Below are 111003 nucleotides of genomic sequence, written 5' to 3'. Positions count from 1 at the left end.
GTGGCGGCCCTGATCACCCCGTGGAACTGGCCGATGAACCAGATCACGCTCAAGGTCGGTGCGGCGGCGATCGCAGGCTGCACCATGGTGCTGAAACCCTCGGAACAAAGCCCGCTGAACGCGATGATCTTTGCCGAGATGATGGACGAGGCAGGCTTTCCGCCCGGTGTGTTCAACCTCGTCAACGGTGATGGCGCCGGGGTCGGCTCGCAACTGTCTGCGCATCCGGATGTGGATATGGTCAGCTTCACCGGCTCGACCCGTGCTGGGACCGCAATTTCGAAAAGCGCGGCTGATACCTTGAAGAAAGTTCATCTGGAACTGGGCGGCAAGGGCGCCAATGTCGTCTTCGCCGACGCGGACGAAAAGGCGGTCAAGCGCGGCGTTCTGCACATGATGAACAACACGGGCCAAAGCTGCAACGCGCCCAGCCGAATGCTGGTGCAACGTCCGATTTATGATCAGGCGGTCGAAACGGCGGCCGAAGTGGCCGGTAAGGTCACTGTCGGCAGCGCCGCCGAAGAAGGTCGCCACATTGGCCCGGTCGTGAATGAGGTGCAGTGGACCAAGATTCAGGACCTGATCCAGAAAGGCATTGACGAAGGCGCACGCCTGGTCGCGGGCGGCACCGGTCGGCCTGAAGGTTTGAACAAGGGCTACTATGTGCGACCCACCGTGTTTGCCGATGCCAACAACCAGATGACCATCGCCCGCGAGGAGATCTTTGGCCCGGTCCTGACCATGATCCCCTTCGACACCGAGGAGGAGGCCATCGGGATCGCCAATGACACGCCCTACGGCCTGACGAACTATGTCCAGACACAGGACGGTGCACGTGCCAACCGGATGGCCCGCGCCCTGAGGTCCGGCATGGTTGAGATGAATGGCCAGTCCCGCAGTGCCGGCTCGCCCTTTGGCGGCATGAAGCAATCCGGCAATGGGCGCGAAGGCGGCGTCTGGGGGCTTGAGGACTTTCTGGAAGTCAAAGCGGTCGGCGGCTGGGCGGCAGAGTAACGCGCCACAACAAGTCAGATGCGCGGCACCCGAGGGTGCCTCGCTTACTGGGCGTCAGGCATCCGCCTGCGCGGCTTCGTATGCCAGCATCGCGCGTTTCACCGGCAGCCCCCAGTGATAGCCGCCCAACCCGCCGGATTTGCGCAGGGCGCGGTGGCAGGGGATCAGCCAGCTGACCGGGTTGCGGCCCACGGCTGTTCCCACGGCGCGCACGGCTTGTGGCGAACCGACCCGCTGCGCAATCTCGGAATAGGTCGTGACCTGACCCGACGGGATGTGCATCAATGCTTCCCACACCTTGATCTGCAGAGGTGAGCCAAGCAGGTGCAGCGGCGTCTCGGCGCGGCTGGGCCCGAAGGCGCCCTGCACCCATGATTGCAACCGTTCGGAATTTTCCACAAACTCCGCATTCGGCCAGCGCGCGACCATGTCCTCCATCGCTGCTTCCCCGCCCGTCTCGGACGCAAACGCGATACCGCAGATGCCCTTTTCCGTTCCCATGACCAGAGCCGGGCCAAAGGGGCTTTCGAACCAGCCCCAGAAGATCGCCAGTCCTTCGCCTTTGCGGGCATATTCGCCGGGGCTCATGGATTCCCATTTGAGGAACAGATCGTGCAGGCGGCCACTGCCGGACAGGCCGACATTGTGCGCGGTTTCCAATGTGGTGAACCGTTCCCTCAGCAGTGCCTTTGCATGGCCCAGCGTCAGATATTGCTGATAACGTTTCGGCGACACCCCGGTCCAGCGCGAAAACAACCGCTGAAAATGCGCGGGGCTCATGTCCATCTGGCGAGCAAGCTCTTCGAGGCTGAGCGCTTCGCCGCCCTGGTCGATCAGATCGATGGCCCGGCGCATGACGTTGTAGTGATAGCCGGTTTCTGGATTCTGGACGTTCATGTTGCACCTCTTCGCTTGCATTAACATTACCGCGCTCAGACCAATGCCGCGACCCGGAACCTGCGCATATTCTTGTCAACTGAGTTGACGAATTGTTTTGCACCCATCAAGATTGAGGGCATGGAACATTCGTTGGATCAGCTCTATCAGGCAGTTCAGGCCACGCGGCCCCTGCTACGCAACATTACAGCCGCGGTTGAACGCGGCAGCAATCGTGAAGGCGTAACTGTTGGACAACGTGCGATCCTTGAGGGGTTATCCCTTTTCCCCGGAGCGACGGCCCCACAGTTGTGCACCGAGTTGCAGCTAAAACGGCAATACGTCGCGCGCATCCTGCAGGAAGTGATGAAGGCCGGTCTGGTCGACAGTCGCGCCAACCCCAAGCGCGCGCGTTCTTACTGCTATCGGCTGACACCCACCGGCCAAGACATCATCACTGCGATCAGAACAGATGAAATGTCAAAACTGGCCGGTTTTTCCACAGACTTCTCTCCCGAAGAGCTTGCGACTTACCATAAGGTGCAAATGGCGCTCACACGGTTTTTCGCCGATCTGACTGAGGAGGTATGAGATGTCGGTTATTTGGATCATCATCGCGGGAAGTGTGATCGCGGTTCTCTATGTTCTCAATGAAATTCGCAGGATTGGCACGCCAACAACCGGACCGGCAATTGATCTGGCCGCTCGTCCGGAAACGGCGCTGGTGGTGATCGACATGCAGACTGATTTCACCTCAATACCCGGATGGGATGCAGCGGAGTTGGATGGCGCCATTTCGAACATCAGAGACTCCGTCAGGCAGGCTCGCGAGACCGGAATGCCCGTGATCGCCATTCGGCACGTTTTCAAGGGCAGGCTGGCGAACCTTCTGAACGGCTGGTTCAATCAGGGGCGTGGCAATGAAGGGTCGGCCGGGATTGAGACCGATCCGCGCCTTGGACTGAATGCGGATGCGGAGTTTGTAAAAACCGTAGGCGATGCCTTTTCCTCGAGTGCGTTTGAACAGTTTTTGGAAGACAATCGGATTGGAACACTGATCCTGACCGGCCTTGATGGTTGTCATTGCGTCAACAAGACGGCGGAGGGGGCGCTGAACCGGGGGTATCGGGTGCACATAGACCCGACGGCTGTTCTGGCTGCTAATCCAGCAAACTGGGCGAAGGTCAAGGAGCGGCTGGAGTCAAATGGGGCGGAGCTTCGAGGGCTGTAGGCGTGAAACTCCGATAGCAGCCCCGACACTCGGCCATTCGTATTGCCAATTTCCCGCCTTTTTAATTGCGGGCAGCGATCCGGCAGGGCATACCGTTCTGGATGGCTAAACAACTCGACTACCACACGATCCGAGAGATCTTCACACGCTTTCAACAAGCCGACCCGGAACCCAAAGGCGAGTTGGAACATGTGAATGTCTACACCCTGGTCGTGGCGGTGGCGCTTTCGGCGCAGGCAACCGATGCGGGTGTCAACAAGGCCACGCGCGCGCTGTTCAAGATCGCAGATACACCGCAGAAGATGCTGGAGCTGGGCGAAGAGGGTCTGACCGAACACATCAAGACCATCGGTTTGTTTCGTCAGAAAGCCAAGAACGTCATCAAGCTGAGCCGAATTCTGGTCGAGGAATATGGCGGCGAAGTTCCCAACTCCCGTGCCGCGCTGCAATCGCTGCCGGGGGTGGGGCGCAAGACGGCCAATGTGGTGCTGAACATGTGGTGGCGGCAACCGGCGCAGGCGGTGGACACCCATATCTTTCGCGTTGGCAACCGAACCGGGATCTGCCCCGGCAAGGACGTGGACGCCGTCGAACGTGCCATCGAGGACAACATTCCGGCCGATTTCCAGCTGCACGCGCATCACTGGCTGATCCTGCACGGCCGCTATCATTGTAAAGCGCGCAAACCTCTGTGCGGAACCTGCATTATCCGCGATCTCTGTCAATTCGAGGACAAGAACCTATGAAAACCTACCAGCTTGTCGGCATCGGAAATGCCGTCGTTGACGTGATTTCCCAAGCCGATGACAGCTTTCTTGAGCTGATGGGCATCGAAAAAGGCATCATGCAACTGATCGAACGCGAGCGCGGCGAGGTGCTGTACGCCGCGATGGGCAGCCGGGTCCAGACGCCAGGTGGCTCGGTGGCCAATACCATCGCCGGTGCCGGAGCGCTTGGGCTGGACGCTGCCTTCATCGGTCGGGTGCATGACGACGCGCTTGGCCGGTTCTATGCCAACGCGATGAACGAAGACGGTGTGGATTTCGTGAACGCACCGGTCCCGGGTGGTGAACTGCCGACCTCGCGTTCAATGATCTTTGTCTCGCCCGATGGTGAACGGTCGATGAACACCTATCTGGGGATTTCCTCGGAACTGTCGTCCAAGGATGTTCCAGCCGACGTGGCAGGCAACAGCCAGATCATGTTTCTTGAGGGTTATCTGTTCGACAAGGAAAAGGGCAAGGCCGCGTTCCTTGAGGCCGCGCGCAATTGCCACAAAGGCGGCGGCAAGGCGGGTATCGCCATTTCCGATCCCTTCTGCGTTGAACGCCACCGGGTGGATTTCCTTCTGCTGATCGAGAACGAGCTGGATTTCGTGATCGGCAACGAGGCCGAGATCAAATCGCTGTTCGAAACTGACGACCTGGAAGAAGCGTTGGCCAAAACCGCCGAGATTTGCCGGCTGGTCGTATGCACCCGCTCGGGCGACGGTGTGACGATTCTGCACGAAGGACAGCGCATCGACGTTCCCGTTCAGAAGGTTGTACCGGTGGATGCGACCGGCGCGGGCGACCAGTTCGCCGCCGGGTTCCTGTTCGGCATGGCCACAGGCCGGGATTATGAGACCTGCGCCCGGATCGGCAACATCTGCGCCCGTGAAGTCATCAGCCATATCGGACCCAGGCCCGAGGCGGATCTGGTCGCGCTGTTGCGGGAAGAAGGATTGCTCTGACCCCTGCATGCATGCATTCCTGACCCGCCTGCCGGATCGGCTGGCGGGTTTTCATTTTCAGGATCGGCGGATCGGGCGCGGGTTTTTCTGCGTAGCCTTGCGCCGACGTGTCCTGATCGCTTGGAAAAAACTGTTTAACAACAGAAGGCATTTCTTCTTATCATTCAGCCGAAGCCCTTCGCTGCTCCCGGCGTTCTGGCACTGTTTGAAAAGCGAAACTTAATTTGGCACGTAAATGCGATAATTCCTTTCTGGGACCATTCTTTACCCGTTCCCGATCCGGATGTGCCCACAAGTCAGCGGCGTCCCGGGATTTGAATGTGAAGAACCTTTCGGTGGATTCAGCGCGTTGAGGCGGGGTCTGGTCGCACTTCTGGTGCTATGGTCCGCCGCAGCGCAGGCCGAACCGGACTGTGCCGAAAGCCCGGTGCGAAACGCGGTCGATCTGGTTGCCTTTGAAATCGGCGCGCTTGAATCGGACAAGGCATCGGACCTGTCTGCCGAAACACCCGGGACCGAAGTCACCGAGTCACGGCGACCGCAATTAAGGCCCTGCAAGTTCCGCAACGTTGCCCTGGGACGCGAACGCATGCGCAATCGGGGTGCGGTGTGCAAAGACTGGACCATTCTGGGCGAAACGCTCAAGCAGATATCGGGGCCATACAGGGGGTGCAGGATCGCGAACCCGGTTCGTGTCCGAAAGATCTCGGATGTCGCACTCAGTCAATTGGCGTTGATGGATTGCGAAACCGCAATCACGCTGAAGACCTGGATTGAAAACACGGCCAAACCGGCATTCGCGGATAAGGGCGGCGGCCTGAAAGGAATGCGGCTTGCGGGCCACTACGCCTGTCGGACGCAGAACAACCGGCCCCGCGCGCGCCTGTCGGAACACGCCAGAGGCCGCGCCGTGGACATTTCTTCCTTTGTGCTCTGGGACGGCACCATCATCACGGTGGGCGACGGTTGGACAGATGAGGACAACAGCGACGTTTTGCGTGAACTGCACAAGGGTGCCTGTGGTCTGTTCGGAACAGTTCTCGGCCCAGATTCAGACCGGTTTCACAAAGGCCATTTTCATTTCGACACCGCCCGGCGCGGCGGTGGGCCGTTGTGTCGGTAGGCGCAAGGCATGGCCATCACGCAGTCAAGTCGGCTGACGGACGCCTGACTTAGAAAAGGTGTTCTTCAAAGGCCTCCAACACCCTTTGGTACACGTCCCGCTTGAACGGAACGATCTCGTCGACCAGGTGTGCGGGCTCCTGCCATTTCCAGCGGGTAAATTCCGGGTGTTCGGTCTGGATATCGATCTGATCGTCACGGCCTGTAAAGCGTAGCAGAAACCATTTCTGCTCCTGCCCGCGAAAGCGGCCCTTCCAGATTTTCGGAACGATGTCATGCGGCAGATCATATGGCAGCCAGCCGTCGGTCTCGGCCACGATCTGAACCAGGTCCGCAGTCACGCCCGTCTCTTCCATCAGTTCGCGCAGGGCCGCATCGCGGGGGTCTTCGCCCTTGTCCACGCCACCTTGCGGCATTTGCCAGGCCTCGGCGTGGCGGTCGTTGCGCTGACCGACGAATATCCTGCCCTCGCCATTCATCAGCATCAGCCCGACGCAGGGACGATACGGCAGTCTGGCGATTTCTTCAGGTGTCATGTGCGGCCTCGTGAAAATGCTGTGTAGCGTCTGTAACAAGCGGCACGGCGAAGGCAAAGAGTATGACGTTAGGTTTCACGTGACAATGTTGACGCGAACGTCAATCTATCAGCCGAGTTTACGAGGGAGAGTTCCGCCATGACTGCGTACCCAAACATGCTGGCCCCGCTGGATCTGGGCTTTACCACGCTGAAAAACCGCGTGTTGATGGGGTCGATGCACACGGGGCTTGAGGAAACCGGCGACTGGAACCGGGTGGCCGAATTCTATGCCGATCGGGCCCGGGGCGGCGTGGCGCTGATGGTGACAGGCGGAATTGGCCCGAACCTTGAGGGATCGGTGCTGCCCGGGGCGGCGATGATGACCAACGAGACAGAAGTGGCGAACCATTCCATCGTGACCCAGCGCGTGCACGACGCGGGCGGCAAGATCGCCATGCAAATCCTGCATGCCGGGCGGTATGCCTATGGCCCGAAATGTGTGGCCCCCAGCCCGGTAAAATCCCCGATCTCGCCGTTTCCTCCGCATGAGCTGGATGAAGAGGGTATCGAGAAGCAGATCAGCGACATCGTGACTGCCGCCGTTCTGGCGCAGAAAGCGGGCTATGACGGGGTCGAGATCATGGGGTCCGAGGGGTATTTCCTCAACCAGTTTCTTGTGACGCACACGAACAAGCGCACCGACCGCTGGGGCGGTTCCTACGAAAACCGGATGCGCCTGCCGATCGAGGTTGTGCGCCGCACGCGCGAGGCAGTGGGTGCCGAATTCATCATCATCTATCGCCTGTCGATGATCGATCTGATCCCCAACGGCTCGACCCATGACGAAGTTGTGCAACTGGCACAGGAGATCGAGAAGGCGGGGGCTACGATCCTGAATACCGGAATCGGCTGGCACGAAGCGCGAATTCCGACGATTGCCACCAGCGTCCCACGCGCAGCTTTTGCGTGGGTGACCAAAAAGCTGATGGGCAAGGTGTCGATCCCGGTGATCACCTCGAACCGGATCAACACACCCGAAGTGGCCGAAGAAGTTCTGTCGACCGGTTGCGCCGACATGGTATCCTTGGCGCGGCCAATGCTGGCGGATGCGGATTTCGTGAACAAGGCCATCGCTGGCGACGGCGCAAAGATCGCGCCCTGTATCGCCTGCAATCAGGCCTGTCTGGATCATACATTCAGCGGCAAGCTGACCACATGTCTGGTCAACCCGCGTGCCTGCAATGAAACTGAGCTGGTGATTTCCCAGGCCGAGTCGCCAAAAACCGTTGCCATTGTTGGCGCAGGGCCTGCCGGACTGTCCACCGCGATGACCGCCGCCCAGCGTGGTCACGACGTGACGCTGTTCGACCGCGCCGCCGAAATCGGCGGCCAGCTGAACATGGCCAAGCAGGTTCCGGGGAAAGAAGAATTCTGGGGCCTCGTCGACTGGTACCGCACCATGATGAGCGATCTTGGCGTGAAGCTGGAACTGAACCGCGAGGTGGGGGCAGAGGACATGACCGGATATGACGAAGTGGTGATTGCCACCGGCGTCACCCCGCGCGATCCGCAGATTCCGGGGCAGGATCGGGACAATGTCCTCAGCTATGTCGACGTATTGCGCAACAAGGCCGAGGTCGGGAAGTCCGTGGCCGTGATCGGCGCGGGCGGCATCGGGTTCGACGTGTCTGAGTATCTGGTCGAAGAGGGCCACAGCCCGACCACTGACCTGCCCGCTTGGATGAAGGAATGGGGTGTTACTGACCCGGCCAAGCACCGCTCGGGTCTTGCGCCGGAAGGGCCGCAACCCGAAGCGCCAAAACGTCAGGTCACGCTGCTGCAGCGCAAAAAACAGGCGCATGGCAAAGGTTTGGGCAAAACCACCGGCTGGATTCATCGCACGACACTGAAAATGAAGGACGTCAATTTCGTGGGCGGCGTGAACTATGAGCGTATCGATGATGAAGGCCTGCATGTCAGCTTTGGCGAAGAACGCGCCGACCCGACGGTGATTGCGGCGGACACGATCGTTCTGTGTTCCGGTCAGGTGTCCGAGCGCAGTCTGGCGGATGCGTTGATCGAACGCGGGATTACGCCACATGTCATCGGCGGCGCGGATGTGGCCGCCGAACTGGACGCCAAACGGGCAATCAATCAGGGCACGCGGCTGGCTGCGGCGTTCTAAGGAGACGACCCTTCGTTCGGCCTTTGTGGAAATTGGCCGCACACAGGTTTCGGTCTATATATTAGGTGCTGCGCCCGTCTGCCGGGGCGCAGACCTGACCGGGTGCAACTGGGGAGAAGGCCATGGCAACGGGCGAAGACAATCGGCGCGGGTTTCTCACCGGCGCGGTCACTTTTTTCGGGGCGATCTGGGCTGCAGGGCGCACCGCTGCCGCGCAACTGACGCCGAATGCGGCAGAGGGTCCGTTCTACCCTACGGAACCGATGCGCGTCGCCGATGCGGATAACGATCTGGTCAAAGTCGTCGGTCTGGTTCGGGAAGCCGGAGGTGAGGTGATCACCCTAAAAGGACGGATCTCAGACAAGGCCGGGCGTCCCCGGGCAGGATACCGGATCGAGATTTGGCAATGCGACGTGAATGGAAAATACATTCACCCCGGCGACAGGCGGAATGTGCAATACGACCGGGGGTTTCAGGGCTTTGGACACGACATCACGGACGCGCAGGGTCGCTATAGTTTCCGGACAATCAAGCCAGGCAGCTATCCGGGCCGGACGCCGCATATCCATGTCAAGGTTTTAGAAAGAGACCGCGAGGTTCTGACCACGCAGTTCTACGAGGCGGGAAACCCCGGCAATAAGCGGGATTCGCTCTATCGGCGTATGTCCCCGGCCGAGGCCCGCAACGTTTCGATGACATATGTCGAGGTCTCGGGCGGGATAGAAACGACAGTCAACATAGTTGTCTGACAGGCAACGTTGTCAGCATTGCATGGCTCTGCGCGCCAAAAATTTGCCCGCCGTGGTTAACGGTGACTACCGCAAAGTTCGGGGTAAGGCGGTTACTCCACCGTAATCGTAATCACCTCGGACACAATCGGGGTCGCATGCGGTACGTGGCCCGCATCGCCCAAAACCAGTTGCAGCGTGTGTTCGCCCGGCGCAAGGTCCAGTGTTACCTGGGTCTGGCCGCCACCGAAATGCAGGTGATTGTCGTCAGCGGGCAGGCCATAGGACAGCTCGTCCGCTCCGTCCTCGCCCTCACCCAATGGCGGGCGGTCGATCAGCAGGTGGTGATGGCCGGTGTTTTCCTTTTCCGTCCCCGCAGGGGCAACCCCCATGCCGCTGAGGCCAAAGACCACCGTGACCGGCGACTGGACGGTGTCACCATCCGCGAGATTGACAAAATAGACCCGGGCGTCGGGGTTTGACGGCGTTTCACCCTGGGCCAACGCAAGCGAAGCGGACAGGCAAAGCGCGGCAACACCAATAAATGTTTTCATGATTCCCTCCCTGGACACAAATTTGCCATTCTCAACATAGCACGATTGGGCAATTGTCCCCTGATTTGCTGACAATGCACGTCCTGTAGCGCGCATGGAAACCACTGTTTCAGCGTTTCCCATGTGCAAACGATCCGAATCAAATCCCAGATATTATCCCATGTCTGCCCCGTTTCCGCCCAAGTTCAGGGCCATGGTCAGGCAAAGAACCAAGACCTGGGGTACGCGAATGGACCGATTGACCGAAATGGAAGCCTTTTCCAATGTAGTGGATCAGGGCGGCTTTACAGATGCGGCCAAAAAGATGGGCATCTCCAAATCGGCTGTCTCCAAGCATGTATCGAGCCTTGAGGCACGATTGGGTGCTAGACTGCTGAACCGGACAACGCGCCGCGTTTCGCCCACCGAGATCGGGCTGGCTTATTACGACCGCGCCCGCCGGGTGCTGAATGACGCAGGCGAAGCGGACGCGTTGGTGACATCGATGCAGTCCGCCCCGTCGGGTCTGCTGCGGATCAGCGTGGCCACGGATTTTGGCGTGAATCACCTGTCGCCTGTGTTGTCCGGCTTTTTGTCGGCCTATCCCGACATCACCGTGAACATGGTGCTGAACAACCGGTACGTGGAGCTGATCTCAGAGGGGTTCGACGTCGCAGTGCGAATCGGAGAGCTGGAAGACAGCACGCTGCGCGCGCGCAAGCTGACCGAAACCGTCAAACGGATGGTTGCGGCCCCCAGCTATATCGAGAAATACGGACGCCCGCAGAAGATTGACGATCTGAACGAACACAAGCTTCTGCACTATTCCAGCCAGTCATCCGGCAATGTCTGGAAACTGACTGCACCCTCGGGCGAAAAGCGGCAGGTTCGCACCGCCGGATGGCTGAGCGTCAATGACGGCCAATCCCTGCTGAACGCCGCCATCTCAGGGTTGGGTATCGCCTATCTGCCCAGCTATCTTTATGCCGACGCGATGAAGTCCGGCGCGGTACAGGACGCGATGCCGTCCCTGCCGGATGAGGTACAGGGCGTCTATGCCGTCTACCCGCCCGGCCGCTTCACGCAACCCAAGGTAAGAGCATTCATTGATTTTCTGGCTGATTCATTCAGCGACAAGGGTCCGATGGACTGGTAAATTCTCCCCGTGGAAACTGAACGGCCCGCACGCCTGTTGTGCGGGCCTTTTTTTGTCCCAGCCTAGGCAGGTCTGTATGACACCTAATTGATCAGCAAAACCGCCTCGACCCGGCGATTGAGATCACGGCCTTCCGGCGTTGCATTCGAGGTGATCGGTGCCAGATATCCAACCCCTTCCGCCTCGATCCGGTCCGGCGCGACGCCATGTGCCTCGATCAGGCGGGTACGGACCGACTGGGCGCGTTTTGTGCTGACCGAGATATTGGCCTGCAGGTCGCCGGTGTCATCGGTGTTGCCCACAAGCGCCAGGCGCAGGTCGGGATTGTCACCCAGAAATCCCGCCAGCAGCGCCAGCGAGGCAAACGGACCCTCGCCCAAATCAACTTCACCGGTGCTGAAATTCAGATCGTCCAGAATGACATGCCCATTCTGCTGCAAGTCCGCCAGCAGGCCACCTTCGGTTTCGACCGTTTCCTCGACCACAACCGGGGGCGGCGCGGTTTCCGCCACTGGTGTAACACGGATCATCTGCACGTACCCGTCGGGCGGATTGCGGCTGACCAGCAGGCTCAGCACTTCCAGATCGCGCGAGGCGGACAGAAAACGATAATCCTGAATGGCGACATACATGTCGGGTGTCGGAACCACTTCGATGCCAAAGCGGAAATCGAAACCGCCACAGGCGCGGGCCTCACATTCGAACCCAATATCAAAGCCCTGCGCGACAAGCTGATCCCTGAGCGGGGCCAGAATCTGCAACGTCGTGCTGGATCCGGCCTGAAGCTTCCAGGTAAAGCGTTCGACCCGCCCCTCGACCTCGCGTGTCGGGACTGCGCCATCGGCGAACGGACCGGTCGGCAGCGCGTAACTGTCCAGCGGGCTGGTACGGTCGCTGATCTGACGGGCACCGGTAGGCATCGTCAGGTCCTGCGCCGCTGCCGGAGCGGCCAGCATCAACAGGCAAAGGGCAACGCGGCGGATCATCTGAACTGGGAGTGGTATTCGTCGTTCGGGACCATACCCGTGGCGCTGGCCACCCGGTTCGACATGTTGAAAAAGCCGGTCACGTTGGCGATGTCCCAGATATCACGATCCGAGAAACCAACGTCACGCAGCCGCTGGCGATCGGTTTCCTCGATCTCGGCGCTGGCTGTCGTCATTCTGGCGGCGAAATCCAGCATCGCACGCTGCTTGTCGTCCAACGGCGCCACGCGGTAGTTCATCACCAGCATCTCGCCGAGCTGCGGGTTCCCGGACAATTGCCGGACGGCCGCGCCATGCGCCACAAGGCAGTAGAAACACTTGTTGATGGACGAGACCACTACAGCGATCATCTCGCGTTCCAGCTTGGTCAGCCCGCTGTCGGCCAGCATCAGATCGTTGTACATCGCGGTGAACGCGTTCAGCTTGTCGATATCAAAGGCATTGGCCTTCAGCACGTTTGGCACCATACCCAGCTTTTCGACGCAGATGTCGAAATACTTCTGTGTCTCGGGCGGCAGCGGGTCGACCATGGGCAGGTTCAGCGCTGTGGGCATGTCTTGATCGGGCACGGCTGTCTTTCTCCTCAGGCCAGCTGGCGGTAGTGATACTCTCCGGCGATCTCCATCCCAAGCGAGTGATAGAGACGATTGGCGCCGGTATTTGCCTTGGTGCAGATCACGCTAAAGGTATGGGCGCCGTTGTCCAGCGCCCAAAAGGCCGCGGCGCGCATGGCCCATTGTCCCAGACCCTGTCGGCGATGGGCGGGCAGGATTTCCAACGCATGCATCATGGCAACCCCTTCATGTACCGCCACAAATCCAACCCCCGCCGGTTGGTCCTTGCGCCGCAGAAGCAGGCCGGTCTTCGGGCCATCCGCCCGATCCATGACGGCCAGACGCTGCGGCCCGATACCGGCCGTCGCCCAAATCTCGCACATGATCGCAAGCGGTTTCCAGATGGTAAAAACAGTCACGCGCGGTACCGGCACGTCCGTCAAATGCCCGACCGGGCAGGTGTAGATGTTGACCGGATCAAGCACCGTGTAGCCGCGTCCGGCAAGCTGGGCATCCAGCGCGTCGTCCCCCGGACGCAGACAGAAGAGGCGTTTCTGCCCCAGTTCCACCATGGCTTTCTCGGCCGCATCAATATCGGCTTCGGTCGCGGAAGAAGTCGCACTGGCGGCGGACACCCGAGAGCCGCCACCCTCCCCTTGCCGCAGCCGGAACGGCCCGATCGTTTCGTACGCGGCGGCCGGCCATGTGCCATCCACCACGGCCTCCCAGTTGACGCTCAAAGCTGAAGCTCTTTCGCCAGACGGGTGGTTGCGGCGTCGATGCGGGCACCATCGGTGCCGCGCACAACGACGTTGGCACCAAAGACCCCGTTGATCTGGAACGGGTAGCAGCCGATGGTCAGATCGGAAAACTCCTCGGCCAGCGACGCCAGGGTTTGCGCGATATCCCCTTCACCGCGGTCAATGCGCAGAGTCTGCGACAACAACGGGCTGCCGCCGGTCAGCGTGGGCAGAACACTGGCCACCATTGCCTGAAAGACGGAGGGCACCCCAGCCATCACATGAACGTTTCCGATGGTGAAACCGGGGGCCGTCGAAACCGGGTTTTCGATCAGTGCGGCACCGTCCGGAATGCGCGCCATACGCAGACGGGCAGCGTTCAGGTCCAGCCCCGAATTGTCGTAATGCGCCTCGAGCAGGGCGCGTGCGTCGGCGCGAATGTCAATTGGGGTGTCAAACGCGCGGGCGATGCAATCGGCGGTGATATCGTCATGGGTCGGGCCGATGCCACCGCTGGTGAAGACATGATCGTGCGCATCGGACAGCGCCCTGACCGCCGCCTCGATGGCCGGTGCCTCATCTGAAACGATGCGGACCTCTTTCAGGTCGATGCCGTGCTTGGTCAGCTCCTGAGCAAGATAGTGCATATTGGCGTCGCGGGTGCGGCCGGACAGGATTTCATCCCCGATCACCAGCATTGCGGCGGTTGGATTGGCCATGTGCGCTCCCCTCTTGATCGACCGTTTGGGCAGGTATAGGCCGTGAGACATGCGATTTGAAACCCCTCTTGTCCCCGCCCGCCTGATCCGCCGATACAAACGCTTCTTGGCCGACTGCACGCTTGAGGACGGGCGCGAGGTTACAGCCCATTGCGCCAACCCCGGCTCAATGATGGGGCTGGCCGAACCGGGTGAGCAAGTCTGGCTGGAGCCCAATGACGATCCGAAGAAAAAGCTGAAATACGGCTGGCGGCTAGTCGATCACGAAAACGGACATTTCACCGGGGTCGATACATCGGTTCCGAATAAAGCCCTGCGCGCAGCACTGAACGCCGGTGAAATCCCGGAACTGGCGGCATATGAAACCATCCGAGCCGAGGTGAAATACGGCCAGAACAGCCGCATCGATTTCCTTCTGACCGGGCCTAGCCTGCCGGACGCCTATGTCGAGGTCAAAAGCGTCACCCTGTCCCGCCAGCCCGGTCTGGCCGAGTTCCCAGACAGCGTCACCGCGCGCGGCACCAAACATCTGGGCGAGCTGGCGGCGATGGCCACACAAGGACACCGCGCCATTATGCTTTATCTGGTGCAGCGCACCGATTGCGACCGGTTTGCGCTGGCCGACGATATCGACCCCGCCTATGCGGCCGCCTTCGAGGCCGCGCAGGCGCAGGGCGTCGAGCGGCTGGTTTACGAAACGCGGATTTCGCCGGAAGGTGTTTGGGTAAACCCGAGACCCATTCCCACCTAAAGACGCCTTGCACGGCGCAGGCGTTTCGTTTCAACCCAGATTTGGATCACCACACAGATACCGACGGGTTACCTGCGTTTCCTGACAAGGTGGAGTTCATGGGTCTCCTTGAATTTGGGCCTCTTACTTCACGGCGTCTTGAGCCTCTTCGTACACTTCCGGCCAAAGCTCCGCATCCAGTCGCTTCACAAATGGCGCCAAGTGATCCTCCACCTCGCGCCAACGCCCGACCGACGACGTGCTGACGGGCCGGCGGACCTGAAGGCTGCTGGCGGTTTTGACCGCGTCCGATGAGGATTGCGGCGTCAGCATGCTTTCTTCGAACGACAGGTCGCAAACTTGGGCAAGCTCGGCTGCCGCGTCCTGCAGATTGTTGACCAGATACTCGTACCGGATGTCGTGAATACGGCCCGGCAGTTCCTTGTGCCAGTGCTGCATGTAGCGGCGGTAACGGTTGGCCTCGGCCGCCATCCATTTGAAGTCATGCGTGAAATACATCCCCTGCGCGCCGAAATTCTCGCGCCACATCGACAGGGCGACGTCCCTTGGATCGCGCTGGACGTTCAGGATCAGCGCATTGGGAAAGGCCTGTGCAATCGCGCCGAGATAGGCATAGTTGCCCGGCATCTTGTCCACAAAGGCCGCGGCGTCCCGGTTCAGTTCGGGCAGGCGCTCGACATAGTAATCAGCCAGCGGTTGCGCCTGTGAATGCAGGCTTTCCTCTTTCATCACCCAGAACTGAACGGTGGCAAGCTCTCCCAGCCCCTGTACCGTTGAATGCGCCGACAGGATACGCTCGACCAGAGTTGTGCCCGATCTGGCAAGGCCGACAACGAAGATCGGGCGGGGAATGTCGGTTCGCGGGTCCGAAGATTCCTTCGGCAAAGGCGCAGCAAGACGGTCGCGGCATTCCTTCTCGCGGCTTTCCTCCAGACTTTCCAAACCGTCGCGCCGCAGTTTGTGCGCCTCGTCCAGATGATGCATCTCCTGCGCCAGGTCCTTGTCCAGACGCGCAAGGCTTGCGGCAGCGAAGTGAATCAGCGAGGCACTTTCACGGTTGGCGATCGGCCCCTCGCCGAGGAATTTTGAGACCTGAGCCCGCAAGGCAGGCAGATCGTCCTGCTTCAGGCCCGGCAGCTTGCAAATGAACTCCAGTGTTTCCGGATGACCGGGCGCCAAGGCAAGCGCTAGACGTGCGTGTTTCAGGGCTTCGTCCAGCCGACCGACCCCGGCCAGAGCCTTGGACAGGCGCAATTGCCCGTACTGAAATTTGGGATGCTGTTTGACAAGCGCCGTCAGGAGCCTGACCGCATCGTCCCAGCGGCGCAATTCGTCCAGAATATCGGCTTTCAGGCACTGCGCCTCGAGATTGCCGGGCTGGCGCTTCAGCACCAGATCAACGGCTTCCAACGCCTTTTGTTCCTTCTGCTCTCGCAGAAACGCCATCGCGCGAATGAACTGCTGGGGTGGCGTCAGGGGTGCGCGCGCGCCGATTTTGTCAATGAACGCCAGCGCCTTGCCAGCGTCGCCACCCTGAACAAGGCTCATGCCGTAATTCTGGATCAAATCCGCGTTTCCGGGTTCCAGCCGCCATGCCCGTTCGAAATAAGTCTGGGCCAGAGGGAACTTGCCCTGCTGGATCGCACACAGACCGGCAAGTCTTGGTAATGCCGACACGTTCGGCCATTTCTTGGCGGCCTTGGTTGCCCGTTTGAAAGCCCGATCGGCCCGGCCTTTCCTGAGCAGATCGCTGATGCTGGCGATTTCGGCCCTCAGCTGATCAGCTTTTTGCATTGCCATGCCTTTCTGTGATTTGCGCAAACCCGGCGGCTATTGCCATGTGCTATTTCATTCTGCCCGCAGGGTCTACCAGAGATGAGGCAACCCTCCGACTGCAGGTGCTACCCTGCACCCTCTGGTACTTTCTGCACAAGCAGCGTAAAAGGAATGCTGCGCGACACATTTGGAGCTTAGCGTCGATGAAAGAGCATCGTGGCCGTCTGACCAAGGACGGCATCCGCATTTATGAACAGGGTGACTTTGCCGGGATGCATGCGGCAGGGGCGCTGGCGGCGCGGATTCTCGACGACATTGCCGACCATGTTTTTCCGGGCCAGACCACAGGCGCGATTGACGGTCTCATCACGCAGATGGTCGAAGATGCGGGCGCGACTTCGGCTACTATCGGTTACAAGGGCTATCAGCACGCAAGCTGCATCAGCGTGAACCACGTGGTCTGCCACGGCATCCCCGGCGACAAAAAGCTGAAAGACGGCGATATCCTCAATGTCGACGTCACCGTCATTGTTGATGGCTGGTTCGGCGACACGTCGCGCATGTATGTTGCGGGCAAACTGCCGCGCAAGGCGGAACGACTGATCCAGGTAACCCATGACGCGTTGTTCAAGGGCATCGAAATGGTCAAGCCCGGCAATACGTTCGGCGATATCGGCCATGCCATTCAGACCTATGTCGAGGCCCATCGGATGAGCGTTGTCCGCGATTTCTGCGGCCACGGTCTGGGCCGGGTCTTCCATGCGCCGCCGAACGTTCTGCATTACGGTCGTCCGGGTACCGGAGCCAAACTGGAAGAGGGGATGTTCTTTACCATCGAGCCGATGGTGAACCTGGGCCGCCCCGAGACCAAGACACTGGCCGATGACTGGACCGCCGTGACCCGCGACAAGTCTCTGTCGGCGCAATTCGAGCATTCGGTGGGCGTGACCTCGGACGGGGTCGAGATCTTTACCCTGTCACCGGGCGGAAAGTTCCACCCGACCTATTCTTCCTGATCGGCAGCCTGCTCGCGCAGCAGTTTCAGCAGCATCGTCTCGTCACTCCATGGGGTGACTGCGTCGTGGATAAACACGGGCGCGCGACGCGGTTTTGGCGGCGGGCCGGTCGTTGTGTCGGTATCGGATGTGATCGTCCAGAACGGAGACGGTAAGGCGCGGTCCATATCAGGGATGGTAGCACGCCCGGCTCAGATTCCCAAAAGCCGCGGGGCGTCGGCCATGTCGTGAAACACCTCTGCCCCCAATTGCGCCAGAGATGCCCCATCGTCATGGGCGGCAAACCCCAGGCACCGCATTCCGGCGCGAATGGCGGCGGTGACGCCATTCACGCTGTCTTCGATCACCACCGGGGACATCGAACCGAAACGTTCTGCGGCGGCCAGAAACATACCCGGCTCGGGTTTGCCGGTTCCCAGCACATGGGCGGAATACATCACATCGCTGAACCGGTCCCACAATCCATTCTGGCCCAATGTGATCCGCATCTTGTCCGGGCTTCCATTGGACGCGACACAGAACGGAATGCCCTTCTGATCCAAAAGCGTCAGCAGGCTTTGCACACCTGCCACCAACGGCACGCCTGCCCGCAGCTTTTCGTATGTTTCCGCATAAACCTGATCAGTCCAGTCGTCGGGCAGGTCCGCGCCCAAAGCCCGCGCTTTGTCCCGGACACCTGTCATGGTTCCACCCACGAACAGAGACATACACTCCGGAAGTGACAGGCTCAGCCCATATCGCGCCAGATTTTCCATCAAGACCCGGTTCGAGATGACCTCACTATCAACCAGAACTCCGTCGCAATCGAATATGACCAGATCGTGCATGGGGTCCTCCGCCTTTTTCGGTTGAGCTAGCCGAGGATCGACCAGCCTGCAAACCTGTAATCCGCGCAGGCCGTTTCAATCCGAAACGCCACGCTGCATCAATGAGATATGGGTGTCGCCGTATTTCCGTGCATCCAGCAGGCTGAACCCCTCAGGTACAACCATGGCAGAGTTTTCTTCCCAGACCAGAACCGCGTGGTCGCTGATCCAGCCGCCGGTCAGGGCAGCGGCGATTGCCTTCTGGCCCAGCGCCTTTCCGTAAGGCGGATCCAGAAAGATCAGATCACAGGGCGCGCCGGGGTTTTCCCCCAGTCGGGTCGCATCGCGGCGGATCAGGTTGGTGCGGTCGGCACTGCGGGTCAGGTCGATATTGCGTCGGATCAGCCCCTGCGCCACGCGCCCGTCATCGACAAAGGTCACATGAGATGCTCCGCGTGACAGCGCCTCGAGCCCCAATGCGCCTGTGCCCGCGAACAGGTCCAGCACCCGCAGGCCGTCAAATTCGATCTTGTGGGCCAGAACGTTGAACAGGCTTTCGCGGACCCGGTCCGTGGTGGGGCGCAAATGCGCGCCTGCGTCCCCCTTGCCGACCGGGGCCAGCGCGCGGCCCCGGAAGTCTCCGGCGATGATCCTCACGCCTTGAGCAGCGGTTTCAGGTCCGCGTCGGGGTCGGCCACAGTGGCCGGATCCGCCGTCTTGCCCATTTCGATCAGGCGCTTGCCGACCATGTAGGCGCGCGGGTCGTTCATCGCATCAACGGCAATCAACCGATCCCCGCTGTAATACCAGAACGACACCGTCTGACCCTCGCCCTTTCGGGTCACAACGCGGTCATAACCGGTGTTCAGCCCCGCGATTTGCAGTTTCACGTCGTACTGGTCTGACCAGAACCACGGCGTTGCAACATAGTCCTTTGCAGCCCCCAGCATGTTCTGGGCCACGATCTCGGCCTGATCGATGGCGTTTGGCACGCTTTCAAGGCGGATACGATCGCCCTTGTGCGGGAAGGACGCGCAGTCGCCCGCCGCCCAGATCGACGGGTCAGAAGTGCGGCCATGGGCGTCGGTCTTGATGCCGTTGTCCAGTTCCAGGCCTGCCATTTCAGCCAATTGGGTCGACGGGGCGATACCAACGCCGACCACCACGAAATCAACCGCAAGCTCGGTGCCGTCGGTCAGTACCGCGCCGGTGACCTTGCCGTTGTCGCCAACCAGACGGTCCAGCCCGACGCCTTCGCGGATGTCGGCGCCATATTCACTGTGCAGGGCGCGGAAATAGTCGCTGGTCTCGCGGGCAGCGACCCGTTGCAGGATGCGGTCGGCCATCTCGACCAGCGTCACCTTGACTCCGCGCTTGGCGCAGACCGCCGCAGCCTCGAGGCCAATGTAACCGCCGCCCACGATCAACGCGCGTGCGCCGTCTGTCACACGGGGCTCCATCTCGTCGATATGGGCCAGATCACGCACCACGTGCACGCCGTCCAGATCCCCGCCTATGGATGCGGGCAGGCGGCGCGGGTCCGATCCGGTGGTCAGTGCCAGCTCGTCGTAGGGAATGACCTCATCGCCCAGAGTCACGGTTTTTGCTTTTGGGTCGATGGCGGTGACACGCTGGCCGAGACGCAGGGTGATATTGTTCTCGGCATAGAAGCTTTCGGGTCGCAGGAACAGGCGTTCCAGCTCCATCTCACCCAACAGGTAGGCTTTGGACAATGGCGGGCGCTGGTAGGGCAGATGCGGCTCGGCCCCGATCAGGGTAATGTCCCCCTCAAACCCGTCCTTGCGCAGTCTGGCAACTAGCGAAGACCCGGCCTGACCGGCACCAATCACGACAATATGGCTCATGTTCCTCCCACCCTGTCGAATTCCCGTGGTTAACTTGATCCGCTCACCTATATTGCGGCAGGGACCGACTCTGCAAATCCAAATGACAGGAGCGCTAAAATGATTTCAACAGGTGATATGCTGCCCGAGGCCACGCTGACCCAGATCGGTGCGGAAGGCCCGGAAGAGGTTCGGGTGTCGGACAAGACCAAAGGGCGCAAGGTGGTGATTTTTGCCGTACCGGGCGCATTCACGCCGACCTGCCATTCGGCGCATGTGCCCAGCTTCATGCGCACCAAGGATCAGTTCAGCGCCAAAGGCGTCGACGAGATCATCTGCATCTCGGTCAACGATCCGTTCGTGATGAAAGCATGGGGCGAGGCGACGGGCGCCTCGGATGCGGGCCTGACCATGCTGGCCGATGCAGCATCCGAGTTCACGAAAGCCATCGGAATGGACTTCGACGCCCCGCCCGCGGGTCTGATCGCGCGGTCGAAACGTTATGCGATGCTGGTCGAAGATGGCCGGGTCGTGGCGCTGAACCTCGAAGAAAGCCCGGGCGCATGTGAAATTTCGGCCGGCGAAGGTCTGCTGGACGTCATCTGAAATTGGAAGGCCCCGGGGCAAGCCGGGGCCGGTTAAAGTGCATTTAACTTGATGCAACGCCCCGAAGTGCGAATACTTGGCACATATAACCGGGGAGTTTGTTTATGATGCTAAAGATTTTTCCTTTGATTTTAGGTGGCGCAGGCTTGTTGGCGGCCTGTGGACCGGCCCCCACACCGCAGCAGCAAGCCGCACGGCAGCATGAGATTGCCTGCCTCAGCGGGACCTTGGGTGGTGCGCTGATTGGCGGGGCCATCGGCAATCAGTTTGGCGGCGGATCGGGCCAAACGATCCTGACGGCAGCCGGTGCGGCAGCCGGTGGCGTGTCCGGTCAACGTTACGCGTGCTGAGGAGAGGCAGGATGAAACGTGGTATTATAGTGATCATGGCCATGATGATGGCCGGTGCCGTTTCCGCGGAAAGCGTCGCCGAATTGCATGAGGGCGAGCTGAACGCCATCGACGGAAACAACGACGGCTTCCTGTCGCGGGACGAGTTCAACGCCTTTTCCGACTATGCCTTTCAGGCAATGGATGAGGACAAGAATGGCACCCTGGGTCAGGCCGAAGCGAAACCCTTTCTAAGTCTCGACATGTTCCGGAAAGTGGACCGCAACAACGATAGCCAGGTTTCTCGTGCCGAATATGACGCACAGATGAACCAAGATTTTCTGGCCGCCGACCAGGACGGCAATGGCCAGCTGGACTGAAACGGACCGGCCGCGGAACAACCGGGGCTGATCTGATGGGACAGGAGCCTTTGATGAACAAATGGATTGGCCTTGGTGTTCTGAGCGTGATGGCGGCCTGTAACGTCCCGCAGGCCCCGGTAGTGACAGGCCCCGACGGGCAGGCGCGTATCCAGATCAACACCAATGGTCTGACCTGTTATCAGACACGTTGTCTCGATATTAACCCGGCGGCGCGCAGCGTCCGGTCGATCGGCAACAAGACAACCCGGATTCCAGGCGGCATCAATGTCAGCGATGGCACGGTTACTCCGGCTGAATTCGAACAGATGGGCGTAGCCGCATCATTGGCGGGCGGTGTGGGCTCGGGTAGCGACCGGGGCTAGAGCAGACTGTCCATCTTGCGCGCCAGCTTGGCATCCAGCGCGGAAAGGCCGCCTACGTCATGGGTGGACAGGACCACTTCGACCGTGCGGTAGATATTCGACCATTCGGGGTGGTGGTTCCACTTTTCCGCAAAGATCGCCACCTGCGTCATCCAGCCAAAAGCGTGGACAAAATCCTCGAAGATAAAGGTTTTTGTGATTGCATCCCGGTCATCGACCATCGTCCAGCCGTTCCTGAACAACGGATCCAGTAGCGGGCCGCGTGTCTCGGTCGACAATAGTTCGGTCATTGCTGTTCCTCCGGGTTCGATTTTCTGAACGGGCCATATTCCGTCAGAATCTCAATCTCTTCTCCCACCGCGCGGGCTTCGGCGTCCAGATAATTCTGCACAGCGTCCGCAAATCCCGGATCGCCGATCCAGTGCAGACTGTGCGTACGCGTGGGCAGATAGCCGCGGGCCAGCTTGTGCTCGCCCTGCGCGCCCGCCTCGACCCGTTTGAGGCCATGAGCGATGGCGAAGTCGATCGCTCTATAATAGCACAACTCGAAATGCAGACAGGGGTGATGCTCGACACAGCCCCAATAGCGTCCGAACAGCGTTTCACGCCCGATGAAGTTCAGCGCCCCGGCAACCGGATACCCATCGCGTTCAGCCAACACCAACGCCATGTCATCTGCCATGGTTTCCTGTGCAATATCAAAGAACTGGCGCGTCAGATAGGGCGCCCCCCACTTGCGCGATCCGGTATCCTGGTAAAAGCGCCAGAAAGCGTCCCAGTGATCGGGATGCAGATCCGCGCCTGTCAGTGTGCGAATGTCTCCGCCGAAGCCGTTTGCCTGTGCCCGTTCCTTGCGGATGTTCTTGCGCTTGCGGGACGACAGCGCCCTCAAAAACGCATCGAAATCGGTGTAGTTGTCATTGAGCCAGTGAAACTGCTGCGAGGTTCGGTGCATCAGTCCCATCTGCTCACCTGCACGCGCCTCATCATCGGTACAAAAAGTGATGTGAATTGACGAGACCCGGTTGTCGGCTGCCAGTTGCACCGCGCCCTGAACCAGCGCCGACGTGCCGACACCTTCATAGCCGGGCCGCACCAGAAAACGGCGCCCGGTTGCCGGGGTAAAAGGTACTGCGATTTGCAGCTTCGGATAGTAGCGCCCGCCGGCATTCTCATAGGCATGGGCCCAGCTGTGGTCGAAGATATACTCGCCCTGGCTGTGCGATTTGGCATACATCGGGGCGGCAGCAATCAGCATCCCGTCCAGATAAGCCGTCAGATATTGCGGCTGCCAGCCGGTACCGCGCCCGACCGAGCCGCTCTCTTCGAGTGCCAGCAGGAAACGGTGCGTGGTGAACGGGTCCAGCGGACGCCCACCACCATCAGTCTCGGGACAAGCGCAACTGTCCCACTCGGCCGCAGGTATCTGCGAGAGCGACCCAAGAACCCGAACCTCAATCTGCGCCTGATCCATATCCCCTCCCGCGTCTGTTCTTTATCTGTGACGGCCCGGGGCGGGATCAACCCGGATGTGCCGCCAGATACCCCTCGAAGGTCACGTTGTCGGCAACCTTGCGCGCCTCGGCCTCCTGCCCGGGCGTACGAACGGTCCAGCACAGGATCGGCACGCCACGCGCCTTGAGTTCAGCCACGCGGGGGCGGGAAAGGTCCTCCGCCTCGTGACTGATGAAAGCGGCACCGACCCGGTCGAAATCCGGGATTTCGCGCAAGTGGTCGCAAACCTGTTGCGGCAGAAGCTCTACCTTTGGATCGTAGGAACACGTGACCAGACCACGTGGCAGATGCGGCGCAAGCCGCGCCAGTTCCGCAACGCTGTTGGGATTGAAGGACATCAGCGCCACGGGGCCTTCATACCCGCGCAGTGCACGCACGGTGTCGCGTTCCAACGGTCCGATATCAGTGCCCATGGCACCGTCCTGATCCTTGAGCTCGATCAGCAGTGGTACCTTGCCCCCAATCAGCTCCAGCACTTCGTCCAGCGTGGGAATACCGTCATCGCCATGCAGCAGAGATGTGGCCTGTGCCTGCGCGCAGGTGGTCTGACGTATTGGGCCAGGCCGCCCGGTCAGCCGGGTCATGTCATAGTCGTGAAATACCATGGCCCGGTCATCGGCCGTCAGTTGCAGATCAACCTCGATGCCGTACCCGGCCGCGACAGCCGCGCGAATGGCCGCCCGGCTGTTTTCCGGGCGGTGATCCGCAATGTCGTGCAACGCCCGATGTGCAATCGGGGCTCGCAGGAACTCTGCTGGCAGAGATGGCGTCATTGGACTTCGAAAATGCCTTCGATCTCGACCGCGACACCCAGCGGCAGGGATGCCGCACTGACAGCCGAGCGCGAGTGGCGACCGGCTTCGCCCAGCGCCTCGACCAGAAAATCGGACGCGCCGTTGATGACCTGCGGCTGGGCCGTGAAATCAGCGGTCGAGTTCACAAAGCCGGTCAGCTTGATAACGCGCACGAGTTTCTCGATATCGCCGCCACAAGCCGCCTTGACTTGGGCCAGCAGGTTAATGGCGCACACCCTGGCTGCAGCTGCGCCTGCCTCGACATCCATGTCGTCGCCCAGTTTGCCGGTGATCAGATCGTCGGCCTTGGAAATCTGACCCGAGACATAGACGATGTTGCCAACACGTACGAAGGGCACGTAGTTCGCGGCCGGTGCGGGTGCGTCGGGAAGGGCAACGCCCAGGCTTTCCAGTTTCGCTGCAATGCTCATGTGATGATCCTCACCTTGTTTGACTCGGGCGGACGCTAACCGCGAACACGCGGTTGGAAAAGCTGGAAACCGTCATTTTTCATCGCTGAACGGCCTTGGCGAAACTTTTCTTATTCTGAACTGTTGAACTTGAGTCACTTTACCTACTTCCTTTCGGCGGGTTAAACGCTATGTGTTTCAAAGTGATTGCGAAACACATATGTGACGGCGAATTGGGCCTTGAAGCGCTGAAAAAGGCCACATTGATTAAGTATCCGGTGTACCCGCAACGGATGTATTGGAGTAACGAAGACCGTGTCGAGTAAATTCAGCCTGAAACCTCTGATCCTGCTGTCTGTCTTTGCTGTCCTGAGCGCCTGCGCATCCCAGCCGCAGGACCAAGCCGCACGCGGAGAAATCTTTGATCCGTATGAAAACGCCAACCGGGGTATCCACAAATTCAACCTTGGCGTTGACCGGTTTCTGTTTCGTCCCGCCTCGAAAGGCTACGTGAAGATCGTGCCCGACCCGATGGTCACAAGCTTCAACCACTTCGCCGAGAATCTGACCATGCCCGGTCAGGCCCTGGACTATCTTTTGCAGGGCAATATCAAACAGTCCGGCAATGCGCTGTTGCGGTTTCTGATCAATACGACCGTGGGCGGTGTGGGCCTGTCCGACCCCGCAAGCGAATTGAACCTGCCGCCTGTGGATACGGATTTCGGTGAAACACTGCATGTCTGGGGGGTCGGTGAAGGCGCCTATGTCGAACTGCCTTTCTATGGTCCGTCGACCGCGCGGGACTCGGTCGGTGTGATCGTCAACCTGTTCTCGAACCCGATCAATTTCAGCCCGGTCCGCCCGGTGGACAACATCGGCGTCTATGCCGAAGTTGTGCGCCGGATGGGCGACCGGGGACGGTTTGCAGACACGGTCGACTCGATCCTGTATGAAAGCGCCGACAGCTATGCCCAGGCGCGCACGATCTACCTGCAAAATCGCCGCTTTGAACTGGCCAGAGACGATGAGGACGCCTATCTGGGTCTTTATAACGATCCCTATGCCGAAACCGGAACCGACCCTGTCAGGGACCCCTATCTAGACCCTTACGAGGACCCCTATGCCGAATAACTCTCTGAACAGACGCGATTTTGTTGCCACCGGATTAGCAGGCCTTGCGCTTGCCCTAGTCCCCCTGCCCGCGCTTGCCCAGACCGAAGCCAGTGCCAAGGCTTTGGTTGTCAGCGTTGTTGACGACATCAATCGCGTGATCGCCTCGGGCAAATCCGAAAATGCCATGTTGCGCGATTTTGAAAAGATCTTCGTGCAATATGCCGATGTGCCGATCATGGCGCGTTATGTGCTGGGCGCCGACGGCCGCGCGGCCAGCCCAACGCAGCTGAAACAGTTCACCAAGGCGTTTCAGGGCTACATTTCCACCAAATACGGACGCCGGTTCCGCGAATTCATCGGCGGCGAAGTGACTGTTCGCGACGCGCGGAAAATCAAGGCTGGCTACGAGGTCAGAACCTCTGTCAAGCTAAAGGGATCCGCGCCGTTCGATGTAACCTTTCTGGTCTCGGACAAATCCGGGCGTGACCGGTTCTTCAATATGTTCATCGAAGGGGTGAACATGCTGCTGACCGAACGGACCGAAGTCGGAGCGATGCTGGATGCGCGTGGCGGCGACCTGAACAGGCTGATCAAAGACATGAACCGGCTCAGCTGATCCCATTCGAGAGATCAAAAAAGCGCCGCGCGAAACCCTCGCGCGGCGCTTTTTCATTTCAGTTGAGGCGTTCGCCGGTCTCTTCGGCGAAATAAGACACTTTGCTCATGTCGAAAGCCAGGTTCAGCATCTGACCGGCCTGTGCACTGGTTTCCGCATGCAGGCGCGCCGTGACCTGTTTGCCGCCCAGTTCCGAGACCACATAAGTGTCCGCGCCTGCAGGTTCGACCATATCGACCATGCACGCAGCCTCCTGTACGCCCGCTCCGGCACGAAAGCCTGCTTCGGCAATATCCTCGGGGCGCAGGCCAAGGATCACATCCTTTGGCAGGGACAAGTCGCGGGCATCGTTCAGCACCAGCGTCTCGCCCGCTCCGCGCGAGATAGCGATCTGGGTGCCTGACCCAGTGTTCGATGCTTTGGCCGGGATCAGGTTCATCGCGGGCGAGCCCATGAAGTCAGCGACAAACAGGTTGGCCGGGTTGTTATAGATCTCGGCCGGGCTGCCGATCTGCTGCACGATGCCGCCTTTCAGAACGACGATCTTGGTGGCAAGCGTCATCGCCTCGATCTGATCATGGGTCACATAGACGATTGAGGCATCCAGCGTCTGGTGCAACTTCTTGATCTCGGTCCGCATCTCGACCCGCAGCTTGGCGTCAAGGTTGGACAAAGGTTCGTCAAACAAGAACAGCTTGGGGTCGCGCACCAGCGCCCGCCCCATCGCCACACGCTGACGTTGGCCGCCAGACAACTGGCTGGGACGACGGTTCAGCAACTGCTCGATCTGCAGTAGCGACGCGACCTCTTTCAGTTTCGCGTCCTGCGTGGCCTGATCGACGCCGCGCACCTTCATGCCAAAGGTGATGTTCTTGGCGACGGTCATGGTCGGATACAGAGCGTAGGACTGAAACACCATCGCGATGTCACGGTCCTTGGGGCTGACATGGGTCATGTCATTGCCACCGATGGCCAGCGTACCACCGGAAATCGGTTCCAACCCGGCAATACAGTTCAACAGGGTGGACTTGCCGCAGCCCGAGGGGCCGACCAGCACCAGGAAATCGCCCGGTTCGATCGAGATGTTGATGTCCTTCAGAATCTCGGTCGCACCGTAATTCTTATACAGGTTGTTGATATCGAGGATGGGAGCCATGGGTCTTATCCCTTCACAGAACCGGCGGTCAGACCGCGGATGAAATACTTACCGGCAACGACATAGACGAGCAGCGTCGGCAGCCCCGCGATGATCGCGGCGGCCATGTCGACGTTGTACTCTTTGACGCCGGTGGTGGAGTTTACGATGTTGTTGAGCGCCACGGTCACGGGCTGTGTACCCGCCTGGCTGAATGACACGCCGAACAGGAAGTCGTTCCAGATTTGGGTGAACTGCCAGATCACGGTCACCACGATAATGGGCAGTGAAAGCGGCAGGAAGATCGACCAGAAAATCCGCAGGAACCCGGCACCGTCGACCCGAGCCGCTTTGGTCAGTTCGGACGGAATGGTGACATAGTAGTTGCGGAAGAAGAGCGTGGTGAAGCCCAGCCCGTAGATCACGTGCACAAAGATCAGGCCCGGAATGGTCCCGGCAATCCCCATCATGCCCAACAGGCGCGCCATCGGCAGCAGGACAACCTGGAACGGGATGAAGCAGCCAAACAGCATCAGCGAGAAGATGATGTTCGCGCCTTTGAACCGCCATTGCGCCACGACATAGCCATTCAGCGCGCCCAGCAGGGTCGAGATGGCCACGGCAGGCACCGCGATCAGGACCGAGTTCCAGAAATAGGGCCGCAGGCCCTCGCACTGGATACCGGTGCAGGCGCCGGACCACGCGGTTTTCCAGGCCTCAAAGCTGACCTCGCGCGGCAGGGAAATCAGGCTGCCCGTGCGAATTTCCTCAAGGCTTTTCAACGATGTGGTCAACATCACGAAAAGCGGCATCAGGTAATAGAGCGCGAACAGTCCCAAAAGGACATAAAGCAGCCAACGCAGGGCAATCTTGCCGGTGGCACTTTGGATGCGGGTTTGGGTTTGGGGCATCGACAGATCAGTCATTTTTCGCCCTCAGCTCTGAGTAAAGATAGGGAACCACGATGGCAAAGACGACCAGCATCATGATCATCGCAGAGGAAGCCGCCTGACCGATATCGCCACGCGAAAACGCCATGGCGTACATGTAGGTTGCGGGCAGATCGGTCGCGTAGCCCGGACCGCCACCCGTCAGGGCGATGACAAGGTCAAAGCTCTTGATCGCAAGGTGCGCCAGCACGATGAAGGCAGACAGGAAGATCGGGGCCATCGAGGGGATAATGATTGCCGTATAGATGCGCCATGTGGGGATACCATCGACCTGCGCGGCCTTGATGATCTCACCATCCACCGAACGCAAACCGGCCAGGAACAGCGCCATGACAAAGCCCGAGCTCTGCCAGATCGCAGCAATGACGATGGTGTAGATGGCGTAATCCGGGTTCACCAGCCAGTCGAATTCGAATTTCGGAAAGCCCCAGCCCTGCACCATCGCCTCGATACCCAGGCCCGGGTTGAGGATCCACTTCCACGCGGTACCGGTCACAATCATCGACAGCGCCATGGGGTACAGGTAGATCGTGCGAATGGCCCCTTCGACGCGGATCTTCTGATCCAGCAGAATAGCCAGCAACAGGCCCAGCATCATCGCGATTACGATGAACAGCGCGCCAAAGATATAAAGGTTGTTGATCGCCGTATCCCAACGGGGCGAGTCGAACAGGCGTTCGTATTGAATGAAGCCCTTGATCTCGTATTTTGGCAGTAGTTTCGATCGGGTCAGCGACACCCATGCGGTCCATCCGATAAAGCCGTAGACAAAGATCAATACGGCGATGAACGACGGTGCCAGCACCACCTTGGGCAGGTGGTTTTCCAGCCATTCGGACATTTTTTCCTCCGGGGAAAGATGCTCTGCCCCTCAGTATAGGGGGCAGAGCGTATTGGATCAGTAGCTGTTTGCCACCGCGTCCGCCAGTTGCTGAACCGCGTCAGCCGAGGACATATCCGAGTTGAAATGCGCGGTCACAACGTCGGTGATCGCACCAGCCTGCGCACCTCGCAGAGCCATACCATGCGCGTAAGAAGGCAGAAGCGAACCGCCTGCCGAGGTCGAGCCCATGTCTTCGGCCGAAATTTGCGCGCAGATGTCGAACGCATCCAGTGCAACATCCGTACGGGCCGGGATCGAGCCTTTGTTCAGGTTGAACACTTCCTGGAAGTTCGGCGCAACGATCAGCTTGGCCAGCAGTTCCTGGCCGGCGCGCTTGTCGTCACCTTCCACGTCAAACATGGCAAAGCTGTCGACGTTGTACAGGTAGCCGTCGCCGGGGGTCGAGGCGCACAGGAAGTCCTCGCCGGGCTTCTTGCCAGCCGCCAGGAATTCGCCCTTGGCCCAGTCACCCATGATCTGGAACGCCGCTTCGCCATTCATCACCATGGCGGTGGCCAGGTTCCAGTCACGGCCCGAGAAGTTTTCATCCACGAACCCGCGCAGGGTGCGCATCTGGTCAAAGACCTGAACCATGGTGTCCGAGGTCAGCGTTTCAGGGTCCAGATCAACAAAAGCCTTCTGGTAGAACTCGGGTCCACCCAGACCCAAAGCAACCGCTTCGAACACGGTCGCGTCCTGCCACGCCTGACCACCATGGGCCAGCGGGATCACACCGGCGGCCTGAAGTTTCTCGGCTGCGGCGTTGAACTCTTCCCATGAGGTGGGCATTTCGATGGCGTTGGCAGCCAGAACGTCGGCGTTGGCCCAGATCCAGTCGATGCGGTGGACGTTCACAGGAGCGGCGCACCAAGTGCCTTCGCACATCATGTGACCGGCGATCGACGCGGGCAGGACATCCGCCCAGCCTTCGGCCTCGGCCACGTTCGAGATGTCGGCCAGAACGCCTTCTTCGTACCATTCCTGAATTGCCGGGCCTTTCAACTGAACTGCGGTCGGAGCGTTGCCGGCCAGAACACGGGCCCGCAGCGCGGTCATTGCCGCGTCACCGCCGCCGCCAGCAACGGGCATGTCAGTCCAGGTACCGCCATTCGAGGCGAATTCTTCCTGCAGAACGGCGACCGATTTGGCCTCGCCGCCTGATGTCCACCAGTGCAGAACTTCGGCCTGCGGCTCGGCCATAACCGAGGTGCCTGCGACCACAGCCAGAGTCGAAACTGCGGACAATGCAAAACGTTTCATAAAGGGATCCTCCCAGATACTTTTTTAGCCACCGGACCGGCGGCGATGCGCGATACTACGAATAGCGGATGGCCGCCTGGCAATGATTTTCCGGGGTAAATCCCGGCAATAGTGGAATTTTTCCCACCATTTGTTACAGCCTGTTACGTTGGACTTGAATCTGTTGCCGTTCGTTACAATTGGCGAGCGGGACTGAAACCGTGACAGGGAGGAGAAGCGTGACCATTTCGCGCTTGTTGGTGGTGGATGACGACCCTGAAATGCGGTCGATGATGACCCAGTTTCTGCAGCAGAACGGGTTCATCGCACTTCCCGCCAGTTCGGACATGGAAATCCGCACGCACATGTCCTCGGGGCGCATCGACCTTATTCTGCTCGATGTCATGCTGGGAGATGAGAACGGCGTGGACATATGCGCCCGATTGCGGCGCGAACAGGATGTCCCGATCATATTCGTGTCCGCCTTGTCTGCCGATCATCAGCGCATGGCCGGGTACGAGGTGGGCGCGGACGACTATATCGCCAAGCCTTTCAACCCGCATCTGCTGCTGGCGCGGGTGCGTGCCGTGATGCAGCGGACTCGGCGCACGCCGTCTCTGGCCTATCGCCGCCGCACCCGGACCTTTCGCTTTGCAGGCTGGGTATATGACGGCAAACGGGACGAGGTTTTTTCGCCCGAGGGCTATCTGGTGCCACTTTCTCAGCGCGAAAGCGCATTGCTCAAGGTGTTGCTGGCCAATCCGCATATCCCGCTGACCCGGGCCGAGATCGCCGCAGCGCTGGACGTCACCGGTGATGGCGACAAGAGCGAGGCACAGGGCCGCGCCATCGATATGCTGGTGGGGCGTCTGCGTTCGAAGATCGAGGCCAATCCCAAAGAGCCGCAGATGCTGCGGACCGAACGGGGGCTGGGATATGTCTTTGCCACGGACGTTTCGGTGGAAGAGGACGCATGAACAGGCCTGCGTTGCGTCTGCGCAGCCTGGGCTGGATTTGGACAATCGCCGCGTTTTCCGCCGGTTTGGTTTCAGCCGGGCTTTGGTTTGCGTCTGCGCAGGCGTGGGAGGGCTTCCTGACGCGGGCGCAAGTTGCGGGCTTCGCGGTCTATGAGGACCTGCGTGTGGGCAAAACCCCGCCCTCCGGCATCACGATAACCCGATTGCCCGTGCCAAGCGCCGCCCTGGCCGAGGTCGGCCGGTTCGAACAACTGCCCGGCATGTCGGATCGCAGTTTTGTCACCAACTTGTCGATCTTCACCGACAGTTCCGCCCCGCTGAGCGGGCGCGAACTGACCCTGGCCGTCATGTCGGACCGCCTGGTTTACCCCGTTTCGGACATTCTCTCGGGCAGTGATCAGACTGGGCCGGAAAAGATGGGCAGCCTGACCCGGCTGCTGGCGACCTATTGCAGCGAACCGGTTCTGATCGCCCGCTTTGGGCGCAGTGCGTGGCAGATGGTGGACGGAACCGACGTCTGGGGCTGCGGTGCCGCACCAGCTGATCTACGACTGCCTGCAATTCTGGTGGCCGTTGTTGCGTTGGCGATCCTTCTTACCTCGGTCGGGAATGTCAGCGACACATTTACTCGGTTCTCACACGCACTGCGCGACCGAAAGCGGCGCGGCGGGCCGGACAGCTACGATACCGAGGGCCCCGGCGAACTGCGCGAAATCGTCGAGGCCGTGAACGACCATCTTGATGCGGAACGGGCGCAGCTGGAAAAGCGCGCCATTGTCTTGTCTGGCGTCAGTCACGATCTGGGCACGCCGGCCACACGCGTTCGGTTGCGCGCTGCCCTGATCCCCGACCGCGACCTGCGCGAGAAACTCGAGGCTGACGTGGACCAGATGACAGGAATGATCGAAAGCGTCCTGACATTGACACGGTCCGAACTCAGTGTCGAGGAACCACGCCAGATCTCGCTGACGGCGCTGGTTGAATCTGTGGTGGCCGATTACCAGGACATGGACCGGCCCGTCACCCTGAAACAGGCCGCCCCGGTTCTGGTCGAAGGCGGGCGTTCGGTTTTCATGTCGCGCCGCGGCCATGGCTCCATGCCCGAAACGCGGCGCATTCTGGTTATCGGGCGGCCAATTTCGCTGAAACGCGCATTGACCAACCTGATCGACAATGCGCTGAAATACGGGCGGCAGGCCGAGGTCGAGCTTGCGACAGATGCCCAGACGGCCACCATCACGGTCGAGGACAAAGGCGCCGACCTGAACGCCGCGGATATCGAGGCACTGATGGCACCGTTCCGGCGCGGTTCGAATATCGGATCCTCTGACGGCTATGGTCTGGGTCTGACGATCGCCGCAACCATCGCCGAACAGCATGGTGGGACACTTAGCTTCGAGGCCGGAGAACAGGGATTGCGTGCCCGTCTGCACATCACGCGGCAGTAGTGGTTCTTGTCAGATCGTGTAACTGCGCACCAACGCGCTTGCGATCAGGGACCACCCGTCAGCGATGACAAAAAAGGCCAGTTTAAACGGCAGTGACACGGTAGCCGGAGGAACCATCATCATGCCCATCGACATGAGAACCGCTGCGACCACAAGATCAATGATCAGAAACGGCAGGAAAACCAGAAATCCGATCTGAAAGGCCCGCGCAATTTCCGACAGCATGAAAGACGGCATCAGAACCGATACCGGCGCGTCCGGCGACAGCGCAATCGTGTCGCCGCCCGGACGCAGGGCCGCCATGGCGTGAAACGTATCCGGATCAAGCCGAGCGGCCATGAAGGCGCGAAATGGAGCCAGCGCACGTTCCAGCGCCGGTTCCACTTCCATTGTCTCTTCAACCATCGGGCGTATTCCGGTTTCCCAGGCCTCGGTGAAAACCGGCTCCATGATGAAATAGGTCAGGAACAGGGCCAAGCTGACAATCAACATGTTCGGCGGTGACTGCTGCAGGCCGATGCCCTGCCGCAATATGGCCAGAACCGTAACCAGAAACGGAAAGCAGGTGATCATGATGGCCAGTCCGGGCGCCAGACTCAGCACCGTGATCAACAGGATCAGCTGCACTGTGCGCGCCGAGATCGACCCACCCTCACCCAGCGACAAGGTCACATCCTGCGCCGCCGCCAAGGACGGGGTCAGCAGCGCCAGCGCCAAGGCAAGCCAGACCAGCGGACGCATCAGCCGATCCCGCGCTGAAGGTCCGATATCTCGGTCAGGCGCACGGCCAGTTGACCGGCCTGATCGCCCTCCAATTCTTCCAGAAGCCCCCGCGCAACCAGCTGGTCGCCGACATACAGGTCAACGGGATCCTCGATACGCTTGTCCAGGGTCAGTACCGCGTTTTCGCCCAACGCCAGCAGGTCGCGGATCAATGGCCGCGCCCGACCGACCGAGACCGTCACTTCGATCGGGACGGTTTCAAACGGATTTGATTTTCCCTTATTTAGGGTCTGATTCTCACTCATTTGACAGTGCCTTTTTTGCCTCGAACAGATAAGCGTCGAATGCGTTGGAAATCGACGCCAGCAAGGCGTTGCAATCCACCTCCTGCTGCGACATGCCAACCTGCAGCCGCGCCTTCCCCGGTTCCAACGATGAATCCTCGATCACTTTTGGTGGTGGGCTCAGACCCGGCGGCACAAGAGCGCCGACACCATTCCCCTGCCCCACAGGAACCAGTATTTGCATGGGCTGACCGATCTGCTCGCCAGCCAATTCGCACAACTGCTCCACCAGACGGGTCCCAAAGCCCCGCTCCAGCGTTTCCGGCAGAACAAGACGGACGAGCCCCTCGAACATCGGCTCAAGCGACAGCGACATCCGGTTCAGCGCCTCGTGATAGGTGAAGGACATGTCTTCAAGCGAGGCGGCCAGCGCAGCGGACGTCCGATCAAGGCTTTGTTCCTGTGCGGTCAGGGCATCCTCCCAACCTGCCTTGTAGCCGTGTTCAAATGCGGCAAGGCGATGCTCTTCCAGCGCCTCCTCGTCCAGCAGATGAACCTGAACACCACTGGCCTGTGCCGAGAAGTCTTCAAGGAGATGGGCGATGGACATCACACAGCCTCCTCACCTTCTTCAAGCCAGCTGCGCAGAATTTCGACTGTTTCTTCCTGCTTTTCACCGATCATTGCGCGCAAGCGGTCAACCGGGTCAGCGCCGGCAGGCGACCCCAGCGCGGGAACCTCTGCCTGCTTCGCCTGACTGGGTATTTGCGCAAACTCTACCCCATCCGCCGTCGCGATTTCACCAACAAGAAACGGAGCGTCCTCAGACTCGGGCCTACGGTCCGCAGGCAAAAGCGCGGTGGCCGCAACCGGCTTTGTCAGAATCGGGCGGATTACAAACAACCCCAGGATCAGAGAGACAATCGCCAGCACCGCCATCTGAATCAGAGACATGGCGTCCAGATGGAGTTTCGGCCAGAAAGAACCGGAAACCAGCACTCCTTGCGGCTCTATCAAAGGCATATCCATCGATTTGAGTGTAATCACGTCGCCCCGCACAGCGTCGAAACCAACGGCAGACGCGACCAACTCGCGAAGCGCGTCCAGCTCGGTCTGCGGCAACGGCACAAAGCTTTCCGTCCCTTCATCCGTCACTTCCCTGGAACCGTTAACGAGAACTGCCACTGTCAGTCTTTTGACCGCCCCAGGGGCGTTGTGCACTTCCAGTTCGGTCTCGGACACTTCGTAATTCACCCGTTCCCGGGTCTGGGTCGCAGTGGAGTTAGATTCGTCACCGCCCGCCGCGTCGCCATCCGGAAGGTTCGACGCGACGGTCACATCCGAGGACTGGTTGCGCGCACTGTCCGAACGTTCTTCTACATCCGTGCTGATTGCCACGCGCGTTTCAGGGTCGATGCGGCGTTCGCGGATCGATTCGGTCCGTGTCACCGTATCGACACTGACTTCGACCACTGCGTTTCCCGCGCCAACGCGGGCCTCGACCAGACGCAAAACCCGCTCGCGCAGGGTTCGGGCCTTGTCATCAGCCGTGTCTGCCGCGGCCTGACTTTCCTGCGCGCCGATCACCGCTCCGTTTGAATCGATAACCGCCACGTTTTCCGGGGTCAGGCCACTGACCGCCGACGACACCAGAAAGCGAATGGCACGGGCCTGATCTGCCGTAATCTGACCACCCGAAGGCACCAGATACACCGATGCTGTTGGCGCGGCGCTGCGCTTGAACGGGTTGGAAGAACTGTTTGCGATATGAACACGGGCCTGACTGACATAGGCACTGCCGACGATGGTCCGGGCAAGCTCACCTTCCTTGGCACGCCAGTAGGCGGCATCGAACATCTGCGACGTGGTGCCGAACCCGCTAAGCGAGTCGAGCAGTTCGTACCCGCGGTTGCCGTTTGCAGGCAACCCCTCGCTGGCGAGCGTCATGCGCAGTTCATCCCGCTGCGTTCCGGGGACATAAATCGAACCGCCGCGAATTTCGTATGCAACCCCGCGCTGATCCAGGGCCCGGACAATATCGCCAGCGGCCCCGCTTTCGAGCCCGGCATATAGCAACGTCATCGACGGTGCCGTCACCAGCCGGGACATGGCAAGAACCCCAAGAAAAACCAGCACCACCGCACCGGCGACGACAATTTGCCTACGCCTGTCCAAATTTGCCCAGACAGTTCTGATCTGCTGCACTCTCACCTCCGACTCGCCGACATTCTGCCCGGCGCAACCTCTGTTTGGACGATTGCCCTTAACAATCGGTTAGTCCCTGCGGGGTTATGACGGTGGCCGAACGGATGGATGAGGACGCCATGGCTGACGCAACGGCTGAAGAAAGCGAAGCCCCGGTAAAACCGAGGAAAACGGGCCTGATCGTCGGGGCGGTTTTGGCCGTTCTGGGTGCGGCCGGCGGTTATTTTCTGGCAACGTCCGGCCTGTTGCCGCTGGCTGGCAACGGTACCGAATCCGATGAAGAAACGGCTGAAATCTCTGCCGAAGCAGTGCCCGAGATTGGCTTTGTCGACCTGCCACCCGCGATCATTTCGGTGGATGTCGGCGATTCGCGTCATCTGAGGTTTCATGCCCAGCTTGAAGTGAATGCACCCTACATCGGTGATGTCGAAAAGATGAAGCCCCGCATCATGGACGTTCTCAATGGTTATCTCCGCGCGATCGAAGTCGAAGACTTGGAGGATTCGCTGGCTTTGATCCGCATTCGTGGACACCTGCTGCGGCGTATCGAAATTGTCGTGGGCAAAGGGCGCGTCCGCGATGTTCTGGTGATGGAATTTGTGCTGAATTAGGAGGCGAAATTGGAGCTGATTGCGGATATTTTGCTTGTTGCAGGCGCGCTTGGCGCCGGTCTGTATTGTTTTGTACTGTCGCGGCGGCTCCGGAAATTCACTGATCTGGAGCAGGGTGTCGGTGGTGCCGTGGCGGTTCTGTCCTCGCAGGCGGACGCGCTAAAAAGATCGCTTGAGTCGGCCCGGTCTGCCTCCGATCAGTCCGGGGTTGCTTTAAAAGACCTGACCCAGCGTGCCGAGTCCGTAGCCGGGCGGCTCGAGCTGATGATGGCTTCAATGCACGACATTGTCCCGGACGAGGACAACGTTGGCTCAGGTCCGGAAGACCCTGAGCCCGGTGAAGCCGAGACAGAAAACTCCGCGATTGAACCGGCGGTGGATTCGGAGACCCCGGCGCCACAGGGTCCCACAAAGCAACCGGATACGGAGAAACACGAGGATTTCGAGGTCGCACCTCAGCCTAAGGGACAGCCGGAAGGTCTGATGTTTTTCAGGCATGCCCGCAAATCAGGCGAGGCCACGCCATGAAACAACGAAAAACGCCAAGCAGGCGGGGTCGGTCTCGTGGCGGAGTATTGACTGTGATTTCCTTGCTGATGGTCGGGTCCGCTGTGATCCGATTGGGTCTGGAAGCCGGCCCCGCCCTTGCAAAGGCTGCCGACCCGTCTCAGCCACTGCTGCAACCTGCTTCTCAAAAGGCACCGGATGTTCAGGTTCTGCTGACCGAACTGCTTCGCCGGGAAGAACAGCTGGTACAACGTGAAAACACCCTTCTGAATAGGGAAAAGGCCTTGGAAATAGCAGATCAGGCCATCGAATCCCGCCTGATTGCCCTGCAGCAGGCGGAACAGGACCTGCGAGCCACTTTGGCCATCGCCGACACGGCCGCCGAAAGCGATCTGAGCAAGCTTACGGACATGTACCAAAGCATGAAGCCGAAAGACGCCGCCGCATTATTCGAAACCATGGACCCGGTGTTCTCTGCAGGTTTTCTGGCCCGAATGCCTTCCGATGCTGCGGCCGGCATTCTTGCCGGGCTCCCGCCCGAGGTCGCCTACACGGTGAGCGTCGTGATGGCAGGTCGCAACGCTTCGGCCCCCGAAGAATGATGAAACTATTGGTCGTACCCAAAACACATTTTGCCGGAGAACGCAGATGATCGGACTTGTAGGAATCATCGTCATTTTCGTCATGGTTTTCGGCGGCTATCTCGCAGCTGGCGGCAAGATGGCTATCATTATGAAATCATTGCCTTTTGAAATGATGATGATTGGCGGAGCCGCTGTTGGGGCATTTCTGATCAGCAACGACATGAGCGCGGTCAAGCATACCGCCAAAGACATGGGAAAGGTATTCAAGGGACCCAAATGGAAACCGCAGGATTACCGCGACCTGCTGTGCCTTTTGTTTTCCCTGATCCGCATGGCCAAAGCCAACCCGGTCGAGGTTGAGCAGCATATCGAAGAACCCGAAAACTCTACTCTGTTTTCTGCATATCCGAAAATTCAGGCAGACCAGGAAGCGGTGGATCTTATCTGTGACACGATGCGATCAGCGGCCATGAATTATGACGATCCGCATCAGGTGGAAGAAGTGCTGGAAAAACGGATGGAGGCCAATTTCCACCACGCCATGCATTCCAGCCACGCGTTGCAGACCGTGGCCGACGGGCTGCCAGCGCTGGGAATTGTCGCGGCGGTTCTTGGTGTGATCAAGACGATGGGATCGATCGACCAGCCACCCGAAGTTCTGGGAAAGCTGATCGGCGGCGCCCTGGTCGGCACGTTTCTGGGTGTCTTTCTTGCCTATGGCCTAGTCGGCCCGTTCGCGGGGAAACTGAAAGCCGTGGTCGAGGAGGACAACCATTTCTACCAACTGATCAAAGAGGTTCTGGTTGCCAACCTGCACAACCATAACGCTGCAATGTGTATTGAAGTCGGACGACAAAACACGCCAACGCACAACCGCCCCGGCTTTGCCGAACTGGAGGATGCGCTGAAGGAACTCAAACAGGCGGCGGCATGATCCGGGGTGCTCTTCTCGCTATTTCTCTGTTCGTGGTCGCCAATTGTGCCGCGGCACAATCCGTCACGGTTCGATCCGGCGAACATGACGGGCACACGCGGCTTGTCGCGCAGGTGCCTCATGGAACCGAGTGGGCTTTGACCCAGAAAAAGAACGGTGCGCTTCTGAAGGTGGCCATTGACGATGTCAGGTTCGAAACAGGGTCTGTCTTTGCCCGACTCTCAAGCACCCGTTTGAGCACGCTTTCTCAGGCTCGGTCTGGTGCCGAATTGGACATGGAATTCGGGTGCGACTGTGCCGCGTCCGCCTTTCTGTATCAGGAGACGATGATCGTCATCGATATTGCCCCGGTGGATGCCCTGCCACCACTTGGCCCATTGTTGGTGTCCGTGCCAGACATCTCGCAAGGTCCCGAGCAAGAACAATCCGCGTCTGACCGGGCGCCAGAGCCATTTGCACTGCCGCTTCTTGAACAGGGATTGCAAAGAATAGAAGAACGGCTTTCTACGCGGTTCGTGCAAGGCGCGGATCGCGACATCCTTGACCTGAACCTTGCCGGTCAGGGACCGCGTCGGGTGCCTGAGATCCACGATTTGGAAGATTTGCCGGACCTGGAGCCGAACTTCCGGGTTTCGTCAGTGCTGGAGGACTTGCCGGGCTTTCCGGTGCCGGACATTCAACCGGTGCCATCGCGCCCGGCCTGTCTGACGCGCGCGGAATTCGGGTTTGATAGTTGGTCAGATGGGCGTTCCTTTTCCGAACAGATAGCCGATCTACGAGTCGGACTCTTTGAAGAGTTTGATCGTGTGGATTCGGAAACTGTCATGAAACTGGCAAGACTATACGCTTTCCACGGTTTCGGAATCGAGGCTTTACAGGTGCTGGATCTGACCACTTCGCAATCTTCCGATAGGGACCGGATCGCGGCCATTGCCCGGATCATTGACGATCAGACAGTCGCTGAACCGAACCCGTTCGAAAACCTTCAAGGGTGCGCCAGTGACGCGGCGTTGTGGTCGGTGTTAAGTGAAGAGACACTACGGTCCGATGCTGATCTGGAGGCCATTGAACAAGCTTTCCCGCGCCTGCCGGACCATCTGCAGCGCCACTTCGGCCCGTCACTGGCGAATATCCTGGTGGAAGGCCAGAAACTTGAGGCGGCGCGGCGGATCCTGCGGACAATCGACAGTGTTGAGCCCGAAAGCCGGCCTGAGGTCAGTCGCGCGAAAGCTGCGGTTGCCAGTGCTGAAGGGGATGACCCGCAAACAGAGGCTTTACTAAACGAAGTCATCTCGTCACCGGATGCCGTGCTGGAAGCCCCGCTGGCGCTGGCGCAACTGGTAGAAAAACGCTGGGGGGAAAGGGGTGCGGTCTCGGCTCAGGAAGTCGATCTGGCGGCAGCATATGTGCTGGAGTTCCGGAGATCCGAAATTGGGCCAATGATGATGCAAGCCCATGCAGTGGCGCTGAGCCTGAGTGACCGGTTCGATGCGGCGGTGGATCTTGCCGAAAGCCTGCCTGCGAGTGAAGGCAGGGCGGGAACGCTGAACCAGGTTATGTTGATGGTGGCGGAACGCTCGGATGACATTACATTCCTGCGCCGAACCCTGGGCTTGGCGGATGACTTCGTGTCGGATCTGAGCACCGAAACCGCCATCGCACTTTCCGATCGGCTGGCGACGCTCGGGTTTGCTTCAAAGGCCCATTTCTTCGCCAGCCGTCCGCAAGACAGTATCAAACGGTCGGAGCGTGCAAGGCTGAGGGCTCGCGCGGCCTTGCTGGGCGGCCGTCCTCATCAAGCCATGCTCGAGCTTGCCGACGATGATAGCGTTCAAGCCGACCTTCTTCGGATTGAGGTGGCCCGTACTGTCGGAGATTTCGTAAAAGCCGGTGAACTATCGAAGAAGCTTGGGACGCTGAATGAAGCCGATAGATATTTCTGGCTGGCCAATCTGACAGATCAACCAGCAGATCAAAACGGGCAGTTCGCAAAGATTGCTGCAACGACGCGGGCTTTGGCAAAACAACCAGCACGAAACCCGGCCAAACCGCTGGCAGATGCGGCATATCTTTTGAAAGATAGTGAAGATACGCGCCAAAAGATTGCCGAGTTGCTTGCCGCGCTTGATCCCTAACGAAAGCCACTGCCCACGATTGCATAAGTGGTTCGAGGGAATAGACGCATCGACTGTTCGATCACAAACAGCACTGTAATGCTGTGGGAAAGGTAACTTTAGTCTTTCCGGGCTTAATCTCTCCTTACCTTTTCGGCAGCGCTTTCTCGGTCGATTGATCTTGATGTACAGAGTCTAAGGTTTCGAGAAGCATTAAGCTTCGATCTAATTTCACTTAGCAGACTGATCAAAAGCAGGCCGATCCGGGCACAATACAATTTGCGCGCATTGTCGCCGTTCAACCTGCCACTATCGGCGACGTGACCGAGCATGGGTTGAATTCACACCGAATCGTTCCTTCATTTCCATTGGACGCGAAAAAGCGCACCAAATTGCTCGCATGGCGAGGGGACAGGCTGGACAAATATCGGCTCAATCAGAAGCCGGTCAGCAGAAATCTTGAAAAGTTCCTAAAATGTTCTATATTTGTTCTCATGTGGAACGGAGGTTTTCGAGCTATGACCAACGCTGCCCGCCAAAGCTGGTTTGATGCGCCCAGCAACGACTATCACATGCTGCCGGTGACGGACCGGCAGATGCGCTATGCCCGTGCCATTGCGGAAAAGTCTGCTCTGGAAATTCCAGTTGAGGCGCAGCGAGACCGAAAATCAATGTCGGACTGGATTTCGGCACACAAACCTAACGATCCTTCACCCTTCGCCAATTACCCGACTGGCAAGCAGGTGGCCTTTGCCGAACGTATTTCACGCAGCAAACGCCGGCCTATCCCTTCCGAGTGCTTTCGCGACAAGCAACGCATGTCGCAGTGGATTGACAGCAACAAATAGACTCTGTTGCGAGGGTATTCAGGGGTCAGTGTGGATGCCTGTTGTGTTCGCGCCCATACAGCCCAACTGCCGCGGCCACGAACAGGCCCAGCAGAATGTAGCCGGTGATCGCTTCGGCCACTGCCAGGCCGCGGCACAGACCGGCGGGCTTCAGATCTCCAAACCCAACAGTCGTGAAAGTCACATATGAGAAATACAGAACATCGGCCGGACCTTTTGCGCCGACAACACACAGGTCATAATAGCCGAACGCGCCGTAAACCGCAGCGAACAGAAACGGCACCACCTGAATGAACGATATTCCCATCAACAACAGCTGACGCCGGGGAGACGTGACCTGAGTCATGTAGTACCAGGTCTGCGAGATCAGCCACAGCACCAGCGCGCCCGAAGCAATCGCGCCAATTGTGTTCCCTGCCGTGGTCTCGTTGAGGCGGGAAAGAGCGTACCAGGCCAGAAAGCTGACCAGAACCAGCCCGAAGGCGGCGGCCAAAGTCGATTTCCATTCTTCTAGCGTTCTTGGTTCGGTCGACATGGGTGTTCCGGACAGTTGCGTATGCGCGATCATCCGCATTCCGGCGGAAATCGACAACCCTTAACGCGTGGCGATCAGTTCACGCCCAAATGCGCGTCCCCACGGGCGCGGGCCAGTGCAATCTGTTTCTGCCGTTCGCGAAAGCGCATCTTGTCCGCCTCCGAGGTCTCATTGATGCAATGATGGCATGAAACGCCATGCTCGTATTCTGGCCGCTTCGTGTCATCCGGCAGAATCGGGCGCCGGCAGCCATGACACAGATTATGCGGCCCTTCGACCAACCCGTGCCCGACTGAGACACGGTTGTCGAACACAAAACATTCCCCCTGCCAGGTGCTGTCTTCGGCCGGAACCTCTTCGAGATACCGCAGAATCCCACCTTTCAGGTGATAGACATCGTCGACCCCCTGTCCCAGCAGGTAGTTGGTGGATTTTTCGCATCGGATACCACCAGTGCAGAACATGGCGACACGTTTGGTGTGGAAACGGTCCTTATTCGCCTCCCACCAATCCGGAAAATCGCGAAAGCTGGCTGTTTTAGGGTCTATTGCGCCCTCAAAAGTGCCGATCGCCACCTCATAGTCGTTTCGCGTATCGATCAGTACAACGTCATCCGAGCGGATCAGGTCGTTCCAGTCTTCAGGTTCGACATAGTGACCGACGCGGGCCTGCGGATCGACATCCGGCTGCCCCATTGTCACGATCTCTTTCTTCAGGCGCACTTTCATCCGGCCAAAGGGCGGGTGATCCGACGAAGCCTCTTTCCATTCCAGATCGGCGCAACCCGGAAGGGCGCGGATATGGGCCAGAACAGCATCGATCCCGGATCGCGGGCCTGCAATTGTGCCATTGATCCCTTCTTGCGCCAGCAGCAGGATTCCTTTGACGGACTGCGCCTGACACAGTTCCAGCAATGGCTCACGCAGTGCGGCGTGATCGGCGAATCGGGTAAAGTGATAGAGAGCGGCGATTGTGTACATGCGCGCGATCTAATACCACCCGCGCAGAGTCGCAAGAGAACGGATTGACGCCCCCCATCTGCCCGCCTACCGATAGATCGACGAAAGGAGGTCAGCATGACTCATGCCCTGATCGTGATCGATGTTCAGAACGATTTCTGCCCCGGCGGCGCGCTGGCTGTTCCCGGCGGCGACGAAGTGGTTGTCCCAATAAATGACATGATGGACGATTTCGACGCGGTCATTCTGACCCAGGACTGGCACCCGGAGGGGCATTCATCATTTGCAAGTTCGCATCCCGGCCGGAACCCATTTGAATCGGTCGAAATGCCTTATGGCTCCCAGGTTTTGTGGCCGGATCATTGCATTCAGGGCAGCCAGGGCAGCGCGTTTCATGCGGCGCTCAGAACCGACGCGGATTTGATCATTCGCAAAGGATTTCGCCCTGCCGTCGACAGCTATTCGGCCTTTTTTGAGAACGACCAGACGACACCCACCGGCCTGGAGGGGTATCTGAACACCCGAGGCATAACCAAACTGACGCTTGTCGGGTTGGCCACTGATTTTTGTGTTCAGTTTTCAGCACTTGACGCGGCGCGTCTGGGATTTGACGTGACTGTCCGGATGGCGGCCTGTCGCGCCATTGATCTGGACGGATCCTTGAAGGCGGCGGAAAACGCGATGCAGAAGGCCGGCGTCACCCTGATCTAAGGCGTCGCGCCGGCTGCTGCCAGAAATCTGAGCAAGACAATCAACAGCACAGCCAGACCCAGCGCGATTCCAACGCGCCAGGGCAGCGTCCGCCGTTTGGGCGGCACCGGTTGCGGTGCGCTGTCCGGTTCAGGCTGAATGTAGGGCAGCAACTGTATTGGTGGTTTTCGGCGGCGTTTCCCTTGTGGGCGGGCGGTTTTGATGCCGTTCAGAAACGCCCACAAATCAAATTCACCACAATACTCGCCCGCCAGGCCCGTGGCCTTGATATTGGCAAAAAGGCGCTGGATGACGAGGTTTCGCAAATCCTCGTCTTCTGCCCGGTAGATACCATTGGGCAAACTGCTGTTCCGGGTTTCAAAATCGAACCCGGCATCCACAAACATCTTGCGGATATTCGGTGACGTGTCGCGCAGGGCTTCTGCCGTCTGAAAGTCGCGGAACAAGGCTCGGGCCCGCGTCTTCCCATTTTGCGAAGCTTCTGTGTCCGCCTGAGCTGGCTCCACTTCGTCCTGTGCAATCGTTACAATATCAAAGTCGTACTCGAGACCCATTCACTAAACTCAACTCACATGTCCATCCCCTCTTTTCACTAACCCGTGAAAAGCACACACAATTTGCCCGCAATGTGACTGGACCTTGTCATTGTCACCAATTGGGCGACTCTTGCCATTCATCGTTCCGATTGATCTAACAATGGAAATCGCAGGAGTTCCACATGGTCGATATTGCGACACGCGTGTACAATCACAAATGGAAGATCGACCCGATTGTCCGGTCTTTGATCGACACGGACTTCTACAAACTTCTGATGTGCCAGTCAGTGTTTCGAAATAAGCCCCAAACGGACGTCGTTTTTTCGCTGATCAACCGGTCGAATCACATTCCGCTGGCGAAACTCATCGATGAAGGCGAACTGCGCGAGCAACTGGATCATATCCGCTCGCTCAGCCTCAGCCGCGGCGAAAGCACATGGCTGCGCGGCAATACTTTCTACGGAAAGCGGCAGATGTTCCGGTCGGATTTCATGGAATGGTTCGAAAACCTGCGCCTGCCGCCCTATCACCTGGAACGCAAAGGCGATCAGTACGAGCTGACCTTTGAGGGCAAATGGCACGAGGTCATGCTGTGGGAAATCCCGGCGCTGGCGGTGTTGATGGAACTGCGGTCGCGCGCGGTTCTGAATGACATGCGCCGGTTCGAACTGCAGGTACTATATGCCCGTGCGATGACCCGGGTCTGGGAAAAGATCGAACAACTGCGCGGTATTGGCGGCTTGGGGATCGCCGACTTCGGAACCCGCCGGCGTCATTCCTTCCTGTGGCAGGACTGGTGCGTTCAAGCGATGATCGAAGGGCTGGGCAGTTCGTTCACCGGAACGTCGAACTGCCTGATCGCGATGCGACGCGAGGTCGAGGCCATCGGCACCAATGCCCATGAACTGCCCATGGTTTATTCCGCACTGGCCGATAGCGACGCGGACCTGGCCCAGGCGCCTTATGACGTCCTGAGCGACTGGCACGAGGAACATGACGGCAACCTGCGGATTATCCTGCCCGATACCTATGGCACCAAGGGGTTTCTGGACAGCGCGCCCGACTGGCTGGCCGGATGGACCGGCATTCGTATCGACAGCGGCGATCCGGCCGCCGGTGCCGAGATTGCCATCGACTGGTGGAAATCCCGCGGCGAGGATCCGCGCCAGAAACGTATCATTTTTTCAGACGGGCTGGATGTTGCAAAAATTCAGGAATTGCACGGCCAGTTTGCGGAACGGGTCAACGTGTCCTTCGGTTGGGGGACCCTGTTGACAAATGATTTCCGGGGGCTCGTGCCAGATGATGCGCTGGCGCCGTTTTCGCTGGTGTGCAAGGCAGTTTCTGCCAATGGCCGACCGACAGTGAAGCTATCGGACAATCCCGAAAAGGCTATGGGTCCGGCGGATCAGATCGAACGCTACAAGCGCGTGTTCGGAGTTGGCGCGCAAAAGGCGATCGAAGTGATCGTCTAGATCATCGCCCGTGGAAAGCCGCCACCGTTTTCAGTTGCGAAAACCCGTACAGCGCCTCGAACCCTTTTTCGCGTCCGTGACCGGATTTTCCCACCCCGCCAAAGGGTAATTCGACCCCGCCACCTGCACCGTAATTGTTGATGAACACCTGTCCCGAACGCAGTTGTTTCGCCAGCCGCATCTGCCGCGCCCCGTCGCGGGTCCAGATGCTGGCAACCAGACCATAATCGGTGCTGTTTGCTATATTTAGAGCCTGCTCCTCGGTGTCGAAAAGGATCAGAACCTGTACCGGGCCAAATATCTCGTCCCGGGCCAGGACGTGATCCGGCGGCACGTCCGAGAATAGGGTCGGGCGAACATAAGCGCCGCTTTCCGGCGCACCCTCAGCGATCCGCCCCTGTGCCGCGATTTTCAGATCGGAACCTTTTTCAAGAAACCCGGTCACGATCTGCTTTTGCCGGTCCGAAATCAACGGGCCGACCCGCAAATCCTGCATCGCCGGTCCGACAGACAACTGTTCATAAGCTTGGGCCATGCGCGATCGGACCTGATCGTAAATACCGCGCTGCACCAATATGCGAGACGAGGCGGAACAGGTCTGGCCGGCATTCTGAATACCTGCGTTCACCAGAAACGGCAGCGCAGCATCCAGATCGGCATCGTCAAACACCAGTTGAGGGGACTTTCCGCCCAGTTCCAGCGTCACCGGCACCACGTTGCGCCCCGCCGCCTGCTGCACCAATGCGCCCGTGGCAACGGATCCGGTAAATGAGATGTGGTCGACATCCGGATGTGCCGACAGCGCCGCTCCGGCCTCGGCCCCAAGCCCGGGCACGACGTTCAGTGCACCGGGCGGCAAGCCGGCTTCAATCGCCAGATGCGCAAAAGCCAGCGCGGTCAGGCATGCCTCTTCTGCGGGTTTCAGAACACAGGCATTGCCCATCGCCAACGCGGCGCCCACAGACCGGCCAATGATCTGCATCGGGTAGTTCCAGGGCACGATATGGCCGGTAACCCCGTGCGGCTCGCGCAGCGTGTAGACAGTATAGCCGTCCAGATACGGAATCGTCTGGCCCGTGACCTTGTCTGCTGCGCCACCGTAGAACTCGCAATAGCGCGCCAACGCAACTGCATCTGCGCGAGCCTGGGTCAGAGGTTTACCAACATCCATCGCCTCGAGAGCGGCAAGGTCTTCGACCTTTTCCAGAACCAGTTGCCCCAAGCGGGTCAGAATACGCCCTCGGTCCAGCGCCGTCATTCGGCCCCACGCTCCATTCGAAGCGGACCGGGCCGCGCCAACAGCAGCATCGATATCCTGCTTCGTACCGCGCGCAATCCGGCAGATTTCTGTTCCGTCCGAAGGATTGGTCAGGGGCAAGGTGCCGCCGCTAATCGGTAATATCCACTCGCCTGCTATCAGACACCGAGTTGGGTCAAACCAGATCTGATCAGTCATTCAATGTCTCCAATTCAGGCTCTAACAAGGCAGTTTACGCGGCACCTCGATTGTAATCCGGCAGCTTTGGCGCAGCGGAAATCAGCTTTTGTGTATAAGGATGCTGAGGATTGCTGAAGACGGCTTCAGTCTCACCCTGTTCAACAATTCGTCCGGATTGCATCACCATGACCCGATCCGTGATCGTGCGAACGACGCTCAGATCGTGGCTTATGAACAGATAGGTCAGATCATAGGTCGCACAAAGCTCGGCCAGCAGGTCAAGGATTTGCGCCCGAACCGATACATCCAGCGCCGAGACCGCTTCGTCAAACAGGATCAGTTCCGGTCGAATGATCAGCGCACGGGCGATAGCGATCCGCTGACGCTGCCCACCCGAGAATTCATGTATGTACTTTCCGGCGTCACCGGGGCTGAGGCCAACAGCCGTCAGCATCTCGGAAATCCTGTCCTGCCGCTCTGATCCCGTCGGCGGGGTGTCCAGCAGATGAAACGGCTCGGTGATCAGCCGCCCGACACGATGGCGTGGGTTGAAACTGCCAAAGGGGTCCTGAAACACCACCTGAATGTTACGGCGCACCGCAAGATTGGGCTTGTGGGCCGCAAAAACAGGCTGCCCGTTCAACAGAACCTGCCCACCCTGAACATCTTCAAGCCCTAGAATTGCCCGTGTTAGTGTCGATTTTCCACAACCAGACTCTCCGACCAGACCAAGGCGCTCACCCCGGCTAAGGGTAAAGCTGACGTCATCCACCGCGCGGTGGCGAGCAGGTGTTTCGAATAACCGCCTGCGGGGCAAACGGTAGTCACGAACGACATTTGTCACCTCCAGCAGCGGGCCCGGTCGAACGGGATCGGGAAGTGTGACCTGATGGTCCGAGGCTTCGAACAACATACGGGTATAGGGGTGCTGCGTGTTCCGCAGCAGATCGTTCGTTGCACCCCTTTCCACCACTTCGCCGTGGCGCATGACAATAATCTGGTCCGCCATGTCGGCGACAACCGCCAGGTCATGGGTGATCATCAGCAATCCCATGCCGTATTCGCGAACCAGCCCCTTCAAAAGGTCCAGAATCTGTGCCTGCGTGGTGACATCCAGTGCGGTGGTCGGTTCATCGGCGATCAGAAGCCGAGGTCGCAAGGCGATGGCCATAGCGATCACAACGCGCTGACGCTGACCGCCAGATAGTTCGTGCGGATAGCGCGACGGCGGAAACCTGTCGGGCGGCAGGCCGACGCGGGTCAGAACCTCGCGCGTTTGCTCACGGGCTTTGGCGGGTGACATCGCCTTGTGGATCAGAATCGTTTCCGTCACCTGATCACCGATCGTCATGACCGGGTTGAGCGCAGTCATCGGTTCCTGGAACACCATGCCGATGGCCGCGCCACGCAGGGCGCACATTTGGCTCTCGGACCGCTGCATCAGATCCTGTCCGTCCAGCTGAATGGTGCCGTTGGCCACCGCTCCGTTCGGCAACAACTGCATCACGGCCAGCGCGGTCATGGATTTGCCGGATCCGCTTTCACCGGTTACGGCCACGATCTGTCCGGGATCAATTGTCAGGCCGACTTGCCTGAGGATCGGCGCGCCATGAATCGACAATGACAGGTTTTCGATTTGCAGCAGGCTCATGTGCGGGCCACCCGAATACGTGGATCCAGAAAGTCGCGCAGACCATCGCCCAGCAGGTTCAGCCCCAGAACCGTGACGATGATCGCCACCCCCGGAATCAGAGCCAAATGCGGGGCAAAACTGACCATCGTCTGCGCATCCGCCAGCATCCGTCCCCAGCTTGGCGTGGGCGGTTGCGCACCCAGACCGACATAGGACAGGCCCGCCTCGGCCAGGATGCCAAGGCTGAACTGGATCGTGCCCTGCACGATCAGCAGATTGGCGACGTTGGGCAGGATATGTTCGATCGATATCCGCGCCGCGCCCTTGCCCGAGACACGGGCGGCAAGAATAAACTCCCGCTCCCACAGCGACAGAGCCGCGCCGCGGGTAATTCGGGCGAAGACCGGGATGTTGAAGATCCCGATGGCGATGATCGCGTTGATCGCACCGGCACCAAAAACAGCGGTGATCAGGATGGCAATAACCAGCGAAGGGAAGGCAAAGACCAGATCGTTGCCGCGCATGATCACCTCGTCCAGCCAGGATCCTTTGCGGGCGGCCGCCGCCAGTCCCAAGGGCACGCCCAGCACCATGCCGATGCCGACAGCCACCAGCGCCACGGCAATCGACGTGCGCGCACCGACCATGATCATCGAAAACATGTCGCGCCCGAAATGGTCGGTTCCGAACCAGTGCATTGGGTCCGGTGTCTGCAACTTGCCGGGGATGTTCAGCGTGGCGTGGTCGTAGGGCGTCCAGACAAATGACAAAAGGGCCGCCAGCAGAACCAGCGAGGATAGCGCAGTGCCGAGGATCAGGTTTCGGCTCATGTCCGGCTCCTTAACCTTGGATCAACGGCGGCGTAGGCCAGGTCGACCAGGAAATTGACGGTGATGACGGCGAAGACCAGCAGCATGACCACGGATTCCACTACGATCAGGTCGCGCGCCGAGATGGCCTGAAACACCAGTCGCCCGAGGCCGGGCAGATAGAACACTTGCTCGATGATGATCGAGCCGGCCAGAAGGAAGGAAAACTGCAGCCCGATGATGGTCAATACCGGGATCAGCGCGTTTCTAACCCCATGCCGCCACAGCGCCCGGCGGCGGGTCAGCCCCTTGGCCCGGGCAGTGCGCATGAAATCCTCGCCCAGAATGTCCAGAAGGGCCGACCGCATCACACGCGCCAGAATCGCCGCCTGCGGCAAGGCCAGCGCAATTGCAGGCAGGGTCAAGGAATGCAGACCGGTCCAAAGGCCATCCTTCCATCCTGCAAACCCTCCCGCATTGAACCAGCGCAGATTGATGGCGAAGATCAGCACCAGCATCATCGCAAACCAGAAATTCGGCACCGCGATGCCCAGCTGCGTGGCACCCATCACCGCCAGATCACCCGGCTTGCCACGGCGGGATGCTGCGTAGATCCCGGCGGGAAAGGCGATCAGGGTAGACAACGTCAACGCATAGAGCGCGAGGGGGAGCGACACCCAAAGACGATCCGCGATCATCTGGGAAACAGGTGTGCGATACGTGTAGGACGTGCCGAAATCCCCCACCAACATGCCGCCGACCCAGTTCAGATACCGTTGCAGCTTGGTCCCATCCAGCCCAAGTTCAGCCCGCAGCGCCGCCAAAGTATCGGGCTGTGCATTCACGCCCAGCATGAAAGAGGCCGGATCACCCGGCGCGACTTCGATCACCGCGAAGATGACGACCGAGGCGACGGCGAGGCTGATCAGCAAAGAAATCAGACGTTTGAGGGCATAGCGCAGCATCAGGACCACGTTAGGGGCGCATACCGCACGGGTCCAGCACCTAAGGTGTCATCAGAAAGGCAAAAACCGCATAGCCGACAATGGCTGCGTAACCCAGCGGGTAGATCCACTTGATTGCATAGTTGTCCAGCTTTCGCGCCACGTCCTCGCGACCGGACACTTTCAGTTTGCGCAGCGCGACATTGAACACGATCAGTGCCCCGGTCATCAGGAACATGCATTGCAATATGAAGTCCAGGAAAGTCAGGTAACCCAGCTTGGGCAGATCGGCAGAAATGGCCCAGTTGAAGGCCACGAATACCAGCAGGTTACCCCCGGCAATCTCGATCCGGCGGCGGTATTCATCCAGAAAAAACAGCGCCCACCCGACAGAGATCAGCACCAGCATCGGCAGGAATACCCGGATCACATAGTAGGTCAGGTGCCGGTGACCCTCGAAGGCCAGGGCAATCTGGTCACTATCCCGGCCGGACAGTCCGATCACGGTCGAGTGCTCGACCCGGGCGTTGTCCAAAATCCACTCTTCCTCGCCCAGCAGATCGCCGAGGCCTGAATACGCCTCGAGCGGGTAATAGGACACGTATTCAGTCGGAAAAACCGAGACGACTTCGAAATAGAACTGCTGCGTGTCGAAGGGGTATTTCCGGAAATCGAAATGCGGGGCCTGCAAGGTCAGCGAGGATTTCTCGGCATAGACAACATGCCCGTCATGGCGCACCGAGGCGGCGGCTTCATGGACCCACTTGTTGGATTGCTGATTATGCACCACAAACGCAGGCAAAACCGCCCCCAGTTCGCGGGCGTGATTGGCCAGCACCGAAGGGTTGAACACCTGAATTTCGCGTCCGACGTCATCCCGGTCAAAGGCCAGCGTCGGATCGGTCCATTCGGCCCTCAGTATGACGACGGCCCCATAATTTTCAGCCTTCTGATCCACGCTTGTGATCTGATCGATCCGGATACCGATCCCGACCTGCAGCGGGTTTTCCGGTGTCCCCTTCAGCGCGTGAAGCCCGCCGCCCAGCGTGTTCTGCGCCAATGCCAGCCCGCCCCCGATAAAAGAGAGGCATGTCATCACAGCCAGGAGACATATGACGCGGACCAGTTTCACATTCGGGCTCGCTTTGAGTTAGGGATCACCGAGGCCGCCAGACGCGGCCCCGGCGTGATATTATTCTGACCAGCTGATCCCGGTCAGATCAATTGCGGCGGTGGGCGCATTCTGCCACAGCCCTTGCACTCCGGCCCGGGCCACGCCCAGCTTTGCCAGCTGGAACAGATATCCATTGACGTAGTCATTCGAAATCAGCCGTTGCGCCTCGCCCAGAAGCCGTGCGCGTTCGTCAGGATCGGTCGTGGAATTCAAGGTATCCATCAGAGCCTGAAAATCAGTGCTGTCATACTGGAAATAATAGTCGGGGCGCGCATAGATACCGATATCCATCGGTTCCGTGTGGCTTACGATGGTCAGGCCGAACTCTTTGCCTTTGAACACCGTCTCAAGCCATTGCGCCCATTCCACGTTGATGATTTCGGCCGTTATACCGACCTCGGCCAGCTGCGCGGCAATGATTTCACCGCCACGGCGGGCATAAGATGGCGGCGGCAGATGCAGCGTGGTTTCGAACCCGTTTTCCAGACCCGCCTCGGCCAGAAGCGCCTTTGCCTTTTCAGGGTCGTAGGCAGAATTGCCGGTCAGATCCACATAAGCCGGGTTGTGCGGAGCGAAATGGGTGCCGATTGGCGTGCCGTATCCGAACATGGCGCCGTCGATGATGGCCTGACGATCAATAGCATGAGCCAGCGCCTGGCGGACGCGAATGTCATCGAACGGGGTCATCTTGTTGTTCGTCGACAGAATCGTCTCGCCCTCGGTCGAGCCGACCAGAACCTGAAACCGCGGATCGGCCTCGAACTGAGGCAGATTCTCGGGAGCCGGGTAAATGTCGAAAACGTCCACATCCTCGGCCATCATGGCGGCAAAGGCAGCGGTCGGGTCCGAGATAAACTTGAAGGTGGCCGTTTCCAGTGCGGGCTGGTCACCCCAGTAATCAGGATTGCGGTTCAGCGTAATGCTGTCGCCCTGAACCCAATTGCCAAAGGTATAAGCGCCAGTGCCGACCGGATTTGTCTTGATGTTTTCGATGCTTTCGGGCGCAACGATCACCGCGTCGCCCCAGGCCATGTTGAACAGAAAATTGCCATTGGGTTCCGACAAGGTGACTTTGACGGTCAGCGGGTCAACAACCTCGACATCCCGAATTCCGGCGAACAACGCCTTCTGCGCATTGGCGCTGTCTTCGGCGCGGGCGCGATCCAGACTGAACTTGACGTCCTCGGCATCCATGGTCGTGCCGTCATGGAATGTCACTCCGTCGCGCAGCGTGAAGGTGTATTCGGTGCCATCATCCGAAATCTCCCAGCTTTCCGCCAAACCCGGGACAACGGATCCGTCACCCATGAAACGGGTCAGGCCCTCGAAGATATTGGTGTAAACGACCGAATCTATCGCTTGTGCCGCCGCGCTTGTCGGGTCCAGATGCGGCGGCTCAAGCCCCATCGCTATTGTGATATCTGATTTGGCCAGGGCCTGGCTGGCAAACAGGCTGGCACTGACCGCCAGTGCTGACACAAAGGGTCGAAACATCTGTATTGTCACGAAATTAACTCCCCACTGAAAACAGACCGGCTCATGCTGTCACCGGCTTTATTGATAACAATGTCACTCTAAACCTCGGGTCATTCAAGGAAATGTTCGCGCAACCGGGGTTTCTTCGCCAGCGCGCGATCTGCTATGCTGCACTGCAACATTGACCCCGCAGGAACGAGCATGAGCGCCACAGCCCGCAAAAAAGCCCCAAATGCCGAGGATATTCGCGCCCGAAAAGGCGGTGATCCATTGGTCAGCCTGACCGCCTATACCACTCCGATGGCGCGGCTGATGGATGCCCATTGCGATTTTGTTCTGGTGGGCGACAGCGTCGGCATGGTGCTGCACGGGCTGGAATCGACCCTTGGGGTGACGATGGAGATGATGATCCTGCATGGCCAGGCCGTCGCGCGCGGGTTGGAGACGGCCTTGATGGTCATCGACATGCCCTTTGCCAGCTACGAACACGACCCGGCACAGGCGTTCAAGAACGCGGCCCGCCTGATGGCAGAGACCGGCGCGGGAGCCGTCAAGCTGGAAGGCGGCGTTGAGATGGCCGAGACGATCCGCTTTCTGGTCAGGCGTGGCATCCCGGTGATGGCTCATATCGGCCTGACGCCGCAATCGATCAACACGCTGGGCGGCTACAAGGTACAGGGCCGAGATGGTCAGGCCCACGCCGTGCTGGCCGACGCCCATGCCGTCGCCGAAGCCGGCGCATTTTCCGTCGTGTTAGAGAAAGTTCCGCAAGGGTTGGCCGACCGCATTACGGCTGAGATTGCGATCCCGACGATTGGTATCGGTGCGTCCGCCGGGTGCGATGGACAGATCCTAGTGGTAGACGACATGGTGGGCTTTTTCACCGCTTTCAAACCGAAATTCGTCAAACGGTATGCCGAGCTTGGCCCTCTGGCCGAGGCTGCCATTACCGAATACGCCGCCGAAGTCCGGGCGCGGACTTTTCCGGCGGACGAACATGTCTTTGCCGACCGGGCACCGTCCAAGGGACCCGGGAAATGACCGCTCCAATCCTTCGCCGTCTGGCGGACCTGCGCGCGCTGACCACCGATTGGCGTCGCAAGGGCGAGGTGATCGGGGTTGTTCCCACAATGGGTGCGTTGCACCTGGGGCATCTGTCGCTGGTCGAGGCCGCGAAGGCGGGCACCGACAGGGTGATCGTCACGATCTTTGTGAACCCCAAACAGTTCAACAACCCCGAGGATCTGGCCAATTATCCGCGCACCGAAATCGAGGACGCACAGAAGCTGGCCCCATTCGGTGTCGACGCGATCTATGTGCCCGAGCCCGAGGAAATCTACCCGCAGGGCTTCGCCACCAATGTATCTGTCATGGGTCTGACCAATGTGCTTGAGGGCGAATTCCGCCCAGGTCACTTTGACGGAGTCGCCACGGTGGTCGCAAAACTGTTCCTTCAAACACAGTCAGATCGAGCCTATTTCGGGGAAAAAGACTATCAGCAACTGTTGGTCGTTCGCCGGATGGCGCGGGATCTGGATATCCCCATCGAGGTGATCGGCTGCCCCACGGTGCGCGAACCCTCGGGTCTTGCCATGTCCTCGCGGAATCTGCGCCTGTCACCCGAAGGGCTGAAAACTGCCGCGAAGATGAGCAGGGTCATGCAGGAACTGGCGGACGCGCTGGATGGCGGGGTAGCTTTCGATCCGCTGGCTTCGAAGGCGCACACTGACCTGCTGGCTGCTGGCTTTGCGCAGGTGGAATATTTGAAACTGCACTGCGCCGAGACACTGGAACCCTTGAGCCATGCTGAGCGGCCTGCCCGTCTGCTGGCAGCGGCCTGGCTTGAAGGTGTTCGGCTGATCGACAACATTCCTGTCTGAACGCTCTGGCACGATTGTCATTGTTTGCGCTAAAGTCCTGCAAAACCAAACGGGAGAGGGCGCAGGCGTGACCTATATTCTTGCCATTGATCAGGGCACCACATCATCGCGGGCCATTTTGTTCGACACGGATATGCAGCGCGTCGGCACCGCGCAGCACGAATTTACTCAGCACTTCCCGCAGGAGGGCTGGGTCGAGCATGATGCCGAGGAAATTTGGGAAAGCGTCCTGCGTGTCTGCCGCGAGGTGATGGACAACACCGGCGTAACCGCAGATCAGATCGCTGGCATCGGTATCACCAATCAGCGCGAAACCACCGTCGTCTGGGACCGCGCCACCGGCAAACCGATCCACAACGCCATCGTCTGGCAGGACCGCCGGACCGCCGAGATCTGTGCCCGCTACAAGCAGGCCGGTTGTGAAGATGACGTCACCGCCCAGACCGGTCTGCTGCTTGATCCCTATTTTTCGGGCACCAAGGTAAAATGGCTGCTGGACACCGTACCCGGCGCGCGGGAACGGGCCGAAGCCGGAGAGTTGATGTTCGGCACTATCGACTGCTTCCTGATCTGGCGCCTGACGGAAGGACGCAGCCACGCAACCGACGCAACCAACGCCGCACGCACTCTGCTGTTCGACATTCACAAGGGTGAGTGGAGCGCCGAGATCTGCGATCTGCTGGATGTGCCGATGAATATGCTGCCGAAGGTACATGACTGTGCGTCGGACTTCGGAAATACGTATCTATTTGGGGGCAATATTCCGATCCTGGGCGTGGCCGGAGACCAGCAGGCCGCCACCATCGGACAAGCCTGTTTCCAGCCCGGGATGATGAAGTCAACCTATGGCACGGGTTGCTTTGCGCTGCTGAACACCGGACCAACGCCGGTCAAATCCAACAATCGCCTGTTGACCACCATCGCTTACCAGCTGGACGGTCAGCGGACTTACGCGCTGGAAGGGTCGATCTTTGTCGCCGGGGCGGCGGTTCAATGGCTGCGCGACGCGCTCAAGATTATCGACTCGGCGCCGGAAAGCGGAGAACTGGCGCAGCAGGCCGATCCCAACCAGCATGTTGTGCTGGTTCCGGCCTTTACCGGCCTTGGGGCACCCTATTGGAAGCCGGATTGCCGCGGCGCGGTGTTTGGCCTGACCCGCAATTCAGGCCGCGCCGAGTTTGCCAAGGCTACGCTGGAAAGCATCGCCTACCAGACGCGCGACCTGTGGCATGCCATGCAGGGTGATTGGGGCGCGGATACCGATGTCACCCTGCGCGTCGATGGCGGGGCGAGTGCATCGGATTGGGCGATGCAGGGCCTGTCGGATTATCTCGGCGCCGAGGTTGACCGCCCTGTGATGCAGGAAACCACCGCCCTGGGCGCTGCCTGGCTGGCCGGGATGCGCGCCGGCATCTATCCGGACCAGCAGGGATTCTCGGAAACCTGGGCGTTGGATCGCCGGTTTGTACCAGAAATGTCCGCCGAAGACCGCGATGCGGCCTATGACAGGTGGAAACGTGCCGTTTCCGCCGCAATGGCGTTCTGAAACCAGTGAAGGATCAGCTGTGATCCTTCATCAACCGCTGCTTCTGCCGTGACCAATCGCGCTTGGCCTGGGTTTCGCGCTTGTCGTGCAGCTTCTTGCCCTTGGCGATGCCGATCTTCAGCTTCGCGCGGCCCTTGTGGTTGAAATACAGAACCAGTGGCACCAGTGTCATGCCCTTGCGCTGGGTCGCGTTCCACAGGTTCGACAATTCCTTGCGCGAAACCAGCAGCTTACGCCGGCGGCGTTCTTCGTGTTTGAAGACCTTGGCCTGTTCGTAGGGCGCGATGTAACTGTTGATCAGCCACAATTCTCCGTCATCGACCGAAGCATAGCTTTCGGCGATGTTCGATCCGCCAGCGCGCAGGGACTTGACCTCGGACCCCTCCAGCACAATGCCGCACTCGAGATCGTCCTCGATCGCGTAATCGAAGCGGGCACGCCGGTTTTCGGCGATGACTTTGTAGTTCGGGTCTGTCTTCTGTTTGGCCATGACGCGTTGATTTAGGCGGCTTGGGCGGACCTTGCAAGCCGTAGACGTCAGGATGGCGCCGAGATGATCAGATCGGGGCCAAAAATCGTGTCAGAGTGGTTGTGCAGATAGATCTTCAGCCACGGCGTAAATCGGGATGGGTGGCGCTGCACTTCGGCCAGAAGATCGTGATAGTCGATCCAGCGGATCTCCATGACTTCTTCCGGATTAGGCTCGATTTTCAGAGAACCACGAGCCCTGGCCAGAAATACGTCGACGACTTCATGTTCGATCATGTTGTTGCCGACATCGGCGTGGTATTCCAGCCGATGACGGTATTCCGGGTATAGCCCTGTAATCCCAAGTTCCTCGCGCAGACGGCGCACAGCGCATTTGGATGCGGTTTCACCCCAGTCAGGATGTGTGCAACAGGTGTTCGCCCATAGGCCCGGCGTGTGGTACTTTCCCAACGCCCTGCGCTGCAGCAAAATCTCTGTCCCGCGCACGACAAAGACCGACACCGCCTTGTGCCGCAGGCCCTTTTCATGCGCCTCAAGCTTGTCGACGGGGGTCAGTTCGCCATCGACCCATGCCGGGATCATGATACCCATTTGTTGTCTCCTGCTGCCAATCCGCCTGTGTGACGGGACGTTGCGGATTACCTTTGGCCGGATCGGCTTGGCGTCGCGGCATCACATGTTCAGAGCGTGACTAGCCGCGCAATCCCAACGTGGCGCTGATCGTACCCGTTATCAACCGCACGAAAGGCCGCAGGGGCTGCGGCCTTTTGTACTCACACAGGTCGTCTGATGGCTGGAGATTATTCGCGCGAAACGCTGACGATATAAGCGTAGACGTCTTCGCCGCCGCTTTTCAGTTTGAAGGTCATCTTGGACTTGGCAGCTGTGTCATCCAGATAGGATTTCAAAAAGGTCTTGGGATCTTGCGAATACTCGACAAAGGTCGCTTCATCCCAAACCAGCCCGTTTTCACCTGCAGCCACGATGCTGTCGCCATATTTGAACCCTTCGACGGTGCCTGCGGTCCGACCCGCGATTCCATACAGGTTCGGGCCGGTCTTGCCGCCCTTGACGATCACTTCGCCAGCAGGATCGGCGATCTGGTGGCAGGATTTGCATTTGTTAAAGGTCTTTTTGCCGGCCTCGGCGTCGCCTTCTGCATATGCGGGTAGGGCCATCAGGCCGACGATTGCGGTTGCGAGGATGCGATTCATAGCTTTTGCTCCGATACGAATTGGCTGCACCGAATGGATCGTCGGCGCAAAAAAGAGTCAACGCGCAGATTGCCGCGCGCGGCCACTGTGCCACTGCGGCATAGTGGCCGTCCTTAACTTATGTCATGTGACCCGGACCAACAGGGCAAAAGATCGCCAGCCGCTGGTGTTGCCAGATAAATCGCCCGCGCAATGGCGCGCGCCAGACATAGCGAGGCGGCGTGCCCGATCATTCCCAGCTCTGCCTCGTTCTCCAAAGGTATTGACCCGGTGCTGACACCAAAGACCAGATCACCGTCACCCGGCGTGTGGGCGGGCAGGATGGCGCGTGCAATACCATCATGCGCGGCCACGGCCAGCCTTTGGCATTGCGGTTTGGTCAAAACGGCGTCCGTCGCCACGACAGCAATGGTTGTGTTGGTCTTGTCCGGCTCGGCCGGGCGCATGGCCTGCGCCTTGAGGCTGACCTGAGGCAGCCCCAGGCCTGCTCTGAAATCAGGCCCTAAACCGCCGAATTCGTCGCCAATTTCGTAAGGCGCAGCCCAGAAATAACGGTCGCCGGGCGTGGTGACACTGCCCAGCGGATTGGCGGCGACCAAAGCCCCGACGGTGATGCCCGTGTCCAGAACAAATGATGCAGATCCAAGCCCGCCCTTGTGCATAGCGGCCAGGGCTCCGGTCCCTGCACCGGCCGTGCCCAGCGCAAAGTCCTTTGAGGCCGCGTCAAAAGCGGCGCGCCCCAAGGCACGGTACGGGTTCTCGGTCCAGCTCTTGTCACCGCCGTTGAGCAGATCGAACAGGATTGCCCCGGGCACGATCGGGACCACGGTATGGCCGACCGGATACCCCCGGCCTTGCGACCGAAGCGCATCCGACACGCCGGAACTGGCATCCAGCCCAAAAGCCGATCCGCCGGACAGGGCGATGGCATCTATCTTTGTCACCGTTTTGTCGGGGGCCAGAAGATCGGTTTCGCGCGTACCCGGCGCGCCGCCCATCACGTGCACAGACGCGGTGAAAGGTACATCGGCGGTCATAACGGTCGTGCCGGATTTCAACCGGTCATCCTGCGCGTTTCCAACCAGTAGGCCGGAAATATCGGTGATCAGGTTCCTAGGTCCGGGTTTCATCGAGATGGTTTCCCTTGTCTCAGCAAAGCGCTGCCCCCGGTGGAGGTGCTTTTCAAAAAAGAGGGCGCAGGTCAGATACAGCGGCCACCGTCAACCTCCAGCGCGGTTCCGGTGATCATGCTGGCCTCGTCCGAGCACAGGAAACAGGCGGCGTTTGCCATGTCCTGAGGCGTGGAAAACCGGCCCAGTGGAATGGTCGACAGGAACTTGGCGCGAATCTCGGGTGTGTCTTCGCCCATGAAGGATTTCAGCAAGGGGGTTTCTCCGGCCACCGGGCAGATCGCATTCACGCGAACGCCAAAGGGCGCCAGTTCGACGGCCATCGTCTTGGTTGCGGTGATCATCCAACCCTTTGAGGCGTTGTACCAGTTGAGGTTCGGGCGCGGCGACAGACCAGCTGTGGAAGCAACGTTCAGGATCGCGCCCGAGCCTCGCGCCTTCATTGCCGGTACAAATGCCCGCGCTGTGTGAAAGACGGATTTCATGTTAACGCAGAAGACGCGGTCGAAATCCTCCTCGCTCACTTCCTCCAGCGGTGTCGGCAGATGCGTCACGCCTGCGTTGTTCACCAGAATATCAACCTGCCCAAATTGGGCGATGGCGGCGTCTGCCATTGTTTGAACGGAAACCGCGTTGCCGACATCAACGTGCTGGGCGAAGGCTGCCGCGCCGAGGGTCGCGGCCATTTGCTTTGCCGCATCCTTGTTGATATCGGCGATCATCACGCGCGCGCCCTCGTCAAGGAACTTTTGGGCAATCCCGGCCCCGAACCCCGAGGCGCCGCCAGTCACGATTGCGGTTTTATCCTTAAGCCTCATCGCGTTACCCCTCTGCCGATGTTCCGGGTCAGACTATCAACGCCCCGGCAAGATACCAGATTAATCTTCGGACACCTTGCCCCGCAGCGCTTTGACGTCGCCACGCGCCTTTTTTGCCGCAAGCCGGCGCTTGACCGAACCGTAGGTGGGCTTGGTTGCAATACGCCGCTTGGGCTTGACCAATGCGCGGGTGATCAGCTCGGCCAGTCTGGCGCGCGCGATTTCACGGTTGCGCGCCTGCGAGCGGGTCTCTTCGCACTGGATTATGATCGCGCCCTCTTTGGTCCAGCGTCGCCCGGCGAGCCGTTTCAGCCGGGATTTGACTGGATCCGGCAGGGACGGGGAGCGCGCCGCCTCAAACCGCAGCTCGACAGCGGTGGAAACCTTGTTGACGTTTTGCCCGCCTGGACCGGACGAGCGCACAAAGCTCTCGGTCATTTCCCAGTCCTGCAGGATGATATCGTCCGTAACGCGCAACATGCGCGCGACCTTACAGGTGGCGCGCGGAAACAAAAAGGGCCGCCCCGGCGGGACGGCCCTTCGAAAGTTCAGGAGGTCGGGTCGGTTAGATCAAACGACCAGCCGGAGCGAGCGCTCCGCCAAGGGCTGCCTTAACAGGCGATCCCCCCGGTTGTTCCGACACCTCTCTCCAATCTCTTTCTCGACACTGGATCACCTCCTTTTCTATCTGTTGCGGTTGAAAAGAAGCGTGACACAAGTTGTGCCAATCTCAAAGCACTTTTTTACACAGGCTGAGCGGTCAGTCGCGCAACGATCACTTTGAACGGGATCAGCGCGATCATCGCCAGCGACAGTTTCACCAGCCAGTCGGCAAAGGCCAGCGTTACCCACAAAGGTGCCATTGGACCGGACAGCATGAAAGGAACAGGTTCCCATGCCCAGCTGATGGCCGCATCGGCATTGGCGCCGAAGAACGTGACCGACGCCGAGAATGCGATGGTGAAGAACAACGCGGTGTCCAGCGCCGAGCCGACCAAAGTCGAGACCAGCGGCGCGCGCCACCAGCGGCCGCCGCGCATCGCGTTGAACACAGTAACGTCCGTCAGCTGCGCGATCAGGAAGGCGGTTCCGGACGCGACGGCAATCCGCAGCGGCACTGCGGCATAGGTGAAGCCATCGCCCTGCAGCATGATCTGGCTGCCGATGAGCGAGCAGATGATACCGGTGACAAACCCGGCAAACACGACCTTGCGGGCCGGACCCACGCCATAGACGCGGTTCATGATGTCAGTGACCAGAAAGGCCAGCGGATATGTGAAGGCACCCCAGGTCAGCAGGCCGTCAAGGATCAGGAACTGGACCAGGATGTTCGAGGCCACAACGATAGTGGCCATGGCAATAATGCCGGGAATAAAGCTGCGTTGCATTTTCAGATGCCCGTTTTGACAAGGTAGCGGCGACTTGGCCAAGGGTTCATCCCAAGGCAAGCCGCGCTTCTAGCGAGTCGAATCGTGTTTGGCAAGTCATTCGGGCAGCAGGTATTCCACCAGTTCGGTACGCTGCAGGGCCAGAAAATTGTCGTCCGAGATCATCGTCGCCCGCAGACGCCCCTGACCGTCGCGCCAGACCGACAACCCTTCGAGGTTATCATGCGTTCCGGTACCGGTTTCAAACAGGGTCTCTTCGGACATGGGTGTGTCTGCATTGATCTGCCAACGGCGCAGGCGCGAGCGGAAGCCGGTCAGCGATACGGCGCGTTCGAGAACATACAATCGGCCATCCGGGCCGAAATCTGCGGACACAGGCAGGAACCGGCCCCGCTGCGGCAGGACAAACGGTGTAGACCACGCCTGACCGTTCCAGCGATAGACCGGGATATTGCCTTCGGCGGTGCGGTTCTTTTCCGGCAGGGTATACAGCCGCCCCTGAGTGTCGATCGCCAACCCCTCGAACGATCCGTTGCCATCCAAACCGTCGAACGCCTTGGGGCGTGGCAGAACGCGCGCAGCACCGCCCGGGTCCGAATAGCGGGCAATGCGGTGAATGCCTTCGAAAGAGATATAGAAGCTTTCGTCAGGCGCGACGGCGAGTCCTTCGGAATCACCTGTGTAACCGGGCAAGGCGCGCCCTGTGCTGGACAGGACAGGCCAATGCCCCAATATTTTGACCTCGCTGATACGGTCCCCGTCCCGGTCAATCCGCGCGGCCACAAGGACGGCCCGGTCGCTGAGCGCGATCAGCTTGCGACCGTTCTCGGACATATGGATCGCCGAAAAACCGCCAAACCAGTCCGACCCGTGGGTCCACGTAAAACTGCCCAGATGGGTGGCGGCAGGACCCTCGGCTGCCCGAAGAGGCCCCGCCAGCACCAGTGTCGCAATCAGTTGGACTGCAAGACGGCGGTGCATTGCTGGGGCAGATCGGCCAACCGGTATTCGCGGCGTTTCTTGGGGGCGGGCGCGTTTGGATCAGGCGGCGGCGGGTTGAGGATATTCTGCACCCATTGCTGCGCTTCGGCACAGCCATCACCTTTGGGCGGCGTATCCTGGTTGACGCAGCCACGCGATCCTCTGGGGCATTTCAGCCGGACATGGAAGTGATAGTGATGCCCCCACCATGGCCTGATCTTGCGCAGATAGGCGCGGTTGCCCTTTTCGTCGTTGCACATCTGAACTTTGGCGCCCGGGAAGACGAATATCCGGGCCACGCGCTTGTCCTTGGCAGCCTCTCGCAGAACAGCATGGTGCTGTTTGGTCCAGTTGCCGTTCACATACGCCCCGTTCGAGCGGCGCAGGGAAATCGACGAGATATTCTCGCGTGCCTTGCGGGACAGCCTCATGTCGTTGCCCGGCAGCATCCATATATCGATGTCCAGACCCAGCTGATGGCTGCGGTGGCCGGATGTCATCGGACCGCCACGCGGCTGGCTGATATCCCCGACATAGAGACCATTCCAACCTGGTTGCTTCGCCGCAAAACGGCTGAGGTCCTGCACGTAATCGATCGCTTCGGGATGCCCCCAATTTCGATTTCGCGACAGACGCATGGCCTGCCATGTCGGCCCGGTTTCGGGCAATTGCACCGACCCGGCCGCACATCCGCGCGAATAACTGCCGAAGGCCGCGGGTTTTTGTTGTGAACTGACTTTCTGCGCCCCGAACAACTGCTTGGCCAAGGGTTGCGCCCCCGCCGCGCCTGCCAGCGTCAAAGTCGCAAGAATTGCCAAAAAGCGTAATAAAATCATCTGCTCTGATCCCCTTCCGGTTTAACCCAGCGCATTAGGAACAGGCCCAGAATAAACAACAGAACGATGGGTGACACCCCCAGTCTTGCGCTGCCCGTCGCGGTGGTGGCGATCCCGATCAGCAGGGGCGCGGCAAAGGCAGTGGCGCGACCGGACAGCCCGTAAAGCCCGAAGCTCTCGACCGGCGCCTCGGGATCGGTGTGGCGCACCATCATGGATCGGCTGGCCGATTGCAGGATACCGCCCATGCCGCCGATCAGAACACCGCAACCGAAGAAGACCAGATCCGGCAGGTTCGATCCCTCGGGCAACGCAATGCCGTAAATCTGCGTCCGGTCCATCAGAACGACAGTGACGCAGACAAAGATCAGAACCCAGATAGCGACCAAAATAACCGGTTTAGGGCCGTATTTCCGGTCCATCTTGCCGCCAATCCAGGCAAAGATGGCAGAGGCCAGAACGCTGACGATGCCAAACACACCGATCTTGATCAGATCCCATTCCAGCACCAGGCGCGCGTAAACGCCGCCAAAACTGTAGAGCCCGTTCAGCGCGTCGCGGTAAAACATGGACGAACCCAGATAGGCCGCAAGACTGCCCCGGTGCCGCAGGGCGGCAATCGACTTCCCGAGCAGGCGCAATGCCTCGCCGACACTGCCCTTCTTGTTCGTCTGCGCATCGTCGCGCACCCACAGGAAATAGGGCACCATGAACAGAACGAACCACCCGGCGGTGAAAGGCCCGACAAAGCGCGTGCCCTCACGCGCGGCGGCGTCCAGCCCGAACAACGGCTCCATCCCGATCAGCGTCTTGCCGTTGGGCTGTTCAACAAACAGCGTCAGCATGATCGCCAGCGAGATCAGACCGCCAAAATACCCAAAGGCAAAGCCCGAGCCTGAAATCTCTCCGACTTCATTGTCATCGCCCAGATCGGGAAGCTGCGAGTTGATGAAGATCAGCGCATATTCCGCACCCACAAACCCCAATCCGAAGGCCGACAGCATCAGCCACATGTTCGAACCATCTGGCAGCGTGTACCATAGCGCGGCGGACCCCACCGCATACATCACCGAAAACGCGAAAATCCACGGGATGCGACGGCCGGAAACATCTGCCATAGCCCCCAACAACGGCGCGCCAAACGCGATGATCAACCCGGTGATGGTCAGGCAGTTCGCCCAGACTGTCTGCGCCTGCGCGGCGGCGGCTTCTGTTTCCAGTCCGGTATTGGCATAGTATCCGGCTGCGACCCCTGCAAAATAGGGGCCGAACACGAATGTCACCAGCAGCGTATGATATGGCTGACTGGCCCAATCGAAAAACCACCATCCCCAGATGCGCTTGCGCTTGGAAATCTCTGCCATCACTGCCTCTTTGTGCGTTTTGCTTCATAAGACGGGGCTTTGATATAATTCGCAAGCTTTCAGTTGGCCCGGACTTGCTCTTTGCGGCAGGGGCGCTTAGGTCTCAGCAAACGCGCAAACGGAGTGCCCATGCTGTCGCTGATCCAAATCCTTCTGCTGATCCTGGACATTGTCTGGTTCATCATCCTGGCCCATGTGATCATGAGCTGGCTGATCAACTTTCAGGTGCTCAACCTGCATCAACAGCTAGTGGCGCAGATCTGGTATGGCCTGAACCGACTGTTGGAACCGATCTATGGCCCGATCCGGCGCGTTCTGCCCAACATGGGCGGACTGGACCTGACACCATTGGTGGTGCTGGTCGCGGTCTATGCGCTGCGGATCATCCTGATCAACAATGCGGTCTATTTCGTCTGACCTCTTGTTCACCGAATCTTAGTGTGTGATTGTCCTGTCTTAAGAGCAGATAAACCTTAAAACAGGGCACCCCCGCACATGTTCGACGCCGCACCCCTGCTGCGAGATGTCTTTGGATTCGACGACTTCCGTCCCGGGCAGGAAGAGATCGTCGATGCCGTGACCGCAGGCGAAAACGTGCTGGCGATCATGCCCACTGGCGGTGGTAAATCCCTGTGTTATCAGCTTCCTGCCCTGCTGCGCGACGGGGTGACGGTGGTGATCTCCCCTCTGATCGCCCTGATGCGCGACCAGGTGCGCGGGCTGCAGGAGGCCGGAGTCGAGGCCGGGGCGCTGACCTCGGGCAACACCCCCGAAGAAACCGATGCGGTGTGGGAGGCGCTGGAGGCCGGGCGGCTCAAGCTGCTTTACATGGCCCCCGAACGTCTGGCCGCCGGGTCGGCCTTGGGTATGTTGCGGCGGATCAATGTCAGCCTGATCGCCGTGGACGAGGCCCATTGCGTCAGCCAATGGGGCCACGATTTCCGCCCCGACTATCTGCGGATCGGAGAGCTGCGGCGCGCGCTGAACGTGCCACTGGCGGCCTTCACCGCCACGGCAGATGCGGAAACGCAGGACGAGATTGTCGAAAAACTGTTCGACGGCACCGCCCCGCGCAAGTTCCTGCGGGGCTTTGACCGGCCCAATATCCATCTGGCCTTTGCCGCCAAGGACGGGCCGCGCAAGCAGATCCTCGACTTTGCCGCCGCCCGAAAAGGGCAATCGGGCATTGTCTATTGCGGCACTCGCAACAAGACCGAAGTTCTGGCGCAGGCCCTGCGGGCCGAAGGCCATTCTGCCTGCCACTATCACGGTGGCATGGAGGCCGAAGATCGCCGCATCGTCGAAACCCGTTTTGCTCGTGAGGATGGGCTGATCGTGGTTGCCACCGTCGCCTTCGGCATGGGTATCGACAAACCCGATATCCGCTGGGTCGCCCATGCGGACCTGCCCAAATCCATCGAGGCCTATTATCAGGAAATCGGTCGCGCCGGGCGCGACGGCAGCCCTGCGGAAACCCTGACCCTGTTCGGCCCCGACGACATCCGCCTGCGCCGTTCGCAAATCGACGAAGGGCTGGCCCCGCCTGAACGGCGAATGGCCGATCACGCACGCCTGAACGCGCTGTTGGGGCTGGCCGAAGCGCTGGAATGCCGCCGCCGGAGCCTTCTGGGTTATTTTGGCGAACAGGCTGAACCCTGCGGTAAATGCGATCTGTGTGACAGCCCGCCCGAAGTGTTCGACGGCACCACACCTGTTCGCATGGCCTTGTCCGCGATCCTGCGGACCGAGGAATGGTTTGGCTCGGGTCACTTGATCGACATTCTGCTGGGCAACGAGACCGACAAGATCCGCGCACGCCGCCACGATGATCTGTCGACATGGGGTATCGGCAAGGACTGGTCGCGCCCGCAATGGCAGGCGATTTTCCGGCAGATGATGGGCCACGACCTGGTCCGCCCCGATCCTGAACGCCACGGCGCGCTGCGCGTGACCGAGGCCGCGAAACCCATCCTCAAGGGCGAGGCGCAGATCAACTTGCGTAAGGATACAATACGCAAGGCGACTCGTCGGCCTGCGGTCAAGATGATGGTGTCGGAAGAAGATGCGCCTCTGCTGTCTGCGCTGAAGGCCAAACGCCGGGCGCTGGCGGAATCAGCCCGGGTTCCGGCCTATGTCATCTTCCCTGACCGCACCCTGATCGAGATGGCCGAAAAGCGCCCCGCCACGCTGGATGACATGGCCCGGATCGGTGGCGTCGGCGCGAAGAAACTGGAGCGGTACGGCGACACCTTTCTTGAGGTTATCGCGGGTGCGGTCGAAACCGTGCATCCCGCACGGCGCAAGCTGGCCGGGCGCGATCAGGGCGACATCTACGATCGCCTGCTTGAAATTCAGACTCGCTTATCACGCGGTCCGGACGGGATCGACAAACCGCTGACTTGCTCGGCTTCTCAACTGGCAAAGGTGGCGCAACTCCGCTCGGACGATCCAAGAGCGATCGAGCAGGTTCTGGGAGACCGCCGTCACGAAAGGTTTGGCGCTGCCTTTCTGGACGTGCTGCGTCAGGCGGGCTAGATACCCTGCATCAGGCAAGAAACGAGGGCGGATATGCTGGTAGTCATTTCCCCGGCCAAGCGGCTGGACTGGGCAGAGCGGGATGTCGATGTCACGCAACCGGACTTTCAGGATGATGCGATCCGCCTGTCGAAGACCGCCAGAAACCTGACTTTGGTCGATCTGAAGAAACTGATGGACCTGAGCGACGACCTAGCCCGGTTGAACCGCGACCGGTACCGCGTTTTTTCCGATGCGCCGGACGCAGAAGTGACCCGCCCCGCCGCATTGGCATTTGCCGGTGACACCTATCAAGGGCTCGAAGCAACCTCATTGGACGCCGAGGAATTGGTCTGGGCGCAGGATCATCTGCGCATTCTGTCCGGCCTTTACGGTGTGCTGCGACCGTTGGATGCCATTCAGGCCTATCGGCTGGAAATGGGCAGCAAGCTTAAGACCCGGCGCGGCAAAAACCTTTATGAATACTGGCGCGACCAGTTGAGCAAGGCCCTTAACGCGCAGGGTAGCGCCATTGGGTCTGACATTCTGATCAACTGCGCCAGTCAGGAATATTTCGGCGCTGTCGACCCGAAGACGCTTAAACTGCGGGTTATCACACCGGTGTTCATGGAAGACAAAGCCGGTTCGCCGAAGATCGTCAGTTTCTTCGCCAAAAAGGCACGCGGTGCCATGGCGCGGTATGTTATCCAGCACCGGCTGACCGATCCCATGGGGCTGCTGGATTTCGATACCGGGGGCTATCAGTACCGTCCCGACCTATCGGAACAGGACAAACCAGTCTTTGTGCGTCCCTATCAGGCCTGATCCAGCATTGAAGGATCAAAAGCCACCAGTTCAACGGTGTTGCCTTCGGGGTCCTCTGTGAAGACTCCACGCCAGCCGATCCAGCCGAATTCTTCGACGCGGTAGGGTTGTCCTAATTCGGTGTACCAGCGCATGACGGACTCCTGCTCGGAAAACGGCAGAGAAAGGGCAATGTGATGTAAGGATGACCTGCCTCCGGTCACGGGCATGTTTGCGCTGTTCGGGTGCAACCCGGGCCGCGGAGCCGCCGTGTGATGAAACAACGCCAGCACCTGTGTATGTCCGCCAAACCCTTCGGCGATGCGAAAAAAGGTAATGGCGCTGTTGTGATCGCCCGACAGACGCTCAAGCCCGATCACATTTTCATAGAACGCAACCATCGCGGGCATGTCGGCGCAGCGGATCGCAATCTCGCCCAACGCACGAGGGCGAAATCCGCGGTGATCTGAGGTTTGCTTGCGGGTCATGCGATCAGGCTATTCGACATGTCCGGGTTCGGCAATGACCGGGCAGGCGCCATCGGGACAGTGGTCCAGGATCATCTGAAGTATGCGCTGCTTGTGTAGCGGTTTCGTCAGATAGTGATCCAGCCCGGCTGACAAAATTCCGGTGTCGTCCCCGTCCATCGCATGGGCGGTCAGGGCGACAATGGGCACATGGCGTCCTGTCCCAACCTCGCGCCGCCGAATTTCAGCCGTAGCCTGTTTGCCGTCCATTTTCGGCATTGAGATGTCCATGAAGATCAGGTCCGGGTCAAAATCCAGATGGGCCTGCACCGCATCAATCCCGTTATCTGCAAATCGCAGATCGATATTCGCATCCTTGACCATCTTTTTCAGGATCAGTTGATTGGTGCGATTGTCCTCGGCCGCCAAAACTCGCATCAGACGCTGCCCGGAAGGCAACTTGAGCCGACGGGGCGCCTCGATGACAGAGACCGCTTCCACTGTTTTGCTGGCTTTGCCAAGCGCCATCAACTGGGAATACAGTTCGGCCCGGGGAATCGGTTTCTGCAAGACACCTTCAACCAAGTGCCGGGACGCGCTGGCGTGGATCAAAGCCGGGTTGGCGGACATGACGACGACGGGTGTTTCACCCAGTCCGCGTTCCTTCAGGATTGCCGCCAATTCAAGGCCGTCCATATCGGGCAGGTCATGGTCGCATAGTAGCAGGTCGACCGTATCATCCACGATTTTCAATGCCTCTGACCCGGTCTCGCAAACTGTGACCCTGAATCCCAGGCGCCCCAACTGCTTGCTCAGGATGGCGCGATTTACAGCCAGATCCTCAACCACGACCACATGACGCAAACGTCCCCCCAGATCAGGTGGCTCCGGCTGTGGTCCCGGCATGGTCGGCAAAGAGATGCGGAACCCGAAACACGACCCCCTACCAGGATCGCTCTCAACCCAGATGGTCCCATCCATCAGGGTGATCAGTCGCTTGGTAATGGCAAGCCCCAGCCCGGTCCCCTCGAACAGCCGGTTTCTTTCATCTTGTACCTGGTTAAATTCACCGAATATGTGGCCGATCTTGTCTTCGGCAATTCCGATCCCGGTATCTTCGATCGCGACATGGATGTCGCACGTCTGCGCCTTGGCATTGGGGACTCCGGTTACGCGGATCAGGACGTGGCCCTGTGCGGTGAATTTCACCGCGTTGCCCACCAGATTGGTCAGAACCTGCCGAATACGTCCCGGATCGCCCATGAACAACGTTGGAAGAAACAGATCATAATCCACCAGTAAGGTCAGGCCTTTTTCCCGAACGCCGGGCTGCAGCAGCATCGCCACTTCGAGAATGCACCGTTCGAAATCGAACTGCTCGGGGTGCAGGGTCAGCCTGTCTGCTTCGATCTTTGAATAATCCAGCACATCATTGATGATGACCAGCAGCGCCTCGCCCGAGTTCCGGATGGTGTTGACGTATAAACGCTGCTCTTCCCCAAGCTGCGTCTCGGCCAGCAACTCGGTCATGCCGACAATGCCGTTCATCGGGGTTCTGATCTCGTGGCTCATATTGGCCAGAAACGAGGATTTGGCGCGGTTGGCGGCTTCGGCCCGTTCCCGCGCTGCTGTCAGTTCGGCCTCATGCCGGACCGAGGCGGTTATGTTCAACGCCAGGCTGACCACGTCCCCGCCATTGCCGCGTTGATCGATGAGCTTGATATACTGGCCATTCCAAAGCTGAATGACCACAGGTTCGGGGTTTGCCTGCATCCACCGCGACTGCATCCGCGCCTGCCAGTCGGCCGCGCACTCGGGTCCGGTATCGACGATCCCCTCGGTGGTCAGGATCTCGAGGATACGCGCGTAGGATATGCCCGCAGCGATCTCTTCCAAGCCTTCGAACACGCTCAGATACGCGGCATTGGCTCCAATCAGGCTGTGGTTTGCGTCAAAGAAGGCAAACCCGTCCTGAATGGTCTGGATCGAATGCCACAGACGCCGCTCGGCCACTTCGATCTTGGCGTGGGCGACGGTCAGGTCGGACTTGACCCGTTCGTTCTCGCCGCGAACCGTCTCAACCTCGGCCTGGGTTTCGCCGATGCGTCTGGTCAGGGCGATGGCGTGCTGGCCCAGTTTGCGGTTCGCTGCCGACAGTTCTGCCTGTTTCAACTCCAACAACCGTTCGGCTGCCAGCCGCGCACGCCGTTCCTGCGCCAGTTTGTTTGCAAGACTCATTTCAGATGATCCCGGAACACATTCCCGCACCATCCCGCCAGACCGTGAAGAAGTGTTTAAGCCGTTGCCAAACAAGCGGGCCACATGCGAGGGTTGCTGCAAATAGGAGGTTGCGATGCACCGCTTGGTTTTGATTGCAATAGTTTATTTTCTTTCACATTTTTTCCAGCCAGCCCCAGGTCAGGCACAAACTGCCGCGCCAGAGTTCCGATACATCACGACCCGCGACGCTGATTTTATCGGAACCGATCTGAATGCGCTGTTCGACACGGATCTGAAATCCTGCATTCAGGCGTGTTCGGCCATCCAAAGCTGTACCGCATTTACCTTCAACACTCGTTCGGATGCCTGCTTTCCAAAGAAGGACATAGCCCGGCAGGAACCCTACAACGGCGCTTTGTCCGCACAGAAGGTTTCAACGCCAGATTCGACCCTAACACTGGCAGAAACCCGCAAAGGTACGCTGGATTTCCTGCGACCGGCCGATTTTGAACGGGCTCGTGATCAGGCCAGGAACCTTGGATTTCTGCACTCGGCCGGCGGGTTCAATGCCGAAGACGCGATGAACGCCGCCCGCGCCGCCAAAACGCCGACGCTGGCCATGCAGTGGACCGGTGTGGCCCTGTCGATCAATGATGCCTCTGACCTGTGGACAGATTACGCCCGCCTGCTGCTTGCCATCGAAGCGTCGGGTTGGAACGAAAAAAATGTCCTTCACGATCGGGCGCTTGGCGCCGCCATAAACGGATACTTGCGCGCGGAATCAGAGGGCGCTCAGGTATCAGCACTGATAATCCTTTCAAACGCGCTTGAAGCTGTCGAACGCGGGCGTGACATGATCCCGGCGCTGCGACTGGCCCAGCAGCTTCAGCCGCGCGAGGATGTTCTGGCCGCTCTGGATCATGCGATCGGCAAATACGGGTTCCGGGTTGTGGACAGCAGCGTTGAAAGCGATGCTGCCGCGCCGCGCATCTGCGTTGAATTCTCGGAACCGCTTGTCAAAGCCGGTGTCGACTATGACCCCTTTGTTCAGCGCAGCGACGATGGTCTGGTGGTGCAGGCAGACGAGAAGCAGCTTTGCGTCGATGGTGTCGCGCATGGTGCGCGGTATCAGTTCACCTTGCGCGAGGGGTTGCCAGCCGCCTCGGGAGAAGTGTTGAACCGCAATGTCAGCCTGACCCACTACGTGCGCGACCGTTCGCCAACGGCCCGGTTTCCAGGGCGCGGATATGTGCTGCCCAAGTCAGCGGATGCGGCCTTGCCCGTTGAAACGGTCAACGTCGCCGAACTGGATCTGACCTTGCGCCGTATCAGTGACCGGAACCTGTTGCGTGCGGTTCAGCAGGGCTTTTTCGGCCGCCCCCTCAGCGAATGGGAAGAACGCGAGTTCAGCAACGAGATTGCCGAGGATATCTGGACAGGTACAGCGGAAGTCGAAAACCAGCTGAACCAGACCATGACAGCGCGCCTGCCTCTGGCCGAGGCGATTGCTGATCAACCGGCCGGTATCTACACGCTGTCCGCGCGGGTACCCGGCAGTGACCCTTACGACGACCCGTCAGCCACGCAGTGGTTCGTTCTGTCTGATCTGGGTCTTTCAACTGCTCAAGGCACGGACGGCCTGCATGTCACGGTTCGTGGCCTGACCGACGCCGCACCCCGCGAAGGGATCGAGGTTTCGGTGATCTCGAATGCAAATGCGGTTATTGCCCGGGCCAAGACGGATGCCGAAGGCCATGCCCTGTTTGATGCCGGTCTTGTTCGGGGAACGGGGGCAAGCTCCCCCGCGCTGGTCGTGGCTGCCGATGGCGACAGCGATATTGGGTTCCTGTCGCTGACCGACCCGGCCTTTGACTTGTCCGACCGTGGTGTCGAGGGTCGGGCACCAGCAGGACCAATCGATGTCTTTCTGACCACCGACCGGGGCGCCTACCGCGCCGGTGAAACGATTCACCTGACGGCCCTGACGCGTGACGATCAGGCGCAGGCCATCGAGGGTTTGCCGCTGACTGCTATACTGCACCGCCCGGACGGGGTTGAGTATCGACGCGCCGTGTCGGACGGCGGTGTTGCCGGAGGTCATGTTTTTGCGTTGCCCGTGGCTGTGGATGCACCGCGCGGAACATGGCGGATCGAAGTCAAGTCGGACCCGAAGGCTGATGCGCTGGCGCAGCAGACCGTACTGATTGAAGACTTCCTGCCCGAGCGGATTGACTTCGACCTGTCCTTGCCGGACGCCCCGCTGCATCCCGGCGACAACCCGCCTCTGCGGATCGAAGCTCGCTATCTGTTCGGTGCATCGGGTTCGGATCTGAACATCGACGGCCAGGTCCTCGCGCGCCCGGCGGAAACGGTTTCCGGATATGACGGGTATCGGTTTGGCCGCTATGATGCAGCGGTTTCCACCAAAAGCACCTATTTTGGCAATAGGCGCACCGACGCCGCCGGTCTGGCAACTGTCGCGGTGGAAATCCCTGTATTAGAGACTGAAGGCAAGCCTGTTGAAGCCACGGTGATTGCCCGGCTGGCAGACGGGTCAGGGCGACCGGTCGAGCGTCGCCTGACGGCTCCGGTCCGGCCAACGCAGCCGGTCATAGGAATCAAACCACTGTTTGACGGTGTTGTGCCTGAAGGCACCGAAGCCGGATTTCAGGTCGTCGGACTGTCGCCCGACTTGTCGGCAACCCCGATGCGCCTGCGCTGGACCCTGAACCGGATTGAAACCCGGTATCAGTGGTACCAGCTCTACGGAGAATGGAAGTGGGAACCCACCACCCGGCGCACCCGGATCGCCACCGGAGAGGCCGAGTTTCAGTCAGACCCGCTGACTTTGACATCCGCGGTCGACTGGGGCCGGTACGAGCTTGTGGTGCAGCGGATCGATGGCGCATACGCCGAAGCAGCCGTCGATTTCTACGCGGGCTGGTACCAGGCCGCCGACGCCACAAGCACTCCGGACAGGTTGGACATGTCATTGGACCGTGACAGCTATCGCCCCGGTGACACCGCTCAGCTGAGGATTGTGGCCCGCATAGCAGGTGTTGCACAGATCGACGTTCTGTCGAACCGGCTGATCCAACGCCAGATGATCGAAGTCCCTGAAGGAGAAACCGTTGTTCCCATCGATGTCACGCCGGAGTGGGGCGCGGGCGCCTATGTCGCCGCCACACTCATCCGGCCGATGGACGTATCCGCCGGCCAGAACCCGGCCAGGGCCATGGGGATCGCTCACGCCAGTGTTGAACCGGTCGGGCGCAGGCTGCAGGTCGGGATTGAGGTGCCCGAACTTACGACGCCAAGACAGGTGCAAAAGACCCGCATCAGGGTCGAAAACGCCCCGGCCAATGATCCCGTCTGGCTGACGCTGGCAGCGGTAGATGTCGGTATCCTGAACTTGACAGGTTTTGAATCACCGGACCCGCAATCCTATTACTTCGGGCAACGCCGTCTGGGCGTCGAATTGCGGGACGTCTATGGCCGACTGATCGACGGGATGAACGGGACCATGGGTCTCGTTCGTTCTGGTGGTGACAGCGACGCTGGTATGCGGCGGCAGTCGCCGCCGCCGACACAGGATCTGATGGCCGTATTCAGCGGTCCGGTTCAGGTCGATGAAGCAGGCGAAGTCGAACTGGACATTCCTCTGCCCGATTTTAGCGGCACCGTGCGTCTGATGGCCGTCGCCTGGTCGCGCAGCGCAGTCGGTCAGGTTGAAGCTGAGATGGTCGTTCGCGACCCGGTTGTCGTATCGGCCAGCTTGCCACGTTTTCTGGCCCCTGGCGACCAAAGCCGGATGCTGCTGGAGATCGTGCATGCCGACGGTCCGGCAGGTGAAATGGCACTGGGTCTGGCGGCTTCGGCCGGGCTGGAACTGGCCGCAACCCCGACCAGTTTCACGTTGCAACCCGGCGGCAAGACCGTTTTGGAAGTTCCAATTCGCGCAACTGCGGTTGGTGACCCTGAGATCAACCTGTCAATCACAACACCGGACGGCCGCGATCTGTCTCAGACGTTGCGGATGCCGGTTCGCGCAAACGATCCTGCCGTTGCTCTGACACGCCGGTTTTCGCTGGGCGAGGGTGACAGCTTTCTGTTTTCGCAGGATGTCTTCGACGGATTCCGGCCCGGATCGGTCAAGGCGATCCTGTCCGCCGGTCCGCTGGCGAAATTCGACACGCCCGGCCTGCTGGATTGGTTGAACAGGTACCCATATGGCTGCACTGAACAGATCACCAGTCAGGCGCTGCCGCTGCTGTATTTGTCTTCGGTCGCCCAGGCCTCGGGGCTGGGGAACGGACCGGCGATCGAAGCGCGGATCAGCACGGCCATCCGCAGCATTCTGACCCGGCAAACCTCGAATGGTGCCTTTGGGCTGTGGCGCGCGCAGGGCGGCGATTTCTGGCTGGATGCTTATGTCACCGACTTCCTGTCCCGCGCCCGTGCGCAGGGCCATACAGTGCCGGACCGTGCCTTTGCGCAGGCGATGGACAACCTGCGAAACAGGATCAGCTATGCCCCTGATTTCGACAACGGCGGGCAAGACATCGCTTATGCGCTGATGGTTCTGGCCCGTGAAAGCGCGGCATCCATGGGCGATCTGCGCTATTACGCCGACGTCAAGGGTGATGCCTTCGCCACGCCTCTGGCAGCAGCTCAGCTTGGGGCGGCGTTGGCCTCTTACGGGGATCAGACACGAGCGGACAGGATGTTTGCACGCGCTGCCCAGCTGCTGGCTGAGCGGCCGGATCAAAATCAAAGCTACTGGCGCACCGATTACGGAACCGAACTGCGCGATGTGGCCGGACTGCTGACGCTGGCCGTGGACGCAGGCAGCGAGGTGATCGACCGGGACGATCTGATCCGGCGGGTCAGTTCCGCCCCGGCGCATTTGTCAACGCAAGAGGCATCATGGTCGCTGCTGGCGGCGCATGCGCTGATCTCGAACCCGGAAAGCGCCGGGCTGCGTGTGAACGGTGCGCTGCTCGAGGGACCGTTTGTGCAGGTCCTGCATTCGGACAGCGACGATGTTCTGAACATAACTGCCGCAGACGGGCAGGCCACGAACATCACAATGACGGTGACGGGAATACCCGACGTCCCACCTGCGGCGGGCGGCACCGGATATGCGATCGAGCGGGTGTATTTCTCAATGGAAGGTGAACCGCTGGACCAGTCCGCACTTTCGGTGGGCACGCGATTTGTCACGGTTCTGACCGTCACGCCCTTCGAGGATGGCGGTGCGCGCCTGATGATCGACGACCCGCTGGCCGCTGGTATCGAGATCGACAATCCCAACCTGTTGCGTTCGGGTGATGTGCGGTCGCTGGACTGGCTGGATTTGTCCGAAGCCAGGCATACCGAATTCCGGTCTGACCGTTTTTTGGCAGCGGTTGACTTGCAGGACGGCAAGCCGGTCACGCTTGCGTATGTGGCACGCGCCGTAACACCCGGTGCCTTTCATCACCCGGCAGCCTCGGTCGAGGATATGTACCGCCCGCAGAACCGGGCGCACACCAACACTGGGCGCGTTGTGGTCGAATGATCGGGGGTCAAACATATGGAAGTTTTGGCAAGGCCGATGCCTAGGGTCAGCCTTCTGCTCTTGGCACTTGCGGGTTTTTTGTATGTGACCGGCTTTACCCGCGACCGCTTTGCGGACTGGGTCGACGCCACATCGCTGCCTGCGGTTCTGACAGAAACCTCGGTCGAGATGCGGGACCGGAACGGCGATCTTCTGCGCGCATTTCCGGTGGCGGACGGTATCTGGCGGATGCAGCATGGCCCGGTCGATCCGGGTTTTGTCAACATGCTGATCCGGTACGAAGACAAACGGTTTCGCGCTCACTCCGGCATCGATCCGCTGGCCATGGTTCGGGCTGCCGTGCAGTCGCTTTGGAACGGCCGACCTGTTTCTGGCGGATCGACCCTGACCATGCAGGTTGCCCGCCTGATCGAGGATGGCCCGACAGGTCGGTGGAGCGGTAAGCTCCGCCAGATCCGGGTGGCTTTGGCGTTGGAACAGCGCCTGAACAAGGATCAGATCCTGTCGCTGTATCTGACCCATGCCCCTTATGGTGGCAATCTTGAAGGGATCCGGGCGGGCAGTCGGGCGTGGTTCGGCAAGGATCCGTCCCGCTTGACGCCTGCGCAGGCGGCCTTGTTGATCGCCCTGCCACAATCCCCCGAGGCACGGCGACCCGACCGCAATCTTCAAGCAGGGCGCAAAGCCCGCGACCGGGTTTTGCAACGGCTACATCGCAATGGTCTTTTGTCCAGACCCGAGATGCAAAGCGCCATGGCAGACCCGGTGCCAACCAGAATGCGGCCCTTTCCCCGGCTGGCACCCCACCTGACGGACCGGGCCCGTGCGGGGTTGCCCGAAGCTCTGGCGCAGGACCTGACCCTGGACGGGGCGTTGCAGGCAAAATTGGAACCGCTGATTGCGCAGGCCGCCAATCGGGCCGGATCCCGCGTTTCCGGCGCGATGATCGTGGCTGACCATGAAACCGGCGCGATTCTGGCTTCGGTCGGGTCGGCGGGTTATCAGGACGCGCGTCAGGGGTTTGTGGACATGACGCAGGCGTTGCGTTCACCCGGATCAACCCTGAAACCCCTGATCTATGGACTGGCCTTCGACCAGGGTCTGGCGCATCCGGAAACCCTGATCAGCGACAGCCCGGTGATGTTCGGGCGATATGCACCCCGCAACTTCGACGGCGTGTTCAGGGGTGACGTGCGTATTCGCGATGCGCTGCAACTGTCGCTGAACATCCCCGTGGTGCGCCTGACGCAGGAACTGGGACCTGCCCGCGTAATGGACGCCCTGTATCGTGCCAACACCGAACCGCGCCTCAACGGAGGCGCACCGGGTCTGGCGATCTCGCTTGGTGGTGTCGGGCTTAGCCTGCAAGATCTTGTGCAGCTTTTTGCGGTGGTGGCGGCAGGTGGCCAAGGCCCCGTCTTGCACTATCGGGCATTGGATGGCGACGATTATACGCGACGTGTCCTGTCGGAACCGGCAGCCTGGCAGGTTGGCTATATTCTGACCGGACTGACCCCGCCATCAGGTGCGCAATCCGGTGTATTGGCATATAAGACCGGAACCTCTTACGGGCACCGGGACGCCTGGGCGATCGGCTATGACGGCCGTCACGTCATCGGTGTCTGGCTGGGGCGGGCAGACGGCACACCGGTGCCCGGTGCGTTTGGCGGCGCGCTTGCGGCCCCAGTTTTGTTTGAAGCCTTCGGTCTTCTGAAACCCAAATTCACTCCGATGCCGCCGCCGCCGCCATCAACCCTGCTTGTCGGTGCCGCGCAACTGCCCCAGCCTTTGCGGCGGTTCCGCCCTCGCGAAGCTGCTTTTGAGGCGGACCCTTCTGCGCCGCAACTTCTGTTTCCGCCCAAGGATGCCTTGTTAGAGACAAATGGAGCCTCCCTTACGCTGAAGCTGAGGGGCGGAACCGGGCCGTTTTCCGTCCTGTCTGACGGCGTGCCCGTCGTAACCGGCCAGCACCACAGAGAGTTTGAAATTCCCAACCCCGGGCCCGGACACGCCGCCCTTGTCGTGGTGGATGCACTGGGCAAATCCGACAGGGTTTCGTTCAAGATCAGATGACGGGAGAAAACGAATGCGCAATTGGCTTGTTTTTGTTCTTGCTTTGACGGCCACTCAGACAGCGGCTGAATGCGCGTCTGACGCCCAGATCGACCGGTTTGTTCAGGACTATCTTGCGAACACACCTACCGTTGCTCTGACCCCGGACGGAAGCATGGCGGATGCGCTTTGCACGCAGGCGAAACTTGTCACTGCGATGCAGCCGCATCTTGGACCGTTGATTGGCTACAAGGCGGGCCTGACCAGCAAACCCGCGCAGGACAGGTTTGGAGCAAGTGAACCGGTTCAGGGTATTCTGTATCGCGACATGATGCTGGATGACGGGGCAAGTGTTTCAGAAAACTGGGGGGCCCGTCCGGTATTCGAGGCGGACCTGATCCTGGTGGTCGGCGACGCAGCGATCAATCAGGCAACCACACCTTACGAAGTGATGGAACATGTCTCGTCTGTTCGCCCCTTCATCGAACTGCCTGACCTGACCCTGGCCGACGGAGAACCCATTACCCCCGCCACCCTGACCGCAATCGGGGTTGCCCCGAAACTCGGCGTTTTAGGGTCTGAAATCGCCGTCACCGATCCCGCCGCCATGTCGCAGGATTTGATGGGCATGACGGTCACGCTGAGTGCTGCCGACGGTGAGGTTCTGGCAGAGGCGCCTGGCACAGCCGTTTTGGGCCATCCGGCAAACGCGGCACTCTGGCTGATGTCAAAAGGGATCGAATTTGCGCCCGGCGATCTGATTTCGGTTGGGTCGTTCGGACCGCTGTTTCCACCTGCCAAAGGCAAAGGCGGCGCGTCCGTCAGGTATGACGGCCTGCCCGGCAATCCTACCGTCAGCGTGACATTCGAGTAGCTTATCGCCGCCCCTCACGCAGCCAGCCAGCCAGCAGGAACCCGCCAGCCAGCAGCAAGACCAGCCAGGGCGGCAGCAACCCGGCCTGCGTGACATCGCGCGTCTCATAGGCGTTTCTTTGGGTCAGACCGATCCAGCCGCGCCCCGAGGCCGGCCGCCCGGCGCGCACATTGCGGATCGACGGCAGCCCGTCCTCCAGACGGACAACACCACCGCGCAAATCTGCCAGAAGCGGTTCCAACAGGTCGCCGGTTGCTATCGTCTGCTCGAACTCTTTCGGCGCAGCGGGCCCAAGACCGATCACCGCTGAATTCTCACCTTCTTCAAGGCGGTAAAGCCCGATCTCAGGTCCGATATATTGGGCCTCGAACCGTCCCGGCGACACCTCCTCAAGCGTGATGTCCAGCGTTTCGCCATTTGGGCGTGTCACGGTCACGGTTCCAACCTCATCGCTGAGCGTCTGGCGGATGATGCGCATGACCTGACCGTTAGCTTCGGCCCACAGGGCTTCTTCCTCAAGTTCGGGTTCTTTCATCATCCAATGCGCAAGCCTGCGCAGCAGTTCCAGTTGTGGGCCACCGCCTTCGAAGCCCCGGCTCCACAGCCAGGCGTGGTCTGAGGCCAAAAGCGCCACGCGTCCTTCGCCTACACGGTCGAGCACCAGCAACGGCCGATCATCAACCCCGGACATCAACGCCTCACCTGACCGGTGTTTGACATCGATCTGACGCAGCCACGCGCCCCAGGTTTCGGGATCGCCGAGATCGGTTGTAACCGGGTGGCGCTGACCAAGATCCGTGACTTTCGGCACATAGCGTTCCTCGATCACACGCGCTGTCGGCTGCGCGGGCAGGATCGGAGCAAGCGGAGATCGGAAAATGCTGTCAGCCGTCGCAAAATCCGGCCCGGCCGCAATTAGAACCGCACCACCTTCGTTGATGTAGTTGGTGACATTGTCCAGATAGATCGCGGGTAGGATGCCGCGTCGCTTGTAGCGGTCAAAGATGATCAGGTCGAAATCGTTGATCTTCTCAAGAAACAGCTCACGCGTCGGGAAGGCGATCAGGGACAGTTCGTCCACCGGCACCCCGTCCTGTTTTTCCGGTGGACGCAGGATGGTGAAGTGGACGAGATCAACAGAACTGTCCGATTTCAGAAGGTTACGCCATGTCCGTCCGCCCGGATGCGGTTCTCCGGAAACAAGCAAAACCCGCAGCCGATCACGGACACCGTTCATCTGAATCAGCGCGGTATTGTTGCGATCGGTCAACTCGCCCTCGGCCTGCGGCACCGAGAACTGGATGACGTTCCGCCCACCATGTGGCAGCGTTATGGGAAGCTCGACATCCACCCCGATGGGAATGCTAAAGCTTTCCGGCGCGGCCCCGTCGACCGAGATTTCAAGCGGCGCGGTGACTGCTCCGGCAGGTGCGGCGCCGCTGTCCTCGACCCGCAAGGTCAGCGTCACGGGCTCTCCGATAATGGCAAAGGCAGGCGCGTTGCGGACAATCAGTCGACGGTCCCAATCGCTGGCACGGCCGGTTTGCAGCAGATGCAATGGCGCGGGCAGGTCCGGGGCCTGATCGACGTCATGCACGATACCGTCCGAGACCACCAGTATCCCGGCGATGCGCGCACGGGGTTCTTCCGCCAGCGCCTCGTTGAGGGCAGCCATCACCCGCGTGCCTTCATCCCCGTCACCGTCGCCGACGGCGATGCGGCGCAGTTCGGTATTGTCGCGGGATTCGATTTCTGCCGCCAGTTCCGCTGCAGCCCGTGCTGTCTGATCGGCGCGATCCGACAAGGTCTGACTGGCGCTTTCATCCTCGATCATCAGGACGATATCCGTCAGAGGCGCGCGATCCTCGACCTGATAGACCGGACCGGACAGCGCCGCGACAACGACCAAAGCCGCCAACCCGCGCAAGGCCCAGCCGGACAGACCGCGCCACAGCGCAAGAATGACGCCGCCCAGCGCAACCCCGGCGACAATGGCCAATACCGCCCATGGGATCAGCGGATCAAAGATGACGGTTCCGGTCATTGTCCCAACCTGTCTAGCAAAGCGGGCACATGGACCTGATCGGATTTATAGTTCCCGGTCAGAACGTGCATGACCAGGTTCACACCGAAACGATTTGCCAGTTCGCGCTGACGTTCGCCGGCATAACCGCGGCCAACCGGCAGCAGGGCCTGCCCGTTTCGGTCGATGGCCCAGGCACCGGCCCAGTCATTGCCGCCGATCACCACCGGGGTGACATTGTCGTTGAGATTTCGGAACGGCATCCCTTCGATCTGTTCCGCATCCGGCGGCGCGGCTTCGACCCATACCTCGGCCCCGCCATATCGACCGGGAAAATCCTGCAGCAGGTAAAAGGCACGGGTCAGAACATGATCGCGCGGTACAGGCTCTAACGACGGGATATTCAAAGGTCCGGCCAATTGTTGAAGCTTGCGCCCGTTAGGACTGGCGGCGCCAAAACGGGCCACATCCGAGTCGCGGGTATCAAACAGAATCATTCCGCCCGAGCGCAGATACGCGTTGAGTTTCGCGTACGCCTCGGAGGAAGGCTGAGGCTGGTCCGGTGTGATAGGCCAGTACAGAAGTGGAAAGAACGCAAGTTCGTCGCGTTCCAGATCGACGCCGATTGGCTCGGCTGGTTCCACGGAGGTTCGGAACAACAGTGTTTGCGAAAGCCCGCGCATACCGGCCCCTGCAACGGCATCCACATTCTCGTCACCCGTCAGTACATGAGCCAGAACCAACTCCTGCGTGGCGCTTAGCGCAAATTCGGTGTCTTCGGGGGATTGGGCCTGTACCTCGGGGGTCAGCATCAATGCGCCAAGGGCCACCACCGCCGTACGCGCCATGCCCAACCGCCCGGACAAGGCCAGCGAGGCGATCACGTCCACCGTCAGCAACAGCAGCGCGAGGCTCAGCAACAGGCCCCCGATCGGGGTTTCCGTGTTAACCTCCTGCCCCCTGATCGTCACATCCCCAGACCAAACCACCGGCTGGAATGTCGCGTCATCGGTCAGCGCGTTCAGCGCCAGTTTCTGTTTACCGCTTTCATACAGTCCCGGCCGCAATTCCGGACCGACCGCCCGGGACAACAGATCAACACCGTCCACCCCGGCCAGATTGCCCGCATCCGAAAGCGACCCGAACCCGTCCAGAACTTGAATCGGCTCCCAGACGGTGCCCTGCAACTGAGCCTCCTGCCGGGATTTTGCGGCCGAGGCCACGGCCAGACGGTCAAGCATTTCAACAAACAAACCGGACAGTGGAACAGTCGACCATTCCGCGTCAGCCGTGACGTGAAACAGGACGACCTGGCCCAGGCCCAATGTCTTTCGCGTGACCAGCGGCGTTCCGTCAGACAGCGATGCAATCACCCGATCGGCCAGATTAGGGTCTGGTTGGGCCATGACTTGCGTGGTCACCGTCACGTCACCGGGGATCTGAAGGCCATAGAATGGCGAGCCTTCGACAAATGGCGCCAGCCCCTTTGCCTCACCCCAACTCATCGCGCCGCCGACCGAACGCCCGCCGCTTCGCAGACGAACCGGCAGCAAGTCGTCCTCATCCTTGCGGCCCAGATCACTTGCCGCCATGCGCGGGCCGGCAAAGCGCAGCAACAGCCCACCCTCTTCGACCCATTGAACCAGTTCAGCCTGTTCCGTGTCGGAGAGTTTGGCCACATCCGCCAGCACGATCACATCGGGGTTGGCAGGCAACACATCCAGCAGACCGCCATCGACAAAATCAGCGGTCGGTCTGAGAACCTGCGTGAGATAATGCAGCGGTGACAATAACTCCAACCCCTCGCGGTTCAGCGTACCGGCGATCAGGGCAACCTCGCGCCGCCTCAGGCTGTCATCGGTCAGCGTCGTGGTCCCGGCTGAGCGCTGGCCTTGAATTTCGAACCGCGTGATCCGGGCGCGCAGTTCAGATGGCAGTGACAGATCAACCTGCGCCTGAGTCTCACCATCCTCGAACGTCACATCGACCGATTGCAGAACCCGCATTGCACCTGCGGGGTCGCGGCCCTGAGCCAGGATCGTCAACAGTGTGGCCGGTCCGGGTTCCGAGCGCAGCGCTGTCACCTGAATAACGCCGTCCTGATACGCTGCGGGCAATAGTGCAAAAATCGGCGCAGACGGGCGGTAGACCGTGACGCTCCCGCGCCCCTGTAGGGCGGACAACATCCGGTCGTGGCCGGGGTAGTTCAGCCGGTCGCTGAACCAGCGTGTCTCGAACCCGCCGTCAACATCGGCTAGCGCCGCCAATACCTGATCCAACTGTTTCGGGTTGGGCTGCCAAGGCATCGGCATCAGGCCCGGCAGGCGCCCGCGCCATGCCTCAGCGGCCTGAAATACAGGTGTTTCCGGGTCGGTCAGGCGTAAAATCGATACGGGGCGACCGGCACGGCCGGCCTCGGTCAATTGCGCGTCGATCTGATCCAGCGTAGCTGACCAACGCGTTCCACCGGCCCAACTGGCGTCCAGAACCATCAGAAGCGGCCCCGATCCTGCCTGATCGCGCGACGGGTTCAGAACCGGCCCGGCCAGCCCGATGATGATCGCCGCCGCCGCCAGCATCCGTAACAGCAGCAGCCACCACGGAGTCCGGTCCGAGACGCTTTCGTCATCTTTCAACCCAAGCAGCAATGTAACCGCCGGGAACAGTCGGCGAATGGGTGCCGGTGGCACGGCGCGCAGAATCAGCCACAGGATCGGCAGGGTCAGAAGGCCCAGCAGCACCCATGGGGCTGTAAATCCGATGCCTGCCAGAACCGTCATTGCGTACCCCCGTCTAACGCACGATAGAGCCACAACAGAGCCGCCTGCGCGCTTTCACCGGTGTGGTGCTGACCCAGTTGCCAGCCAGTTGCACGACAAAGCTGTGTCAGCGCATCCTTGCGCGCGGCCAACCTGCCAAGATAGCGGTCACGCAGATCTCCGGCCTTGAGGGTTTCATGCCGGACCGAGCCGCCGACGCTTTCGAAAATAGTGCGGCCCTGGAAGGGAAAGGTCTCCTCGCCGGGGTCCAGAACCTGCAGCAACACACCGCGAACGCCGCGATCCGCAGCCTTGGTGAGCGCCAGTTCAACCTCATCCAGCGGGCCCAGGAAATCAGAGATGAACACCGCACGGGCATGCGGAACCATGGCCCGGTGTTCCGGTGGTGCATAGTCGACCTCGGTGTCCTCGGACCAGGCTTGCGCCAGCCGGATGATCTGGGCGTTGCCCCGCCGCGGCGGCAGCGTGGTGCCGGTCAGTCCGACGCGCTCACCACCCCGCACCAGCAAGATCGCTGTCGCCAGACCCAGCAGCCGCGCCCGGTCCGCCTTGGTCGGCAGCGCCCTGTCCGAGGCAAACCGCATCGATGCGCCCTGATCCACCCATAGCATGATCGACTGGGCGATCTGCCATTCCCGCTCACGCACGAACTGCTGATCCCCCCGCGCCGAGCGTCGGTGGTCGATCAGACGGCGGCTGTCACCGGCCTGCGCCGGGCGGTATTGCCAGAAATCGTCACCCAGGCCCGAACGCCGTCGCCCGTGGTCACCCAGCAGGACGGTTCCGGCCAGGTGTTCGGCCCGCGCCAAAAGGGGCGGCAGCCGGGACGCCTCGGCCTCGGATCTTTCACGAAGGGTCAGCGCGGCATTCACGCCGCGGCCTCGGTACGCACCAATCCGGCGGCGGTGGTGTCGATCAGGCTGGCCAGACTGTCGCCACGCGCACGCGCTGCAAAGTTCAGCGCCATGCGATGGCTGAGTACCGGACGCGCCATGTCCAGCACATCCTCGGCATTGGGCGCCAGACGCCCCTGCAACATCGCGCGGGCGCGTACGGTCATCATCAGCGCCTGTGCCGCACGGGGGCCAGGGCCCCAGGCGACTGTTTCAGAAACACGGTCCGAAACGCCCGGTTCTTCGGGGCGGAAGGCGCGGACCAGATCAAGGATCAGTTCGACCACCGATTCACCCACCGGCATCCGGCGCAACAGGACCTGTGCCGCCAGCAATTCCTCTTTGGTGAAAATCTGGCTGGCCTCGTCTTCTTCCACGCCTGTCGTCGCCAACAGAATGTCCCGTTCGGTTTGGCGATCCGGGTATTCAACATCGATCTGAACCAGGAACCGGTCCAGCTGCGCTTCGGGCAATGGATAGGTGCCTTCCTGTTCGATCGGGTTCTGCGTTGCCAGCACATGGAACGGGACACCCAGCGAGCGATCTTCGCCCGCGACCGTCACCGTGCGCTCCTGCATCGCCTGCAGCAGCGCCGACTGGGTGCGCGGGCTGGCGCGGTTAATCTCGTCCGCCATCAGCAATTCGCAGAATATCGGGCCGGGGATGAACCGGAAATGACGGCTGCCATCATCGGCGGTATCCAGAACTTCGGACCCCAGAATATCGGCAGGCATCAGGTCAGGCGTGAACTGGATGCGATTGCCATGCAGGCCCATCACGGTCGACAGCGTTTCCACCAGCCGCGTTTTACCCAGCCCGGGCAGACCGATCAACAATGCGTGACCACCACATAAAAGCGCCGTCAGTGTCAGGTCCACGACCCTCTCCTGCCCGATAAAGCGGCGGGTGATCGAGGTTTTGGCCTCTTGCAGCTTGTTTTCGAGCGCTTCGATCTCGGCGACGAGGTCGGCAGGTTCGGACATGGTTTTCCCTTCCGTGGACGAATATGATTGAAGTGTATCGCGCTGACAGGAAATGGCAAAAGCAATGAGCGGACAAAAACCTGTGACACCTTCTCCCGATGGTCTTGCAGCCTCGGTTAAATCGGTCAAAAGGCGGGGTTTACCGCCCGTTCACCTTTGGAATCCTCCGTTTTGCGGCGATCTGGACATCCGTATCGCCAAAGATGGTTCGTGGAGTTATTTAGGCTCACCCATCAACCGTTTCGAGCTTGTGAAGCTTTTTTCCTCAATTCTTAAGAAAGAAGACGGGAAGTATTTTCTGGTGACCCCGGTCGAAAAGGTGGGAATCACCGTCGAGGATGCACCCTTTGTCGCCGTAGACTTTGACAACACCGATGAAAGCGGTGCGCAAGTCCTGACGTTCACAACCCAGGTGGGCGATAGAGCTGCCGCAGGGCCCGATCATCCGATCCGCATTGTCATCGATCCGGAAACGAATGAACCGTCCCTTTACATATTGATGCGCGCAAACCTTGAAGCGCGTGTTGACCGCAAGAGCTTTTACCGCCTTGTAGACATTGGCACTGACCATGACGGCTGGTTCGGCGTCTGGTCAGGGGGCGTGTTCTTTCCCCTGATCCAGTCTGATGCGCTGGAGCGTAACTAGGCCAGGCGCACCGATCTTCGGTCTTGTGCCAGCACAACCGCCAGCGCGACGATGCCCGCGCCCAGCGCGCGGGTCCAGTTCCACTCTTCCCCAAGCATCACCATGATTAGCATCACGTAGAACGGCGCGATGTTGATGTGAAACGAGGCCAGCGCGACGCCCAGCCTTGCGATGGAACCGACAAACAGAATCTGACTGATCCCCATCGAAATCAGCGCATAGATCGCCAGCATCCCGACCTGATCAACGTCAATCGGAGCAGACGGCAGAATATCCATCCCCAACTGATGCGACACGATCATCAGAATGGTCGCCATGACCAGACCACCGACAAAAACGATCGTGGTGCGCCCGGTCTGGCTCAGTTCGGGGAAATCCCTCGCCGTTGCCTGACTTGCCCAACAGAACAGAACCGTTGAAAGCACGGCGCAGACCGCGCCCAAGCCCAGCTGCGCCGGGGCCATTGAACTGGTGGCGATCAGGCCTCCGATAATCGATACAGCAACGCCAAGGGCAAAGTTCCACTTCAGACGCCGCGTACCTGCGGCAAGTTCGAGCAAGGTCGCCGTCAGCGGGGCGCAGGACGCGATGATCGCGACGGTGACGGGATCCGTCAGTTTCTGTGCGAGGATGATCAGGAACATGCCGGTGCCTATGCCAAGCCCGCCCACCAACAGCGCGTGCCGCCACCGTGCGCGAAGAACACGTGTCGGACCGTCGATCAGGATCCAGACCGGCACCAGAACAAGCACCGCCAAAGCCAGACGCGCCGCCAACAGGGCGACCGGGGGCCAGCTTTGAAGCAAAACCTCAGCCGCCGGAAACCCGGCAGCCCAGCACAGCATGGACGCAACCGCCAGACCATTGCCCGACAAGGCAGAGCTCTGGCCTTGGGGCACAGAAGCGGATTGACCGCGAACGGTTTCAGAGCTCATCGCCATGAATTTCAGACCTTCTGTTGGCAGGGCGTCGCAAAATTGATTCGCCGCACAGGCCCGACGGTCGGCGATGTGCCACCGCTATTCTGGTCGATTTTCGACAATCTGTCGTTTTCAGTCTCTTTCCCGGACATCACCCCGGGTCTAAGGTCCCGGCAAAAGGAACACCGAGCACATGCCAAGATTTGCCGCAAATATCTCGCTTCTGTTTGCCGAACTTCCCTATCTGGACAGGTTCGAGGCGGCCGCGCGTGCCGGGTTTTCGGCCGTGGAGATACTGTTTCCATACGATCTGGCGGCCCGTGAAACCAGCCGCGCCCTGCTGGAGAACGGGCTTGAGCTGTTGCTGATCAATGCCCCACCGCCCAACTACACAGGCGGACAGCCCGGCTATGCCGCCGTTCCGGGCGGCGAGGCCCGGTTTCAGACCGATATCCGCCGGGTCCTGAGATATGCGCAGGTGCTGCGCGCGGGTCAGATCCACATCATGTCCGGCTATGCAGAAGGCTCAGCAGCGTTTGAGACCTTTGTGCGAAATCTTCAATGGGCCGCTGACTTCGCGCCCACGCAGAAATTCACGATCGAACCGCTGAACACGACGTCGCAACCCGGATATTTTCTGAATGACTATGATCTGGCCGCCAATGTGCTGGACCGCGTGGATCGCCCAAATCTCGGCCTGCAATATGACAGCTTTCACGCAGAAATGATCCACGGTGATGCGCTTGCAATCTGGGACCGTTTTCACCCCCTTGTCACTCATGCACAGATCGGGGCGGCCCCCGACCGCGCTGAACCGGGGCGCGGTGACACGGATTTTCCTGCGCTTTTCGATGCAATGGATTGCTGCGGCTATATTGGGTGGGTCAGCGCCGAATACACACCGTCAACAGACCGAACCGCAGCCTCGCTGGGCTGGATGCAGGGATGGGATACTGGAATTCAGGCCTGAAATGCCACACATGGGGGGCAATCAACTGACAGGATAACCGGATGATACCTGCTCGTTACGCTCATGCCCTGTACGGACTAATCATGTCTGGTCTGATGTCCTGCATGGTGACCGGCATTGCCACGGTCAAGGCGGTGGGGTTTGGGCCGGACACACTGAGCGACTGGATCGCATCCTGGATGTTTTGCTGGCCAATCGCCTTTACCGTGATCCTGCTGCTTGGTCCCGCAGTGAAACGGCTGGTAGAACGACTGGTCAGGCCCGAAGCCTGACCCGCCGCAAAGATGGCCCGCCGGGCCTGATGCGCGGCGCGTTCCCCGAGTTAGTGCGCCTCGGCCCAGTTGGCGCCCTTCCCTGCATCGACAACCAGTTTGACATCCAGCCTGACCGCGGGATCGGACGCGCCTTCCATCACATCGCGCGCGATACGGATCGTTTCGTCCACAGCGTCTTCGGCCACTTCGAACAACAATTCGTCATGCACCTGCAGTAGCATCTTGGCGGGCAACCCACTGATCGCTTCCGGCATCCGCACCATAGCGCGGCGGATCACGTCCGCCGCCGTGCCCTGAATCGGCGCATTGATCGCCGCGCGGCGCGAGAAGCCCGCATGCGGTCCTTTGGCGTTGATCTCGGGCGTATGGATTTTGCGCCCGAACAAGGTCTGCACATAGCCATGCTCTTTGGCAAAAGCGACCGTGTCATCCATGTATTTCCGTATCCCGGGGAACCGTTCGAAGTAGCGGTCGATAAAACCCTGCGCCTCGGCTCTTGGGATACGCAGATTGCGGGCCAGACCAAAGCCCGAGATGCCGTAGATCACACCAAAGTTGATCGCCTTGGCCTGGCGGCGGATGTCCGGTGTCATTTCGTCCAGCGGCACGTCGAACATTTCGGACGCGGTCATGGCGTGAATGTCCAGCCCATCAGAAAACGCCTGTTTCAAGGCGGGGATATCGGCAATATGCGCCAGAATCCGCAGTTCGATCTGACTATAATCGAGGCTGACCATCACATTTCCCGGCTCGGCGATGAACGCCTCACGAATGCGCCGCCCTTCCTCGGTCCGCACCGGAATGTTCTGCAGGTTCGGATCGGTCGAGGCCAGACGGCCCGTATTGGCCCCGGTGATCGAATATGACGTGTGCACCCGACCTGTATCCGGGTTGATATGGGTTTGCAGCGCGTCGGTGTAAGTCGATTTCAGTTTGGACAACTGCCGCCAGTCCAACACCCGGCGCGGCAACTCGTGCTCGGTCGCGAGATCCTCCAGAATATCGGCCCCAGTCGAATACTTCCCGGTCTTGCCCTTCTTGCCGCCCTCAAGCCCCATCTTGTCGAACAGGATTTCGCCCAACTGGGCGGGAGAACCGACGTTGAAATTCTCACCCGCCAGTTCGTGAATATCAGCCTCTAATCCGGCCATTTTCTGTGCAAATGCGTTGGACATTCGGCTCAGAACATCGCGGTCGACCTTGATGCCGTGCATTTCCATTTCGGCCAGTACCGGGACCAGCGGGCGCTCCAGTGTTTCGTAAACCGTCGTCACCTGAACCTGATGCAGTTGCGGCTTGAACAGCTTCCACAGGCGCAAGGTTATGTCCGCATCCTCGGCGGCATAAGCCGTCGCCTCGTCAATCGGCACCTTGTCAAAGGTAATCGCCGATTTTCCGGACCCCAGCAGCGGTTTGATCGGGATCGGTGTGTGGCTCAGATACCGTTCGGACAGCGTATCCATACCATGACCGTGCTCTCCGCCATGCATGGAGTAGGACATCAGCATCGTGTCATCGATCGGCGAAACGTTGACACCATAGCGCGCAAAGATCTTGGCATCGTATTTCATGTTCTGCCCGATTTTCAGGATCGAAGGGTCCTCGAACATCGGTTTCAGCAGAGTCAGAGCCTCATCCAGCGGCATCTGCCCCTCGGCCAGTGCGTCCGAACCGAACAGATCATCAGCGGATCCATCGCGGTGCGTCAGCGGAATGTAACAGGCCTCGCCCGCCTCCACGCACAGCGATATGCCAACAAGACCGGCGATCATTTCATTAAGGCCGGTGGTTTCGGTGTCCACGGCGACCCAGCCGCGTTCATAGGCCTGATCGATCCATTTCTGAAGCGCGCCTGCGTCCCTGACGCATTCGTATTTCGACGCATCGAACGGAACCGCTTCGGCTTCCTCAACCTCGGCGGCAGGCGCGGGCGCATCAGCGATGACCGGAGCCTCGGCCCCCAGCTTGTCAGCAATGCGCTTGGTAAGCGTCCGAAATTCCATCTCGGCCAGAAAACCCAGCAGAGTTTCGGCATCCGGGTCCTTCACCTCCAAATCGTCCAGCGAGAAATCCAGCGGCGTGTTTTCGTCCAGTTGCACCAGTTTCTTCGACAACTCGATCTGGTCACGCTTCTCGATCAGGGTCTGGCGGCGTTTGGGCTGTTTGATCTCTTCCGCACGGTCCAGCAGGGTTTCGAGATCACCGTATTCGTTGATCAGCAGCGCTGCGGTCTTGACCCCGATCCCCGGCGCGCCTGGCACGTTATCCACACTGTCCCCGGCAAGCGCCTGCACATCCACCACGCGCTCGGGCCCGACGCCGAATTTTTCGACTACGCCGTCGCGGTCGATACGCTTGTTTTTCATCGCATCCAGCATCTCGACCCCATCACCGACCAGTTGCATCAGGTCCTTGTCAGAGCTGACGATGGTCACACGGCCCCCCGCGGCACGCGCCTGGACCGCCAGCGTGGCGATGATGTCATCCGCCTCATAACCCTCCAGTTCCTTGCAAGCGATATTGAAGGCGCGCGTCGCTTCGCGGGTCAGAGGCATCTGCGGGCGCAGGTCTTCGGGCATTGCCTCGCGGTTGGCCTTGTACTGATCGAAAAGATCATTCCGGAACGTGTGCGAGCCCTTATCGAAGATCACCGCCACATGAGTCGGCGCATCCGGCCCGGCGTTCCCTTCCACATATTTCTGCAACATGTTGCAAAAGCCCGACACAGCACCGATCGGCAAGCCATCGGATTTCCGCGTCAGCGGTGGCAGCGCGTGGTAAGCCCTGAAAATAAAGGCCGATCCATCGATCAGATGCAGGTGACACCCTTTTCCGAAATTGCTCATGCGCGCTCTCCCTGTCGGTCAGGGATGGTTCTGCCACAGGGGCGCTCGGGTGGCCAGTCAAGAAGGTGATCTATCTGGCGCAGATATGTCGACCTACGCTGTGCTGAATGCCCTGCGTGCCTTGTCCCAACGCAACCCCGTGCGATCTGCGATCATCTGCATCTGCTTGTTCAGCGAGCGATCATTCAACCGGCGGTTCAGCGTGCGCAAGGGAATGAGGTTACGTTCCCCGTACCCATCAATCAAAAGAAACATGCGGACCTGACCACGCAGCCCGTAGACGATGTTCTGTTCGTGGATATCGCGCCCCACGATCTGATATTCGAACAGCTTTTGAACAAATCGATTGAGGTCGGCCAAGACTTCCTCGGTCAGCTTGTGCTGCTCACACATCCACAACAGATGTTTTGCCAGTTTGGAGTCTTCGGATTGAACACGCTCCACCACAACCCCCGGCCCAACATCCGTCTGTACGACGCCAAACGACCGCGCCAAAGGCAGTTGCGCAATGTCCTCACCGCTTTTCAACGCCGCTTTCAACTCGCACTCGATCTCTTTCAGGGCGTTGCGATATGCGGTGTCCGGCATGATCCGCCTGATCAGCCGCTTGGAAAACGAACGGTTTCGACGTGTTCGCGGGCGCGTTACCTTGATCAACAGGTCAGGCTGGCCCGGATACGCGTATACGTTTCTGTGGCCGCCTTTTGCCAAGGGCTCCTGATCTGACAGGTGCAAAAGCTGTACTGCACAAAGCATCCGGCCTCCGTTCCGCGCGGCACGTGTCACGCTGTCAGCTGTGTGCCTCGCTGCCAGACAGCACGTATTTGCAGTCGCAATAGGGGCATTCAACCCAGCCGGTATCCTCGGGGATCTGCAACCAGACGCGCGGATGGCCCAATGCCCCCTCGCCGCCATCGCAGGCGACACGAGCGGTTTCGACGATCTTGGTTTCCGGCGCTTCGATGGTCACGGCTGGCGATCCTTCTTCGGTTGTCGGCCTCGCGGGCATGTATTAGGTGCGTTTATGAGCGATGAGCAAACCGGGGGCAAGAGCCACATGAGCGATGCGGCAATCAGGATCGAAGGGTTGCGCAAGACCTATCGCGGCGGCAAGGGCCAGCCCGAAAAGCAGGCGCTGAAAGGTATTGATCTTACGGTTCCGCGTGGATCGGTTTTTGGTCTGCTGGGACCGAACGGGGCCGGGAAGTCCACCCTGATCAATATTCTGGCCGGATTGGTGATAAAATCCGCGGGCAACGTGTCGATCTGGGGCTTTGATCAGGATCAGCATCCCCGCCAGTCGCGGGCGGCCATCGGCGTGATGCCGCAGGAATTGAACCTTGACCCCTTCTTCACACCGCGCGGCGCTTTGGAGGTTCAGGCAGGTCTATATGGCGTGCCCAGGGCGCAGCGCCGCAGCGATGAGATTCTCGAACTGGTTGGCCTGAGCGACAAGGCCGAAGCCTACGCCCGCACCCTGTCGGGTGGTATGCGGCGGCGGTTGTTGCTGGCCAAGGCACTGGTCCACCACCCCAGGATTCTGGTTTTGGATGAACCGACGGCGGGCGTGGATATCGAACTGCGCCAGATGCTTTGGGCCAATGTTCGAAAGCTGAACGAGCAGGGCATGACCATTATCCTGACCACGCACTACCTGGAAGAAGCGCAGGAGATGTGTGACGAGATCGCCATCATCAACCATGGCGAAATGATCGCGCAGGACAGCACCGCGAACCTGCTGGGCCGCATGGACAGCCGCACCATGGTGATCGTGCCGGACAACCCGGTCGCCGACCTGCCCGCGACGCCGGGGGTTGAGGCCACGCTGCGCGAAGATGGCAACCTTGTCCTTCAGTATCGAAGCGCCCAGACCAGCGCCGAACAGGTTCTGGAATCCGTCCGTCAGGCCAGCATCCGCATCCGCGACGTCCGCACCGAAGAGGCCGATCTCGAGGATGTGTTCCTCGCGCTGACGTCCAGCCGCACGGATGATCCCCCGGCTGCCGATCAGGACCAGCCGCGCCGGGGCATGCACCGGGTCAAGCTTTAGGCCCGGTCTATCCGCGCCTGATAGCAGTTGTTTCGTGCAGACCGGACGTGGATATATGCAACGTCCGGGCGGGTGAAAATCTCCGTGACCTTTTTACTGATCTGATCCGTTGCGGTGATCGCGCCGGTGCCATAGACGATCCGGTCGTCCTGCCCGTAGCCCTTGATCAGATAGTCGGGCGATGTGGTCAGAATCTCGGGCAGCGCTTCACCCCCGTACTGCTCGCACGGGGCGGCACATAAGAAGATCGGGCCGGTTTCGGCGTAGGGATGTGTCTCTAAAAAAGGCCGATGTGCCAATATCAGCATTTCCTCGCCCTCAGGAATGTTCTTCAGACAGTGTCGGCAGGGATTCCCAGTCCCGGTGGAAACAACACGTTCCGGGGTGGCGCCATAGGCATCCGGTCCTCCTTTCTGAAGGGCGCGTACATCTTCGGTCGGTAATGCGGTGATTTTGAACATTTCGGGTCTCCTTTTGGCAACCATGCCCGTGACCTCAAGCCCAGGCGACCCGTTTCCTGCGCAAAGGACTCGAAAAAGAACAAAACGTGAATATAATATGGAATCGCCATGTATGCCGAACTGTCGATCACATCGAATTTCACCTTCCTCACCGGGGCTTCGCACCCCGAGGAGTACATGGAACGTGCCGTCACCCTGGGCCTGCCCGCCATCGCGATTGCCGATGACAACTCGGTCGCCGGCATCGTCCGCGCCCACACGCAGGGACGCGAGATCGCCCACAAGGTGCGTGAACGGCTGGAGTGGGAGGCCCAGAACACCTCGATCGGCCCGCCCTGTCCTGATCACATCCCCAAACCGCCCTCTTATCCGGTCCATGCAGTGCCACGCCTGATCCCGGCGGCGCGGCTGATCTTCACCGATGCGCCCACCGTCACCGCCCTGCCTCTGAACCGGCAGGGTTGGGCCAACCTGTGTCGCATCCTGTCGGCAGGTCGCCTGCGGGCCGAAAAGGGCGACTGCATCCTGCATCTGTCAGACCTTCTGGAATTCTCCGACGGTCTCCACCTGCTGCTTTGGCCACAGGCGATCCGGTCCCGGGGCGGCGCGGACGCATGGCGGACACAGGCGCAACAGCTGACGCGCCGCTTTGCCGGGCGCATACACCTGTTGATGCACCCCCAATATGATGGCGCGGATAGCGCATATTTCTCTGTGTTAGAGACTGAATCAAAGCAACTTGGCCTCCCCACACTCGCCAGCGCCACACCGATGATGCATCACGGTACACGCCGCAAGCTGGCCGATGTGGTGACCGCCATCCGCCTACGCCGCAAGGTCGACGAACTGGGCCGCGATGCGCTGGCCAACGGGGAACAGCGCCTGCGGTCCGAGGGTGAGATGCTGCGGATCTTCAAAGGATATGAGGGTGCCGTCGCCCGGGCCCATGCGCTCAGCGAACGGCTCACCTTCTCGCTGGATGAGTTGCGCTATGAATATCCCAGTGAGGGCAGCGAACAGGAAACCCCGACCGAGCGTCTGCACCGTCTGGCGCATGAAGGGCTGAAATGGCGCTATCCGGCAGGCGCGTCGGAGAAGGCGCAAAACATGCTGGCGCATGAGCTCACCCTGATCGGCAAGCTGAAATACGAACCCTATTTCCTGACCGTCCGCGACATCGTCCATTTCGCCCGCTCCCGCAGCATCCTCTGCCAGGGGCGTGGCTCGGCGGCCAACTCTGTCGTTTGCTTCTGCCTCGGCATCACCGAAGTCAGCCCCGAGATGGGCACAATGGTCTTCGAACGTTTTGTCTCGGAAGCCCGCGATGAGCCCCCCGATATCGACGTGGATTTCGAACATGAACGCCGTGAAGAGGTGATTCAGCACATCTATGACCGCTACGGTCGCGAACGCGCAGGCCTCTGTGCGACGGTCGTGCATTATCGCGGCAAGCGCGCCATACGCGAGGTCGGCCGCGCCATGGGCCTGACCGAAGACACCATATCTGCGCTCTCGTCGCAGCTCTGGGGATTCTTCTCAGCTGCCGGGCTCGAGGCGCACCGGATGCGCGAAATCGGCCTCGATCCCGAAGATCGACGGCTAAAACAGACTCTAATGTTGGTATATGAGATCGATGGCTTCCCCCGCCACCTGTCGCAGCACGTGGGCGGGTTCATCATTACCGAGGGGCGGCTGGACGAACTTGTCCCCATCGAAAACGCCACCATGGAAGGCCGTACGGTTATCTGCTGGGATAAGGATGATATCGACAGCCTGGGCATCCTCAAGGTCGATGTTCTCAGCCTCGGGATGCTGACCTGTATCCGCAAGGCGTTTGATCTGATCGGGCAGCATCATCAGACCGATTACACATTGGCCACCCTGCCGCCCGAGGATCCGGCGGTTTATGACATGCTGTGCGTGGCCGACAGTGTGGGCGTGTTTCAGGTGGAATCACGTGCACAGATGAACTTTCTGCCGCGGATGAAGCCGCGCAAATTCTATGATCTGGTGATCGAGGTCGCCATCATCCGCCCCGGCCCCATTCAGGGCGACATGGTCCATCCCTATATCCGGCGGCGGAATGGCGAAGAGCCGGTTGTTTTCCCGTCTGATGCGTTGGGTGAGGTGCTGGGCAAGACCATGGGCGTGCCGCTGTTTCAGGAACAGGCGATGCAGATCGCCATCGTGGGCGCGGGTTTCACCCCGGAACAGGCTGACCGATTGCGCCGTTCATTGGCAACATTCAAGAAACATGGCAATGTCAGTGAATTCCGCGCCCTGTTTCTGCGCGGCATGAAGCGCAACGGCTATGAGGATGATTTTGCCGAGCGTTGCTTCTCGCAGATCGAAGGCTTCGGTTCATACGGCTTCCCCGAAAGCCACGCGGCCAGCTTTGCGCTGCTGGTCTATGCTTCGGCCTGGATCAAATGCCACCATGCCGGCATCTTCGCCTGCGCGCTGCTGAACTCGCAGCCGATGGGATTCTATGCCCCGGCCCAGATCGTGCGTGATGCGCGCGAGCACGGGGTTCAGGTCCGCCCGGTTTGCATCAATGCCAGTTTCTGGGACAATGTGATGGAACCCGATGGCCATGGTGGGTTGGCCCTGCGGCTGGGGTTCCGCCAGATCAAGGGGCTCAGCGAGGAAGATGCCAGTTGGCTCACCGCCGCGCGCGGCAATGGCTATCATCAGGTCGACGATGTCTGGCGTCGTGCGGGCCTTGGCCCCTCGGTGATCGAACGCCTGGCCGAGGCCGACGCCTTCGCCGCCTGCGATCTGACCCGGCGCGAAGCGCTGTGGCAGGCCAAGGCGATTGCGACCGCCAAACCTCTGCCACTGTTCTCGCAGGATCTGGAGGGCGAGGCGCTGGATGAGCCCGAAGCCTACCTGCCACAGATGACATTGGGCGAGCAGGTGGTCGAGGATTACGTCGCCACCCGTCTCAGCCTCAAGGCGCATCCGGTGGCCTTGCTGCGGCACCTGCTGACGCCGGGCCAGCGCGACAAAACCACCCCTGTAGCCTGACCAGATAACCGGATATTGCCCAGGAACAGAGTCGAATCCCAGGATCGTCATGACCCGCCCCACCCTGCCCCCACGCTTTCCGGCGACACCGGACCAGATCAACGCGCAAGTCCGCGCTTTCTATGCACGTGTGCGCGAGGATGCCGTGCTTGGCCCGGTCTTTGCCAACCATGTCGACGACTGGCCCGCGCACGAGGAAAAGATCGCCGCCTTCTGGCGCAATGCCATCCTGTTTGAGCGCAGCTATGACGGTAACCCGCAGCGAGTCCATATCGAACGACCCGATGTGAAACCCGAACTCTTCGACCGCTGGCTCGACCTGTTCGAAGAAGTCGCCACCCAAACGCTACCGCCTGAAACCGCCACGCCGTGGGTCGCATTGGCCCGCCGCATCGGTGCGGGGATGAAGGCCGGGGTGCAATCGGCACGCCAGCCCAAGGACGCGCCGCCGATCCTGCAATGACCTCCGATCATGGCGGCTTTGCCATGTTAGCGGTAAAATAGGGGCTATCCGCCCCCGGAAAATGTGTTTAGTCAAAGGAAAAGCCAGCCCGAGAATTCATCCGGGCTGCCGCGTCGATCGCAACCACACCGACCCACGACCCGAGGCCAACTGATGAGCACTCAAAACTCCACCCTTCGGGGACTTGGCTACGCGTTTCTGGGCTTTGCGGTCTTTGCCAGCCATGACGCGCTGATCAAGGTCCTGGGCGGCACCTATTCGGTGATGCAGATCATCTTTTTCGCCACGCTGTTTTCCTTTGTCCCCATGGCTGTCACGATCCTGACCGACCGGACGACAGGAAACTTTCTACCCCATCATCCATGGCTGGTCCTGCTGCGGTCCGGACTGATGGTCACGGCCATGTCCTGCGCGTTCTATGCCTTCTCGGTCCTGCCGCTGGCCGAGGTCTATTCGCTGCTGTTTTCCTTCCCGCTGATCGTCACGGTCCTGTCGATTCCGATTCTGGGCGAGGTGGTCCGCGCGCAACGCTGGGCCGCGGTCGGCGTGGGCCTGATCGGCGTACTGATCGTTCTGCGCCCGGGCACAACGGATATCACGCTGGGCCATCTGGCCGCCCTGACGGCCGCCTTCTGCAGCGCCTTTGCCTCGGTCCTGGTGCGCAAGATCGGAAACGAAGAACGCTCGGCCGTTCTGATCCTCTACCCCATGCTGCTGGCCATCGTGGTGATGAGCCTCGCCCAACCGGCGGTGTACCTGCCCCCATCGCTGCTGCACCTGGCGATGATGGCCCTTGTCGGCGTTTTCTCGGTGATCGCACAGCACCTGATCATCATGGCCTATCGCGCCGCCCCCGCCGGCGTTGTTGCACCCAGCCAGTACAGCCAGATCATCTGGGCCACGATATTCGGAATGGCATTCTTTGGCGAACAGCCCGACGGCTGGGTCGCTGTCGGCGCCAGCATCATCATTGCTTCGGGCGTATTCGTGGTCTGGCGCGAAAGCCGGTCCAATACCACTTCGGCTAACACCCCGGTTCTACGGGTTCGATCGCCAAGGTCGGATACGGGTGCGTCGAGACCGGGAGAGTAGCGCCACCGCGCACATGAATCTTTACCTGTCTTTGGGCCTGATCTTCAGGCCTCCGTTTACGCCTGCCTCTTCAAATTTTCCTGTCGCGCGAACAAGATCACTCAAGCGTCCGAACCCGTATGATCGCGTGTCGAAAGAGGGGTAATTCTTGAGCAGTTGATTTCCGAGCCAGCCAAGCTCAGCCCATCCGTCGGGTTCTGCGGATTTGAGCACAACATTCCGAATGAGTTGAGAGGCGTGGTTGATTTCCTTTATTGGCGCCAAGTTCTTTCCCTTGGTGTCGCTCGCAGCCTGCGGTTCATCCTTCTTGATGTTTTCGATTGAAATGTAGCGGTTGCACGCTGCCTTGAATGCCCAAGGTGCCTTCTCCTCGCCAATCCCGAACACGCTCAACCCCTGTTCACGGATGCGACTGGCAAGACGCGTGAAATCGCTGTCCGAGGATACTAGAACGAACCCGTCGAACCGGCCCGAATGCAAAATGTCCATCGCATCTATCACCAGGGCGATGTCTCCGGCATTCTTCCTAGTAGTGTTGGCGAACTGCTGATGAGGAACGATGGCGTATTTCGCCAGTTTCTCTGCGCTCCATCCCTGTGGAGTGTCACCCGAGAAATCTCCGTAGATCCGGCGCAGACTGGCTTCACCCAATGTAGCGACTTCCTCGAAAATCTCGACAACATGCTTTGCCGGAACATTCTCCGCATCAATCAGAACCGCCAGCCGGTCCGTGCTCATTGTCGTCACTTCAATTCCTCAACTCAGAATTTAATTCGTAATGAGGAATGTATGAACGAAAAGAGGCGGGAAAATGCCCGCCCCGTGATTATTTTTAATCTGATCAGTAAACCACCACCGACCGGATACTCTCACCCTTATGCATCAGGTCAAAGCCGTGGTTGATGTCATCCAGCCCCATGGTGTGGGTGATCATCGGGTCGATCTCGATTTTGCCTTCCATGTACCAATCGACGATCTTGGGCACGTCGGTCCGGCCACGGGCGCCGCCAAAGGCAGTACCGCGCCACGAACGGCCTGTGACCAGCTGGAACGGGCGGGTCGAGATTTCGGCCCCCGCAGGGGCCACACCGATGATGATCGACTCACCCCAGCCCTTATGCGCCGATTCAAGTGCTGCGCGCATCACGCCGACATTGCCGGTGGCGTCAAAGGTATAATCCGCGCCGCCCTTGGTCAGATCGACCAGATAAGGAACCAGATCGCCTTCAACTTCGTTCGGGTTCACGAAATCGGTCATACCGAACTTGGTGGCCATCTCGACCTTGGACGGGTTCAGGTCGACGCCGACGATCTGATCCGCTCCGGCCAGACGCAGGCCCTGAATCACGTTCAGGCCGATACCACCCAGACCGAACACGATAGCACGGCTACCGATTTCGACCTTGGCAGTGTTGATCACCGCGCCGATGCCGGTGGTTACACCGCAGCCGATATAACAGATCTTGTCGAAGGGTGCGTCCTCGCGCACCTTGGCCAGCGCGATTTCCGGCAGAACCGTGTGGTTCGAGAAGGTCGAACAACCCATGTAGTGCAGGATCGGATCGCCATCCAGCGTCGAAAAGCGCGAGGTGCCGTCGGGCATCAGGCCCTGACCTTGCGTGCTGCGGATCGCCTGGCACAGGTTGGTTTTGGGATGCAGACAGTATTCACACTCACGACATTCCGGAGTGTAAAGCGGGATCACATGGTCGCCCGGCTTCAGGCTGGTCACACCCGGACCAACCTCAACCACAACACCTGCGCCTTCGTGGCCCAGAATGGCCGGGAACAGGCCTTCGGGGTCAGCACCTGAAAGGGTGAATTCGTCAGTATGGCAGATGCCGGTGGCTTTGATTTCAACCAGAACCTCGCCCGCCTTGGGGCCTTCAAGGTTCACGTCCATCACTTCCAAAGGTTTGCCCGCCTGAACGGCAACGGCGGCACGGGTACGCATGGTGTTTGTCTCCCTGTCTTAAATTGCCCCGACCCTGCGTCAATTGCAGAGCGTTTTCAACTGCGCTTTGATGGCAAATTGGCTAATTGTTTGATATTGCAGAAACGACATTGTCAGAAAGAGGAACGCCAATGCTTCGATTAATCCCGCTTGTGATCCTTCTGGCAGCCTGTACCGACACCAGCATTCCCGAAGATGTCGCCGCCACCCCCCAAGCCGCTTCGGTGGAACTGGCCTTTTGCAAGGGGGAACCCTTTGCCGATTCCGTTGGCCAGCCGGTCTCGAGCATTCAGGCGGATCTGCCCGAGCGAGCCCGTGTACTGGGCCCCGATGACATCGCCACACAGGATTACCGCATCGACCGGCTGAACGTTTATGTGAACGGGGCCGGGATCGTTCAGCGGCTGGCCTGCGGCTAGGGGTCGGACTCGACTCCGGCATCGATTCTCAGATAAGAACAAAGTGAGAACATTTTGATGTCTGCCGATGCCCAAACGCCGAATACTCTCGCTGTGGTTCCCCCGTCTGGGGGCTGAACGGCTGGTCCGCGCCGCGCGGGGCCTGCAGGATGGGCCTTTGGCCGTGGTGACCGAGCAGTCGAATATGCAGGTCGTCACCTCGCTGAACGCCGAAGCCCAGGCCGCCGGTCTGCGCGTGGGTCAGCCGGTGCGCGACGCCCATGCCATGTGTGCAGCACTTGTGACACGCCCCCGTAATGCCCCGGCCGAGGCCGCGTTTCTGACCGCGCTGCGCCGCTGGGTGGGCAAGTTCAGCCCTTGGGTGGCCGAGGAATCACCGGACGGGCTGATTGTCGACCTGTCGGGCTGCGCGCATCTGTTCGGTGGCGAAGAAGCGTTGCTGAGCGTGATCGAGACCGACTGCGCCGATATGGGGCTGAGCGTGCAGATGGGCATCGCCGACACGTTGGGGGCAGCCTGGGCTTTGGCGCGCTATGCCGGGCAAGAGGCCACGTCCGACCGCAACGGTGACGCCATCAGCCAGGAGGCCCGCGCCACACGCGCCCGCGCAGGCAAGCGGCGGCACTGGACCAAAGGCGGGGCCGCGCCGCAGGTGATGGCACTGGGTGGCGGCGCACGGATCGCAGCACCGGGGCAATCCTATGGCGCGCTCAGCCCCCTGCCCATCGCAGCGTTGCGGCTCGAGGATCAGGTGGTCGCGCAACTGAACCGGCTGGGCCTGCGCCGGATCGGCGATCTGCTGGGCCAGCCCCGCGCCTCTCTGGCGCGGCGGTTCGGGCGAGGGCTGGTGCTGCGGCTGGATCAGGCGATGGGCAGCGCCCCCGAGCCGGTCTCACCCGCCCGTCCGCCGCACCACTTTGCGGTGCGGATGACCCTGCCCAACCCGATCGGATTGGTCGAGGACGTGATGGCCGCCATCGATCGTATTCTGCCCACGCTCTGCGCCAGGTTGGAAGAGAAGGGCCGCGGCGTCCGTACCCTACGGCTCGAAGCGCATCGTGCGGATCAGGCGGCCGAGATCATCGAGGTCGGTCTGGCCCGCCCAACCTTTGATAAACACCGTATTCGCCCTTTGTTAGAGATGAAAGTCGACAAGATCGACGCAGGTTATGGCATCGACATGCTGCGGCTTGAGGCGGTTCAGTCCGAGCCCATCCACGCCCGGACCCGAACCGGCCATGCCGAAGCCAGCCGCGCCGCCCGGGAACGGCTGGAGGGCAACAGAGCCGTCGAAGACCTGATCGGAAAACTGGGCGCGCGGGTGGGTCTGGAGGCGATCACACGGCGCCACCCGGCGGCTTCTCACATCCCCGAGAAAACGGCTCAGACCCTGGCCGCCGCGTGGTCGGAACCCGCCCGCAACTGGCCCGTTCCGCCACGCCCCCGGCCTTTGCAGATGTGGCAACCCGAACCGGTGATGGCCCCGGAAACCCCAGAAGTGCCCGGTGCCTTTCGCTGGCGCGGGCGGGACTGGCAGCTGGCGCAGGCCACCGGTCCGGAACGCATCGCGCCCGAGTGGTGGCTGGACGATCCCAACTGGCGCAGCGGGGTGCGCGATTACTGGGTGGTGGTGACAGAACAGGGTGAGCGGCTTTGGCTGTTTTACGGCCATGGTGGCACCCTGTCGGCGGGCTGGTTCTGTCAGGGGCAGTTCGGCTGATACTACCTGCCGCGAAACACCAGAAAGTCCGGCACATAATCAAAAAACCGGACCAGCCAAGAAAACGGAGCCGGAAAATCGGTGCGAAACCGGCGTCGCGACATTGCCTTGACCACACGGTTTGCCGCATCTTCCGGCGTCATCAGCATCGGCATCTTGAATTTGTTCTTTTCGGTCAGCCGGGTCTTGATGAAACCGGGGTTGACGATGCGCACGGTCACACCGGTGCCGGCAAGATCAAGCCGCATGGATTCCGCCAGCGAAATCAGCGCCGCCTTGCTGGCGCCGTAACCAATCGCCGCCGGTAACCCACGATAACCCGACAACGACCCGATCAGCGTGATATCCCCGCGACCAGCCTGAACAAAGCCCGGCACTGTTTCGCCAAGAACCCGCAGGGCACCCGTGAAATTCACGTCATTCATCGCAAGAACGGCCTCGGTATCCCAGTGTTTTGCGGGCATCGGCTCGTAGATGCCGGCATTGTAAACCAGTCCGTCGACCTCTCCGACCTGTTGCCGCGCACGGCGAACCGCCTCAAGGTCCGCGACATCAAATGGAACGGCGCGCGCATTGGGCAGCGACCCGCAGATTTCTTTCAGACGTTCGGCGTTGCGGGCGGACAGGACCAGATGCGCCCCTTTGTTGCTCAGCGCCTCGGCCAGCGAGCGGCCCAGCCCTTCACTTGCGCCAATGATCCAGTAGGTCTTTCCATCAAAATCGATCATGCCTTTTCATTCCGGTTGTAACAGTCGTTTTACGCACCGGTGACCCGAAAGGATCACCCACCGTCCGGACCTGGGGATGCCACCTCAAACAGCCTTGGGATGCTAAGATACAGCAAAGTATTGCTTTTTATTGATCCACTGTCTTTGGCCCCGCGTATCTCAGTAAATAACGCATAACGAGGATGGAATGTTCGACGAAACCCCGCGTGTACGCAAGAAAATCGCAGTCATCGGCGCAGGCATTTCAGGCCTCTCTGCAGCTTATTACCTTTCCGAAGACAACGACGTAACCGTGTTCGAGGCCGAGCCCCGGCTGGGTGGTCACGCCCGAACGGTTATGGCTGGAAGGAACGGCGACCAGCCCGTCGACACCGGGTTCATTGTATTCAACTACGTCACCTACCCGCATCTGACGCGTCTGTTCGATGAACTGAACGTTCCGGTCAGCAAAAGTGAGATGAGCTTCGGGGCAACCATCGACAACGGCCGGATCGAGTACGGGCTGAACAACCTGCGAACCTTGACGGCGCAGAAACGTAACCTGACACGCCCTGCCTATTACAAGATGATTGCGGACATTTTGCGCTTTGGAAAAGAAGCACCCGATGCGGCCAAGGATGACGAAACCACAATTGGCGAACTGGTTGACCAGTTGCGCCTGGGTCACTGGTTCCGCCACAACTATCTGATGCCAATGTGTGGCGCGATCTGGTCCACTCCGGTCGAGTTCGTCGACCAGTTCCCGGCCCGTTCACTGGTTCAGTTTTTCCGCAACCACGCACTTTTGGCCTCTGGCCGCGCCAATCAGCATCAATGGTACACGGTCACGGGCGGAAGTATCGAATATGTCCGCCGGATCGATGCCGCTTTACGTGCGCGTGGCTGTGAGATTCGCCTGGCCGCACCGGTTGATCACATTCAGCGCAGCGATCTGGGGGTTACAATTCACAGCCAGGGTGTATCGGACCTGTTTGACGAGGTGATACTGGCCACCCATTCGGATCAGTCGCTTGCCATTCTGGGCCAGGGCGCCACAGCATCAGAGAAGGCTGCATTGGGCGCAATCCGGTATCAGCCGAATGTCGCAACGCTTCACTGCGACCCCGCCCAGATGCCGCGTCGGCGCGCCTGCTGGTCCAGCTGGACCTACCGGTCGCAAGCCGGACAGGTAGGCGTGACATACTGGATGAACCGGCTTCAGAACATTCCTGATAGCGATCCTCTGTTCGTTACGCTGAATGCGCCGACCGAAATCGGCGACGACAAGATCTATGATCAGGTGGAATTTGCGCATCCGGTCTTCGACAAGGCCGCCATAAAGGCGCAGACGCAGATTCGAAACATGCAGGGGCAAAACCGGACATGGTTTGCCGGAGCCTACAACCGGCATGGGTTCCATGAAGACGGGATTGCCAGCGCAATGCATGTTGTCGGGCTGATCAAAGGAAACTCGCAAACACCCGGAGCTGAACATGGCGTTCCTGAAGAAGCTGCCATCCCTGTTTCAACCGACGCATAACAGCTGGCGTTCCGCGCTGTTGTCCGTCGCGATGCTTGCCCCCGGCGGGCTGGCGGCGTCTCCGGTCTTTGGTGTTCTGGACAATGCTCAGACGCGCGGCGCGGCGACCTTCCGGTACCTGGGCTTTCCTCTGTATGACGCGCAACTGTTCACGCAAGGAGGGGCGCCGTTCAGCTGGAGCAGAGATTTTGGCCTGGAACTGCGTTATCGGCGGAACCTGACAAAAAAAGCGCTCGTGAACTCGACACTGGATGAAATGAAACGCATCGGGCGCGCCGCGCCGGTTCGGCAACAGTTGGATGGTTGTTTCGACGCCGTCAGCAAAGGCGACACCTTTCTGGCCGTGTCACAGGGCCCGGACAAAGTGAGCTTCTGGCTCAACGGTCGCAAGACATGCACGATGGCTTACCCGGGGATCACACGCAGCTTCATGTCCATCTTCGTGGGCGAAAACACGCGCTCCGCCGCTTTCACCCAGTCGCTGTTGGGAAAATGATGCTTTATCCGCGGGTCAGCCTGTATGCGCTGATGCTTGCTGCGGCCGGTATCCCGCTGTACATACATTTGCCTCGGTTTGCGGCCGTCAATCTGGGCATTGGACTGGCCATGATCGGCACGGTACTTCTGGCGATCCGCCTGATCGATCTGGTGCAGGATCCACTGATCGGCTGGGCCATAGACCGTTGGCCAGGTGCGCAGGTTCTGTTTGCGGCCATGGCCATGGCGGGTCTGGCGGTCGGATTTCCCCTGCTGTTCTCATTACCTCAGGGCGCAAGTGTGGCGGCTTTGGTCGCCATTCTGATCCTGTTGTTTTCAGCCTATAGCCTTGGCACTATCCTGCTTTATGGCCGCAGCGCGACACTTGCCAAACGGCCTGACCCGAAAGAGCTGATGACGCTGGCCGCCTATCGGGAAAGCGGGCAATTGGCCGGAGTGATCCTTGCCGCAGGTGCGCCGGCATTGCTGGCGGCCCTTGGGGCGCAATCGCAAGGATATCCCGCATTTGGGCTGTTCCTTGGGATAATGGCTATCCTGTCAATAGTTTTGACATTCCCCATGTGGCGGCGACCGCCGATAACCGGAGAAGGGCTGACATATTCCGGCCTGGGCCAGGCTGGTGCGCTCAGGCTGCTGGTGCTTGCTCTGGTAAACAGCCTGCCTGTGGCAATTACATCCACACTCTTTCTTTTCTTTGTCGAAGACCGGCTGCAACTGGCTGGTAAAGCGGGGCCTCTTTTGATCCTGTTTTTCCTTAGCGCGGGCGCAAGTGTTCCGTTCTGGGCGCGTCTCAGCAACCGAATTGGCCCAAAACAGACTCTGATTATTGCGATGCCTCTGTCGATTGCCAGCTTTGTCGGGGCGGCCCTTCTGGCTACCGGAAACCTCACGGGGTTTGCGTTGATCTGCATGACCTCGGGCGCGGCGCTGGGGGCAGACATGGTGGTCTTGCCCGCCATGTTCTCGGTGGTTCTGACACGTGCCGGGCTGAATGCTTCGGCTGCGTTCGGCATCTGGTCATTCGCTGGGAAACTGGGCCTGGCCTTGGCCGCCTTCTTCACATTGCCCCTGCTTGAACGCAGCGGATTCACCCCCGGACAGGCAAACTCGGCCCAGGCATTGAAAACACTCAACCTGGCTTACGCCGTGCTGCCCTGCATTCTGAAACTTGGCGCGTTTGGATTGGTCCTGACGTTGCCCTCAAAGGAGCCCGTCCAATGAAACTCCTTGCAATTCTCCTGTTTGCCCTGCTTGCCCTGTTGTTTGCACAAAGGCGCTATTTCAGCTTTCGGTCTCAATCACCCGCAGATTATTCCGACACAGGCCCGAAGTTTTCGCTGAAAGAGCAACTGAACGGGGAAATCCTGTCCGAAGGGCTGATCTTTGGGCCAAACGGAAAGATGTCCAACAGCTTTGTCGCGCGCATGGTGGGGGAATGGACCGGAAATTCCGGGACGCTGACCGAGCATTTCACCTATTCCAACGGCAAACAAATTACCCGCAAATGGTACCTGACCCTGGGCACCGGCAACACTTTTACGGCAACCGCAGACGATATTGTCGGAGAAGGAAATGGCGTTATCGCTGGCTCGACCGTCAGGCTTTCCTACCGGATCGTGCTGCCTGAAGACGCCGGCGGGCATATTCTGGACGTCACCGACTGGATGTATCTGACCGAAAACGGCGCGATCATGAACCGGTCCGAGATGCGGAAATTTGGGGTGAAGGTCGTCGAGTTGATAGCGACCATGCGCCCCGCCCCAGCGGTCAAGACCAACCACCTGAACGGTGCACACGGCCGGGACGCGGCAGCCGAGGCGAGGCCACTGCAATGACCTTTCGCCGCTTTCTGGCAGGCTGTATGGCCATTGCCGCGCTTATGATCCTTGCCGCCTGTTCCGCCAAGCCAAAGGTTCCCAAGACCTTTCTTTCTGATCGCCAACTGAACCTTGAGGAATTCTTTGATGGTCAGACGGTCGCCTACGGGCAGTTTCAGGATGTTTTGGGCAATGTCTCGCGCCGCTTCACGGTCGATATTGAAGGCAGGTGGACCGGCGAAACACTGACATTGGTCGAAGACTTCACTTATGACGACGGCGCGACCGAGCAGCGCGTCTGGACCCTGACAAAAACAGGTGAGGATACCTGGACCGGGACAGCCCCGGGTGTGCTGGGCACCGCATCTGGCATCGAGCGGGGCGACACATTCAACTGGAAGTACAGCATCGACCTGCCGGTCAAAGACGGCACGATGCGGGCCGATTTCGATGACTGGATGTGGCTGCTGGACGACGACAGGCTTCTCAATCGTGCATACCTTTCACGATTTGGCGTTCGTTTGGGTGAGGTTATCCTGTTCTTCGAAAAGAAGTAGTTCGGGGGTGAGCGGCCACAGTAATGCAACCGCAGCCTGACGCCCCAAACGGCTGGGCACCGCATTCTGTCTGAACACTAGGCCGACTTTTCGGTTTTGTCCTCGACTGGCTCAGCATCCATTTCGATCACGTCCGCGTCGTCACTCAAAACATCCACAACGTCTTGTTCCGGCTCGGATTTATCCTCGAGCGCGCCGACGATCAGAGGCAGCATATGCACCCCTGTGGCACTGGCGATTTCCGGTGTTTGCGGCGTTTGCCAGCTGAGCGTATCAAAGCTGTGACAGTTCTGGCAGACCGGGGCCCACTCAGCCTGAATGTCGTGACAGTTGTCACAGACCCATTGCGGACCGCGCGGCGCGTTCAGCGCCTTGGCCAGCCACCCTTGCACCACTGCGTCCGACGAACCCTCGCCCCGCTCAATTGCAGCCATCAGCGTATAGGCCCGGGCATCTGCCTGTTTTTCCACCACATCGCCCAGCGCGCGGCGGGCTTCGGGGAAATCTTCGGCAACGATATTGAGTTCCGCCAGTATCAGCCGGGTTTCCTGATGCTGAGGATGAATACGGGTCAGTGCCGTAAAGCGCTTGATCCGTTCGGATGGCGTTTCATCCGGCACGATCTCGGCAAAGGCATGCGCCAGATCGGGGTGAGGCTGAACCTCCCACGCTTTTTTCAGGATCTTGGTTGCCGCCCGGGGCTTGCCCTTTGCGATATAGGCCCGTGCAGCCATTGCAGCGGCCGGAACCAGATCGGGTGACAGCCTGTTGGCTTCTATCGCGTGCTCCTGTTGTTCGAGAGTCGCATCTTCGTCCAGAATATCCTTGGCCTCGGACAGGGCCAGAACTGCATCGCGGCGTTTGAACACATCACGCGGCAGGTGGCCCGCTTTCAGTTTGGCCGTCAGGGTTGAACGCGCGCCAGCCCAATCCTGTGCCTTGGTCTGAAGGCCTAGCAGAATATCCTGCGTTTCCTGATGCCGCGGTTTGATCGCAAGCGCCTTTTCGGCCAGCTTGCGCGCGGTTTCATCATCACCTTCGGCAAGTTTCTGTTTCATGATGCCGCGCACACCGACAAAACGGGTCGAATTGTTCGTAACCAGCTTCTTGTAGGTCTCTGACGCCTTTTTGGTGTCGCCGTTCAATTCGGCCGCCTGCGCCACCAGCAGGTTCGTCAGCTCGGGCTTGTTCAACAGTTTTTCGGCCTTTGTGGCCTTGTTCAACGCTATGCGTCCTTCCCCCGAAGCCAGCGCCATCAGGCCATCAGCCAGCGCCTGATAGCCGCGCTGTTCGCGACTGCGGTCGAAATAGCGCGACAGGGCGGTTTCGTCGCCATTCAGGAATTTCAGCGTCGCAACCAAAAGGCTGAGCAGCTTGAAGAACAGCCAGACACCCAGGACCAGCAGACCCAGCCCAATCACGGATTGAAGCGGCCCTAACGTGTATTCCGTGCCCCCGGCCGTGATCTGAACACCGCCGCTGGTTTCCATAAGGAACCCTGCGCCCATGGCCAGCAGACCGATAATCGCAACAAAAACAAGAATCTTAAACAATGACCACAGCATGGCAGGCCCTTCAGTTCGAGTTTGCGCTTGGTTGAAGCGCATTTGCGGCGGCTACAGCGGCAACCCGTATCTGAGCCGCCTGTTCCCAGTCTGCCATTGCCGATTGTCCGGCTTCAGGCAGGGATTTGAGTTCATTCAGCGCCGCCGGCAGGTCCCCGCTGGCCAAAGCGGCCTGCGCCCGCGACAGGATCGCGTCCGGGCTGTCCCCATCCTGCGGTGTAACTGACCGGGCGCCGGTCTGGCGCTGCAAAAATGCTATCACGCCCGCACCTTTGTCCGCATCACGAGCGTCAGCCAGCGCCGCCCGGGCCGCCGGATCAAACGAGGCACGCAGGCTGGAGAGGCTGTCCACACCCTTGTCCGACGGACCCGACAAGGCGTCGGGCACATCCACGCCGTTTATTTTTAGCTCGGCCACCAGATCGGCATAAGGCTGACCCGCGTCCAGTTGACCCTGCAGGCGCGACACGATCGCTGCGTTGGTCGCAGCCAGTGCTTCGGCCGAAGCTTTCGCCTCAAGCGCCTGTGCGTCGCTTACCATCTTCTCGACCTCAGCGCGCTGTGCGGCCAGGGAATCCTGCAGCTTTTTCAACTCAGCCTCGAAGGCAGCTGATGTTTCCTGAGATGCCCCCTGGGTCAGAGCGTTGCTTTCAAGATCACTCAGGCGGGTGTCCAGAGGAGCAACTTTGCCGCTGAGGGTGTCGACACTGGATTTCAGGGCGCCCAGATCCGTTTCGACCGGGGCCAGCTTGTCAGCCAGGGCAGTTACCTGATCGGAAAGACCGGAAACATCCGGAGCGACCGCAAGAGATTTCGAAAGCTTCGCAATCTGGTCTGACTGTTCGGCCAGTTTCGCTTCAAGCGCGGAAAGGGCGTCTTCCGAACCCGAGCCATTGGTCAGATACCCGCTGCCCACGACATAGCCGATAGCCGCCGCGACCACGCCGCCGATCAGGGCTGGCACGAACCCACCCTTCTTTTCCACAACCCGTTCGACAGTTTTTTCTGCAACCGGCGCAGAGGCGGCTTCGGCTTCGGCTTCGGCTTCGGCTTCGGCTTCGGCTTCGGCTTCGGCTTCGGCTTCGGCTTCGGCTTCGGCTTCGGCTTCGGCTTC

At 59.9% G+C, this 111003-nt stretch carries 109 protein-coding genes (1 of these 109 only partly in view); 50 read left to right on the top strand and 59 right to left on the bottom strand.

Annotation, left to right across the window (positions count from 1 at the left end):
- Positions 1-1014, top strand: the 3' portion of a protein-coding gene (locus tag ACR0J2_RS21565; protein ID WP_170619085.1) for an aldehyde dehydrogenase family protein. It extends 426 nt beyond the left edge of the window; the window shows 1014 of its 1440 coding nt (coding positions 427-1440); its start codon lies beyond the left edge, outside the window; its stop codon occupies positions 1012-1014.
- Positions 1015-1068: 54 nt separating this feature from the next.
- On the opposite strand, the gene ACR0J2_RS21560 is transcribed toward ACR0J2_RS21565, so the two are convergent.
- Positions 1069-1911, bottom strand: a complete 843-nt coding sequence (locus tag ACR0J2_RS21560; RefSeq protein ID WP_480813800.1) for a methylated-DNA--[protein]-cysteine S-methyltransferase — start codon at positions 1909-1911, stop codon at positions 1069-1071.
- A 120-nt stretch (positions 1912-2031) separates the two neighbouring features.
- On the opposite strand from ACR0J2_RS21560, the gene ACR0J2_RS21555 reads away from it, so the two are divergent.
- From ACR0J2_RS21555 to ACR0J2_RS21535, 5 genes are all read left to right on the top strand, one after another.
- Complete coding sequence (locus tag ACR0J2_RS21555) at positions 2032-2481, top strand: MarR family winged helix-turn-helix transcriptional regulator (RefSeq protein WP_480491101.1); 450 nt, start codon at positions 2032-2034, stop codon at positions 2479-2481.
- Between the two features lies 1 nt (position 2482).
- Positions 2483-3121, top strand: a complete 639-nt coding sequence (locus ACR0J2_RS21550) for a cysteine hydrolase family protein (RefSeq protein ID WP_480813799.1) — start codon at positions 2483-2485, stop codon at positions 3119-3121.
- 101 nt (positions 3122-3222) lie between these two features.
- Positions 3223-3867 carry an endonuclease III gene (nth, locus tag ACR0J2_RS21545; RefSeq protein ID WP_170613035.1) on the top strand — a complete coding sequence of 215 codons (645 nt, stop codon included), beginning with the start codon at positions 3223-3225 and terminating at the stop codon, positions 3865-3867.
- Positions 3864-4853 (top strand): adenosine kinase, encoded by a 990-nt coding sequence (locus tag ACR0J2_RS21540; RefSeq protein WP_170679888.1) that lies wholly within the window; start codon positions 3864-3866, stop codon positions 4851-4853. Before nth ends, ACR0J2_RS21540 begins: the two co-directional genes overlap by 4 nt.
- A gap of 349 nt (positions 4854-5202) precedes the next feature.
- The gene (locus tag ACR0J2_RS21535) at positions 5203-5976 is read left to right on the top strand and encodes an extensin-like domain-containing protein (RefSeq protein ID WP_480813798.1); all 774 of its coding nucleotides are present in this window, start codon (positions 5203-5205) and stop codon (positions 5974-5976) included.
- 49 nt (positions 5977-6025) lie between these two features.
- Here the strand turns inward: ACR0J2_RS21535 and ACR0J2_RS21530 are convergent, their stop codons facing one another.
- Positions 6026-6511, bottom strand: coding sequence for an RNA pyrophosphohydrolase (locus ACR0J2_RS21530; RefSeq protein ID WP_170613028.1), 486 nt, complete (start codon positions 6509-6511; stop codon positions 6026-6028).
- Positions 6512-6649: 138 nt separating this feature from the next.
- Between ACR0J2_RS21530 and ACR0J2_RS21525 the strand changes: the two genes are divergently transcribed.
- Positions 6650-8677, top strand: a complete 2028-nt coding sequence (locus tag ACR0J2_RS21525; protein ID WP_480813797.1) for an FAD-dependent oxidoreductase — start codon at positions 6650-6652, stop codon at positions 8675-8677.
- A 122-nt stretch (positions 8678-8799) separates the two neighbouring features.
- Positions 8800-9426 (top strand): dioxygenase family protein, encoded by a 627-nt coding sequence (locus ACR0J2_RS21520; RefSeq protein WP_480813796.1) that lies wholly within the window; start codon positions 8800-8802, stop codon positions 9424-9426.
- Positions 9427-9518: 92 nt separating this feature from the next.
- Here ACR0J2_RS21520 and ACR0J2_RS21515 read toward each other — a convergent pair whose 3' ends face one another.
- Positions 9519-9959 carry a DUF4399 domain-containing protein gene (locus tag ACR0J2_RS21515; RefSeq protein ID WP_480813795.1) on the bottom strand — a complete coding sequence of 147 codons (441 nt, stop codon included), beginning with the start codon at positions 9957-9959 and terminating at the stop codon, positions 9519-9521.
- 229 nt (positions 9960-10188) lie between these two features.
- Between ACR0J2_RS21515 and ACR0J2_RS21510 the strand changes: the two genes are divergently transcribed.
- Positions 10189-11094, top strand: coding sequence for a LysR family transcriptional regulator (locus ACR0J2_RS21510; RefSeq protein WP_170679902.1), 906 nt, complete (start codon positions 10189-10191; stop codon positions 11092-11094).
- An 83-nt stretch (positions 11095-11177) separates the two neighbouring features.
- Here ACR0J2_RS21510 and ACR0J2_RS21505 read toward each other — a convergent pair whose 3' ends face one another.
- Genes ACR0J2_RS21505 through ACR0J2_RS21490 form a run of 4 tightly spaced genes read right to left on the bottom strand, consistent with a single transcriptional unit; the run spans position 11178 to position 14093 of the window.
- A complete protein-coding gene (locus ACR0J2_RS21505) occupies positions 11178-12080 on the bottom strand; it encodes an OmpA family protein (RefSeq protein WP_480813794.1) in 903 nt (300 codons plus the stop codon).
- A complete protein-coding gene (locus ACR0J2_RS21500; RefSeq protein WP_480491089.1) occupies positions 12077-12649 on the bottom strand; it encodes a peroxidase-related enzyme in 573 nt (190 codons plus the stop codon). The genes ACR0J2_RS21505 and ACR0J2_RS21500 overlap by 4 nt, the downstream gene beginning before the upstream one ends.
- 14 nt (positions 12650-12663) lie before the next feature.
- The gene (locus ACR0J2_RS21495) at positions 12664-13374 is read right to left on the bottom strand and encodes a GNAT family N-acetyltransferase (protein ID WP_480813793.1); all 711 of its coding nucleotides are present in this window, start codon (positions 13372-13374) and stop codon (positions 12664-12666) included.
- Positions 13371-14093 carry a competence/damage-inducible protein A gene (locus tag ACR0J2_RS21490; RefSeq protein ID WP_480813792.1) on the bottom strand — a complete coding sequence of 241 codons (723 nt, stop codon included), beginning with the start codon at positions 14091-14093 and terminating at the stop codon, positions 13371-13373. The genes ACR0J2_RS21495 and ACR0J2_RS21490 overlap by 4 nt, the downstream gene beginning before the upstream one ends.
- Before the next feature lie 49 nt (positions 14094-14142).
- On the opposite strand from ACR0J2_RS21490, the gene sfsA reads away from it, so the two are divergent.
- Complete coding sequence (sfsA, locus tag ACR0J2_RS21485) at positions 14143-14844, top strand: DNA/RNA nuclease SfsA (protein ID WP_480813791.1); 702 nt, start codon at positions 14143-14145, stop codon at positions 14842-14844.
- Positions 14845-14967: 123 nt separating this feature from the next.
- On the opposite strand, the gene ACR0J2_RS21480 is transcribed toward sfsA, so the two are convergent.
- On the bottom strand, positions 14968-16644 hold the full coding sequence (locus tag ACR0J2_RS21480) for a tetratricopeptide repeat-containing sulfotransferase family protein (RefSeq protein WP_480813790.1): 1677 nt from the start codon (positions 16642-16644) through the stop codon (positions 14968-14970).
- Between the two features lie 179 nt (positions 16645-16823).
- Between ACR0J2_RS21480 and map the strand changes: the two genes are divergently transcribed.
- Positions 16824-17636 carry a type I methionyl aminopeptidase gene (gene map, locus ACR0J2_RS21475; RefSeq protein ID WP_170613008.1) on the top strand — a complete coding sequence of 271 codons (813 nt, stop codon included), beginning with the start codon at positions 16824-16826 and terminating at the stop codon, positions 17634-17636.
- Here the strand turns inward: map and ACR0J2_RS21470 are convergent.
- The 4 genes from ACR0J2_RS21470 to ACR0J2_RS21455 form a co-directional block, all read right to left on the bottom strand.
- Entirely contained in the window at positions 17624-17803 is a 180-nt protein-coding gene (locus ACR0J2_RS21470) for a hypothetical protein (protein ID WP_480813789.1), read from the bottom strand. The genes map and ACR0J2_RS21470 overlap by 13 nt on opposite strands.
- 24 nt (positions 17804-17827) lie before the next feature.
- Positions 17828-18463 carry an HAD family hydrolase gene (locus tag ACR0J2_RS21465; RefSeq protein ID WP_480813788.1) on the bottom strand — a complete coding sequence of 212 codons (636 nt, stop codon included), beginning with the start codon at positions 18461-18463 and terminating at the stop codon, positions 17828-17830.
- A 75-nt stretch (positions 18464-18538) separates the two neighbouring features.
- A complete protein-coding gene (gene rsmD / locus ACR0J2_RS21460) occupies positions 18539-19099 on the bottom strand; it encodes a 16S rRNA (guanine(966)-N(2))-methyltransferase RsmD (RefSeq protein ID WP_170679920.1) in 561 nt (186 codons plus the stop codon).
- Positions 19096-20307 carry an NAD(P)/FAD-dependent oxidoreductase gene (locus ACR0J2_RS21455; protein ID WP_170824946.1) on the bottom strand — a complete coding sequence of 404 codons (1212 nt, stop codon included), beginning with the start codon at positions 20305-20307 and terminating at the stop codon, positions 19096-19098. The genes rsmD and ACR0J2_RS21455 overlap by 4 nt, the downstream gene beginning before the upstream one ends.
- 99 nt (positions 20308-20406) lie before the next feature.
- Here ACR0J2_RS21455 and ACR0J2_RS21450 point away from each other — a divergent pair, with 99 nt between their 5' ends.
- The 4 genes from ACR0J2_RS21450 (at position 20407) to ACR0J2_RS21435 (ending at position 21966) form a co-directional block, all read left to right on the top strand.
- A complete protein-coding gene (locus ACR0J2_RS21450; RefSeq protein WP_170612998.1) occupies positions 20407-20892 on the top strand; it encodes a peroxiredoxin family protein in 486 nt (161 codons plus the stop codon).
- A 104-nt stretch (positions 20893-20996) separates the two neighbouring features.
- Entirely contained in the window at positions 20997-21242 is a 246-nt protein-coding gene (locus ACR0J2_RS21445; RefSeq protein ID WP_170612996.1) for a glycine zipper 2TM domain-containing protein, read from the top strand.
- 11 nt (positions 21243-21253) lie between these two features.
- Positions 21254-21601, top strand: a complete 348-nt coding sequence (locus ACR0J2_RS21440; protein WP_170612994.1) for a hypothetical protein — start codon at positions 21254-21256, stop codon at positions 21599-21601.
- Between the two features lie 53 nt (positions 21602-21654).
- On the top strand, positions 21655-21966 hold the full coding sequence (locus tag ACR0J2_RS21435) for a hypothetical protein (RefSeq protein WP_170612992.1): 312 nt from the start codon (positions 21655-21657) through the stop codon (positions 21964-21966).
- Here the strand turns inward: ACR0J2_RS21435 and ACR0J2_RS21430 are convergent.
- From ACR0J2_RS21430 to ACR0J2_RS21415, 4 genes are read right to left on the bottom strand one after another with little or no spacing between them, the layout of a single operon-like run.
- Complete coding sequence (locus tag ACR0J2_RS21430) at positions 21963-22256, bottom strand: 4a-hydroxytetrahydrobiopterin dehydratase (protein WP_170612990.1); 294 nt, start codon at positions 22254-22256, stop codon at positions 21963-21965. The genes ACR0J2_RS21435 and ACR0J2_RS21430 overlap by 4 nt on opposite strands.
- On the bottom strand, positions 22253-23440 hold the full coding sequence (locus tag ACR0J2_RS21425) for a GNAT family N-acetyltransferase (RefSeq protein ID WP_480813787.1): 1188 nt from the start codon (positions 23438-23440) through the stop codon (positions 22253-22255). The genes ACR0J2_RS21430 and ACR0J2_RS21425 overlap by 4 nt, the downstream gene beginning before the upstream one ends.
- Positions 23441-23486: 46 nt before the next feature.
- Positions 23487-24254, bottom strand: a complete 768-nt coding sequence (locus ACR0J2_RS21420) for a glycerophosphodiester phosphodiesterase family protein (RefSeq protein ID WP_480813786.1) — start codon at positions 24252-24254, stop codon at positions 23487-23489.
- Positions 24251-24706, bottom strand: a complete 456-nt coding sequence (locus ACR0J2_RS21415; RefSeq protein ID WP_170612984.1) for a RidA family protein — start codon at positions 24704-24706, stop codon at positions 24251-24253. Before ACR0J2_RS21415 ends, ACR0J2_RS21420 begins: the two co-directional genes overlap by 4 nt.
- Before the next feature lie 294 nt (positions 24707-25000).
- On the opposite strand from ACR0J2_RS21415, the gene ACR0J2_RS21410 reads away from it, so the two are divergent.
- Positions 25001-25816, top strand: a complete 816-nt coding sequence (locus ACR0J2_RS21410) for an MlaA family lipoprotein (protein ID WP_480813785.1) — start codon at positions 25001-25003, stop codon at positions 25814-25816.
- Positions 25806-26414 carry an MlaC/ttg2D family ABC transporter substrate-binding protein gene (locus ACR0J2_RS21405; RefSeq protein WP_480813784.1) on the top strand — a complete coding sequence of 203 codons (609 nt, stop codon included), beginning with the start codon at positions 25806-25808 and terminating at the stop codon, positions 26412-26414. Before ACR0J2_RS21410 ends, ACR0J2_RS21405 begins: the two co-directional genes overlap by 11 nt.
- 58 nt (positions 26415-26472) lie before the next feature.
- Here the strand turns inward: ACR0J2_RS21405 and ACR0J2_RS21400 are convergent, their stop codons facing one another.
- From ACR0J2_RS21400 to ACR0J2_RS21385, 4 genes are read right to left on the bottom strand one after another with little or no spacing between them, the layout of a single operon-like run.
- Entirely contained in the window at positions 26473-27570 is a 1098-nt protein-coding gene (locus ACR0J2_RS21400) for a sn-glycerol-3-phosphate ABC transporter ATP-binding protein UgpC (protein WP_170807032.1), read from the bottom strand.
- Positions 27571-27575: 5 nt separating this feature from the next.
- Positions 27576-28475, bottom strand: coding sequence for a carbohydrate ABC transporter permease (locus ACR0J2_RS21395; protein WP_480813783.1), 900 nt, complete (start codon positions 28473-28475; stop codon positions 27576-27578).
- Complete coding sequence (locus ACR0J2_RS21390; protein ID WP_480813782.1) at positions 28468-29340, bottom strand: carbohydrate ABC transporter permease; 873 nt, start codon at positions 29338-29340, stop codon at positions 28468-28470. Before ACR0J2_RS21390 ends, ACR0J2_RS21395 begins: the two co-directional genes overlap by 8 nt.
- A 57-nt stretch (positions 29341-29397) precedes the next feature.
- The gene (locus ACR0J2_RS21385) at positions 29398-30642 is read right to left on the bottom strand and encodes an ABC transporter substrate-binding protein (RefSeq protein ID WP_480813781.1); all 1245 of its coding nucleotides are present in this window, start codon (positions 30640-30642) and stop codon (positions 29398-29400) included.
- A gap of 218 nt (positions 30643-30860) precedes the next feature.
- Between ACR0J2_RS21385 and ACR0J2_RS21380 the strand changes: the two genes are divergently transcribed.
- Both ACR0J2_RS21380 and ACR0J2_RS21375 read left to right on the top strand, forming a co-directional pair.
- A complete protein-coding gene (locus ACR0J2_RS21380; RefSeq protein ID WP_321249810.1) occupies positions 30861-31598 on the top strand; it encodes a response regulator transcription factor in 738 nt (245 codons plus the stop codon).
- Positions 31595-33046, top strand: coding sequence for a sensor histidine kinase (locus ACR0J2_RS21375; protein ID WP_480813780.1), 1452 nt, complete (start codon positions 31595-31597; stop codon positions 33044-33046). The genes ACR0J2_RS21380 and ACR0J2_RS21375 overlap by 4 nt, the downstream gene beginning before the upstream one ends.
- Before the next feature lie 9 nt (positions 33047-33055).
- On the opposite strand, the gene fliP is transcribed toward ACR0J2_RS21375, so the two are convergent.
- From fliP to fliF, 4 genes are read right to left on the bottom strand one after another with little or no spacing between them, the layout of a single operon-like run.
- Positions 33056-33787, bottom strand: coding sequence for a flagellar type III secretion system pore protein FliP (fliP, locus tag ACR0J2_RS21370; RefSeq protein ID WP_480813779.1), 732 nt, complete (start codon positions 33785-33787; stop codon positions 33056-33058).
- Positions 33787-34074, bottom strand: a complete 288-nt coding sequence (locus ACR0J2_RS21365) for a FliM/FliN family flagellar motor C-terminal domain-containing protein (RefSeq protein WP_170807038.1) — start codon at positions 34072-34074, stop codon at positions 33787-33789. Before ACR0J2_RS21365 ends, fliP begins: the two co-directional genes overlap by 1 nt.
- The gene (locus ACR0J2_RS21360; RefSeq protein WP_480813778.1) at positions 34067-34663 is read right to left on the bottom strand and encodes a FliH/SctL family protein; all 597 of its coding nucleotides are present in this window, start codon (positions 34661-34663) and stop codon (positions 34067-34069) included. The genes ACR0J2_RS21365 and ACR0J2_RS21360 overlap by 8 nt, the downstream gene beginning before the upstream one ends.
- Positions 34663-36258, bottom strand: coding sequence for a flagellar basal-body MS-ring/collar protein FliF (fliF, locus tag ACR0J2_RS21355; protein ID WP_480813777.1), 1596 nt, complete (start codon positions 36256-36258; stop codon positions 34663-34665). The genes ACR0J2_RS21360 and fliF overlap by 1 nt, the downstream gene beginning before the upstream one ends.
- Before the next feature lie 86 nt (positions 36259-36344).
- Between fliF and ACR0J2_RS21350 the strand changes: the two genes are divergently transcribed.
- The 6 genes from ACR0J2_RS21350 to ACR0J2_RS21325 all read left to right on the top strand — a co-directional run bounded on the left by ACR0J2_RS21350 (position 36345) and on the right by ACR0J2_RS21325 (position 41856).
- The gene (locus ACR0J2_RS21350) at positions 36345-36869 is read left to right on the top strand and encodes a flagellar basal body-associated FliL family protein (protein ID WP_480813776.1); all 525 of its coding nucleotides are present in this window, start codon (positions 36345-36347) and stop codon (positions 36867-36869) included.
- A 9-nt stretch (positions 36870-36878) separates the two neighbouring features.
- Positions 36879-37397 carry a hypothetical protein gene (locus ACR0J2_RS21345; protein WP_480813775.1) on the top strand — a complete coding sequence of 173 codons (519 nt, stop codon included), beginning with the start codon at positions 36879-36881 and terminating at the stop codon, positions 37395-37397.
- Entirely contained in the window at positions 37394-37978 is a 585-nt protein-coding gene (locus tag ACR0J2_RS21340; protein ID WP_170679946.1) for a MotE family protein, read from the top strand. Before ACR0J2_RS21345 ends, ACR0J2_RS21340 begins: the two co-directional genes overlap by 4 nt.
- Before the next feature lie 46 nt (positions 37979-38024).
- Positions 38025-38894, top strand: a complete 870-nt coding sequence (gene motA, locus ACR0J2_RS21335; RefSeq protein ID WP_480813774.1) for a flagellar motor stator protein MotA — start codon at positions 38025-38027, stop codon at positions 38892-38894.
- The gene (locus ACR0J2_RS21330) at positions 38891-41029 is read left to right on the top strand and encodes a hypothetical protein (RefSeq protein WP_480813773.1); all 2139 of its coding nucleotides are present in this window, start codon (positions 38891-38893) and stop codon (positions 41027-41029) included. Before motA ends, ACR0J2_RS21330 begins: the two co-directional genes overlap by 4 nt.
- A gap of 299 nt (positions 41030-41328) precedes the next feature.
- Positions 41329-41856, top strand: a complete 528-nt coding sequence (locus tag ACR0J2_RS21325; protein ID WP_480813772.1) for a hypothetical protein — start codon at positions 41329-41331, stop codon at positions 41854-41856.
- A 25-nt stretch (positions 41857-41881) separates the two neighbouring features.
- Here ACR0J2_RS21325 and ACR0J2_RS21320 read toward each other — a convergent pair whose 3' ends face one another.
- Together ACR0J2_RS21320 and trhO are read right to left on the bottom strand one after the other, a co-directional pair.
- Positions 41882-42424, bottom strand: coding sequence for an ion channel (locus ACR0J2_RS21320; RefSeq protein ID WP_480813771.1), 543 nt, complete (start codon positions 42422-42424; stop codon positions 41882-41884).
- 41 nt (positions 42425-42465) lie between these two features.
- Positions 42466-43371 (bottom strand): oxygen-dependent tRNA uridine(34) hydroxylase TrhO, encoded by a 906-nt coding sequence (gene trhO, locus ACR0J2_RS21315; RefSeq protein WP_480813770.1) that lies wholly within the window; start codon positions 43369-43371, stop codon positions 42466-42468.
- A 96-nt stretch (positions 43372-43467) separates the two neighbouring features.
- On the opposite strand from trhO, the gene pncA reads away from it, so the two are divergent.
- Positions 43468-44061, top strand: a complete 594-nt coding sequence (gene pncA, locus ACR0J2_RS21310) for a bifunctional nicotinamidase/pyrazinamidase (protein ID WP_480813769.1) — start codon at positions 43468-43470, stop codon at positions 44059-44061.
- Here pncA and ACR0J2_RS21305 read toward each other — a convergent pair.
- Positions 44058-44615: a hypothetical protein gene (locus ACR0J2_RS21305; protein ID WP_480813768.1), complete on the bottom strand. Its 558-nt coding sequence runs from the start codon at positions 44613-44615 to the stop codon at positions 44058-44060. The genes pncA and ACR0J2_RS21305 overlap by 4 nt on opposite strands.
- Positions 44616-44779: 164 nt before the next feature.
- Here ACR0J2_RS21305 and pncB point away from each other — a divergent pair, with 164 nt between their 5' ends.
- On the top strand, positions 44780-46072 hold the full coding sequence (pncB, locus tag ACR0J2_RS21300) for a nicotinate phosphoribosyltransferase (RefSeq protein ID WP_480813767.1): 1293 nt from the start codon (positions 44780-44782) through the stop codon (positions 46070-46072).
- Between the two features lies 1 nt (position 46073).
- Here pncB and ACR0J2_RS21295 read toward each other — a convergent pair whose 3' ends face one another.
- From ACR0J2_RS21295 to ACR0J2_RS21270, 6 genes are all read right to left on the bottom strand, one after another.
- Positions 46074-47528 (bottom strand): aldehyde dehydrogenase family protein, encoded by a 1455-nt coding sequence (locus ACR0J2_RS21295; RefSeq protein ID WP_480813766.1) that lies wholly within the window; start codon positions 47526-47528, stop codon positions 46074-46076.
- 34 nt (positions 47529-47562) lie between these two features.
- Positions 47563-49161 carry an ABC transporter ATP-binding protein gene (locus tag ACR0J2_RS21290; RefSeq protein ID WP_480813765.1) on the bottom strand — a complete coding sequence of 533 codons (1599 nt, stop codon included), beginning with the start codon at positions 49159-49161 and terminating at the stop codon, positions 47563-47565.
- Positions 49158-49973: an ABC transporter permease gene (locus ACR0J2_RS21285; protein ID WP_480813764.1), complete on the bottom strand. Its 816-nt coding sequence runs from the start codon at positions 49971-49973 to the stop codon at positions 49158-49160. Before ACR0J2_RS21285 ends, ACR0J2_RS21290 begins: the two co-directional genes overlap by 4 nt.
- Positions 49970-50917, bottom strand: coding sequence for an ABC transporter permease (locus ACR0J2_RS21280; RefSeq protein WP_170612937.1), 948 nt, complete (start codon positions 50915-50917; stop codon positions 49970-49972). The genes ACR0J2_RS21285 and ACR0J2_RS21280 overlap by 4 nt, the downstream gene beginning before the upstream one ends.
- Before the next feature lie 40 nt (positions 50918-50957).
- Complete coding sequence (locus tag ACR0J2_RS21275; RefSeq protein ID WP_480813763.1) at positions 50958-51992, bottom strand: ligand-gated ion channel; 1035 nt, start codon at positions 51990-51992, stop codon at positions 50958-50960.
- 96 nt (positions 51993-52088) lie between these two features.
- Positions 52089-53564: an ABC transporter substrate-binding protein gene (locus tag ACR0J2_RS21270; protein ID WP_480813835.1), complete on the bottom strand. Its 1476-nt coding sequence runs from the start codon at positions 53562-53564 to the stop codon at positions 52089-52091.
- A gap of 183 nt (positions 53565-53747) precedes the next feature.
- On the opposite strand from ACR0J2_RS21270, the gene panB reads away from it, so the two are divergent.
- The 3 genes from panB (at position 53748) to glpK (ending at position 56972) form a co-directional block, all read left to right on the top strand.
- Positions 53748-54587 (top strand): 3-methyl-2-oxobutanoate hydroxymethyltransferase, encoded by an 840-nt coding sequence (gene panB, locus ACR0J2_RS21265; RefSeq protein WP_170612936.1) that lies wholly within the window; start codon positions 53748-53750, stop codon positions 54585-54587.
- Positions 54584-55426: a pantoate--beta-alanine ligase gene (gene panC, locus ACR0J2_RS21260; RefSeq protein ID WP_170612934.1), complete on the top strand. Its 843-nt coding sequence runs from the start codon at positions 54584-54586 to the stop codon at positions 55424-55426. Before panB ends, panC begins: the two co-directional genes overlap by 4 nt.
- Before the next feature lie 67 nt (positions 55427-55493).
- Positions 55494-56972 (top strand): glycerol kinase GlpK, encoded by a 1479-nt coding sequence (gene glpK, locus ACR0J2_RS21255; protein ID WP_480813762.1) that lies wholly within the window; start codon positions 55494-55496, stop codon positions 56970-56972.
- Positions 56973-56985: 13 nt separating this feature from the next.
- Here the strand turns inward: glpK and smpB are convergent, their stop codons facing one another.
- The 10 genes from smpB to ACR0J2_RS21205 all read right to left on the bottom strand — a co-directional run bounded on the left by smpB (position 56986) and on the right by ACR0J2_RS21205 (position 65192).
- The gene (gene smpB / locus ACR0J2_RS21250; protein ID WP_170679982.1) at positions 56986-57462 is read right to left on the bottom strand and encodes an SsrA-binding protein SmpB; all 477 of its coding nucleotides are present in this window, start codon (positions 57460-57462) and stop codon (positions 56986-56988) included.
- Between the two features lie 47 nt (positions 57463-57509).
- A complete protein-coding gene (gene idi / locus ACR0J2_RS21245) occupies positions 57510-58052 on the bottom strand; it encodes an isopentenyl-diphosphate Delta-isomerase (RefSeq protein WP_170612928.1) in 543 nt (180 codons plus the stop codon).
- A gap of 209 nt (positions 58053-58261) precedes the next feature.
- A complete protein-coding gene (locus tag ACR0J2_RS21240; protein ID WP_480813761.1) occupies positions 58262-58675 on the bottom strand; it encodes a c-type cytochrome in 414 nt (137 codons plus the stop codon).
- Between the two features lie 113 nt (positions 58676-58788).
- Complete coding sequence (locus ACR0J2_RS21235) at positions 58789-59805, bottom strand: P1 family peptidase (protein ID WP_480813760.1); 1017 nt, start codon at positions 59803-59805, stop codon at positions 58789-58791.
- 71 nt (positions 59806-59876) lie between these two features.
- The gene (locus ACR0J2_RS21230) at positions 59877-60623 is read right to left on the bottom strand and encodes an SDR family oxidoreductase (protein ID WP_480813759.1); all 747 of its coding nucleotides are present in this window, start codon (positions 60621-60623) and stop codon (positions 59877-59879) included.
- Positions 60624-60683: 60 nt separating this feature from the next.
- Positions 60684-61103, bottom strand: a complete 420-nt coding sequence (arfB, locus tag ACR0J2_RS21225) for an alternative ribosome rescue aminoacyl-tRNA hydrolase ArfB (protein ID WP_170807060.1) — start codon at positions 61101-61103, stop codon at positions 60684-60686.
- Positions 61104-61366: 263 nt separating this feature from the next.
- The gene (locus ACR0J2_RS21220) at positions 61367-62011 is read right to left on the bottom strand and encodes a queuosine precursor transporter (RefSeq protein WP_170679990.1); all 645 of its coding nucleotides are present in this window, start codon (positions 62009-62011) and stop codon (positions 61367-61369) included.
- 96 nt (positions 62012-62107) lie between these two features.
- On the bottom strand, positions 62108-62992 hold the full coding sequence (locus ACR0J2_RS21215) for an esterase-like activity of phytase family protein (RefSeq protein WP_480813758.1): 885 nt from the start codon (positions 62990-62992) through the stop codon (positions 62108-62110).
- The gene (gene mepA, locus ACR0J2_RS21210) at positions 62965-63828 is read right to left on the bottom strand and encodes a penicillin-insensitive murein endopeptidase (protein WP_480813757.1); all 864 of its coding nucleotides are present in this window, start codon (positions 63826-63828) and stop codon (positions 62965-62967) included. The genes ACR0J2_RS21215 and mepA overlap by 28 nt, the downstream gene beginning before the upstream one ends.
- On the bottom strand, positions 63825-65192 hold the full coding sequence (locus ACR0J2_RS21205) for an MFS transporter (protein WP_480813756.1): 1368 nt from the start codon (positions 65190-65192) through the stop codon (positions 63825-63827). Before ACR0J2_RS21205 ends, mepA begins: the two co-directional genes overlap by 4 nt.
- Positions 65193-65321: 129 nt before the next feature.
- Between ACR0J2_RS21205 and ACR0J2_RS21200 the strand changes: the two genes are divergently transcribed.
- The 3 genes from ACR0J2_RS21200 to yaaA all read left to right on the top strand — a co-directional run bounded on the left by ACR0J2_RS21200 (position 65322) and on the right by yaaA (position 68531).
- Positions 65322-65609, top strand: a complete 288-nt coding sequence (locus ACR0J2_RS21200; protein ID WP_170568510.1) for a YggT family protein — start codon at positions 65322-65324, stop codon at positions 65607-65609.
- Between the two features lie 78 nt (positions 65610-65687).
- Positions 65688-67727 carry a DNA helicase RecQ gene (recQ, locus tag ACR0J2_RS21195; protein WP_480813755.1) on the top strand — a complete coding sequence of 680 codons (2040 nt, stop codon included), beginning with the start codon at positions 65688-65690 and terminating at the stop codon, positions 67725-67727.
- A 33-nt stretch (positions 67728-67760) separates the two neighbouring features.
- Entirely contained in the window at positions 67761-68531 is a 771-nt protein-coding gene (gene yaaA, locus ACR0J2_RS21190; RefSeq protein WP_480813754.1) for a peroxide stress protein YaaA, read from the top strand.
- On the opposite strand, the gene ACR0J2_RS21185 is transcribed toward yaaA, so the two are convergent.
- Complete coding sequence (locus ACR0J2_RS21185) at positions 68522-68998, bottom strand: VOC family protein (protein ID WP_170807067.1); 477 nt, start codon at positions 68996-68998, stop codon at positions 68522-68524. The two genes, yaaA and ACR0J2_RS21185, sit on opposite strands and share 10 nt — an antisense overlap.
- Before the next feature lie 9 nt (positions 68999-69007).
- Positions 69008-71215 (bottom strand): response regulator, encoded by a 2208-nt coding sequence (locus ACR0J2_RS21180; protein WP_480813753.1) that lies wholly within the window; start codon positions 71213-71215, stop codon positions 69008-69010.
- Between the two features lie 115 nt (positions 71216-71330).
- Between ACR0J2_RS21180 and ACR0J2_RS21175 the strand changes: the two genes are divergently transcribed.
- The 3 genes from ACR0J2_RS21175 to ACR0J2_RS21165 are packed head-to-tail and all read left to right on the top strand — an operon-like array spanning position 71331 to position 79683.
- Positions 71331-76757 (top strand): alpha-2-macroglobulin family protein, encoded by a 5427-nt coding sequence (locus ACR0J2_RS21175; protein ID WP_480813752.1) that lies wholly within the window; start codon positions 71331-71333, stop codon positions 76755-76757.
- Between the two features lie 36 nt (positions 76758-76793).
- Positions 76794-78830 (top strand): penicillin-binding protein 1C, encoded by a 2037-nt coding sequence (gene pbpC / locus ACR0J2_RS21170; RefSeq protein ID WP_480813751.1) that lies wholly within the window; start codon positions 76794-76796, stop codon positions 78828-78830.
- Between the two features lie 13 nt (positions 78831-78843).
- Positions 78844-79683 carry a 2-keto-4-pentenoate hydratase gene (locus tag ACR0J2_RS21165; protein WP_480813750.1) on the top strand — a complete coding sequence of 280 codons (840 nt, stop codon included), beginning with the start codon at positions 78844-78846 and terminating at the stop codon, positions 79681-79683.
- A 1-nt stretch (position 79684) separates the two neighbouring features.
- Here ACR0J2_RS21165 and ACR0J2_RS21160 read toward each other — a convergent pair whose 3' ends face one another.
- From ACR0J2_RS21160 to ACR0J2_RS21145, 4 genes are read right to left on the bottom strand one after another with little or no spacing between them, the layout of a single operon-like run.
- Positions 79685-81727, bottom strand: coding sequence for a DUF7408 domain-containing protein (locus ACR0J2_RS21160; protein WP_480813749.1), 2043 nt, complete (start codon positions 81725-81727; stop codon positions 79685-79687).
- Positions 81724-84486, bottom strand: a complete 2763-nt coding sequence (locus tag ACR0J2_RS21155; protein WP_480813748.1) for a DUF4159 domain-containing protein — start codon at positions 84484-84486, stop codon at positions 81724-81726. Before ACR0J2_RS21155 ends, ACR0J2_RS21160 begins: the two co-directional genes overlap by 4 nt.
- Entirely contained in the window at positions 84483-85358 is an 876-nt protein-coding gene (locus ACR0J2_RS21150; protein ID WP_321249849.1) for a DUF58 domain-containing protein, read from the bottom strand. The genes ACR0J2_RS21155 and ACR0J2_RS21150 overlap by 4 nt, the downstream gene beginning before the upstream one ends.
- Positions 85355-86362 carry an AAA family ATPase gene (locus tag ACR0J2_RS21145; protein ID WP_170612890.1) on the bottom strand — a complete coding sequence of 336 codons (1008 nt, stop codon included), beginning with the start codon at positions 86360-86362 and terminating at the stop codon, positions 85355-85357. The genes ACR0J2_RS21150 and ACR0J2_RS21145 overlap by 4 nt, the downstream gene beginning before the upstream one ends.
- A gap of 52 nt (positions 86363-86414) precedes the next feature.
- Between ACR0J2_RS21145 and ACR0J2_RS21140 the strand changes: the two genes are divergently transcribed.
- Positions 86415-87008, top strand: coding sequence for a DUF1285 domain-containing protein (locus tag ACR0J2_RS21140; protein WP_480813747.1), 594 nt, complete (start codon positions 86415-86417; stop codon positions 87006-87008).
- Here ACR0J2_RS21140 and ACR0J2_RS21135 read toward each other — a convergent pair.
- Positions 87005-87949, bottom strand: coding sequence for a DMT family transporter (locus ACR0J2_RS21135; RefSeq protein WP_480813746.1), 945 nt, complete (start codon positions 87947-87949; stop codon positions 87005-87007). The two genes, ACR0J2_RS21140 and ACR0J2_RS21135, sit on opposite strands and share 4 nt — an antisense overlap.
- A gap of 172 nt (positions 87950-88121) precedes the next feature.
- Here ACR0J2_RS21135 and ACR0J2_RS21130 point away from each other — a divergent pair, with 172 nt between their 5' ends.
- Together ACR0J2_RS21130 and ACR0J2_RS21125 are read left to right on the top strand one after the other, a co-directional pair.
- Positions 88122-88898 (top strand): hydroxypyruvate isomerase family protein, encoded by a 777-nt coding sequence (locus ACR0J2_RS21130; protein ID WP_480813745.1) that lies wholly within the window; start codon positions 88122-88124, stop codon positions 88896-88898.
- 41 nt (positions 88899-88939) lie between these two features.
- Positions 88940-89170: a DUF2798 domain-containing protein gene (locus ACR0J2_RS21125; RefSeq protein ID WP_170807077.1), complete on the top strand. Its 231-nt coding sequence runs from the start codon at positions 88940-88942 to the stop codon at positions 89168-89170.
- Between the two features lie 50 nt (positions 89171-89220).
- Here ACR0J2_RS21125 and polA read toward each other — a convergent pair whose 3' ends face one another.
- From polA to ACR0J2_RS21110, 3 genes are all read right to left on the bottom strand, one after another.
- Positions 89221-92019, bottom strand: coding sequence for a DNA polymerase I (polA, locus tag ACR0J2_RS21120; protein ID WP_480813744.1), 2799 nt, complete (start codon positions 92017-92019; stop codon positions 89221-89223).
- 93 nt (positions 92020-92112) lie between these two features.
- The gene (locus ACR0J2_RS21115; RefSeq protein WP_170612880.1) at positions 92113-92775 is read right to left on the bottom strand and encodes a YrbL family protein; all 663 of its coding nucleotides are present in this window, start codon (positions 92773-92775) and stop codon (positions 92113-92115) included.
- Positions 92776-92809: 34 nt separating this feature from the next.
- Entirely contained in the window at positions 92810-92989 is a 180-nt protein-coding gene (locus tag ACR0J2_RS21110; protein ID WP_170807080.1) for a zinc-finger domain-containing protein, read from the bottom strand.
- A gap of 87 nt (positions 92990-93076) precedes the next feature.
- On the opposite strand from ACR0J2_RS21110, the gene ACR0J2_RS21105 reads away from it, so the two are divergent.
- Entirely contained in the window at positions 93077-94069 is a 993-nt protein-coding gene (locus ACR0J2_RS21105) for an ABC transporter ATP-binding protein (RefSeq protein ID WP_480813834.1), read from the top strand.
- Here the strand turns inward: ACR0J2_RS21105 and ACR0J2_RS21100 are convergent.
- Complete coding sequence (locus tag ACR0J2_RS21100) at positions 94066-94530, bottom strand: DUF1203 domain-containing protein (protein ID WP_170807081.1); 465 nt, start codon at positions 94528-94530, stop codon at positions 94066-94068. The two genes, ACR0J2_RS21105 and ACR0J2_RS21100, sit on opposite strands and share 4 nt — an antisense overlap.
- Before the next feature lie 108 nt (positions 94531-94638).
- On the opposite strand from ACR0J2_RS21100, the gene ACR0J2_RS21095 reads away from it, so the two are divergent.
- From ACR0J2_RS21095 to ACR0J2_RS21085, 3 genes are all read left to right on the top strand, one after another.
- Positions 94639-97557, top strand: coding sequence for an error-prone DNA polymerase (locus ACR0J2_RS21095; RefSeq protein WP_480813743.1), 2919 nt, complete (start codon positions 94639-94641; stop codon positions 97555-97557).
- Positions 97558-97606: 49 nt separating this feature from the next.
- Positions 97607-98020, top strand: a complete 414-nt coding sequence (locus ACR0J2_RS21090) for a group III truncated hemoglobin (protein WP_480813742.1) — start codon at positions 97607-97609, stop codon at positions 98018-98020.
- A 153-nt stretch (positions 98021-98173) separates the two neighbouring features.
- Positions 98174-99112, top strand: a complete 939-nt coding sequence (locus tag ACR0J2_RS21085) for a DMT family transporter (RefSeq protein ID WP_480813741.1) — start codon at positions 98174-98176, stop codon at positions 99110-99112.
- A gap of 21 nt (positions 99113-99133) precedes the next feature.
- Here the strand turns inward: ACR0J2_RS21085 and ACR0J2_RS21080 are convergent, their stop codons facing one another.
- Positions 99134-99850, bottom strand: a complete 717-nt coding sequence (locus tag ACR0J2_RS21080; protein ID WP_480813740.1) for an NYN domain-containing protein — start codon at positions 99848-99850, stop codon at positions 99134-99136.
- A gap of 103 nt (positions 99851-99953) precedes the next feature.
- Positions 99954-101066: an S-(hydroxymethyl)glutathione dehydrogenase/class III alcohol dehydrogenase gene (locus tag ACR0J2_RS21075; RefSeq protein WP_170612866.1), complete on the bottom strand. Its 1113-nt coding sequence runs from the start codon at positions 101064-101066 to the stop codon at positions 99954-99956.
- A gap of 131 nt (positions 101067-101197) precedes the next feature.
- On the opposite strand from ACR0J2_RS21075, the gene ACR0J2_RS21070 reads away from it, so the two are divergent.
- Together ACR0J2_RS21070 and ACR0J2_RS21065 are read left to right on the top strand one after the other, a co-directional pair.
- Positions 101198-101485, top strand: a complete 288-nt coding sequence (locus ACR0J2_RS21070) for an I78 family peptidase inhibitor (RefSeq protein WP_480813739.1) — start codon at positions 101198-101200, stop codon at positions 101483-101485.
- 67 nt (positions 101486-101552) lie between these two features.
- Positions 101553-103205: a DUF6504 family protein gene (locus tag ACR0J2_RS21065; protein ID WP_480813738.1), complete on the top strand. Its 1653-nt coding sequence runs from the start codon at positions 101553-101555 to the stop codon at positions 103203-103205.
- 2 nt (positions 103206-103207) lie between these two features.
- Here the strand turns inward: ACR0J2_RS21065 and ACR0J2_RS21060 are convergent, their stop codons facing one another.
- Positions 103208-103933, bottom strand: a complete 726-nt coding sequence (locus ACR0J2_RS21060; protein WP_480813737.1) for an SDR family NAD(P)-dependent oxidoreductase — start codon at positions 103931-103933, stop codon at positions 103208-103210.
- A gap of 187 nt (positions 103934-104120) precedes the next feature.
- Between ACR0J2_RS21060 and ACR0J2_RS21055 the strand changes: the two genes are divergently transcribed.
- The 5 genes from ACR0J2_RS21055 to ACR0J2_RS21035 are packed head-to-tail and all read left to right on the top strand — an operon-like array spanning position 104121 to position 108324.
- On the top strand, positions 104121-105452 hold the full coding sequence (locus ACR0J2_RS21055) for an NAD(P)/FAD-dependent oxidoreductase (RefSeq protein ID WP_480813736.1): 1332 nt from the start codon (positions 104121-104123) through the stop codon (positions 105450-105452).
- Positions 105406-105948, top strand: coding sequence for a hypothetical protein (locus ACR0J2_RS21050; RefSeq protein WP_480813735.1), 543 nt, complete (start codon positions 105406-105408; stop codon positions 105946-105948). The genes ACR0J2_RS21055 and ACR0J2_RS21050 overlap by 47 nt, the downstream gene beginning before the upstream one ends.
- Positions 105948-107171, top strand: a complete 1224-nt coding sequence (locus ACR0J2_RS21045; protein ID WP_480813833.1) for an MFS transporter — start codon at positions 105948-105950, stop codon at positions 107169-107171. The genes ACR0J2_RS21050 and ACR0J2_RS21045 overlap by 1 nt, the downstream gene beginning before the upstream one ends.
- Complete coding sequence (locus tag ACR0J2_RS21040) at positions 107168-107785, top strand: DUF3833 domain-containing protein (protein WP_480813734.1); 618 nt, start codon at positions 107168-107170, stop codon at positions 107783-107785. Before ACR0J2_RS21045 ends, ACR0J2_RS21040 begins: the two co-directional genes overlap by 4 nt.
- Positions 107782-108324 carry a DUF3833 family protein gene (locus tag ACR0J2_RS21035; protein ID WP_170680051.1) on the top strand — a complete coding sequence of 181 codons (543 nt, stop codon included), beginning with the start codon at positions 107782-107784 and terminating at the stop codon, positions 108322-108324. Before ACR0J2_RS21040 ends, ACR0J2_RS21035 begins: the two co-directional genes overlap by 4 nt.
- A gap of 77 nt (positions 108325-108401) precedes the next feature.
- Here the strand turns inward: ACR0J2_RS21035 and ACR0J2_RS21030 are convergent, their stop codons facing one another.
- On the bottom strand, positions 108402-109889 hold the full coding sequence (locus ACR0J2_RS21030) for a heme biosynthesis HemY N-terminal domain-containing protein (RefSeq protein WP_480813733.1): 1488 nt from the start codon (positions 109887-109889) through the stop codon (positions 108402-108404).
- Between the two features lie 10 nt (positions 109890-109899).
- Positions 109900-111003: COG4223 family protein (locus ACR0J2_RS21025; RefSeq protein WP_480813732.1), on the bottom strand; the 1104-nt coding region annotated here is incomplete at its 5' end.

It is taken from the genome of Ruegeria sp. CG4, from assembly GCF_056537185.1.
The sequence above is the reverse complement of the archived record's forward strand: the minus strand, read 5'-3'. Positions and strand labels throughout refer to the sequence as shown.

What these genes read in the sequence shown, in the direction of transcription:
- ACR0J2_RS21560 (WP_480813800.1), bottom strand. Translation starts at nt 1,911, where the DNA reads ATGAACGTCCAGAATCCAGAAACCGGCTATCACTACAACGTCATGCGC.
- ACR0J2_RS21555 (WP_480491101.1), top strand. Translation starts at nt 2,032, where the DNA reads ATGGAACATTCGTTGGATCAGCTCTATCAGGCAGTTCAGGCCACGCGG.
- ACR0J2_RS21550 (WP_480813799.1), top strand. Translation starts at nt 2,483, where the DNA reads ATGTCGGTTATTTGGATCATCATCGCGGGAAGTGTGATCGCGGTTCTC.
- nth (WP_170613035.1), top strand. Translation starts at nt 3,223, where the DNA reads ATGGCTAAACAACTCGACTACCACACGATCCGAGAGATCTTCACACGC.
- ACR0J2_RS21540 (WP_170679888.1), top strand. Translation starts at nt 3,864, where the DNA reads ATGAAAACCTACCAGCTTGTCGGCATCGGAAATGCCGTCGTTGACGTG.
- ACR0J2_RS21530 (WP_170613028.1), bottom strand. Translation starts at nt 6,511, where the DNA reads ATGACACCTGAAGAAATCGCCAGACTGCCGTATCGTCCCTGCGTCGGG.
- ACR0J2_RS21525 (WP_480813797.1), top strand. Translation starts at nt 6,650, where the DNA reads ATGACTGCGTACCCAAACATGCTGGCCCCGCTGGATCTGGGCTTTACC.
- ACR0J2_RS21520 (WP_480813796.1), top strand. Translation starts at nt 8,800, where the DNA reads ATGGCAACGGGCGAAGACAATCGGCGCGGGTTTCTCACCGGCGCGGTC.
- ACR0J2_RS21515 (WP_480813795.1), bottom strand. Translation starts at nt 9,959, where the DNA reads ATGAAAACATTTATTGGTGTTGCCGCGCTTTGCCTGTCCGCTTCGCTT.
- ACR0J2_RS21510 (WP_170679902.1), top strand. Translation starts at nt 10,189, where the DNA reads ATGGACCGATTGACCGAAATGGAAGCCTTTTCCAATGTAGTGGATCAG.
- ACR0J2_RS21505 (WP_480813794.1), bottom strand. Translation starts at nt 12,080, where the DNA reads ATGATCCGCCGCGTTGCCCTTTGCCTGTTGATGCTGGCCGCTCCGGCA.
- ACR0J2_RS21490 (WP_480813792.1), bottom strand. Translation starts at nt 14,093, where the DNA reads ATGGCCAATCCAACCGCCGCAATGCTGGTGATCGGGGATGAAATCCTG.
- sfsA (WP_480813791.1), top strand. Translation starts at nt 14,143, where the DNA reads ATGCGATTTGAAACCCCTCTTGTCCCCGCCCGCCTGATCCGCCGATAC.
- ACR0J2_RS21480 (WP_480813790.1), bottom strand. Translation starts at nt 16,644, where the DNA reads ATGGCAATGCAAAAAGCTGATCAGCTGAGGGCCGAAATCGCCAGCATC.
- map (WP_170613008.1), top strand. Translation starts at nt 16,824, where the DNA reads ATGAAAGAGCATCGTGGCCGTCTGACCAAGGACGGCATCCGCATTTAT.
- ACR0J2_RS21470 (WP_480813789.1), bottom strand. Translation starts at nt 17,803, where the DNA reads ATGGACCGCGCCTTACCGTCTCCGTTCTGGACGATCACATCCGATACC.
- ACR0J2_RS21465 (WP_480813788.1), bottom strand. Translation starts at nt 18,463, where the DNA reads ATGCACGATCTGGTCATATTCGATTGCGACGGAGTTCTGGTTGATAGT.
- ACR0J2_RS21455 (WP_170824946.1), bottom strand. Translation starts at nt 20,307, where the DNA reads ATGAGCCATATTGTCGTGATTGGTGCCGGTCAGGCCGGGTCTTCGCTA.
- ACR0J2_RS21450 (WP_170612998.1), top strand. Translation starts at nt 20,407, where the DNA reads ATGATTTCAACAGGTGATATGCTGCCCGAGGCCACGCTGACCCAGATC.
- ACR0J2_RS21445 (WP_170612996.1), top strand. Translation starts at nt 20,997, where the DNA reads ATGATGCTAAAGATTTTTCCTTTGATTTTAGGTGGCGCAGGCTTGTTG.
- ACR0J2_RS21440 (WP_170612994.1), top strand. Translation starts at nt 21,254, where the DNA reads ATGAAACGTGGTATTATAGTGATCATGGCCATGATGATGGCCGGTGCC.
- ACR0J2_RS21435 (WP_170612992.1), top strand. Translation starts at nt 21,655, where the DNA reads ATGAACAAATGGATTGGCCTTGGTGTTCTGAGCGTGATGGCGGCCTGT.
- ACR0J2_RS21430 (WP_170612990.1), bottom strand. Translation starts at nt 22,256, where the DNA reads ATGACCGAACTATTGTCGACCGAGACACGCGGCCCGCTACTGGATCCG.
- ACR0J2_RS21425 (WP_480813787.1), bottom strand. Translation starts at nt 23,440, where the DNA reads ATGGATCAGGCGCAGATTGAGGTTCGGGTTCTTGGGTCGCTCTCGCAG.
- ACR0J2_RS21420 (WP_480813786.1), bottom strand. Translation starts at nt 24,254, where the DNA reads ATGACGCCATCTCTGCCAGCAGAGTTCCTGCGAGCCCCGATTGCACAT.
- ACR0J2_RS21415 (WP_170612984.1), bottom strand. Translation starts at nt 24,706, where the DNA reads ATGAGCATTGCAGCGAAACTGGAAAGCCTGGGCGTTGCCCTTCCCGAC.
- ACR0J2_RS21405 (WP_480813784.1), top strand. Translation starts at nt 25,806, where the DNA reads ATGCCGAATAACTCTCTGAACAGACGCGATTTTGTTGCCACCGGATTA.
- ACR0J2_RS21400 (WP_170807032.1), bottom strand. Translation starts at nt 27,570, where the DNA reads ATGGCTCCCATCCTCGATATCAACAACCTGTATAAGAATTACGGTGCG.
- ACR0J2_RS21395 (WP_480813783.1), bottom strand. Translation starts at nt 28,475, where the DNA reads ATGACTGATCTGTCGATGCCCCAAACCCAAACCCGCATCCAAAGTGCC.
- ACR0J2_RS21390 (WP_480813782.1), bottom strand. Translation starts at nt 29,340, where the DNA reads ATGTCCGAATGGCTGGAAAACCACCTGCCCAAGGTGGTGCTGGCACCG.
- ACR0J2_RS21385 (WP_480813781.1), bottom strand. Translation starts at nt 30,642, where the DNA reads ATGAAACGTTTTGCATTGTCCGCAGTTTCGACTCTGGCTGTGGTCGCA.
- ACR0J2_RS21375 (WP_480813780.1), top strand. Translation starts at nt 31,595, where the DNA reads ATGAACAGGCCTGCGTTGCGTCTGCGCAGCCTGGGCTGGATTTGGACA.
- fliP (WP_480813779.1), bottom strand. Translation starts at nt 33,787, where the DNA reads ATGCGTCCGCTGGTCTGGCTTGCCTTGGCGCTGGCGCTGCTGACCCCG.
- ACR0J2_RS21365 (WP_170807038.1), bottom strand. Translation starts at nt 34,074, where the DNA reads ATGAGTGAGAATCAGACCCTAAATAAGGGAAAATCAAATCCGTTTGAA.
- ACR0J2_RS21360 (WP_480813778.1), bottom strand. Translation starts at nt 34,663, where the DNA reads ATGTCCATCGCCCATCTCCTTGAAGACTTCTCGGCACAGGCCAGTGGT.
- ACR0J2_RS21350 (WP_480813776.1), top strand. Translation starts at nt 36,345, where the DNA reads ATGACGGTGGCCGAACGGATGGATGAGGACGCCATGGCTGACGCAACG.
- ACR0J2_RS21340 (WP_170679946.1), top strand. Translation starts at nt 37,394, where the DNA reads ATGAAACAACGAAAAACGCCAAGCAGGCGGGGTCGGTCTCGTGGCGGA.
- motA (WP_480813774.1), top strand. Translation starts at nt 38,025, where the DNA reads ATGATCGGACTTGTAGGAATCATCGTCATTTTCGTCATGGTTTTCGGC.
- ACR0J2_RS21330 (WP_480813773.1), top strand. Translation starts at nt 38,891, where the DNA reads ATGATCCGGGGTGCTCTTCTCGCTATTTCTCTGTTCGTGGTCGCCAAT.
- ACR0J2_RS21320 (WP_480813771.1), bottom strand. Translation starts at nt 42,424, where the DNA reads ATGATCGCGCATACGCAACTGTCCGGAACACCCATGTCGACCGAACCA.
- trhO (WP_480813770.1), bottom strand. Translation starts at nt 43,371, where the DNA reads ATGTACACAATCGCCGCTCTCTATCACTTTACCCGATTCGCCGATCAC.
- pncA (WP_480813769.1), top strand. Translation starts at nt 43,468, where the DNA reads ATGACTCATGCCCTGATCGTGATCGATGTTCAGAACGATTTCTGCCCC.
- ACR0J2_RS21305 (WP_480813768.1), bottom strand. Translation starts at nt 44,615, where the DNA reads ATGGGTCTCGAGTACGACTTTGATATTGTAACGATTGCACAGGACGAA.
- pncB (WP_480813767.1), top strand. Translation starts at nt 44,780, where the DNA reads ATGGTCGATATTGCGACACGCGTGTACAATCACAAATGGAAGATCGAC.
- ACR0J2_RS21295 (WP_480813766.1), bottom strand. Translation starts at nt 47,528, where the DNA reads ATGACTGATCAGATCTGGTTTGACCCAACTCGGTGTCTGATAGCAGGC.
- ACR0J2_RS21290 (WP_480813765.1), bottom strand. Translation starts at nt 49,161, where the DNA reads ATGAGCCTGCTGCAAATCGAAAACCTGTCATTGTCGATTCATGGCGCG.
- ACR0J2_RS21285 (WP_480813764.1), bottom strand. Translation starts at nt 49,973, where the DNA reads ATGAGCCGAAACCTGATCCTCGGCACTGCGCTATCCTCGCTGGTTCTG.
- ACR0J2_RS21280 (WP_170612937.1), bottom strand. Translation starts at nt 50,917, where the DNA reads ATGCTGCGCTATGCCCTCAAACGTCTGATTTCTTTGCTGATCAGCCTC.
- ACR0J2_RS21275 (WP_480813763.1), bottom strand. Translation starts at nt 51,992, where the DNA reads ATGACATGCCTCTCTTTTATCGGGGGCGGGCTGGCATTGGCGCAGAAC.
- ACR0J2_RS21270 (WP_480813835.1), bottom strand. Translation starts at nt 53,564, where the DNA reads ATGTTTCGACCCTTTGTGTCAGCACTGGCGGTCAGTGCCAGCCTGTTT.
- panB (WP_170612936.1), top strand. Translation starts at nt 53,748, where the DNA reads ATGAGCGCCACAGCCCGCAAAAAAGCCCCAAATGCCGAGGATATTCGC.
- panC (WP_170612934.1), top strand. Translation starts at nt 54,584, where the DNA reads ATGACCGCTCCAATCCTTCGCCGTCTGGCGGACCTGCGCGCGCTGACC.
- smpB (WP_170679982.1), bottom strand. Translation starts at nt 57,462, where the DNA reads ATGGCCAAACAGAAGACAGACCCGAACTACAAAGTCATCGCCGAAAAC.
- idi (WP_170612928.1), bottom strand. Translation starts at nt 58,052, where the DNA reads ATGGGTATCATGATCCCGGCATGGGTCGATGGCGAACTGACCCCCGTC.
- ACR0J2_RS21240 (WP_480813761.1), bottom strand. Translation starts at nt 58,675, where the DNA reads ATGAATCGCATCCTCGCAACCGCAATCGTCGGCCTGATGGCCCTACCC.
- ACR0J2_RS21235 (WP_480813760.1), bottom strand. Translation starts at nt 59,805, where the DNA reads ATGAAACCCGGACCTAGGAACCTGATCACCGATATTTCCGGCCTACTG.
- ACR0J2_RS21230 (WP_480813759.1), bottom strand. Translation starts at nt 60,623, where the DNA reads ATGAGGCTTAAGGATAAAACCGCAATCGTGACTGGCGGCGCCTCGGGG.
- arfB (WP_170807060.1), bottom strand. Translation starts at nt 61,103, where the DNA reads ATGTTGCGCGTTACGGACGATATCATCCTGCAGGACTGGGAAATGACC.
- ACR0J2_RS21220 (WP_170679990.1), bottom strand. Translation starts at nt 62,011, where the DNA reads ATGCAACGCAGCTTTATTCCCGGCATTATTGCCATGGCCACTATCGTT.
- ACR0J2_RS21215 (WP_480813758.1), bottom strand. Translation starts at nt 62,992, where the DNA reads ATGCACCGCCGTCTTGCAGTCCAACTGATTGCGACACTGGTGCTGGCG.
- mepA (WP_480813757.1), bottom strand. Translation starts at nt 63,828, where the DNA reads ATGATTTTATTACGCTTTTTGGCAATTCTTGCGACTTTGACGCTGGCA.
- ACR0J2_RS21205 (WP_480813756.1), bottom strand. Translation starts at nt 65,192, where the DNA reads ATGGCAGAGATTTCCAAGCGCAAGCGCATCTGGGGATGGTGGTTTTTC.
- ACR0J2_RS21200 (WP_170568510.1), top strand. Translation starts at nt 65,322, where the DNA reads ATGCTGTCGCTGATCCAAATCCTTCTGCTGATCCTGGACATTGTCTGG.
- recQ (WP_480813755.1), top strand. Translation starts at nt 65,688, where the DNA reads ATGTTCGACGCCGCACCCCTGCTGCGAGATGTCTTTGGATTCGACGAC.
- yaaA (WP_480813754.1), top strand. Translation starts at nt 67,761, where the DNA reads ATGCTGGTAGTCATTTCCCCGGCCAAGCGGCTGGACTGGGCAGAGCGG.
- ACR0J2_RS21185 (WP_170807067.1), bottom strand. Translation starts at nt 68,998, where the DNA reads ATGACCCGCAAGCAAACCTCAGATCACCGCGGATTTCGCCCTCGTGCG.
- ACR0J2_RS21180 (WP_480813753.1), bottom strand. Translation starts at nt 71,215, where the DNA reads ATGAGTCTTGCAAACAAACTGGCGCAGGAACGGCGTGCGCGGCTGGCA.
- ACR0J2_RS21175 (WP_480813752.1), top strand. Translation starts at nt 71,331, where the DNA reads ATGCACCGCTTGGTTTTGATTGCAATAGTTTATTTTCTTTCACATTTT.
- pbpC (WP_480813751.1), top strand. Translation starts at nt 76,794, where the DNA reads ATGCCTAGGGTCAGCCTTCTGCTCTTGGCACTTGCGGGTTTTTTGTAT.
- ACR0J2_RS21165 (WP_480813750.1), top strand. Translation starts at nt 78,844, where the DNA reads ATGCGCAATTGGCTTGTTTTTGTTCTTGCTTTGACGGCCACTCAGACA.
- ACR0J2_RS21160 (WP_480813749.1), bottom strand. Translation starts at nt 81,727, where the DNA reads ATGACCGGAACCGTCATCTTTGATCCGCTGATCCCATGGGCGGTATTG.
- ACR0J2_RS21155 (WP_480813748.1), bottom strand. Translation starts at nt 84,486, where the DNA reads ATGACGGTTCTGGCAGGCATCGGATTTACAGCCCCATGGGTGCTGCTG.
- ACR0J2_RS21145 (WP_170612890.1), bottom strand. Translation starts at nt 86,362, where the DNA reads ATGTCCGAACCTGCCGACCTCGTCGCCGAGATCGAAGCGCTCGAAAAC.
- ACR0J2_RS21140 (WP_480813747.1), top strand. Translation starts at nt 86,415, where the DNA reads ATGGCAAAAGCAATGAGCGGACAAAAACCTGTGACACCTTCTCCCGAT.
- ACR0J2_RS21135 (WP_480813746.1), bottom strand. Translation starts at nt 87,949, where the DNA reads ATGGCGATGAGCTCTGAAACCGTTCGCGGTCAATCCGCTTCTGTGCCC.
- ACR0J2_RS21130 (WP_480813745.1), top strand. Translation starts at nt 88,122, where the DNA reads ATGCCAAGATTTGCCGCAAATATCTCGCTTCTGTTTGCCGAACTTCCC.
- ACR0J2_RS21125 (WP_170807077.1), top strand. Translation starts at nt 88,940, where the DNA reads ATGATACCTGCTCGTTACGCTCATGCCCTGTACGGACTAATCATGTCT.
- polA (WP_480813744.1), bottom strand. Translation starts at nt 92,019, where the DNA reads ATGAGCAATTTCGGAAAAGGGTGTCACCTGCATCTGATCGATGGATCG.
- ACR0J2_RS21115 (WP_170612880.1), bottom strand. Translation starts at nt 92,775, where the DNA reads ATGCTTTGTGCAGTACAGCTTTTGCACCTGTCAGATCAGGAGCCCTTG.
- ACR0J2_RS21105 (WP_480813834.1), top strand. Translation starts at nt 93,077, where the DNA reads ATGAGCGATGCGGCAATCAGGATCGAAGGGTTGCGCAAGACCTATCGC.
- ACR0J2_RS21100 (WP_170807081.1), bottom strand. Translation starts at nt 94,530, where the DNA reads ATGTTCAAAATCACCGCATTACCGACCGAAGATGTACGCGCCCTTCAG.
- ACR0J2_RS21095 (WP_480813743.1), top strand. Translation starts at nt 94,639, where the DNA reads ATGTATGCCGAACTGTCGATCACATCGAATTTCACCTTCCTCACCGGG.
- ACR0J2_RS21090 (WP_480813742.1), top strand. Translation starts at nt 97,607, where the DNA reads ATGACCCGCCCCACCCTGCCCCCACGCTTTCCGGCGACACCGGACCAG.
- ACR0J2_RS21085 (WP_480813741.1), top strand. Translation starts at nt 98,174, where the DNA reads ATGAGCACTCAAAACTCCACCCTTCGGGGACTTGGCTACGCGTTTCTG.
- ACR0J2_RS21080 (WP_480813740.1), bottom strand. Translation starts at nt 99,850, where the DNA reads ATGAGCACGGACCGGCTGGCGGTTCTGATTGATGCGGAGAATGTTCCG.
- ACR0J2_RS21075 (WP_170612866.1), bottom strand. Translation starts at nt 101,066, where the DNA reads ATGCGTACCCGTGCCGCCGTTGCCGTTCAGGCGGGCAAACCTTTGGAA.
- ACR0J2_RS21070 (WP_480813739.1), top strand. Translation starts at nt 101,198, where the DNA reads ATGCTTCGATTAATCCCGCTTGTGATCCTTCTGGCAGCCTGTACCGAC.
- ACR0J2_RS21065 (WP_480813738.1), top strand. Translation starts at nt 101,553, where the DNA reads ATGCCCAAACGCCGAATACTCTCGCTGTGGTTCCCCCGTCTGGGGGCT.
- ACR0J2_RS21060 (WP_480813737.1), bottom strand. Translation starts at nt 103,933, where the DNA reads ATGATCGATTTTGATGGAAAGACCTACTGGATCATTGGCGCAAGTGAA.
- ACR0J2_RS21055 (WP_480813736.1), top strand. Translation starts at nt 104,121, where the DNA reads ATGTTCGACGAAACCCCGCGTGTACGCAAGAAAATCGCAGTCATCGGC.
- ACR0J2_RS21050 (WP_480813735.1), top strand. Translation starts at nt 105,406, where the DNA reads ATGGCGTTCCTGAAGAAGCTGCCATCCCTGTTTCAACCGACGCATAAC.
- ACR0J2_RS21045 (WP_480813833.1), top strand. Translation starts at nt 105,948, where the DNA reads ATGCTTTATCCGCGGGTCAGCCTGTATGCGCTGATGCTTGCTGCGGCC.
- ACR0J2_RS21040 (WP_480813734.1), top strand. Translation starts at nt 107,168, where the DNA reads ATGAAACTCCTTGCAATTCTCCTGTTTGCCCTGCTTGCCCTGTTGTTT.
- ACR0J2_RS21035 (WP_170680051.1), top strand. Translation starts at nt 107,782, where the DNA reads ATGACCTTTCGCCGCTTTCTGGCAGGCTGTATGGCCATTGCCGCGCTT.
- ACR0J2_RS21030 (WP_480813733.1), bottom strand. Translation starts at nt 109,889, where the DNA reads ATGCTGTGGTCATTGTTTAAGATTCTTGTTTTTGTTGCGATTATCGGT.